The organism is Hufsiella ginkgonis (assembly GCF_009834915.1).
GTDB classification, from domain to species: Bacteria; Bacteroidota; Bacteroidia; order Sphingobacteriales; family Sphingobacteriaceae; genus Hufsiella; species Hufsiella ginkgonis.
On the sequence record NZ_WVHS01000003.1, the window covers coordinates 690,682 to 806,024 of the forward strand.

The 115,343-nt window shown below is 50.6% G+C and carries 98 protein-coding genes (2 of these 98 only partly in view); 53 read left to right on the forward strand and 45 right to left on the reverse strand.

The features are described from left to right. Nucleotides 1–965 carry the 3' portion of a YihY/virulence factor BrkB family protein gene (locus GS398_RS15285; RefSeq protein ID WP_160907646.1) on the forward strand. 13 nt of this gene lie to the left of the window's left edge, so the window shows 965 of its 978 coding nt (coding positions 14–978); its start codon lies beyond the left edge, outside the window; its stop codon occupies nucleotides 963–965. 91 nt (nucleotides 966–1,056) lie between these two features. Here GS398_RS15285 and GS398_RS22315 read toward each other — a convergent pair whose 3' ends face one another. The 7 genes from GS398_RS22315 to GS398_RS15320 form a co-directional block, all read right to left on the reverse strand. Then, entirely contained in the window at nucleotides 1,057–1,905 is an 849-nt protein-coding gene (locus GS398_RS22315) for a ferritin-like domain-containing protein (RefSeq protein ID WP_202406082.1), read from the reverse strand. A gap of 2 nt (nucleotides 1,906–1,907) precedes the next feature. Then, nucleotides 1,908–2,861: a manganese catalase family protein gene (locus GS398_RS15295; protein WP_160907647.1), complete on the reverse strand. Its 954-nt coding sequence runs from the start codon at nucleotides 2,859–2,861 to the stop codon at nucleotides 1,908–1,910. Between the two features lie 69 nt (nucleotides 2,862–2,930). Continuing rightward, a complete protein-coding gene (locus GS398_RS15300; RefSeq protein WP_160907648.1) occupies nucleotides 2,931–3,914 on the reverse strand; it encodes a gluconolaconase in 984 nt (327 codons plus the stop codon). Beyond that, nucleotides 3,914–5,104 (reverse strand): PQQ-dependent sugar dehydrogenase, encoded by a 1,191-nt coding sequence (locus GS398_RS15305; RefSeq protein WP_160907649.1) that lies wholly within the window; start codon nucleotides 5,102–5,104, stop codon nucleotides 3,914–3,916. Before GS398_RS15305 ends, GS398_RS15300 begins: the two co-directional genes overlap by 1 nt. 24 nt (nucleotides 5,105–5,128) lie before the next feature. Next, nucleotides 5,129–6,259, reverse strand: a complete 1,131-nt coding sequence (gene glf / locus GS398_RS15310; RefSeq protein WP_160907650.1) for a UDP-galactopyranose mutase — start codon at nucleotides 6,257–6,259, stop codon at nucleotides 5,129–5,131. Between the two features lie 180 nt (nucleotides 6,260–6,439). After that, a complete protein-coding gene (locus GS398_RS15315; RefSeq protein WP_202406083.1) occupies nucleotides 6,440–7,696 on the reverse strand; it encodes an amine oxidase in 1,257 nt (418 codons plus the stop codon). After that, a complete protein-coding gene (locus GS398_RS15320; protein ID WP_160907651.1) occupies nucleotides 7,686–8,813 on the reverse strand; it encodes a glycosyltransferase family 1 protein in 1,128 nt (375 codons plus the stop codon). Before GS398_RS15320 ends, GS398_RS15315 begins: the two co-directional genes overlap by 11 nt. Nucleotides 8,814–9,044: 231 nt before the next feature. Here GS398_RS15320 and GS398_RS15325 point away from each other — a divergent pair, with 231 nt between their 5' ends. From GS398_RS15325 to GS398_RS15335, 3 genes are read left to right on the forward strand one after another with little or no spacing between them, the layout of a single operon-like run. Continuing rightward, complete coding sequence (locus GS398_RS15325) at nucleotides 9,045–10,760, forward strand: carbamoyltransferase family protein (RefSeq protein WP_160907652.1); 1,716 nt, start codon at nucleotides 9,045–9,047, stop codon at nucleotides 10,758–10,760. A 1-nt stretch (nucleotide 10,761) separates the two neighbouring features. Further along, a complete protein-coding gene (locus GS398_RS15330) occupies nucleotides 10,762–11,733 on the forward strand; it encodes a glycosyltransferase (protein ID WP_160907653.1) in 972 nt (323 codons plus the stop codon). 7 nt (nucleotides 11,734–11,740) lie between these two features. After that, nucleotides 11,741–12,724: a glycosyltransferase family 9 protein gene (locus tag GS398_RS15335; protein ID WP_160907654.1), complete on the forward strand. Its 984-nt coding sequence runs from the start codon at nucleotides 11,741–11,743 to the stop codon at nucleotides 12,722–12,724. Here the strand turns inward: GS398_RS15335 and GS398_RS15340 are convergent. From GS398_RS15340 to GS398_RS15355, 4 genes are read right to left on the reverse strand one after another with little or no spacing between them, the layout of a single operon-like run. Further along, complete coding sequence (locus GS398_RS15340; protein WP_160907655.1) at nucleotides 12,713–13,819, reverse strand: glycosyltransferase family 9 protein; 1,107 nt, start codon at nucleotides 13,817–13,819, stop codon at nucleotides 12,713–12,715. The two genes, GS398_RS15335 and GS398_RS15340, sit on opposite strands and share 12 nt — an antisense overlap. After that, on the reverse strand, nucleotides 13,816–14,388 hold the full coding sequence (locus GS398_RS15345; RefSeq protein ID WP_160907656.1) for a D-glycero-alpha-D-manno-heptose-1,7-bisphosphate 7-phosphatase: 573 nt from the start codon (nucleotides 14,386–14,388) through the stop codon (nucleotides 13,816–13,818). The genes GS398_RS15340 and GS398_RS15345 overlap by 4 nt, the downstream gene beginning before the upstream one ends. A 3-nt stretch (nucleotides 14,389–14,391) precedes the next feature. After that, nucleotides 14,392–15,681 carry a glycosyltransferase gene (locus GS398_RS15350; protein WP_160907657.1) on the reverse strand — a complete coding sequence of 430 codons (1,290 nt, stop codon included), beginning with the start codon at nucleotides 15,679–15,681 and terminating at the stop codon, nucleotides 14,392–14,394. Between the two features lie 12 nt (nucleotides 15,682–15,693). After that, nucleotides 15,694–16,707 carry a glycosyltransferase gene (locus tag GS398_RS15355; protein WP_202406084.1) on the reverse strand — a complete coding sequence of 338 codons (1,014 nt, stop codon included), beginning with the start codon at nucleotides 16,705–16,707 and terminating at the stop codon, nucleotides 15,694–15,696. Between the two features lie 289 nt (nucleotides 16,708–16,996). On the opposite strand from GS398_RS15355, the gene GS398_RS15360 reads away from it, so the two are divergent. The 3 genes from GS398_RS15360 to GS398_RS15370 all read left to right on the forward strand — a co-directional run bounded on the left by GS398_RS15360 (nucleotide 16,997) and on the right by GS398_RS15370 (nucleotide 22,957). Then, a complete protein-coding gene (locus tag GS398_RS15360; RefSeq protein WP_160907658.1) occupies nucleotides 16,997–18,814 on the forward strand; it encodes a glycoside hydrolase family 2 protein in 1,818 nt (605 codons plus the stop codon). 227 nt (nucleotides 18,815–19,041) lie between these two features. Further along, on the forward strand, nucleotides 19,042–19,770 hold the full coding sequence (locus GS398_RS15365) for an acyl-CoA desaturase (RefSeq protein ID WP_160907659.1): 729 nt from the start codon (nucleotides 19,042–19,044) through the stop codon (nucleotides 19,768–19,770). Nucleotides 19,771–19,813: 43 nt separating this feature from the next. Next, nucleotides 19,814–22,957, forward strand: a complete 3,144-nt coding sequence (locus GS398_RS15370) for a CheR family methyltransferase (RefSeq protein WP_160907660.1) — start codon at nucleotides 19,814–19,816, stop codon at nucleotides 22,955–22,957. Between the two features lie 9 nt (nucleotides 22,958–22,966). On the opposite strand, the gene GS398_RS15375 is transcribed toward GS398_RS15370, so the two are convergent. Next, on the reverse strand, nucleotides 22,967–23,617 hold the full coding sequence (locus tag GS398_RS15375) for a response regulator transcription factor (RefSeq protein WP_160907661.1): 651 nt from the start codon (nucleotides 23,615–23,617) through the stop codon (nucleotides 22,967–22,969). Between the two features lie 244 nt (nucleotides 23,618–23,861). Here GS398_RS15375 and GS398_RS15380 point away from each other — a divergent pair, with 244 nt between their 5' ends. The 13 genes from GS398_RS15380 (at nucleotide 23,862) to GS398_RS15440 (ending at nucleotide 38,495) form a co-directional block, all read left to right on the forward strand. Further along, a complete protein-coding gene (locus GS398_RS15380) occupies nucleotides 23,862–25,181 on the forward strand; it encodes a sugar transferase (RefSeq protein WP_160907662.1) in 1,320 nt (439 codons plus the stop codon). A gap of 6 nt (nucleotides 25,182–25,187) precedes the next feature. Continuing rightward, complete coding sequence (locus GS398_RS15385) at nucleotides 25,188–25,835, forward strand: response regulator transcription factor (protein WP_160907663.1); 648 nt, start codon at nucleotides 25,188–25,190, stop codon at nucleotides 25,833–25,835. A 6-nt stretch (nucleotides 25,836–25,841) separates the two neighbouring features. Then, on the forward strand, nucleotides 25,842–27,512 hold the full coding sequence (locus GS398_RS15390) for a capsule assembly Wzi family protein (RefSeq protein WP_160907664.1): 1,671 nt from the start codon (nucleotides 25,842–25,844) through the stop codon (nucleotides 27,510–27,512). Between the two features lie 179 nt (nucleotides 27,513–27,691). Beyond that, nucleotides 27,692–30,055, forward strand: a complete 2,364-nt coding sequence (locus GS398_RS15395) for a polysaccharide biosynthesis/export family protein (RefSeq protein ID WP_160907665.1) — start codon at nucleotides 27,692–27,694, stop codon at nucleotides 30,053–30,055. Next, nucleotides 30,055–31,128, forward strand: a complete 1,074-nt coding sequence (locus tag GS398_RS15400) for a Wzz/FepE/Etk N-terminal domain-containing protein (RefSeq protein ID WP_160907666.1) — start codon at nucleotides 30,055–30,057, stop codon at nucleotides 31,126–31,128. The genes GS398_RS15395 and GS398_RS15400 overlap by 1 nt, the downstream gene beginning before the upstream one ends. After that, nucleotides 31,121–32,584 carry a lipopolysaccharide biosynthesis protein gene (locus tag GS398_RS15405; protein WP_160907667.1) on the forward strand — a complete coding sequence of 488 codons (1,464 nt, stop codon included), beginning with the start codon at nucleotides 31,121–31,123 and terminating at the stop codon, nucleotides 32,582–32,584. Before GS398_RS15400 ends, GS398_RS15405 begins: the two co-directional genes overlap by 8 nt. Beyond that, on the forward strand, nucleotides 32,547–33,638 hold the full coding sequence (locus GS398_RS15410; protein WP_160907668.1) for a DegT/DnrJ/EryC1/StrS family aminotransferase: 1,092 nt from the start codon (nucleotides 32,547–32,549) through the stop codon (nucleotides 33,636–33,638). Before GS398_RS15405 ends, GS398_RS15410 begins: the two co-directional genes overlap by 38 nt. A gap of 5 nt (nucleotides 33,639–33,643) precedes the next feature. Next, on the forward strand, nucleotides 33,644–34,336 hold the full coding sequence (locus tag GS398_RS15415; RefSeq protein ID WP_202406085.1) for a WbqC family protein: 693 nt from the start codon (nucleotides 33,644–33,646) through the stop codon (nucleotides 34,334–34,336). After that, nucleotides 34,333–35,313: a hypothetical protein gene (locus tag GS398_RS15420; protein WP_160907670.1), complete on the forward strand. Its 981-nt coding sequence runs from the start codon at nucleotides 34,333–34,335 to the stop codon at nucleotides 35,311–35,313. The genes GS398_RS15415 and GS398_RS15420 overlap by 4 nt, the downstream gene beginning before the upstream one ends. Then, nucleotides 35,300–35,845 carry a GNAT family N-acetyltransferase gene (locus GS398_RS15425; RefSeq protein WP_160907671.1) on the forward strand — a complete coding sequence of 182 codons (546 nt, stop codon included), beginning with the start codon at nucleotides 35,300–35,302 and terminating at the stop codon, nucleotides 35,843–35,845. The genes GS398_RS15420 and GS398_RS15425 overlap by 14 nt, the downstream gene beginning before the upstream one ends. Beyond that, nucleotides 35,842–36,831, forward strand: a complete 990-nt coding sequence (locus tag GS398_RS15430; protein WP_202406086.1) for a beta-ketoacyl-ACP synthase III — start codon at nucleotides 35,842–35,844, stop codon at nucleotides 36,829–36,831. Before GS398_RS15425 ends, GS398_RS15430 begins: the two co-directional genes overlap by 4 nt. Nucleotides 36,832–36,840: 9 nt before the next feature. After that, nucleotides 36,841–37,521: an SDR family NAD(P)-dependent oxidoreductase gene (locus GS398_RS15435; protein ID WP_160907672.1), complete on the forward strand. Its 681-nt coding sequence runs from the start codon at nucleotides 36,841–36,843 to the stop codon at nucleotides 37,519–37,521. An 11-nt stretch (nucleotides 37,522–37,532) separates the two neighbouring features. Beyond that, nucleotides 37,533–38,495, forward strand: coding sequence for a glycosyltransferase (locus GS398_RS15440; RefSeq protein ID WP_160907673.1), 963 nt, complete (start codon nucleotides 37,533–37,535; stop codon nucleotides 38,493–38,495). 15 nt (nucleotides 38,496–38,510) lie between these two features. On the opposite strand, the gene GS398_RS15445 is transcribed toward GS398_RS15440, so the two are convergent. From GS398_RS15445 to GS398_RS15475, 7 genes are all read right to left on the reverse strand, one after another. After that, entirely contained in the window at nucleotides 38,511–39,608 is a 1,098-nt protein-coding gene (locus GS398_RS15445) for a glycosyltransferase (protein ID WP_160907674.1), read from the reverse strand. Further along, on the reverse strand, nucleotides 39,601–40,719 hold the full coding sequence (locus tag GS398_RS15450) for a glycosyltransferase family 4 protein (protein ID WP_160907675.1): 1,119 nt from the start codon (nucleotides 40,717–40,719) through the stop codon (nucleotides 39,601–39,603). The genes GS398_RS15445 and GS398_RS15450 overlap by 8 nt, the downstream gene beginning before the upstream one ends. Continuing rightward, nucleotides 40,716–41,972, reverse strand: coding sequence for an oligosaccharide repeat unit polymerase (locus GS398_RS15455; RefSeq protein WP_160907676.1), 1,257 nt, complete (start codon nucleotides 41,970–41,972; stop codon nucleotides 40,716–40,718). The genes GS398_RS15450 and GS398_RS15455 overlap by 4 nt, the downstream gene beginning before the upstream one ends. A gap of 18 nt (nucleotides 41,973–41,990) precedes the next feature. Further along, on the reverse strand, nucleotides 41,991–43,202 hold the full coding sequence (locus GS398_RS15460) for a glycosyltransferase family 4 protein (RefSeq protein ID WP_160907677.1): 1,212 nt from the start codon (nucleotides 43,200–43,202) through the stop codon (nucleotides 41,991–41,993). Further along, nucleotides 43,180–44,220 carry a glycosyltransferase gene (locus GS398_RS15465; RefSeq protein ID WP_160907678.1) on the reverse strand — a complete coding sequence of 347 codons (1,041 nt, stop codon included), beginning with the start codon at nucleotides 44,218–44,220 and terminating at the stop codon, nucleotides 43,180–43,182. The genes GS398_RS15460 and GS398_RS15465 overlap by 23 nt, the downstream gene beginning before the upstream one ends. A 31-nt stretch (nucleotides 44,221–44,251) precedes the next feature. Then, nucleotides 44,252–45,379 (reverse strand): UDP-galactopyranose mutase, encoded by a 1,128-nt coding sequence (gene glf, locus GS398_RS15470; RefSeq protein WP_160907679.1) that lies wholly within the window; start codon nucleotides 45,377–45,379, stop codon nucleotides 44,252–44,254. A gap of 560 nt (nucleotides 45,380–45,939) precedes the next feature. Then, entirely contained in the window at nucleotides 45,940–46,833 is an 894-nt protein-coding gene (locus tag GS398_RS15475) for a glycosyltransferase family 2 protein (protein WP_160907680.1), read from the reverse strand. Between the two features lie 329 nt (nucleotides 46,834–47,162). Here GS398_RS15475 and glf (GS398_RS15480) point away from each other — a divergent pair, with 329 nt between their 5' ends. Genes glf (GS398_RS15480) through GS398_RS15490 form a run of 3 tightly spaced genes read left to right on the forward strand, consistent with a single transcriptional unit; the run spans nucleotide 47,163 to nucleotide 50,110 of the window. Continuing rightward, entirely contained in the window at nucleotides 47,163–48,278 is a 1,116-nt protein-coding gene (gene glf, locus GS398_RS15480) for a UDP-galactopyranose mutase (RefSeq protein WP_160907681.1), read from the forward strand. A 27-nt stretch (nucleotides 48,279–48,305) separates the two neighbouring features. Further along, the gene (locus GS398_RS15485; RefSeq protein WP_160907682.1) at nucleotides 48,306–49,202 is read left to right on the forward strand and encodes a glycosyltransferase family 2 protein; all 897 of its coding nucleotides are present in this window, start codon (nucleotides 48,306–48,308) and stop codon (nucleotides 49,200–49,202) included. A gap of 35 nt (nucleotides 49,203–49,237) precedes the next feature. Beyond that, nucleotides 49,238–50,110 carry a beta-1,6-N-acetylglucosaminyltransferase gene (locus GS398_RS15490; RefSeq protein ID WP_160907683.1) on the forward strand — a complete coding sequence of 291 codons (873 nt, stop codon included), beginning with the start codon at nucleotides 49,238–49,240 and terminating at the stop codon, nucleotides 50,108–50,110. Between the two features lie 30 nt (nucleotides 50,111–50,140). On the opposite strand, the gene GS398_RS15495 is transcribed toward GS398_RS15490, so the two are convergent. Beyond that, nucleotides 50,141–50,890, reverse strand: coding sequence for a methyltransferase domain-containing protein (locus GS398_RS15495; protein ID WP_160907684.1), 750 nt, complete (start codon nucleotides 50,888–50,890; stop codon nucleotides 50,141–50,143). 452 nt (nucleotides 50,891–51,342) lie between these two features. Between GS398_RS15495 and GS398_RS15500 the strand changes: the two genes are divergently transcribed. The 6 genes from GS398_RS15500 to GS398_RS15525 are packed head-to-tail and all read left to right on the forward strand — an operon-like array spanning nucleotide 51,343 to nucleotide 61,303. Next, nucleotides 51,343–52,299, forward strand: a complete 957-nt coding sequence (locus tag GS398_RS15500; RefSeq protein WP_237488210.1) for a glycoside hydrolase family 43 protein — start codon at nucleotides 51,343–51,345, stop codon at nucleotides 52,297–52,299. A 13-nt stretch (nucleotides 52,300–52,312) separates the two neighbouring features. Next, nucleotides 52,313–53,374, forward strand: a complete 1,062-nt coding sequence (locus GS398_RS15505) for an endo-1,4-beta-xylanase (protein ID WP_160907685.1) — start codon at nucleotides 52,313–52,315, stop codon at nucleotides 53,372–53,374. A 4-nt stretch (nucleotides 53,375–53,378) separates the two neighbouring features. Beyond that, nucleotides 53,379–56,240: a glycosyl hydrolase 115 family protein gene (locus tag GS398_RS15510; RefSeq protein ID WP_160907686.1), complete on the forward strand. Its 2,862-nt coding sequence runs from the start codon at nucleotides 53,379–53,381 to the stop codon at nucleotides 56,238–56,240. Nucleotides 56,241–56,275: 35 nt separating this feature from the next. Then, nucleotides 56,276–58,222, forward strand: a complete 1,947-nt coding sequence (locus GS398_RS15515) for a sialate O-acetylesterase (protein WP_160907687.1) — start codon at nucleotides 56,276–56,278, stop codon at nucleotides 58,220–58,222. A 27-nt stretch (nucleotides 58,223–58,249) separates the two neighbouring features. Further along, nucleotides 58,250–60,397: an alpha-glucuronidase family glycosyl hydrolase gene (locus GS398_RS15520; RefSeq protein ID WP_160907688.1), complete on the forward strand. Its 2,148-nt coding sequence runs from the start codon at nucleotides 58,250–58,252 to the stop codon at nucleotides 60,395–60,397. A gap of 54 nt (nucleotides 60,398–60,451) precedes the next feature. Then, complete coding sequence (locus GS398_RS15525; RefSeq protein ID WP_160907689.1) at nucleotides 60,452–61,303, forward strand: sialate O-acetylesterase; 852 nt, start codon at nucleotides 60,452–60,454, stop codon at nucleotides 61,301–61,303. 4 nt (nucleotides 61,304–61,307) lie between these two features. On the opposite strand, the gene GS398_RS22700 is transcribed toward GS398_RS15525, so the two are convergent. From GS398_RS22700 to GS398_RS15535, 3 genes are all read right to left on the reverse strand, one after another. Continuing rightward, the gene (locus GS398_RS22700) at nucleotides 61,308–61,439 is read right to left on the reverse strand and encodes a hypothetical protein (RefSeq protein WP_255494208.1); all 132 of its coding nucleotides are present in this window, start codon (nucleotides 61,437–61,439) and stop codon (nucleotides 61,308–61,310) included. Nucleotides 61,440–61,588: 149 nt separating this feature from the next. Next, nucleotides 61,589–62,197 (reverse strand): hypothetical protein, encoded by a 609-nt coding sequence (locus tag GS398_RS15530; RefSeq protein WP_160907690.1) that lies wholly within the window; start codon nucleotides 62,195–62,197, stop codon nucleotides 61,589–61,591. Next, nucleotides 62,194–62,568 (reverse strand): hypothetical protein, encoded by a 375-nt coding sequence (locus tag GS398_RS15535; protein ID WP_160907691.1) that lies wholly within the window; start codon nucleotides 62,566–62,568, stop codon nucleotides 62,194–62,196. The genes GS398_RS15530 and GS398_RS15535 overlap by 4 nt, the downstream gene beginning before the upstream one ends. A gap of 92 nt (nucleotides 62,569–62,660) precedes the next feature. On the opposite strand from GS398_RS15535, the gene GS398_RS15540 reads away from it, so the two are divergent. The 6 genes from GS398_RS15540 (at nucleotide 62,661) to GS398_RS15565 (ending at nucleotide 65,624) form a co-directional block, all read left to right on the forward strand. Beyond that, nucleotides 62,661–63,497, forward strand: a complete 837-nt coding sequence (locus tag GS398_RS15540) for an inorganic diphosphatase (protein ID WP_160907692.1) — start codon at nucleotides 62,661–62,663, stop codon at nucleotides 63,495–63,497. A gap of 32 nt (nucleotides 63,498–63,529) precedes the next feature. After that, on the forward strand, nucleotides 63,530–63,751 hold the full coding sequence (locus tag GS398_RS15545) for a hypothetical protein (protein ID WP_160907693.1): 222 nt from the start codon (nucleotides 63,530–63,532) through the stop codon (nucleotides 63,749–63,751). Between the two features lie 183 nt (nucleotides 63,752–63,934). Next, nucleotides 63,935–64,075 (forward strand): hypothetical protein, encoded by a 141-nt coding sequence (locus tag GS398_RS15550; protein ID WP_160907694.1) that lies wholly within the window; start codon nucleotides 63,935–63,937, stop codon nucleotides 64,073–64,075. 176 nt (nucleotides 64,076–64,251) lie between these two features. Beyond that, nucleotides 64,252–64,743: a CinA family protein gene (locus GS398_RS15555; RefSeq protein WP_160907695.1), complete on the forward strand. Its 492-nt coding sequence runs from the start codon at nucleotides 64,252–64,254 to the stop codon at nucleotides 64,741–64,743. Nucleotides 64,744–64,890: 147 nt separating this feature from the next. Next, complete coding sequence (locus GS398_RS15560) at nucleotides 64,891–65,109, forward strand: hypothetical protein (protein ID WP_160907696.1); 219 nt, start codon at nucleotides 64,891–64,893, stop codon at nucleotides 65,107–65,109. Nucleotides 65,110–65,135: 26 nt separating this feature from the next. Further along, nucleotides 65,136–65,624: an ankyrin repeat domain-containing protein gene (locus GS398_RS15565; protein ID WP_160907697.1), complete on the forward strand. Its 489-nt coding sequence runs from the start codon at nucleotides 65,136–65,138 to the stop codon at nucleotides 65,622–65,624. Nucleotides 65,625–65,687: 63 nt separating this feature from the next. On the opposite strand, the gene GS398_RS15570 is transcribed toward GS398_RS15565, so the two are convergent. Genes GS398_RS15570 through GS398_RS15585 form a run of 4 tightly spaced genes read right to left on the reverse strand, consistent with a single transcriptional unit; the run spans nucleotide 65,688 to nucleotide 70,264 of the window. Then, nucleotides 65,688–67,937, reverse strand: a complete 2,250-nt coding sequence (locus tag GS398_RS15570) for a catalase (protein WP_160907698.1) — start codon at nucleotides 67,935–67,937, stop codon at nucleotides 65,688–65,690. 38 nt (nucleotides 67,938–67,975) lie between these two features. Next, nucleotides 67,976–68,236: a SemiSWEET family sugar transporter gene (locus GS398_RS15575; protein ID WP_160907699.1), complete on the reverse strand. Its 261-nt coding sequence runs from the start codon at nucleotides 68,234–68,236 to the stop codon at nucleotides 67,976–67,978. A gap of 52 nt (nucleotides 68,237–68,288) precedes the next feature. Continuing rightward, nucleotides 68,289–69,083 (reverse strand): SDR family NAD(P)-dependent oxidoreductase, encoded by a 795-nt coding sequence (locus tag GS398_RS15580; protein WP_160907700.1) that lies wholly within the window; start codon nucleotides 69,081–69,083, stop codon nucleotides 68,289–68,291. Between the two features lie 23 nt (nucleotides 69,084–69,106). Beyond that, nucleotides 69,107–70,264 carry a zinc-dependent alcohol dehydrogenase gene (locus GS398_RS15585; protein ID WP_160907701.1) on the reverse strand — a complete coding sequence of 386 codons (1,158 nt, stop codon included), beginning with the start codon at nucleotides 70,262–70,264 and terminating at the stop codon, nucleotides 69,107–69,109. A gap of 175 nt (nucleotides 70,265–70,439) precedes the next feature. Between GS398_RS15585 and GS398_RS15590 the strand changes: the two genes are divergently transcribed. After that, nucleotides 70,440–70,880: a DUF1801 domain-containing protein gene (locus tag GS398_RS15590; RefSeq protein WP_160907702.1), complete on the forward strand. Its 441-nt coding sequence runs from the start codon at nucleotides 70,440–70,442 to the stop codon at nucleotides 70,878–70,880. Between the two features lie 61 nt (nucleotides 70,881–70,941). Here the strand turns inward: GS398_RS15590 and GS398_RS15595 are convergent, their stop codons facing one another. The 4 genes from GS398_RS15595 to GS398_RS15610 all read right to left on the reverse strand — a co-directional run bounded on the left by GS398_RS15595 (nucleotide 70,942) and on the right by GS398_RS15610 (nucleotide 75,814). Beyond that, nucleotides 70,942–71,391: an SRPBCC family protein gene (locus GS398_RS15595; RefSeq protein WP_160907703.1), complete on the reverse strand. Its 450-nt coding sequence runs from the start codon at nucleotides 71,389–71,391 to the stop codon at nucleotides 70,942–70,944. A gap of 353 nt (nucleotides 71,392–71,744) precedes the next feature. Further along, nucleotides 71,745–72,755, reverse strand: a complete 1,011-nt coding sequence (locus tag GS398_RS15600; protein WP_160907704.1) for an LLM class flavin-dependent oxidoreductase — start codon at nucleotides 72,753–72,755, stop codon at nucleotides 71,745–71,747. A 761-nt stretch (nucleotides 72,756–73,516) separates the two neighbouring features. Further along, complete coding sequence (locus GS398_RS15605) at nucleotides 73,517–74,335, reverse strand: ion transporter (protein ID WP_160907705.1); 819 nt, start codon at nucleotides 74,333–74,335, stop codon at nucleotides 73,517–73,519. 354 nt (nucleotides 74,336–74,689) lie between these two features. Then, nucleotides 74,690–75,814 carry an MFS transporter gene (locus GS398_RS15610; protein WP_439649224.1) on the reverse strand — a complete coding sequence of 375 codons (1,125 nt, stop codon included), beginning with the start codon at nucleotides 75,812–75,814 and terminating at the stop codon, nucleotides 74,690–74,692. Between the two features lie 326 nt (nucleotides 75,815–76,140). Here GS398_RS15610 and GS398_RS15615 point away from each other — a divergent pair, with 326 nt between their 5' ends. The 11 genes from GS398_RS15615 to hemN all read left to right on the forward strand — a co-directional run bounded on the left by GS398_RS15615 (nucleotide 76,141) and on the right by hemN (nucleotide 85,996). Beyond that, on the forward strand, nucleotides 76,141–76,776 hold the full coding sequence (locus GS398_RS15615; RefSeq protein WP_160907707.1) for a YceI family protein: 636 nt from the start codon (nucleotides 76,141–76,143) through the stop codon (nucleotides 76,774–76,776). Nucleotides 76,777–76,793: 17 nt separating this feature from the next. Then, nucleotides 76,794–78,125 (forward strand): hypothetical protein, encoded by a 1,332-nt coding sequence (locus tag GS398_RS15620; RefSeq protein ID WP_160907708.1) that lies wholly within the window; start codon nucleotides 76,794–76,796, stop codon nucleotides 78,123–78,125. 68 nt (nucleotides 78,126–78,193) lie between these two features. Further along, on the forward strand, nucleotides 78,194–78,796 hold the full coding sequence (locus tag GS398_RS15625; protein ID WP_160907709.1) for a YceI family protein: 603 nt from the start codon (nucleotides 78,194–78,196) through the stop codon (nucleotides 78,794–78,796). A 25-nt stretch (nucleotides 78,797–78,821) separates the two neighbouring features. Then, nucleotides 78,822–79,229: a hypothetical protein gene (locus GS398_RS15630; RefSeq protein ID WP_160907710.1), complete on the forward strand. Its 408-nt coding sequence runs from the start codon at nucleotides 78,822–78,824 to the stop codon at nucleotides 79,227–79,229. Nucleotides 79,230–79,366: 137 nt separating this feature from the next. Further along, complete coding sequence (locus GS398_RS15635) at nucleotides 79,367–80,266, forward strand: universal stress protein (RefSeq protein WP_160907711.1); 900 nt, start codon at nucleotides 79,367–79,369, stop codon at nucleotides 80,264–80,266. A gap of 10 nt (nucleotides 80,267–80,276) precedes the next feature. After that, nucleotides 80,277–81,158, forward strand: a complete 882-nt coding sequence (locus GS398_RS15640) for a universal stress protein (protein ID WP_160907712.1) — start codon at nucleotides 80,277–80,279, stop codon at nucleotides 81,156–81,158. A gap of 466 nt (nucleotides 81,159–81,624) precedes the next feature. After that, nucleotides 81,625–81,870, forward strand: a complete 246-nt coding sequence (locus tag GS398_RS15645; RefSeq protein WP_160907713.1) for a hypothetical protein — start codon at nucleotides 81,625–81,627, stop codon at nucleotides 81,868–81,870. 42 nt (nucleotides 81,871–81,912) lie between these two features. Beyond that, on the forward strand, nucleotides 81,913–83,097 hold the full coding sequence (locus GS398_RS15650; protein WP_160907714.1) for a PAS domain-containing sensor histidine kinase: 1,185 nt from the start codon (nucleotides 81,913–81,915) through the stop codon (nucleotides 83,095–83,097). Nucleotides 83,098–83,115: 18 nt separating this feature from the next. After that, on the forward strand, nucleotides 83,116–84,165 hold the full coding sequence (locus GS398_RS15655) for a response regulator (protein ID WP_160907715.1): 1,050 nt from the start codon (nucleotides 83,116–83,118) through the stop codon (nucleotides 84,163–84,165). Between the two features lie 80 nt (nucleotides 84,166–84,245). Beyond that, on the forward strand, nucleotides 84,246–84,647 hold the full coding sequence (locus tag GS398_RS15660; RefSeq protein WP_160907716.1) for a Rossmann-fold NAD(P)-binding domain-containing protein: 402 nt from the start codon (nucleotides 84,246–84,248) through the stop codon (nucleotides 84,645–84,647). Continuing rightward, a complete protein-coding gene (hemN, locus tag GS398_RS15665; RefSeq protein WP_160907717.1) occupies nucleotides 84,644–85,996 on the forward strand; it encodes an oxygen-independent coproporphyrinogen III oxidase in 1,353 nt (450 codons plus the stop codon). The genes GS398_RS15660 and hemN overlap by 4 nt, the downstream gene beginning before the upstream one ends. A gap of 16 nt (nucleotides 85,997–86,012) precedes the next feature. On the opposite strand, the gene GS398_RS15670 is transcribed toward hemN, so the two are convergent. From GS398_RS15670 to GS398_RS15705, 9 genes are all read right to left on the reverse strand, one after another. Beyond that, on the reverse strand, nucleotides 86,013–86,696 hold the full coding sequence (locus GS398_RS15670; RefSeq protein ID WP_160907718.1) for a sulfite exporter TauE/SafE family protein: 684 nt from the start codon (nucleotides 86,694–86,696) through the stop codon (nucleotides 86,013–86,015). After that, a complete protein-coding gene (locus GS398_RS15675) occupies nucleotides 86,693–87,118 on the reverse strand; it encodes a FixH family protein (RefSeq protein ID WP_160907719.1) in 426 nt (141 codons plus the stop codon). The genes GS398_RS15670 and GS398_RS15675 overlap by 4 nt, the downstream gene beginning before the upstream one ends. A 2-nt stretch (nucleotides 87,119–87,120) precedes the next feature. Beyond that, complete coding sequence (gene ccoG, locus GS398_RS15680) at nucleotides 87,121–88,515, reverse strand: cytochrome c oxidase accessory protein CcoG (protein ID WP_160907720.1); 1,395 nt, start codon at nucleotides 88,513–88,515, stop codon at nucleotides 87,121–87,123. A 171-nt stretch (nucleotides 88,516–88,686) separates the two neighbouring features. Then, complete coding sequence (locus tag GS398_RS15685) at nucleotides 88,687–89,559, reverse strand: cbb3-type cytochrome c oxidase N-terminal domain-containing protein (protein WP_160907721.1); 873 nt, start codon at nucleotides 89,557–89,559, stop codon at nucleotides 88,687–88,689. 7 nt (nucleotides 89,560–89,566) lie between these two features. After that, nucleotides 89,567–89,734, reverse strand: a complete 168-nt coding sequence (locus GS398_RS22320; RefSeq protein WP_202406087.1) for a hypothetical protein — start codon at nucleotides 89,732–89,734, stop codon at nucleotides 89,567–89,569. A 22-nt stretch (nucleotides 89,735–89,756) separates the two neighbouring features. Next, entirely contained in the window at nucleotides 89,757–91,880 is a 2,124-nt protein-coding gene (gene ccoN, locus GS398_RS15690; protein ID WP_160907722.1) for a cytochrome-c oxidase, cbb3-type subunit I, read from the reverse strand. Between the two features lie 5 nt (nucleotides 91,881–91,885). Then, nucleotides 91,886–92,128 (reverse strand): cbb3-type cytochrome oxidase assembly protein CcoS, encoded by a 243-nt coding sequence (ccoS, locus tag GS398_RS15695; RefSeq protein WP_160907723.1) that lies wholly within the window; start codon nucleotides 92,126–92,128, stop codon nucleotides 91,886–91,888. Then, the gene (locus GS398_RS15700) at nucleotides 92,125–94,509 is read right to left on the reverse strand and encodes a heavy metal translocating P-type ATPase (protein ID WP_160907724.1); all 2,385 of its coding nucleotides are present in this window, start codon (nucleotides 94,507–94,509) and stop codon (nucleotides 92,125–92,127) included. Before GS398_RS15700 ends, ccoS begins: the two co-directional genes overlap by 4 nt. 6 nt (nucleotides 94,510–94,515) lie before the next feature. Then, nucleotides 94,516–94,881, reverse strand: coding sequence for a hypothetical protein (locus tag GS398_RS15705; RefSeq protein ID WP_160907725.1), 366 nt, complete (start codon nucleotides 94,879–94,881; stop codon nucleotides 94,516–94,518). A gap of 137 nt (nucleotides 94,882–95,018) precedes the next feature. Here GS398_RS15705 and GS398_RS15710 point away from each other — a divergent pair, with 137 nt between their 5' ends. Next, nucleotides 95,019–96,809, forward strand: a complete 1,791-nt coding sequence (locus GS398_RS15710) for a hypothetical protein (RefSeq protein WP_160907726.1) — start codon at nucleotides 95,019–95,021, stop codon at nucleotides 96,807–96,809. Further along, a complete protein-coding gene (locus GS398_RS15715; protein ID WP_160907727.1) occupies nucleotides 96,806–96,958 on the forward strand; it encodes a hypothetical protein in 153 nt (50 codons plus the stop codon). The genes GS398_RS15710 and GS398_RS15715 overlap by 4 nt, the downstream gene beginning before the upstream one ends. A gap of 358 nt (nucleotides 96,959–97,316) precedes the next feature. Here the strand turns inward: GS398_RS15715 and GS398_RS15720 are convergent, their stop codons facing one another. Both GS398_RS15720 and GS398_RS15725 read right to left on the reverse strand, forming a co-directional pair. Then, nucleotides 97,317–97,778, reverse strand: a complete 462-nt coding sequence (locus tag GS398_RS15720) for a hypothetical protein (RefSeq protein WP_160907728.1) — start codon at nucleotides 97,776–97,778, stop codon at nucleotides 97,317–97,319. 92 nt (nucleotides 97,779–97,870) lie between these two features. Continuing rightward, the gene (locus GS398_RS15725) at nucleotides 97,871–100,390 is read right to left on the reverse strand and encodes a phosphocholine-specific phospholipase C (protein ID WP_160907729.1); all 2,520 of its coding nucleotides are present in this window, start codon (nucleotides 100,388–100,390) and stop codon (nucleotides 97,871–97,873) included. A 176-nt stretch (nucleotides 100,391–100,566) separates the two neighbouring features. On the opposite strand from GS398_RS15725, the gene GS398_RS15730 reads away from it, so the two are divergent. The 3 genes from GS398_RS15730 (at nucleotide 100,567) to GS398_RS15740 (ending at nucleotide 104,272) form a co-directional block, all read left to right on the forward strand. After that, nucleotides 100,567–101,487, forward strand: a complete 921-nt coding sequence (locus tag GS398_RS15730; RefSeq protein WP_160907730.1) for a glycerophosphodiester phosphodiesterase family protein — start codon at nucleotides 100,567–100,569, stop codon at nucleotides 101,485–101,487. Nucleotides 101,488–101,609: 122 nt separating this feature from the next. Next, nucleotides 101,610–103,463, forward strand: a complete 1,854-nt coding sequence (locus tag GS398_RS15735; RefSeq protein ID WP_160907731.1) for an alkaline phosphatase — start codon at nucleotides 101,610–101,612, stop codon at nucleotides 103,461–103,463. Nucleotides 103,464–103,495: 32 nt separating this feature from the next. Continuing rightward, nucleotides 103,496–104,272, forward strand: coding sequence for an SDR family NAD(P)-dependent oxidoreductase (locus GS398_RS15740; protein ID WP_160907732.1), 777 nt, complete (start codon nucleotides 103,496–103,498; stop codon nucleotides 104,270–104,272). A 28-nt stretch (nucleotides 104,273–104,300) separates the two neighbouring features. Here GS398_RS15740 and GS398_RS15745 read toward each other — a convergent pair whose 3' ends face one another. The 3 genes from GS398_RS15745 to GS398_RS15755 all read right to left on the reverse strand — a co-directional run bounded on the left by GS398_RS15745 (nucleotide 104,301) and on the right by GS398_RS15755 (nucleotide 113,739). Further along, complete coding sequence (locus GS398_RS15745) at nucleotides 104,301–108,290, reverse strand: hybrid sensor histidine kinase/response regulator transcription factor (protein ID WP_160907733.1); 3,990 nt, start codon at nucleotides 108,288–108,290, stop codon at nucleotides 104,301–104,303. A gap of 233 nt (nucleotides 108,291–108,523) precedes the next feature. Further along, nucleotides 108,524–110,467 carry a RagB/SusD family nutrient uptake outer membrane protein gene (locus GS398_RS15750; RefSeq protein WP_160907734.1) on the reverse strand — a complete coding sequence of 648 codons (1,944 nt, stop codon included), beginning with the start codon at nucleotides 110,465–110,467 and terminating at the stop codon, nucleotides 108,524–108,526. An 11-nt stretch (nucleotides 110,468–110,478) separates the two neighbouring features. Continuing rightward, nucleotides 110,479–113,739 carry a SusC/RagA family TonB-linked outer membrane protein gene (locus GS398_RS15755; protein WP_237488212.1) on the reverse strand — a complete coding sequence of 1,087 codons (3,261 nt, stop codon included), beginning with the start codon at nucleotides 113,737–113,739 and terminating at the stop codon, nucleotides 110,479–110,481. 620 nt (nucleotides 113,740–114,359) lie between these two features. Between GS398_RS15755 and lacZ the strand changes: the two genes are divergently transcribed. Next, nucleotides 114,360–115,343, forward strand: the 5' end (the start) of a protein-coding gene (gene lacZ, locus GS398_RS15760) for a beta-galactosidase, LacZ type (RefSeq protein WP_202406088.1). The gene runs 2,127 nt beyond the window's last position; 984 of the gene's 3,111 nt are visible here — the first part of the coding sequence; the start codon lies at nucleotides 114,360–114,362; its stop codon lies off the right edge, out of view.

Sequence of the window (115,343 nt, forward strand, 5' to 3'; positions counted from 1 at the left end):
CCAAACAAGGGCTAAAAGACAGTTTTACAATACTTAAAGCCGCGTTCTCCGGCTTTTCCGACGACCGTTGTTTAAAGTTTAGCGCCTCGCTGGCTTATTATACTATTTTTTCACTTGCCCCGCTGCTCCTGCTGCTCATTTCGCTTGCCGGAGCGTTCTTCGGACGTGAGGCCGCCCAGGGACGAATATTCGGCGAGATAAACGGGTTGATCGGCGACAAGGCGGCCGTACAGGTGCAGGACATGATAAAAGCGCTTGAGCTTTCGGGCAAGACCACTATTTCTGTGATCATCGGCGTAGTTACGCTGTTGATCGGGGCCACCACGATTTTCGGGGAGATCCAGGATTCGATAAACATTATCTGGAAAGTGAAAGCCAAACCTAAACGTGGATGGGTGAAACTGCTGAAAGATCGGCTGTTATCCTCGTCGCTTATAGTAACTATCGGGTTTTTACTGATGGTTTCGCTCGTAGTGAACGGGGTGGTGCTCGCCCTGAGTGAGCGGCTGAAAGCCTTCCTTCCCGACATAACCGTTACCGTACTGGGAATAGTGAACGCTGCGGTCAGCTTCCTTGTGATCGCTCTTTTATTCGGGATCATATTTAAGGTGCTTCCCGATGTCAAAATCCGCTGGAAGCACGTACGCGCGGGAGCGTTTTTTACCGCTTGCTTATTTATGATCGGGCGTTTTGTGATCAGTCTTTACATTGAAAAAACCGCAAGCGGCTCCACGTATGGAGCAGCAGGCTCGCTCATAGTAGTCCTGCTGTGGATCTATTACACTGCGGCAATTCTTTATTTCGGGGCCGAGTTCACCCAAGCCTATACCGAGTATGCTGGCGCGAGGATTGAGCCGGCAGACTACGCCGTACACGTGGAACAGAAGGAAACGGAAAAAGACGTGGCCGAACTGCCGCCACAGCATGAAGAGGAACTGGCACCCGTGAAAAAAAACGGGGCGTGAACGTTTATTTCATTCTGTATTTAAAAAGCCTGCCCGTTATTTTCCGGGCAGGCTTTTTTAAAGGTGCGAAGCGAATTACTTGAATAACAGGCTAGGCTCCTCTTTGAGGAAAGCTGTCATTCGTATCCTTATCATCAGGAAACACAACAGAGCCATCACCTTTTACGATGAAATTTTCGTCTCGCTGAGGTTCATCATCATCAATGTAAGATGGTTCTTCGTCCTCTTCCAATCCTGTTTCATCGTCGTCATCTAACCCTGTTTCGTTGGCGTTTCCAAACTCGTCACCGGCAAGCTCCGGTTCAAGTTCATCAGTTTCCTCCTCAAATTCATCCGGGTCCGGAACATCCGTTCCGGCCGAGCTGCCCATCGGCGACACGATACCTTCGCTGCCTGATTGTTCAGCTTCACTTACAAAGGCGTATCCGGCGGCAGCACCTGTGGCGGAATTATCAGTCATCGGTTGTTCGCGGGCGCTGTCGTCAGGTTGGTTAAATTTTACCTGCAGTATTTCGATTTCCGCTAAGGCTGATTTAATCCCGTCCCTGTGAGCGGTAAGCAGTGCGAGGTGATCGGCATGACGCTCATAGTCTTCAATATATTCGTCATACTTCTCTATCGCCGCGCGATCACCGGTCACTATAGCGCCCAGGATCGCGGCATCTTCATTGCTGCTTAACGCCTGCTTAATAGTCAGCCAGGTACGGTGCAGGCTTCCCAGGATTCCTCCGTCTTCATTATCGGCCTCTGCGCCGTGCATAGCGATATGTTCTTTCAGTTCTTCCGCGTATACGATACGTTCGCCCATGAACCTGGAAAATACTCCCTTCAGTTCCGCGGACTTAGTAGCTTCTTCTGCCGATTTATAGCCTTCTTTACCGTCATTCGCAATGCGGAGGAGATCCTTCAGATCCCCGACCACGTTTTCATTGGTGCTCATCCCTATTTATTTAGTTGTTTTGAATCCTGGTAAGTGCTCCATTGGGCAGTACCCTTCGGTTCCGCTGCAATAACTTCCTGGCTTTTTATTTCGCTCATTTTAGCGTCGAGTTCGGCTACTTCTTCCAGTTCCGCTTCCTTGGCATCGTCTAATACGGTGAGGCCTTCTGTGGCCTGTACATAGGCGATGGGATCCTGGACATAGTCCCAGTCTTTTCCTAAGTCGGGCATTTCGCCTTTATTCCACGGACCGCGAACGCTTGCTTGCGGCGACATATTGAAATATTGCCGGGTAAAACGCGGATCTGCCTGGAGTACTCCCGGCGGGAAGTTTGGCTGGATGGTTTCCAGTGCAGCTTCAAACATCTTGTAATGGGCCACTTCGCGGGTCATCAGGAAAGAAAGCGTTTCCTTTACATACGGATCGTCCGTAAATTTCATCAGGTGTTCGTACACCAGTTTCGCACGTGATTCTGAAGCCAGGTTACTTCTCAGGTCGACGGTAAGATCGCCGTTCGAGTGAATGTACGAGGCGCACCATGGAATACCCTGGCTGTTGGTTAATCTTGGGCCTCCCGAGCTAAGGGTTACGAAATGCGGGTTAGCGGTGAGTGCCTGGTGGATGATATTCTCGCGGGCTTCTGCGCCGTCCATCACCTGCATGATCTCCGATTCGTCGGCGGCATTTTTCAGCTCGCCGTTCACGCCTTTAAGCAGCATCTGGATGGTGGCGCCTACGATCTCAAGGTGGCTGAATTCCTCTACGGCGATATCCATCAGCATATCGTATTTGTCGGGATGCGGCATTTTGGCGCCGTAAGCCTGGGTGAAATACTGCATGGCGGCAGCAAGCTCGCCGTTCTCGCCGCCGAATTGTTCGAGCAGGAGGTTTGCGAAACGCGGATCAGGGCGCGACACCCTGGCGTTAAATTGTAGATCTTTTACGTGATAGAACATGTTTTTGGGGTTTATAGATGTATTGGTTATAAATTGAAATTCATGGTTATAGCCTTAAGCGGCCGGGTATTACTTTTTCGGTTTCGGAATCGGTTTGAAAACTGCTTTTTGAATATCGAAGTTCTTCGAGGGTACTGAATTGCTATCAGGCAGTTCGCTGAAACGTGCATTCATCACCCAGATCTCGTTCATCTTCCGGGTGGCCGTTGCGGGGTAAGTAAACCGGTCGGCGATCAGGGTAGTGGCCGCTAAGCGTGCGCTTGTCCAGTTATCTTCTGTTTCCAGCTTGTAAATCTTGTCGGTACCGCCGTTAACTACCATCACCAATGTATTGGCATCCTGTAAAAGCAGCCCGTCGGCACCCAGGAAAAACTGGTCGGTTTTTATTTTCCGGACAGATAAAGGATTGGCGATATCGATCTTGTATAGCTGGCCCGTGTTGGAATTATCCACGACCAGGAAGCCGGCAGGGTGATAGACGATCCCGTTCAGACCTACACCTTCCGTTTCAAAACTTTTGTCTTTGGCGAAAACAGAGGCTTTACCGTCCGCGGTTACTTTATAGATGGCATGAGCGAAACTATCGGTGATGTAGGCGTTTCCCTGGGCGTCGAATGTGAGGTCGTTGGCAAAATGTTTACCGGGAAGCAAGCCGGAAAGATCGGTATCACTTAACCGCCGGCCGGTAGCCAGGTCGATGCTGATCAGCCGCGCCATTTTTTTACGGGTGGCCGGGCTGGTATATTTGCTGTAATTGGCGTCACTGATACATACGAAAAGACGTTTGCCGTCGGGGTGGATCTTCATCCCGTAGCTCGATTTGAGCGTGGTATCCATGTGAAGCGTCGAATACACGCCGTTAACACTTACTTTACCGATGTTACCCAGCCGGGCAGACGATACATAGTAAGCGGAGTTTACGGAATCATAGGCGATGCCTTCAGGATAGGCTTCGGGGGCTTCAAATCCGATACGCTGCGTAGGATTGGGTTTGATAACGGCACATCCCGAAAGGATGGCGAACGTGAGAAAAAGATATCGTGTTGGTTTCATTAGTTTTTGCGTTTAATGGCATAAATAACCCCGTTCGCATCGTCTGATACATAAACAATGCCTTTCGGGTTGACTACAATACCGGCCGGTCTGCCGAAGCGGGCATTCCCTTTAAGGAAGCCGGTTAAAAAATCTTCCGTACCTACCGCTTGCCCGTTCTCGAATTTTATCCGCTGAACTTTAAAGCCAACGGGTTTCTTAGCGTTCCACGAGCCGTGCCAGGCCACCAGGCCGTCTCCGGCGTAGGCCGAAGGGATGTTGCCTGCATTGCCAAAAAATGTAAAGGCGATAGGAGCCATATGAGCGGTAAGCTCCAGTACCGAAGGCATGGTGTTTTTAACCACTTCTTCCTTTATTTCCCCCGCCGGATCTTCCCTGCTTTGGTCCACCTCGCGTTTGCCGTAAGCATAGGGCCAGCCGTAATGGCCGCCTTTGGTGATGTGGTTCACTTCTTCCGGCGGCCAGTTGCTGCCTTTGGCATCGCCGCCATTGTCGATTCCCCAGAGCTCGCCGGTTTGCGGGTGGAAATCGAAGCCGATGGTATTTCGTAAACCGCTGGCGAAAATGGTGCGTTTCCAGGTTTTAGGATCCACCTGCAGCATGGTAGCCAATTCCTTATCGCTTTCTTTACAATCGTTGCATTCGGAACCTACGCTGATGTAAAGCATGCCATCCGGCCCGAAACCGATGGTGCGGTTCGGATGCTGGCCGCCATCGGGCAAGTCGTTAATCAACAACTGCATGGCGCCAAGTCTGCCGTCCGTATTAACGGGGTAGCGTCTTACTTCGTGGTTATTGGCCAGGTAAAGCCAGTTATCTTTCATGGTAATGCCGTGGACGCCTTTAAAGTCCGACAGTACGGTTACCAGGTCGGCAAACTTGCCGTCCATATCGGGGTCTTTAAGCATCAGCACATCGCCGGCATCGCGGCGGGTAATATATATGGACCCGTTGGGCCCGTTATATAACATTCTGGGTTTACCTAAGCCCGAAGCGGCGATTTTAACTTCCCAGCCTTCGGGCACTTTTAACAGGTTCACCATTTCCGGAAGAAAGTCGAGTGCCTGGGCGTAGTTGGTGATGGAAACGGATTTCGTTTTCTCGCGGGGCGGAAGGCCGCGCTGTGCGTACACGCTGGTTATACTGCCCAAATATAGGGCGAGTGTAAAGGAAAGGCATTTATTGTTCATAGTATAAGTTCGGATGTAAATAGATTAACTGATTATCGGGTCAGCGTAAGTCCCGCGATGCGGTGCAGGCGCGCTGATCTTTTTGAAGAGAGAAAGCGCTTGTGCCACCACCTGGTCCATATTGTAATATTTATAAGTGCCGAGCCTGCCCGCGAACCAAACATCCGCGGTTTGTTCTGCAAGCAGCTGGTATTTTCTATACAGTTCCATGTTATCAGGTTTGGGAATGGGGTAGTAAGGATCGCCCTGCGCTTTTGGGAACTCGTATACCACCGAGGTTTTCGCATTCCGTTGTCCTGTGAGGTATTTGAATTCCGTGATACGGGTGAACGCGTAGTCGTTCGGGTAATTGATCGTTCCCGTTTCCTGGAATTTTTCCTGGTCGTACGTTTCAAACTTGAATTCAATGGAACGATAAGGCAATTTTCCGTAGCGGTAATCGAAATATTCGTCGACCGGGCCGGTGAAGATCATTTGCCTGAATGAAATATCGTTTACGATTTCATGATAGTCTGTGTTGAGCATGATCTTAATGTTCGGGTGATTCAGCATCTTTTCGAACATCCGGGTATAGCCGTGCAGGGGCATTGCCTGGTAAGTATCGGTAAAATACCGGTCGTCTTTATTGGTACGTACCGGCACACGGGCAGCAACAGATGCGTTAAGTTCGGAAGGGTCCATATCCCATTGCTTCTTTGTATAACCACGAAAGAACTTCTCATAAAGCTCGCGGCCAATTTTACTAACCACCACGTCTTCGGACGTGCGCACATCTTTCACCTCCTCTGCCTTAGAAAGGAAGAATTGCTCCGCTTCAGTACTGTTCAGATTTAGCCCGTACATCAAATTGATCGTAGTGAGGTTTATAGGGATCGGGAATAACTGTCCGTCAACGCTTCCCAGTACGCGGTGCTGGTAGTTGCGCCATGCGGTGAAGCGCGACAGGTAATCGAACACGTCGGCGCTATTCGTATGAAAAATATGGGGGCCGTATTTATGAACAAGGATTCCCTGGTCGTCGTAATGGTCGAAGGCGTTTCCGCCGATGTGGTTCCGTTTGTCGACGATGAGCACCCTTTTCCCCGATTCAGACGCCAGCCTTTCAGCAAGCACACTTCCGGCGAACCCGGCCCCAACAATTAAATAATCGAACATAAAATAACTATGGCTTTGTGATAAAGGAACACGGGGGGCGCCAATAGGTTAGGGGGTGATTTACGCGAAATGGCGGGGGTTAGTACGTAATCGGAGGGTATAATAAGTTTTCACATTCCCGATTTTGAAAAAGCGGGGCTTGGTCATCCTTTTCGGCAGTTATTCGCGCGGACGATTGTGTCATTCTCCAGCCATCCTGCGCAACATTCGCTTAAAACCGGTAACAACCCTATTAAATATTCCCGGGACCGGACGTTGCTTTATAGCCTCCTCGATCACCTTCCTGCTCTCCTGCAACGCTACCGCGTAAGGCCTGTTCAACGTCCTGTTAATAATGCCGTTTTCCTGCACCACCGCGTCCCATAAACCGGAATGATGCCAATACCAAAGGTTATCCCAATCAGGCCTGTCGATAATAGGATACAGGCAGATGCCCCAAAACGGGATGTCCATCGAAATAGCCGTGGCGCATTCGGCCGCCACAAACCGGATCCAATGCGGCCGGTCTTCCCCCGGATGGCTCGTTTCCGTAAGCGCGATAGGACGACTATACCGAACGTGGGCCTCCTTTAAAAGCGACGACAGCGGTAACCACCGCTCGTCCTCCATTTCATTCGCCCAGGGCAGAAATTCCTGCAACCCGAGCACCCATTGGTTATTGTAGTAATAATTGAAGCCCAGGATATCCAGGTATTCTGGTTTGCCGCCCAGCTCTGGACAAATGCGGCCGCTAAGCATATCGAGGGATTGGAACTGGAGTTCATGATCGGCCTGTGCCTGGAGAATTTGTTCTTCGGTAGCATTAATGGGCGGAACGATATTCACCAACGGCTCGGTGGTCAGTATTCGCGTGCGGGGATCAGCCTCCAGCAAAGCGGCCGTGCCTTTTATATAAGCCCGCATCAGGCCATACTTTACCTGCCAACCCTGGTGAGTACAGTACGGAACAGTGCCGGCCGCTTCGCCGCCAAGCCATGAAATAAAGCTCACTTCGTTGATAGGCGTCACTATCAGCGGCTCGTCGAACTTACAATTGAGGTAAAACCGGGCGAAAGCTTTGCACAGCGACTCGAACCGGTCGGCAAACCGCGGGTGAAGCGGGGAGAGATCGTCCGGGTAACCAAAATGGCAAATATCCCAGATCTGCTGCACACCCATTTTAAGGCCGCAATCCATCATCGTTTTCACCACGCTGAAATCATACCTGCCGGGGGAACGTTCGACCTGGCTCCAGCGAATACCCTCGCGTACCGTCCGGATACCGAAAGCAGCCAGGTGCGAATAATCGGCCTCCAGCCGCTCCAGGTGTTGTGTAGCCGTTAAAAGGTCGACCCGTTGACCGGAATTATTTAACTGATCGGTACACTCGTAGCCGCCCATCCAAAAGGACCGGAAAGGATTACGTTCGCGGTAGCGGTGGCCGTGCTTAACTGGCAATGGAAACTTTCGGTTTTACGGCAAGCTGCTGCTCCATTTTTTGATTCATAGCCATAAAGGTCTTATCCCACGAGTTCTGACGAAGGAAGTTGTCGACTTTTTTTAGCCATCCGGAATAGTCCTGTTTGTTCAGTTCCTGTTCAATCCCGGCAATGAACTCCCCCGGGTTGGCGCCGATCTTTATCAGGTTGTTGACACCGTAAGGGTCTATTACGTCTCTTATCGGTGTAGATACTACAGGAATTCCTGCGGCAAGATATTCCGGCGTTTTGGTAGGGCTTATAAAGCGTGTTGATTCATTCAGTAGAAAAGGGATCAGGGCGATGTCCCACCCGGATAAATAAGCCGGCAGCTGGTTATAGGTTTTCTGTCCGAGGTAGTGGATGTTATCAGCTTGCGGCAGGGTTCCCGGATCGATCTTAACCACAGGTCCGATGAGAACGATCTGCCATTCGGGACGCTGCAACGCGATCTCGCGGATGAGGTTGATATCAAACCGCTCATCGATCACGCCGTAGAACCCTAAAACAGGACCCGGTATGTCACACTGATCGGCAGGTTCCGATTTTTGATTGCGCGCTTTTTCGAAGTGGCTTTTCTCGATGCTGCTGGGAAACGGGTAAATGGCGCTGTGCTGGTGTTTTTTCGCCTCATACAGCGAGTGCCCGCCGGTAAACACCAGGTCGGCTCTGCGCATAAGCTCTTTTTCCAGTTGTTTAAGCTCTTTAGGCGCGAAATCAAACGCGGAGAGCTCATCCATGCAATCGAATACGGTAAGACCGGCCTGGTGAGCGGATGAAAACTCAAGCGCCATGGGCGTATAGTACCAAAAAGTAAAGTCAGACAGCGTTTTATTCTGCAGGAAATTATCCAGCAAAAGCGTCATCATTTCATTCGCTTCTTCTTTTGAAAGGCCCGAAGGCAGGTGCGGAACGACCAGCCATAAGTCATCGGAAATATTTGATAAAGTAAGACTGGGCTTGTAATCCGTATCAAACATGGGCTCCTCTAAGAAGTACACTTTCTGATATTGAGCAAAACGGCTCATAAGATGTTGCGGCCGCTGGTAAACGAAGTTCCACCGGAGGTGGGAGAAGCAAAGAAGATTTTTTTTCATAGTAATAGTTAAACACCGGCAGATCCTTAGCGCCGCCCCGACTGATAGAGGAATAACACAAAGATTTGCCGGAAGTTTCAGACAATAAGCGTCATAAAAGTGCATTTCTGTGGTTTTATGACATATTACGTAGTTCTTCAGGCAATTTCACGTACTTAGCACGCTTCTCTTTTTCCGCTGCCGTTGTTGGTTGTTTGATCGCTTGCTTTTAAGTGGTCCGTAATTGTCAATATGTATACCTTAGGAATTAACGCGGCATTTCATGATTCGTCTGCCTGTATCTTAAAAGACGGGATCTTATTAGCTGCCGCCGAAGACGAGCGCTTCACTCATTTTAAACATGGAAAGCGGCCTATTCCCTTCGCAGCTTACGAACTCCCTTATCATGCAATTAACTTTTGTTTAGAGAAGGCGGGAATTTTTTTGAAGGATGTAGATCATATTGCTTATTCCTTTGATCCCGAGCTGCTGGTAGATAGCCGGTGGACTACGGTTCCCGGTACGGTAACGGTTCCGTTCCGTAAAGCGCGGCAGCAGCCCGACGGAAATTCACCGTGGGATCCGTTGTTCGTTTCCTCTATTATCCAGGCGCCCTATCACCTGGTTGACGGATATCCCCACCACCTTCAATATCGCTTCAACGGATGTAAAACCACGGATTTTGAATGGCATTTCGTGGAGCATCATATCAGCCACGCCGCCAGTGCGTACTTCCCTTCGCCTTTCGGTCATGCGGCCGTGCTTACCCTTGACGGGAGAGGGGAACTGGCGACCACTACCTATAATTTAGGACGAGGAAACGACCTTGAAAGGATCGGGCAGGTAAACATGCCGAACTCTTTGGGCCTGCTTTACGAGCAGGTAACCACACATTTGGGATTTCTTCATTCGTCGGATGAATATAAAGTGATGGCGCTGGCATCGTACGGCAAACCGGGATTCGTTTATGAGTTCCGTTCGATGATCAGGATCGGTGAGAACGGGCAGTACTCGATAGATTCCGGCAAAATTGAGGAGTATTTCGGCCCGAAACGCTTAAGGAATGAAGAATTCACTGCGTATCACTTCAATATAGCGCATTCCCTGCAGGTGGTGCTGGAAGATACCGTTCTCGAACTCGCAGCATACCTTCACCGTGAAACCCGGGAAACTAATTTGTGCCTGGCTGGCGGCGTAGCGCTTAATTGCGTGCTTAATGCAAGGATCCGCGATCGCGGGCCGTTCAGGAATATCTGGGTACAACCTGCTTCCGGCGATTCGGGTACCGCTTTAGGCGCGGCGATCTGGATCGATTCGAAACTTCGCAATAGCCAAACCAAAGATTTCGTAATGGAGCATGTGTATTGGGGGCCTGATTATACGGATATGGAGATCGAGCGCTTCCTCAAACTGGCAAAAGTTCCCTACCGTAAGCTCGATAACATCGCCGAGGAAACCGCCGGCCTGTTGGTCCAGGATAAGATCATCGGCTGGTTCCAGGGTAAGATGGAGTTCGGACCGCGTGCCCTGGGAAGCCGTTCGATCCTGGCCAGCCCGATCAACCCGGACATGCAATCGCGTTTGAACGTGGTAAAAGACCGGGAGGATTTTCGCCCGGTGGCCCCGGTGGTCCTGCAGGAAGAAGCGCACGCCTGGTTTAAAGGAGCCGGCTATTCGCCTTTCATGCTTTTTGTATATGATGTGCTCCCCGGAAAGGAAGAACAGATTCCCGCCGTACGGCATGTAGATGGCACCGCAAGGATCCAGACGATCAATGAACGTCAGCACCCTGAATATTACGCGTTATTGAAAGCGTTTTATCGCAGAACGGGTGTGCCGGTATTGATCAATACTTCTTTTAACACACTTGGAAAGCCTATCGTTTGCTCGCCGCGTGATGCGGTGGAGTGTTTTTGGTCATCGCCGTTCGATGCGTTGGTGATCGGCTCTTTTCTTATTCAAAAGTAACATGAAGATCTCCGTCGTCGTTCCAACATATAACCGGCCTGAGCTGCTTTCGGCCTGTTTGCATGCATTAACCAGGCAGGATTTTCCTTCTGCCGATTTTGAGATCATCGTGGTGCTCGACGGCGCTGAAACGATCAGTCAGTACCCGGTTAAGTCGCAAACGTACCTGAAATCCTGCTATTACCTCAAAACTTTTGAGAACAAAGGCCCTGCAGCAGCCCGGAACCGCGGCTGGCTGCGGGCGAAAGGTGTTTTAATCGCTTTTACCGATGACGATTGCCTGCCTGCGCCCGACTGGTTAAGTAAACTCTGGGAAGGTTACTCGGCCAATGAAGGCGCAAATAACGGCATCGCTTTTACGGGGAGAGTTATCGTTCCTGTAACCGGGCCGGTAACAGACCACGCCCTTAACACAAAAGGGCTCGAAAACGGACGGTTTGTTACCGCTAACTGTGCATGCTCTAAGCAGGCGCTCCTTAAAACCGGCGGCTTCGACGAACGGTTTAAAATGGCCTGGCGTGAAGATAGCGACCTGGAGTTTAAGCTATTAACGCACAAGGTAGCCGTTGTCCGTCTTGAGGATGCTGTAGTAACTCATCCCGTCAGGCAAGTAGCCTGGGGCTCAAGCCTCCGGGAACAGAAGAAGGGGATGTATAATGCGCTCCTTTACAAAAAGTATCCCGTACTGTACAACGAGAAGATCGGGCAGCGGTCGCCGTTCAGCTATTACCTGATGATCCTGCTGCTTGTGGCGACCGCAGGTTTGTTCTTAACCCGGACCTATTTTTATGCGGGAGTGTCTATGGCTTGCTGGACGATCGTGTGGCTGTTGTTTTGCCTGAAGCGGTTACGGCGCACTTCACACAATCCTCCTCACCTGGCCGAAATCGCGGTAACGTCGGCGGCTATTCCGTTCGCTTCGGTTTTTTGGCATTGGTACGGTGCGCTTAAGTTTCGTGTATTCTTTATATAAGTTCCAGATGAAATTACTCCCGGAAAACATCCAGAAGATCGGCATTCTGCGCGCATTGCAGTTAGGCGATCTGCTTTGTGCCGTTCCTGCGTTAAAAGCGTTGCGGGCCGCTTACCCTGGTGCGGAAATTACCTTATTCGGGTTGTCGTGGGCCGAATCGTTCGTGCAGCGATTCTCAGGGTATATAGACCGCTTCGTTCATTTTCCCGGGTATACGGGCTTGCCAGAACAAACGGTAGCAGAGGGCGAGACATTCGCGTTTATAGAGCAGGCCAGGAAGGATCGATATGACCTGATCATACAGATGCAGGGCGACGGTACTATCGTGAATTACCTGGTTGGTATGATGGAATCTACGTATTGTGCCGGCTTTTTTATCCCGGAGGACGGTTGTCCGGACCATGACTTATTTCTTGAATATCCCCGGGGGATCCATGAAACGGAACGTCATCTTCGGTTAATGTCGTTTTTGGGAATCCCTGCGGAATCCTATAAAATGGAGTTCCCGTTAAATGCGGCGGATGAGAAGGATTTCAGTATGCTGGAAATTGTAGTCGCCCCCGGGAGGTACGTGATCGTTCATCCCGGTTCGCGGGGCCCATGGCGCCAATGGCCGCCCGTACATTTCGCGGCGCTGGCGGATATTTGCGCCGCTGAAGGCTTTGAGATCTTATTAACCGGTACCGAAAGCGAACAGGCAATTGTGCAGGAGGTGCAGTCTCTTATGAAGTCGCCCGCCATTAACCTGGCGGGAAAAACCGGCCTCGGTGCGCTTGGGATCCTGGTGCGCGACGCTTACGCGCTGATCAGCAATTGCACCGGTATATCTCATATGGCCGCTGCCCTGGAGGTACCGGGCATCGTGATCAGTATGGACGGCGAGCCGGAACGCTGGGCGCCCCTCAACAAGAAGTTGCATTACACCCACGACTGGGCAAACAACAAAGACCTGGATGAGGTGAAACGGCAAACACAAAGGCTATTTTTGTAGCGGCACCAGTTCCGGGACCGCACCGTGGAAACCCCTGGTAAGTATTTCTTTTGCCGCCGCCAGGATCTCATCAGGCGATACCATAAAGATCTGCGGCATCCAGTGTCCTACCTGCCTCACAATTTCGTTCCTGCTGCGGAGAACGGCGGTTACGGGATAGGTTAACGCAATCCCCGACGCCCTCCAGGGTAAGTGCTGGGGATTGGTAAGCGCGTAAAGCACTACTATCGGGCATCCCATGGCGGCGGCCAGGTGGCTGGTGATGGTGTTTACGGAGATCACCAGCGGGGCATGGCTGATAAGCAGGCTTAATTCCTCCAGGTCTAGTGTCCCGGCTACTGAAAAAGCGCTCTTGCCTATGAAGCTCCTGAGTTTCTCCGCCTGCTGCGATTCTTCAAAGGAACCGGTAATGATCAGTTGGGTGTTAAGTTCCTTGATTAGGTTTTGCCCCGTGACGATCCAGTGATAAAAAGGATATTCCCGTTTCTCTTCGCTGACACCGGGATGGATAATGATCCACGGTTTGCCTAAGTCTAACCCCATTTGCGTGAGCCGCCCGGCCACTGCAGGCCATCTATTCTTATCTGTCGCTAACGCCAGGTGATCGTCGGCCGTATAAGCCCCTATAGCGGCTACCAGGTCGAGGTCGCGTTTTACCTGGTGCCGGATCAGCTGGTAGGGCTCGGGGTCGGGCATCCAGCAATCTAGCAGGTGATACGGGTTTTCCCGGCACCAGGCCAAACGATTGGGGATACCTGCCAGGTAGGCGATCATGGCCGACGGCAACGGGTTTTGGCTATAAACGGTAAAGACCACCGCGCCGTCGAAGTTTTTGCTTGTTAAGATGCTGATGAGTTGGGTGATCGAATCATCGGCCGCCGGATGCGAAACCCATGGGAGATGACAGGTGATCACTTCGTCGACAGCGGGAATGAGCCTGGCGATAACGGCCCCGGCTGGAGAGGTAAGAAGCGTTATTTTGCAATCAAAAGTCTCTTTTAAAGCCCTGAACGCCGGCGACGACATTAACACATCGCCCATGTTATCGGGCCTTATACAGAGAATATTTTTGCATCCTGTCCAATCGGCGTTCATTGGTCGTAATATTTGAGGGTGTCTGTTATAATTTCGGCCGCCTGGTTGATGGTAGTGCTTACGTAACAAGGGATGCGGAAAGGGCCGGGTTTCCATTCGGTTTCGTTGCCGTTAATGATCAGGATACTTTTGCAGCCTGCGCGGTGCCCGGCCTCTACATCGTTCAGGATATCTCCGATCATCCACGACCGCGAAAGGTCTATGCCATATCGCTGTGCGGCGCGATAAAGCAACCCCGGCAAGGGTTTACGGCAATAACAGGATTTTGCGTAGTAAAGTTGGGTGCCCTGGGGGTGATGCGGGCAATATTCAATTCCTTCCAGCGTAATCCCCTGGTCTGATAAAAGGGACCGCACCTTATCAAAAGAACACAGGAGCGCGCTTTCACTAAAATAGTTAAGAGCTACCCCCGGCTGGTTGCTGACGATGATTAATAAAAAGCCGCTATCCTGCAGCTTTTGCAATCCTTCCACGCAGTTCTCAGACAGCGTGATCAGCGCGGGATCGACGTTATAAGGGATATCAGGGATCAATGTCCCGTCCTTATCGATAAAAATCGCTCGTTGCATAATTTAAGCTGCTTCAATACTTTCGAATGAAGGGAGAACAAGCTGCCCGGTTTGCCACTTAAAGATCATATCGCGGTAAACATTGGATAGCAGGGCAGCGATATGGTCCCATTTAAAATGAGTGTTCACGTGCATAAGCGCGTTGAAACGCATGGTTTTCAATAATGTACGGTCCTCCATCAGCAACGCGATCTTTTCCGACAAGGCCAACGGGTCGTTCGGTGGCACCAGGAAACCTGTTTCGCCGTGCACCACGCTATATTTGATCCCGCCTACATTCGCACCGATCACCGGCAACCCGCAGGCCATCGCTTCCAGCGGTGTAATGCCAAATGGTTCGTACCAGGGCGTAGTGATAAAAATGTCGGCGGCAGCGTAGTAATATTTGAGCAGGTCGCGTGATTTCCGGCCGGTGAAACTGACGGCTTCCCTGATGCCGCAGTCTTCAGCTATGGCTGCTAACCGCAATAGCTCGGGACTTGATGCCTGTTTGCCGGCCGGACATTCTCCACCTACCACCAGCAGTTTAACCGCGCTGGCGGAACCTTTCAGCGAGCCTGCCGCCCGGATCACGTTATCTATTCCTTTTCGCGGAACCATGCGTCCAAGTTGAAGGAGCACGAAGTCGTCGCCGGCAATACCAAGCTTCTTCCGTGCCGCATCTTTGTTTACGGGGTAAAATTCCGCGGAGCTGAAACCGCAGGGCACGATGGTGATCTTCTCCGGGTTGGCCTGGTAAAGGTTTTCGAGGTCCGATTTATCCTGCGGGCATTCTGCGATGATCTTTTCGGCGCCGCGGATAACGGCTTTTTCAATCTCGATTCTTTCTGCAGGGAACCGGTCGTTTTCCGCCTGGTGGATCTTCCTCACGCGCCCCAATGCATGGAACGTAACGGTAAATGGAATGCTTAGTAATCTTTTCAGTTCGAGGGCCACCCATCCCGACATAAAGAAATGCGCGTGCACCAAATCGTAGCGCGCCGCTTCTTCCGTTATGAAGGCGACCAGGTTATCCCGAAACTCAGGCATATAACACAATATATCTTCTTTCGGAATGATTTTCGCCGGGCCGGCCTTAACGTGGATGACGCGTACACCGGGCAGCCAGTCTACCACCGAAGCTGCATGCTCGTTTTCCATCCTCGTGAAAATGTCTATGCTATAACCCATTTTAGCGAGTTGTTTAGCTGTTTCGGCTACATATACATTCTGACCTCCGCTATCGGTAGAGCCGGGAGAGGCTAAGGGGGAAGCGTGATCGCTGATAAACGCAATTCTGAAGTTGTTGCTCATGACTTTTCGTTGCTATGCTGTTAAGTGCAGCTTTTTCCGGCGGACTAAGCTGACATGATTCCCGATCGTTTGTTCCCAATCTGCGGCGAACCGGCGGATGTTAAAACGTTCCATCGCGGTTTCACGGCCGGCATTTCCGATACGGCGAGCCAGTTCGTGGTCCTGGAGCAGGAGGTCCATTTTATCCACAAGGTAGCCGGGGTCGGTAGAGATAAAACCGTTCTCGCCATTGCGGATCACAGATGAAAGTTCAGTGGTGGCAAGCCCGACAATGGGGATGCCGGCCATCATCGCCTCACAAACCGCAAGTCCCAGGCTCGTGTAGCGGATCGGGTGAAAGAAAAACCGGTAGTGGCTCGTAAATTCGGGGACGAGCGGGTGGAGTACTTCGCCGATCCCTTTCTCTTCGGTTCCCATGCCGATCAGGTCGAGCGGAATTTTTTGGCTGATGTCCAGGAAGAGGTCATAGCCTAATAATCTTCCCCTGGACGGGAGGTTATTGATCACGACGATCCCTTTTTTCTTTTCGCCGGTCCACGATACGTTTGCCGGAACGGTTACGCCGTGCTCGATTATTTTGGTAGCAGTGTGGTTATTATCCCACATAAGCCTGTTGAAATGGGTCACGTGGACGAGCAACATGTCCGGGTCGTCGATCAGGTGTTTGGTGTTCGTTGGATGCTGACGCGGAGGATCATGTTCCAGGTAGATCTTAGGAAGTTCCCGCTGTTCCGCGGAAAGCGTACGGTACTGATCTTCTAAAAAATTGGTATTGGTTTGGAAAAGAATGCAATCGAATGCCATGGTTCGTACCTCGTCTTCCGGCACTTCATGGACGTTATCGCCGAACGGGAATGTCTCTCCACGTCCGTAATAGCCTTCTGCCTGTTCCCGGTTCACCGGGATATAGATCTCCAGGTTGGCCTGAGACAGGTAATAGAGGTAACTGCCATGGATATGCCAGGTAAAGACTCTTAACTTGGAAATTTCGGCATGGCCGATACCCTGGGGACTTATGAGGTTCATCTTAAATCAACAGGAGCGGGGAAGGGGTGTTTTGTGCTAAGTACGCAGAATGGGTAGGATTAGTACCTGATTATGACATCTGCAAGCAGTATCTCTTATTATCGCTTTCAATTATAAAACCTGTGAAACTGTTATGGCGGGGTTCGCTAATTCATTGATCCTCAACTATAAGGTGATCGTTTGGTTTTATGATTTCGATTATTGCCTGATCATTCCGTTTTAATATGGAACAATTGACCGCGGCACAGGTTGTAAGCATTACCCGCTAACTTTACGCCAACGTACATTAATGATCCGTCCTAATTATAGTTTAACAAAGAGCAGCAAGGAAGACCCGGCAGCTTCCGAAGCCGAAAATTTTCTTCCACGTGCCGTTATTCGTCCGAATTCGTTCACCTTGCTGGATGGTGAATGGAAGTTTGCACACGATGGCGGACAGGTCGGAATTGCAGAGAACTGGTTTCTTGGCCATTCGTATACCGACACCGCTCACTGGCCGGGAAGTGTTGAGGCTCATATCACTAAGTCAAACCCGGCCGGAAAATCCTGGCAGGATACGGTTACCGTATGGTATGAGCGCGAGTTCGCCACCCCGCTGCGGGAAGATCCCGTTCGCTCGGGCCTGCAGCTTACCTTCGGGGCTTGCGGGTATGAGACGCGTGTGTGGCTCAACGGCTTCCCGTTGAAAACGATAGAAGACGAAGAGGTGCACATCGGTGAATACACTTCATTTTCATACGAGCTTAATGACGAGATCCTGCAGCCCGTAAACCGTTTGACGGTGAGGGTAACCAGTACCATGGATGCCGATACCCCGCGGGGCAAGCAGGAATCTTCGGTATACAAGCGGGGCGGTATCTGGTACCAGACGTATACCGGTGCGGTGCGCAGCGTTTGGCTTGAATCGGTAGAGCGTAACCGGCTGCGGTCACGTGTGGGCGTGGTAAGCGTTGTGGAAGACAACCTGGTGCGGTTCAACCTGACCACACGCATCCATGATCCTGGTGCGTACACGGTGAGACTTAAAGTCTTCGACCGTGCGGTAAATGACGAGGAGCCGGTGGCTGTAGACGAATATCCTTTGTTACTCGAAGCCGGTCAGAAGCAACAGCGGTTGGTGATCGAAATCCCGGACGCGAAGACATGGTCGCCCGAGTCGCCCCGGCTTTACAGGCTGGTAGCGCAACTGATCGACCATACCGGTTATGCTGCCGAGATCGAGTCTTATTTCGGATTGCGGAAGATCGAATCGCGCGGTGGCGGCATCTACCTGAATAATAACAAGGTGTACCTCGACGGCATTCTATACCAGCCGGGGATTGCCAGTTATGAAGAAATTAAAAGCCATATGTATGCGATGAAGGCATTGGGATGCAACCTCGTACGCATTCATATCGCCGGGGTAGATCCGCGGATCTACAACCTGGCAGATAAACTTGGCTTACTCCTGTGGGTGGAAGTGCCCAGCCCGCACCGGTCATCGCCAAAAAGCCGTGCCAACCACAGGGAAGAACTGCTGCGCATGCTGGTATTGATCGCTACGCATCCTTCTGTGATCATCTGGAGCCTGTACAATGAAGACTGGGGGGTGCAGGATATCGCTGCCAATCCCGAAACGCGGCAATATATAATGGATATGTATCACTATATGCAGATCGCCTACCCGCAGTTTTTGGTAGTAGATAACGATGGATGGCAGCATATCTCCTTCGAAGGCCGTTTAAAAAGCGACCTGTTCACCGTGCATTTATACACTCCTGAAATTCAGCGATGGAAAGAAATGCTGGATGACCTGGTGTCGGGGAAACTTGAAGGGGTAGCTGCTTTTCCACTCACCGTAGGCGATCCGTTTTTCTTTCGCAAACAAGTTCCCTTGCTGGTTAGTGAATGGGGCGGATTTGGTTTTGCCAATTACGGCGGCCCGGACAACGGCGAGGAGCGCAACGAAAGGATCAGGCAGTTTAAAGCGGAACTAAGAAAACGGCCCATCGCAGGAGACGTATATACCCAGGCAACCGATATCGAGGATGAAAGGAACGGGATCATTGAATCCTCTTCCGGGGAATTGCGCGTACCGGCCGGTTTGCTAAAATCCAATCCGATATGATTAACGATTACTTTTATCTATCGAAGATATCGCCGATGGAATTTCCAGGGGCCGAATGATAAAGTCAGCCTTCGCCTGTTGCCGGCGGATATGCGATAACTATTTGGAAACGAGTGAATAGTTTATAGGCGATTCCGTATTTATCGCCGCACGTTTCCGTAGTAATACCCACACTTTCAATTTTATGTAAGCGTTATTTTTACTTCACTTCTATCATAATTATTAAAATGCCTATCCTTATTTTTTTTATTAGTCATTGGTTCCTGTCTTTATTTTTTCAGACATTTTTCCAGCATCGCTATGCATCGCACAGAATGTTTACCACCAGCAAGTTCTGGGAGCGGGTGTTTTACCTGATGGCTTATTTGTTCGAAGGCGCTTCCTTCCTGAATCCCCGGGCTTATGCGCTGATGCATCGCGAGCATCATGCTTATAGCGATACGGAAAAAGATCCGCATTCGCCGCATTTTTTCACAGATGTATTCCAGATGATGGTAGCCACTATTAATACGTTTCGCGATCATCTGAAGAAAACCAGCGACCCGGAAGCGAGGTTCACCGGATATTACCCGGAATGGCCGCTTATAGACCGTATCGGGTCGTCCATACTGTCGCGATTGTCGTTTGGCGCCGCTTATACCTGGTTCTACATTGCGTTCGCCTCACATTGGTGGATGTTCCTGCTGCTTCCCGTTCATTATTTAATGGGCCCGATACACGGTGCGATCGTAAACTGGTGCGGCCATAAATACGGTTATTCGAATTTCGATAACAACGACAAATCGAAGAACACTACCCCGTTCGACTTCCTGATGCTCGGCGAGTTGTTTCAAAATAATCACCATCGCCATCCCAACAGCGCCAATTTCGGTAAGCGTTGGTTCGAGATCGACCCGGTATATCCTGTTATGAGATTAATGCACAGGCTGCGGATCATCCGGCTTCGCAAGGCATAATTGTATTATATTTGATTTTTATCCCTTACTTAATCTGTTCTAATTGCTCCCGGACGAACCACACCATATTGTTGCCATTGGCGCCTCGGCCGGCGGAATAGAAGAGATCGTCACTTTCTTCGATCATACGCCACTGGATGGCGTTGCTTACGTGGTTATCCAGCATATCCCCCCCGATTTTAAAAGCAGGATGGCGGAACTGCTGTCGAAACACAGTAAGCTGGAGATAGAAGAGACACAGAACGGTACAAGGGTACTCACCAACAGGGTATACCTCATTCCAAGCGGTAAAGTGATGACCATCAGGCATAACCGGTTATGCCTGGCCGACAGGCAAGCCGGACCAGGTCCACATCTCCCTATTGATGCCTTCTTTTCATCGCTGGCTGCAAATAGTGCAGGCAGCGCTATCGCGGTGATCCTGTCGGGCCTGGGCTCCGATGGCACGGAAGGCGCAAGGGCGATCAGGAAGGAGGGGGGAATTGTGATGGTACGCAACCCGGAAACCGCTCCTTTCGGCAGCATGCCTTTAAGCGTGATCGGCGCCGGCTTAGCCAGCCTGGTACTGGAGCCCGCGCTCATGCCGGAGGCCATTGAAGAATATGTGAAGTATGCCGGAAAACTTGTGAAGGACAGCGGGCGCGACGAGAAGAACATCGCCGGTATCGTTGAGCTTATCAGGAGAACCTCGCCGCTGGATTTTTCGGGGTATAAACCCGCCACTATCATCAGGAGAACGAAGCGGCGCGCGGCGCAAGGCGGTTTCAACAGCCTGGGAACGTATTTCGAGTTCCTGCAGCGGTCGCCCGATGAGGTGAAGGCGCTGGCAAAGGATTTCCTGATCGGGGTGACTTCATTTTTCAGGGACGCGGAAGCGTTCAGCTTTATCGAGAAAAAAATCATTCCCGGGCTGCTGGAAGCACACCCCCCAGGCGAGGAATTTAAAATGTGGGTGGCGGGATGTGCAACGGGCGAAGAAGCTTACTCTCTCGCGATACTGGTTTGTGAGCTGTTAACAGGCCGGTTTAAAGATATCGCCGTAAAAATATTCGCTACTGATATTGACGGTACGGCGCTAATGCATGCAGGAAGAGGGGTATACAGCCTTGACGCCGTGAAGGGCGTGCCCGCAGGAAGGCTTGAGCGACACTTTTTCAAAGAGGGAGATAGCTACAAGATAAAACCCGAGATCCGGCGCATGGTGATCTTCGCGCAGCACGATCTTGTTAAAAATCCGCCTTATTGTAACATGCAGCTCATCAGTTGCCGGAACCTGCTCATCTATATGTCGCCTATCCTGCAGGAAAAAGTATTTAACATGATAAACTTCGGCCTTAAAAAGGGCGGCTGTTTATTTTTAGGATCGAGCGAAAGCCCGCTGCCGATCTTAAACAACCTGGAGGTGGTCAGCAAAAAATGGAAGATCTATAAGAGCCTTGCACAAAAGCATGGAAAATTTGACAGTTATATCTTACCCGACCCGATAAATATCAATTATTCACCCTCGTCTTCCGCGCGTGTCGATCCCGCGAAAGCGGCCGGTGAGATCGACGAGCTCATGCATAATAACCTGGCCGCCGTCATGGATTACGTGGCCATATGCATCGATGAAAATAAGCAGGTGTTAAGGTCTTATGGCGACACAACGCGGTACCTGCTCCAGAAAAACTTTACGCGCGACCTCGAGGCGCTCTTGCCGGGGCCGCTTGCGCTTGCCTTTAACACATTGATGATGAACGCAGTGGTCACAGCTGAGCCGGGAACGGTAGGCGATATCGGCGTTAAGCGTGGTACTGCAGATTTCGGCGTAACGCTTTCCGTAACACCGCTTGATTCTAAAACTGCGGGTAAGCTGTTCATGGTGACGCTTAGAGACCAGCCGCCGCCGGGTTTTCCCGTTGCGGATGCCCAGGTATTTGATGAACGAATATTGCTCGATCAATATACGAAGGGTCTTGAAGAGGAAGTGAGAAGGCTGAAAGACCTTGTTTTTTCTGCCGCTGAACAACTGGACGCTTCGAATGAGAACCTGCAATCGTTTAACGAAGAGCTGCTTTCTGCGAATGAAGAAATGCAGAGCACCAACGAAGAAATGCAGTCTGTGAACGAAGAGCTGCAAACCATCAACACCGAATATCAATCGAAGAATAAGGAGCTGCTCCAGCTAAACGATGACCTGAATAATTATTTCAGAAGCAATGTTAACGGGCAGTTATTCGTGGACAGGGAGCTCCGGTTGATGAAATTCTCACCCGGCACTATTAAGCTGATCAACCTCCTCGATTCTGATATCGGCAGGCCGCTTAGCAACATCTCTACCAACATCAGGCTGGAATCTATCGTAGCGGATATCGAGCAGGTAATTCATCACGGTGGAGTCGTGGTTAAAGAAATTGAAACCACTAACGGCAACTGGTACCAAAGTATGGCCATGCCTTACGTTCGGCAGCCGGATCACGAGGTAACCGGCGCCATTCTTACGTTTGTAGATATTACCCTGCTTAAAAACACACAGCGGGAGCTTGATATTAAAAGTGAAATGGGTGCCGAGAACCGCCTGAAGGAACTGGAAAGCACCTGGATGAAACAGGTGTTTAATTCTGTGATCATGGCCCAGGAAGATGAGCGGAGACGAATCGCAGAGGTGCTGCATAATGAATTCGGACAATTGCTGAGTATCGCCAAGTTCCAGGTCCCGGCGGAACTGCCTGAAGTGACCAGCCTGCTGGACGAGGCGATGATAAAAGTCAGGAAGCTTTGTTATGAACTGGTACCGCCGATCCTGGAGGATTTCGGTCTCCAGTTTGCTTTAGTGGATATGGTAAAAGCGAACCTGGAAGCTGCAGGCATCGGGTACAAGTTACGTTTTACCGGGTTAAAGGTACGGATGGGCGTTACACAGGAAATCGTTATTTACCGGATGATACAGGAGTTGCTGAACAACGTGGTAAAACATTCGTCTGCGACGGAGGTAGTTTTATCTGTCAGCAGAAGAAAGCAGCTGCTGCTCTGCGAGTTAACTGACAATGGAGTCGGTATGCCGGACGCCCTTGATAAAGATAAGCATGGATTTGGCCTGAATTATATTATCAGCCGGGTGCACATGCTGAAAGGTAAGATTGACATGAGGAGCAGCCCGGGAGCAGGAACATCCATATCAATTAGTTTAAAACTCGACAGTCGTTAGCAGGATCTCTCATTTAACGAGCCCCGCTCTGAACGCATATTGAATTAACGCCGCCGTGTTTTTAACCCCGGTTTTGTTGATCATACTTTGGCGAAGGCCTTCTATGGTTCTTTTACTTGAAAATATCCTGGTGGCTATCTGCTGGTTGGTTAACCCGTCTGCGGTCATTTCCAAAACCTCCAGCTCGCGCTCCGAGAACTCGACGGAGGCCAGGTTGGAATAACTTAGCTTGGCGCTTTCCGATGATACGTGGCGGAACATCCGCATAGAGATTTCTGAACATATATAAAATTTGCCCAGGAATACGAAACGAACGGCAAAGATCAGCTCTGAAAGATGGGCGTTCTTTAACACATAACCCTGGGCTCCCGCTTTAAAAGAATCGACCAGGTATTTGTCATGGTCCATCATAGATAAGATGATGACCCTAATGTCCGGGTAGCGTTTTTTTAGGGTTTCGGTTAATAATAACCCATCCATCTTAGGCATATTGATATCCGCAATTATAATGTCGGGCCTCAGCCCTTTATCCAGCTGGGTGATCGCATCAATCCCGTCATCGGCTTCTCCAATCACACTTATTTCTTTCTCTTTCTCAAGCAGCGATTTAATACCGTTCCTTACGATATAATGATCTTCTGCCAATAGTACCTTAATCATTTTGAATATGTTAATAGTTTGAAATTAACCTTCAGACACATGGTATTGTTTACTATCACGCTATTTTTTCTCAGTGAATGAATTGCCGGAATCGCTGCCTGACAGCGTAATTATACGTTATTGTCTCGTTAAAATCAAGTAAACAGGAAGCTCTGATTGCGTAGTTGTTGCCGAAACTGGCGATGGTGCTGATTGTTAATTGTTCACACTGTAATATAATATGACTATACGTTACTCAAAATTAATGGAACCGTTTATTTATATAAGCGATCTCGTTATTTTTAATATCGCGCTTTTTATCTCTTACCCGGCTGCGTCCGCTACTGCTTTAAGTGATAAAACTTTCCAGGTATTTATCCTGGTAGCCAATTTAAGCTGGATTTGTGCCTCGAAGCTATCACTTAACTACGTACTCGAACGGCCGTTGGTTTTTTCGAAGACTTTGCAAAAATTATCGGCAGCTATCGCTTATCATCTCGTACTTACCCTGGGAGCCTTCTATTTTTTAAAGATGTTCAGCCTGAGCGGCGGGATCATCGCTTTGTATAACCTGCTTTTCTTCGTCCTGGCGGTGACCATGCGGGCCATTATGGTATATGCGCTGGAGTTTATCCGGAGAAAGGGGTATAATATACGGCGCGTGTCGCTGATCGGCGATAGCGAAATTACCTCCAGGCTGGTAAAGTCGTTCGACGAGCATTCGGAGTACGGGTACCAGGTAATACACCGCGTGTCTGAAGCAGACCTCAGGGGATATTCCGTTACCTCGCTGGTAAATGCGCTGCGCGCGGAGGAGGTTAACGAGCTCTTCATCTGTTATAAGCAGATCGATAACACTTTTGTGAAAACGCTCATCAATGAATGCTACCTGTACCACATCAAGGTTAAACTTGTTTCCGATCTCCTGATCGATAAGAATGGCGCCAGCCTGATGAATTATAATGGGATCCCGGTCCTGGTACTTAAATCGCGCGAAGAGGAAGAGCAGCAGTTACGGATAGTTAAGCGTGGATTCGATATCGTGTTTTCCGCGGTAATGATGATTTGCGGGTTACCCTTGTTTATCGTCCTTGGTATTATCACAAAACTGACCTCACGCGGTCCGATATTTTACAAACAGCAACGCATAGGTTTTGACGAGGTGCCTTTTGTGATCTATAAATTCAGGAGTATGTATGTGGATTCCGAGCGGATGGGCCCCCAGCTTGCTACGGCAAACGACCGCAGAATTACTCCGTGGGGCTTATTCATGCGCAAAACGCGCCTGGATGAACTGCCGCAATTCTGGAACGTGCTCAAGGGCGATATGTCTGTAGTAGGGCCAAGGCCGGAACGAAAATTCTTTATTGACCAGATCATTACGAAGGCGCCTGATTACCGTAAGATCATGCGATTAAAGCCGGGCGTAACTTCTGTGGGACAGGTGTATTACGGTTACGCGGAGAATGTGGATCAAATGTGCGACCGTATGGTGCACGACCTGGAATATAAACAGAATTTCAGGAACGATATGCACATTATATTTAAAACAGTGGGTGTCATGTTCCAGGCAAAAGGCAAGTAATACCCCATGATCAACATTATCCTCGCCGAAGATCACATGATTGTGAGAAAAGGGATCCGGTCACTGCTGGAGGAGGAGCCCGATTTCAGGATAACGGGCGAAGTTGTCAGCATTACGGAGTTAATGGACTTGCTGAATGACGGAACGGATGCCGACATTATCCTGGCCGAGATGAATATGAAACAGCTGCCGGGACCGGAAATCATTAAAAATGCCAGGCTTAAACATCCGCATATTAAAATAATTTTCCTGAGTACGGTGGATCGGCCGCCCGAGGTGTTACAGATGATAGATGCCGGCGCTTCGGGTTACCTGATTAAAAATATCAGGAGCGCGGAGCTCTTTTTTGCCATCAGGCAGGTCCATTCAAATTCCCCTTATTACTGTGCTGAAATCGTATCATGGCTCATCCAGAAGCATCTGCATCCGGAGTCGGCTCCGTTGCTGACCACTGCCGACCCTGGGTTATCCAGGCGTGAAAAGGAAGTTTTGAACCTTCTTGCCGAAGGATACAACAACCAGGAAATAGCGGATAAGCTATTTTCCAGCAAGCGTACCATCGAGGGCCATAAACAAAATATGCTCGGAAAGATGCAATGCAGGAACACGATTTCTATGGTATCGTTCGCCTTCAAGAATGGTATGATCAAGTAAATCAGGATGAGGCTGAATAACAAAATAATGCTGGCCGCTGTCCTCGCTATGGTTTCTTTCGATGCCGGGGCGCAATCTGTCCCTGTGGGGAGTATGATCGACGGCTTGTTAAGGCGTGAGCAGCTACTCGGCAAGCTTGACTCGTCGGTATCGCTGTTTATCCGGCCCGTGTTTTATCCAGCGCCTGTTACTGCTTCCGGGAACGCTGACAGCACCCGGACGGGGAGCGAAGTCCGCAATAATATCGGTAAGGTAACATCCCGCGGGAAAGCTTCATTTGGACTACTTCCTGTTGCATGGACCCAGCAATACAACGCAAGAGCGCCCTATGGGTGGAACGATGGTCCGATGATCCCCGCACGCGGCTACCAAACCATGTTAACAGGCGGGTTGTATGCAAGCTATGGTCCGCTGAGCTTACAGTTGAAACCGGAATATGTATTCGCGGAAAATAAAGCGTATGAGGGATTTCCCATCTATGCTGATGAGTTCAGGTCGGGAGTATACTATGGCATGTATAATCACCTTGACGTGCCCGAGCGGTTCGGCAATGGCAGCTACAGCAAATTGTCGTGGGGGCAAAGTAGTATTCGTTTTACGGTAAGACCGGTGTCGGTAGCATTATCTAACGAGAACTTATGGTGGGGCCCCGGGCAGCGAAATTCATTGCTCATGAGCAATAACGCGGCGGGCTTTAAGCATCTTTCACTGAGTACGGTGAAGCCTGTACGTACAATTATCGGCTCATTTGAGGCGCAGGTTATTGCCGGCCGCCTGGAAGGTTCAGGATTTACACCGCCCGGAACTGACATGACTTACGCGGGAACTTTACTATACAATCCTAAAAATGACGATTGGAGATACTTATCAGGAATTATAGCCGTCTATACGCCCAAATGGGTACCGGGCCTATTCTTAGGTATTGCGAGGACTTTCATGGTTTATCACGATGAGATTGGAAACGGTGTGGCGGATTACCTGCCTTTCCTATCCCCGTTACAAAAGAAAAACGTGGGGGAGGAGGATAACAAGGGCCGGGATCAGCAGTCGTCGGTTTATGCCCGTTGGTTTTTTAAGGAAGTGGGCGCGGAAATGTATGTGGAATACGGGAGAACCGACCATGCTTACAACCTGAGAGACCTGACCGTTCAACCCGCCCATTCCAGCGCTTACGTCTTTGGCATCTCGAAAGTGTTAGCCATTAATAACGCCCCGAAACAGCATCTTCTTGTTAACGTCGAGATTACTGAAATGCGCTCTACTAAGTCAAACGTGATCAGGGAAGGCGGTATCTGGTATGTACATGACCGTGTGCGGCACGGCTATACCAATCGCGGCGAGATCATTGGCGCAGGCATTGGTACCGGCGGCGGTCTTGTATCGGCCGGCCTGAACTGGTTCAGCGGGTTAAAAACCATTGGCTTGTCAGTAGAAAGATACGAGCACAATGCAGATTTCTATTACTTTGCATTCGATGACCGCATACCCGAGCACAGGTGGATAGACCAAAGTATACAGGCTTTTTCGACATGGGATTACCGCGGCCTGGTATTTAGTGCTAAACTGCAGGCTATTAAATCTAACAATTACCAGTGGTATGTGGATCCGGCAGATCCGGACCAGGGAAACATTAAATATAACTTCCACAGCGAGGTGGGAATACTTTACCGGTTCTGATCGGTATTAACCTGTACAAGTATTAATACGTGATATGGGGTTAATACCATAAAAAATTAAGTAAATCACGCAGCGGATTTTGAGTAGTAACCGGTAAACCAATACTTAAAATACGATGTCTATTGAGTGAAGATGACCAGGTAAAAGCGACTCTTTACGGCCCCATATAGGATATATCTATGTCAAAACTTTCAACTTTATTTCTATTAATTATTTTCATAGGTATTTCAAACCCTTCCTTAAGCCAGGTGATCCGTAACCTTTCGGAGGTTTCGATCGATGCACTGTCTGATAACCAGCTCAGGCAGTTGCTCGGCCAGGCGCAGCTTACCGATCTGCCATCGGCGCAAATTCTTAAAACAGCTGCTGATAACGGGCTTCCCCCTGCGGAACAGGCTAAGCTCGCCAAGCGGCTGGCGGCGATGCGTCGCGTAAGCACAATGCCTGATACCGTTGTATCGAGGCAGGTAAATAACGCCGATACCACCGATACGCGTTCCGTTCAGGCGCCTGCCACGCTTCCCATATTCGGTGCCAACCTGTTCAACGGTAGTAGCCTCACCTTCGAGCCTAACCTGCGTTTGGCTACGCCGGCTAATTATGTATTGGGGCCTGATGATCAGCTGAACATAAATATTTCGGGCAAGTCTGTAGCTAATTGGAAGCTAACGGTGAGTCCTGAAGGCACGATCAACATTCCGGATGTGGGTATCGCCAGCGTCGCCGGGAAGACGGTGGAAGGCGCCACCTCGCTCATTCGGGCTAAACTCAATGCCTTTAATTACAATCTTGGCAACGGGTCGGAGCTCAATATCACTTTAGGAAATATCAGGAGTATTAAGATACTGCTGGTTGGCGAGATCGTAAAGCCGGGAACTTACACGCTTCCCTCACTCGCTACTATATTTAATGCCCTATATGCGTCCGGCGGACCGGGGCCGAACGGATCACTAAGGGAAATCGAACTGATCAGGAACAACCGGGTGATCAAACACCTGGATGTATACGATTTCCTGTTGAACGGCTCGCAGGCAGATAACCTGATGTTAAAAGACCAGGATATCGTAAGGGTGCCCACTTACAAGGTGCGGGTGGAGATAACCGGTGAGATTAAAACGCCGGCGAAGTTCGAGATATTGCCCGGCGAAACCCTGAAGGACGTGGTGCGGTTTGCCGGCGGATTCACCAATGAGGCCTATATCGACAAGATTGGCACGATACAGATCATTGGCCAGGAACGGCAGCTGGTGGATGTTACCGAGGCCGATTATGCAAATTATATACCGCTGCGCGGAGATAAATTCGTAGTAGACCGGATACTCGACCGCTTTAAAAACAGGGTAACCATAAACGGTGCGGTCTTCAGGCCGGGCAGCTACGCACTCGATAAAGGATTTACGCTGCGCCAGCTGATCACTAAAGCTTCCGGGTTAAGAGAAGGCGCTTTTGCGAGCAGGGGATTTATTAAAAGATTAAAGCCGGATAATACGGTTGAACTAGTGCCCTTCAGTCCGCAGGGGATCATAAGCAGAACTACAGCCGACATTGTACTGCAACGCGAAGATGAGGTTACTATTCCCAACATCACCGACCTCAGGGATGAATACCATGTTACTATTAACGGTCAGGTAAGGAAGCCCGGACAGTTTCTTTACGCAGACAGCATGACGGTAGAAGACCTGATCATTATTGCCGGTGGATTTACCGAGAGTGCGAGTCCTAACCGGATCGCGGTAGCCCGGCGGATAAATAACGCCGACCCGACCGTTAAGAATAGCGACGTAGCGCAGGTTGAGATTATAAGCACGGATATAACGCTGGGCATGAGCAACCGGAACTTTGTGCTTAAGCCCTTCGATATCGTTAACGTTTATACCTCGCCCGGCTTTGAGAAACAGCGAAGCGTGTCTGTTGAAGGGGAAGTACTATACCCGGGGACTTATATAATCCAAAAAAACAATGAGCGCATCTCCGACCTGGTGAAACGGGCGGGCGGATTAACAGCTGCAGCCAACGTAGAGGGCGGTGCCCTCCTCAGGCAAAGCTTCGTACTTGCCGGTGATGCTGAGAAAGGCGTCCGTGAGGCTAATATTCCGGCATCTGGTGAAATCAAAAACGAGTTCGTCGGCATCAGTCTTGGGAAAATCTTGTCGGACCCGGCCTCCGTTACCAACATTATCCTGGAGGACGGAGATATCCTGAGAATTCCGAAAGAGCAAAAAGTGGTACATGTAAACGGCGCGGTATTGCAGAACAGCGCGGTGGTGTATGAAGCGTCCAAGAGCTTTAAACAATATATATTAAATGCCGGCGGATACTCCTCAAATGCGTTGAAAAAGAAAGCATACGTGGTATATCCAAACGGCACCCTGGAGGGAACGCGTCGTTTCCTGTTCTTTAACTTTCACCCGGATGTAGACCCTGGCAGCACCATTTTCGTACCCGAAAAGCCCGTTCGCAAAGGTTTGTCGACCACTGAGCTCATCGGTATCGGCGGAACGCTCATATCTATGGCCGCCATCATCTTAAGCGTATTTAAATAATGACAGCCCCACAGCCTGATGAAGTTTTCATCAAAGACAATTTACAGAGGGCCAGGAAGCTATGGCGGTATTTACTGACCAGGTGGCTGCTGATTACGATTATTTGCGGGCTCTGTGCCGCGCTCTCCCTGATCTATGCCATCTACCGAAAACCGGTCTATACAGCTGAATGCACGTTTGTGCTGGAAGAAAAAGGCAAAAGCGCGGCAGGACTCGGGCAATATTCAGCGCTGGCCTCGCTTGCCGGGCTGGATGCGGGAAGCAGCGGGCTTTTTGAAGGAGACAACATCTTTGAGCTTTATAAATCACGTTTAATGCTTACCAAAACCCTGCTAAGCCGGGAAGCATATTCCGGGCAAAACCAGTTGCTTATTGAAAAGTACCTGGAGATCACCCATATCAGGGATTCGTGGAAGAATAACCCGGGGTTGAAAAACATCCGTTTCGATATCCCGCGCGAACAATTCACTGTGGTGCACGACAGCGTGATTAAATTCATCGTAAAGGACTTGAACAAAAACCTGCTGACTGTAGATAAACGGGATAAAAAACTCGGCCTGATCAGCGTAAAGATGAGGGCGACGGATCAGAAATTCGCTAAGGCTTTTACTGATCAGATCGTACAAAATGTAAATTCCTTTTACATCCAGACCAAAAATAAAGGTAATCTGACCAATGTCAGTTTACTGCAGCGGCAAACTGACAGCATCCGCAGGATACTGAACTTCTCATTAGGCGCGGCGGCCGCAGCAACGGATGCCACACCGAATCCTAACCCGAACCTGCAGGTTCTGCGTGTACCTGCGCAAAAAAAATCGATCGATATCCAGTCGAACTCCGCTATGTATGCTGAGGTTGTAAAGAACCTGGAAGTGGCAAAAGCGACGCTTCAGCGCGAAACCCCGTTAATACAGGTAATTGACGAGCCGTTATTGCCTCTTGATTCCGACGCCATCAGCAAACGGAGCGCCGTGGTAACGGGCGCGTTTATCGGTTTCGTTATCAGTATGATCATTGTGGGCATGAGCTTGATTTCGAAGTACTTAAAAAGAATGTCCTCGCGCCATGATTAAGAATATAGCCTGGGATTTCATTGGAAAAGTTTCCGTGCAGTTTATCGGGCTGGCCATTACTATTGTTCTTACCCGGTTGCTTTCTCCCGCAGAATTTGGAATTATGGGTATGGCAATGGCGGTTATCCTGGTGGCACATATCTTCCTTGACCTTGGGTTCAACCGGGCGATTATCCAATATAAAGAAATTACTGAAACGCAGTATTCCACTATATTCCTGCTAAACGCGGGAGCCGCGCTGCTGCTCACCATCGCATGCTTTTTCGCGGCTGATCCATTATCCAGGTTTTATGAGCAGCCACTGATCAAGCCTGTTTTTCGCTTATTATCTGTTAGCTTTCTTTTAAACGGATTGAACCTGGTGCCAGCATCTTTGCTGTATAAAAAGCTGATGCTTAGATTAAACGGCCTGATCGCATTGATCTCCACGGTAATTTCGGGCATTATCGGCATATGCATGGCGTTTAACGGTTACGGCGTATGGAGCCTGGTGACGCAATCGTTAATAAACTCCGCTTTACTCCTGGTCTTAAATTTCATTTGCGCTGGCTGGTATCCGTCGTTTTCATTCAGCCTTTCGTCGATCAGGCCGCTTTGGCAATATGGAAGCAGGCTGTTCGCGTCAGGTTTGCTGGACAACGTGTATATGCGCCTGGATACCTTTATCATCGGCAAGCTTTTTACAGTAAGTACACTCGGTTATTACAGCCGCGCACAAAGCCTGGATGGTTTTATCCGGCAGTTTTCGGTTAACAGCATCATGAGTGCGCTGTTTCCTTACATCGCCCGTCACCAGGATGACCGGAATTTTCTAAGCGTCCTGTATATCAAATACCTGCATATTATCTGTTTCGTATCTATCGCCCTCAGCGGAACGCTCTTCCTCATTTCCAAGTACTTGTTCCTGCTCCTCTTTACCGCTAAATGGCAATATTCCGCAGAATTGTTCCAGCTTATGTGTGTCATAGGCTTTGCATGGCCGGTAAGCAGCCTCATGTGCAATATTATTGCGGGGGTAGGAAATTCGGCGGCCTTCCTTAAGCTGGAAGTTCTCAAAAAGATCATCGTACTGCCTGTTTACCTGTTCGGGTTTGTTTTCGGTCTCAAAATCTTCATCTTTTGCTTTATCGGGGCCACGGTAGTGGCGGTAACCCTGAATGCCTTTTTCGTGAGCAGGGAGATTGCCGTAAAGGTCGTCGACCAGCTTAAGATCGTCATGTCATACCTGGTCGCGGGTGCTTCGGCTGTGGTACTTTCTTTTTATTTATATGCGGCTACAGGCTTCACCAACAATGTCCTCAGCCTGGTTTCGTTAAGCCTGCTTTTTAATTCATTGTATCTCCTGGCGGCTTTCCTGTATAAGCTCGAAGCCTTCAAAAGCCTGGGAGTGCTTCTTAAAACATTCAATACATACCTTCATGATAAACGTTACAAAAACATTCCTGCCGCCCTTTGAGCAGTATACCGAAACATTAAAACGGGCCTGGGACAAAAGCTGGATCACCAATAATGGAGAGTTGGTTCTCGAGCTTGAACAAAAATTGAAAGATTACCTGGATGCCCGGAATTTTATCTTATGCGTTAACGGTACCGTAGTGCTGCAAATGGCCATTAAGGCGCTGAACCTCACGGGCGAAATAATCACCACACCGTTTTCGTACGTGGCCACCACCACTACTATTCTATGGGCCAACTGCACACCGGTATTTGTAGATATAGACCCGGGTACCTTTTGTATCGACGCAACAAAGATAGAAGCCGCTATAACTCCCAGAACACAGGCGATCATGGCGACACACGTATACGGGTATCCCTGCGACGTGGAGGCTATCGAAGCGCTGGCCAGCAAATATGGGCTTAAAGTGATTTATGACGCGGCACACGCTTTTGGCACGAAGATCAACGGTACTTCACTCCTGAATTATGGCGATGTGAGCACCTGCAGCTTCCACGCCACCAAGGTTTTCCACATGGGAGAAGGAGGCTGTATCGTATCCAACGACGATAAGCTGTCGAGACAGATGTATCTATACCGGCAATTCGGACATATAGGCGAAGAGTACTTCACCATCGGTATTAACGGCAAAGCCTCAGAGTTGCATGCCGCAATGGGGCTTTGTAATCTTGAATACGTCGGCGAAATCCTGGCCAAAAGAAAAGAAAAATGGCTCTTTTATTATGAAATGCTAAAAGGATCCGACGTTCAATTGCTGACTATCAGCAGCCACGTAGATTACAATTACGCTTACTTCCCGGTAGTATTTAAAACAGAAGCGGCGTTGCTGAAAGTGATCGCCGCGTTAAAAGACCAGGAGATTTTTCCGCGGAGATATTTCTACCCGTCGCTGAACCTGCTCGATTATGTCGAATATCAGTCCTGCCCGGTTGCGGAAAGTATAGCCAGGAACGTATTATGCCTGCCGCTTTACTTCGATCTGCTGGAAACTGAACAGCTGCAAATTACCGGGATCTTATTGCACGAGCTCAAAGAACCCGCACTATGCAATTAGGTATCATGCAACCCTATTTTTTTCCTTACCTGGGATATTATAGCCTGATAAAGCATACCGATGCGTGGATCATTTTTGACTCCGTACAATATATACGACATGGGTGGATAGAAAGGAACAGGGTCTTAAAACCTGCCGAAGGGTGGCAATACATTAGCGTACCGCTGGAGAAACATGGTCGCGATATCCTTATCCGCGATGTGAAAATAAGGGAAGAAGATTGGCGCGACAGGATTACCAGGCAGCTTGCACATTATAAAAAATCACCTTATTTCGAGCCGGTGATGGCGTTAGTGAAACAATGCTTCGACATAGATACGAACGATATCACCAGTTTAAATGCGCATATCCTCGAGCACACCTGCAGGTATCTCGGGATCAGCTTCAACTACCAGGTCTTTAGCCGTATGAACCTCAGGATAGGCGAGGTGAACGATGCCGGCGATTGGGCGCTGCAGATTTCCAAAGCGTTTGGTGCATCAGGTTACGTGAACCCGCCCGGTGGCGCCGGGCTTTTTGACAGCGAAAAGTTTAAAGCGGCGGCGATCGACTTAAAATTCCTCAACATCAACTTAAACGACTATTCACAGCGGCGTAAAACGTTCGAGCCGGGGCTTTCCATCATCGATGTGATGATGTTTAACAGCAAAGAGGATATTAACATTATGCTGGATGATTTCCAAATCACAACAGGATGAAAGAAATAGGCGGTTATTTTGAACTGGAGCTGGGCAAAACCGGAAACCGCTATCATACCACTCCCTACAGGCTTAAAAGCGGCCGGGCATCATTGGCGTTCGTATTGGGGATCCTGCGACCGGTAAATGTATATGTGCCTTATTATACCTGCGATGCGCTGCTGGAGCCGCTCATCGCCGCCGGCATCCCGTATACATTTTATCACATAAACGGCGACCTTGAAATTACCTCTTTGCCGGTATTACAGCCCGGTGAGCTGATCATCTATATCAATTACTACGACATCAAAAGAGCGTATGCCGAGGTGCTGTCAGGCATCTACGGCGACAGGCTGATCGTTGATTGTACGCAATCCTATTTTCTTAAGGGTAACGGCAAAGCATGGTTTTTCAACTCAACCAGGAAATTTTTCGGCGTACCGGACGGTTCCGATCTGTATGTGCCCCGGGGATACGAGTTGGATGAAGCGTTTGCACGTCTTCCGGTAAATACAAACTATGTAACAGGTCACCTCGTTGCAAGGTTGAAAGGCGACACCCGTACGGGCTACCAGTTTTTCAAGGAGAATGAGCTACTCTGCGGCATCGGGGTAGGCAGGATGTCCACCCTTACCGAAGGATTATTGTCGTCGGTAGATTTCGTAGCGGCAATAGAAACCCGCAGAAAGAACTTTAATTATCTGCATCAGCATTTTGGCGCCACCAACCTGCTTCCGATCGACTTAACCGCAGTATCGTCATTTTATCCCTATCTCCTCGGAAGGCAAATAGATAAAAAGACGCTTTGGGAAAATAACTTCTATATACCGGTACTCTGGGCCGATTGCTTAAGCCGGCAAACAGGGGATGTATTTGATACCGAGCGAAAAATTGCCTCAAACCTGCTCCCGGTGCCGGTAGATCATCGCTATACCGCCGCCGATCTCGAACCCGTTCAACAGTATATTTTAAACAATTGCCTATATGAATCAAATTAAGTTTCGACCGTTACGGATGGAGGATGCGTGGTTTATAAACAACTTACGCCAGCAGGAAGATGTAGAACGAATGATAGGCGGTGTTATACGCCCGGTATCTTACGAGCGTGACCTGAAATGGGTAGAAGATCTCATTATGAAAGACCACCAGCACATGATTTATTTTGCCATCACGCCGGGCTCCTCAGACGATATAATAGGCTACACGTCTATATCGGAGATCGATTACCGGAACGGGACTTGTTTTTGGAGCGGAATTAAAGTTGATCCCGGCCAGGCCGGCAGAGGCGTTGGTACGGAAGTAGCGTTAAAAGTGCTGAAATATGTTTTCGAAGAACTGCGAATGGTGCGTTGTAAGGCCGAATGCCTGGAAAATCATCAAGCCGCACTAAACATGATGCTGAAAGTAGGTTACCGGCAGGAAGGGTTGATGAGAAAAACGGTCTATAAAAATGGCGCACACAACAACCAATGGCTGCTGAGCGTGATCTCAAGCGAATATGAAGAGATCAGGAGTAAATTTTCGTTATGAAACAACAAATTACCAACGTAAAGATCTCCGGCACCGGCTCATACCTGCCTGAAACTATTTTAACGAATAAAGATCTCGAAAAAAATGCTTCAACTAACGATGCATGGATCGTGAAGAATATTGGGGTACAGGAGCGAAGAGTGGTAACCAGCGAGGTAACAAGCGACCTGGCCGCCCGGGCTGCGTTAAACGCCCTCGAATCGGCCTCTTTAACGGCGATGGATATCGACCTGATCATCGTGGCCACGTCCACTCCCGACAGGCTGGCGCCATCGACAGCGTGTATCGTACAGGATAAGATCGGTGCTTACAACGCAGTGGCGTTCGACCTGGCCGCCGTCTGTTCCGGGTTTCTGTTCGCTTACTCAACGGCGGCGCAATTCATCTCCAACGGGATTTATCGCCATGTTTTGGTGATCGGGGCCGATACCTTTTCAAAGATCACCGACTGGACGAGGCGGGATTGTATATTCTTCGGAGACGGTGCCGGTGCAATAGTGCTTTCAAAAAATGATCACGATAACGGCATCCTAAGCTTCCGGTTATATTCAGACGGCCGGGGAAAGGATAACTTTACGATCCCCGGTGGCGGTTCCGAGTATCCGATGAGCCAGCAAAACCTTGATGAGGGACGACGTTACTTCCAGATGAACGGCCAGGAAGTGTTCAATACCGCCGTTGACGTTCTTCCAAAAGCCATCAATGAGGTACTTAATGATACCGGTTTCTCCATAAAAGACATCCGTATGCTGGTACCTCATCAGCCTAATATCAACATCCTGAAGAAAACCGCCGGGAAACTGGATTTGCCTTTTGAAAAAGTAATGGTCAACCTCCACCGGTATGCCAACACTTCAGGAGGCACCATACCGATCGTGCTCGACGAAACTTACCGGGCGGGCAAGATCGCTCCCGGCGACCTGATCTTATTTGCGGCGGTAGGTTCGGGCTGGACCTGGGGCGCTGCCTTATTAAAATGGATTTAAAGTAACACTATGTATATTATCACCGGCGCATCGAGGGGAATAGGAAAGTTCCTGCTGCAGCATTACCTGGGCCAGGGGGAAGAAGTGATCGGATTCTACAATAACACGCTGCCAGATCAGCATAACGGCTGCTATTATAAGGTAGATATTACACATCCCGCGGAAGTGACCGCCTTTTTTGCCGGGCACAAGGACCGCCTGAAGAATATCAGGGTGATTAACGCGGCCGGCATTGCATACAGTGCATTTGCACACAAGGCAGATATCACGAAATGGAAAGAGGTAATAGACACCAACCTGGTAGGCCTGTTTAACGTGATAAGCGGCGTGCTGCCATTTATGCGGGAAGAAAATTACGGACGGATCGTGAATTTTTCGTCGGTAGTCGCACTCCAGGGAGTGATGGGGACCAGCGCCTATGCGGCGTCTAAGGCCGCTTTATCGGGATTGAGTAAGTCGCTTGCCGTAGAGAACGGTATGAAGAATATCACTATAAATAATATAAATCTCGGGTATTTCAATATCGGGATGATAGAACAGGTCCCCCAGGATAAATTGTCGCAGATCATTGAAAAAATTCCCGCAAACCGCTTGGGCGATCCTGTCGATATACTTTCGACCGTCGATTATATGATCAGGACGTCTTACCTGAACGGCTCGTCGATAGACCTGAACGGGGGCTTATTTTAATACCAACTATCATGTCAAAAACTGGCCAGGTAAAACCGATGGTATCCGTATGGATGGTAACGTATAATCATGCGAAGTTCATCAGGAAGGCGCTTGAGAGTATCGTAATGCAAAAAACTGATTTTGCGCTGGAAGTAATTATAGGCGATGATTGCTCTACCGACGGCACCCAGGATGTGATCAGGGAATTCGAGCGTGATTACCCGGATATTTTTAAACCTGTTTATCATCAAAAGAACGTAGGGGCATACCGCAATGCCTATGAATTTTGTTACCCGCTGTTAACAGGTAAATACATCGCTTGCCTGGAGGGCGACGATTACTGGGATGATGAAAATAAGCTGCAGATGCAGGTAGATGCATTGGAGGCGGATTTGAATGCCACTATCTGCTTCACACAGGTTGCGGAATTCGATGAAAGCCGGCAGAAATATAACATGCATTGGTCCTTTAGTTTTAGGCCCCGCCGGATCTATACCATACTCGATATATTAGTCACCTTTAATATCGTTACCTGCACGCTGATGTTTAGAAACATCTACCCTGTTTTACCCTATAATCCGAATGATTTTCCGACAGGCGACGTTTCGTTATGCGCATTCCTGTTGTTGAAAGGCTATGCGATCCGGTTAAAAGAGATAACTGCCGTTTACCGGGTACATAGCGGCGGTACCTTTTCGTCGCAAACGCTGGAGAAGAAAAATATGGTTTTTCTAAAAATATTTGAGCGGCTATTAACTTACCCGCAATTTAAACTATACTCGCGGGCGCTCAAAAAACTGGCGTCAGACCGTGCGTACCAGGCGCTTTGTTTCGAGATCAAGAAGAGTGATCCGGATAAAGTAAATATTGAAAAAGCGTATGAATTCGCTTTGAAAAATGCACATTCGGAGAACATCTTCTACCCGCTGAAAACCATTCTCAGGAAGAACCTGTATTATTTAACCGGACAGAGCTTCGGCCGGCGCTTGTAGTTATTTATAAACGGGCTACATTTCGTAGTAGATCGCTTCCAGCTGCTTCAGGTTCGTCTCAAGGTTATGCACCGTCTTAACATACTGGTACCCTGCCTGACCGATGGTTTCTCTCAGTTCGCAATCATGGATCAGCAGTTCGATCTTTGTACAGAATTCCTCCCTGCTTAAACAGGCGAAGCCATTCTCGTTGTTCTGGATAACATCAGTATTGCCGTCGACCTTCGATACCACGCAGGGGATGCCTGACGCCATCGCTTCTAACAACGAAAACGGCAAGCCCTCGAATACGGAGGTGGTTACAAATATGTCTGTCTCCGTTAAAAAACGTTTGCTGGTAAGCGGGTCGCCCCAGGCTTCTATCCGTACCCTGTCTTCCAGTTTGTGTTCCCTTAAGTATTCGCGGATATCCTTTTCCTGGTGATCATGAATACCCGCACCCAGGATGGCAAAACGAAGCCAGGCATATTTTTTTGATAAAAAGCTGGCGATCTCCAGGAAAAGGAAGTGGTTCTTTTGGTGAGTGAGCCGGCCGATCATCCTGATCTCGGTGCAGCTGCTATAGCTTCGCACCAGGTTCCCGGCTGCCGGCGGGATGGCATTTAGAATGATGCGGACATTCTCTTTTTTATACCCTAGCTCATAAATGGCGCGGTTAGCTTCGGAATAGGATATGGCCAGGAGCATGGTCGTGTATTTTTTAACGGAAAGCTCCAGTAAGAAAAATATCGTTCTTTTAATGCCCGAAAAAGGGAGATATGAAAAAGCATGGGGCGTATAAATTACCTTCGAAGAAGTAAATCTCGCAGCCAGCCGGCCCAGGAATCCGCCTTTTGCACTATGTGTATGAATAATATCCGGTTTTTCTTTTTTTATGATCCCCACGATCCGTGCTAACAGCGATAAATTAGTGAATACGTTCGTGTCCCGTTCTAAATTAAGCGGGTAATAGGTTATCGCGCGTTCCGCGCAAAATTGCTGGAAAGATCCATCCTGCGGCGCAATAACGACAAATTCAAAAGCATGCGGATCGGCATAAGCTAATATGTGAGCGGTATAGGTCTTTACGCCTCCCGTTGCCTGTGTAATATGGAGGATCTTCTTCCTAGTCATCGCATTTCCTGATTAGTTCATATAGCCGGGCCGCGCTTTTCTCCCAATTGAACAACGCCGCCCGCTGGTATCCTTTACTTTTTAACTGCGCTCTTTTGGCTGCGTCGTGCATCGTGGTAAAGATCTTCTCCGCCATATCAGCCGGGTTGGCCGGATCGATATATTCGCAGTTATCGCCTAGTATTTCCGGCATGGACGAGGTTGCTGAGGCGATTACGGGGCAGCCCATGATCATAGCTTCCAGGGGAGGGATCCCGAAACCTTCGTAAAAAGACGGAAAAATGAATAAGGAGGCATTGGCGTACAGGTGTTTTATTTCTGCATCACTCATATAACCCAGGTACGTAACGTGGCTATGATCGGTAGCGGAGGCTTTCAGACCGCCCAGGGCTCCGCCTGCGATCAGCATATGAAAATCTAAAGCGTCGATTTTGCCGATGGCCTTATTTAACCCGGCGAAGTTCTTGTTCGCGCCTAAATTGCTTACCGCAAGACAGTAAGGCTTTAAGGCGGCAATTTTTTCCCTGAATTTATCGGAAACGTCGCCGAACCGGAGTATGTGCTCCGCACTGTTATAAATAACCTGGATTTTTTGTTTCCTGATACCTGCATACCTGGTGAGCTCGCTTTTAGAAAACTCTGAAACGGTGACGATCTGCCTGGAGATTTTGCCCAGCACGGGGATCATAACGTTGTACCATGCCCTGAATCCAAATGAAAAGAAGCCGGGATTAACCAGGCACGAAGCGTCATGGATCAATACGATCTGCTTTCTCTTTAGCAGCGGAGATGCCGAGCATAGGCTAACCAGCAGCTTACCTGCCGTATATAAAGGTAGCTCAAGCTGCTCCCATAAGTTGCCTTTTAGCCATCCTTTTTTCTGAACGATTATATGTTTCAGGCTGATCGGGCTTACGATTATCCCCGGGTAGATCAGGATAAACGAGAAATCGTTATTGCTGATTATTCCCTGGTCTATCAGGGAATCCAGCGCCTTAACCAGTTCATAGGCGCTCCGCTGTACGCCTGTAATGGCATGATTGAGGAATCTCCCGTTTATGAAGACCTTTGTTTTTGTTTTGCCGGTAACAGGAAATGAAGTGGTGTTCATAAGGATTGGGGTTGGTGCTCCCATTTAAACCTGTATAAATAAAGCAGGCTGACTAACGCTGCGGGTAAGGCATACATGCTTAGCTGGGCAAAGTTTACGAGGATGCCCACCACCGAGCCAAACGCGATAGTCGCTACCGTTCTGACCAGGATAGAGCTGTAGCGGGCAAACATGTCCTTCAGGATACGCAGGAAATACCCGCCGAGGAAACCGGTGAGCACACAAAAAGCGATCACACCCGGATAACCGAATGACACATATCCCCAGATAGGCAGGGGAAGACGAAGCCCCCCGGAGCCGATCTCGTTGATATCTTTACCTGGGTTGACCATAATAAGCGTATAAACGGCCGGGTTCCATTTATAATGCCCTGGCACCAAACCGCCGTACATGGTCCTGCCATAGGTCCACACGGGGTTCTCAGAAAAAAAGGTTAGAAAGTCAAGATGATCGGGGATGTCGGGAGTACCCGCCGTAATGATCTCCCAAATGTTCTTTTCGCCGTCGAAGCTCCGCACACCTACCAGGTAATAGAAAAACGAGCTTAATACAAATACGCCAACCAGTACTATCATCAGTATGGTGAAATGCAGCCTGCTTTTAAACGACATTACAATGGCGATGGCCACTACTATGCCCATAAAGGCGCCGCTGCGGGCGAGCGATGCCGCCATTAACGCCAGCGACGTTAATATCGCAAAAAAGAAGAACGTACTCCGGTATTTGTACCAAATGATACAGCTTATCGGCATGATAGGAGCGAGGATGAAAAAGGAGGTCCGGTAAAGAAAAGCGATCCTGATATAGGGTGCCTGGTATTGTCCCCTAAACAACTTTGCCGAAATCGGGTCTTCAGCGAACATGGGCACGTACCCCATCACGATGTAGCTGATAATCAGTCCCATGATCCCGGCAACCATTAAGCGGCCGGTGATCCTGATCACGCGCTGCTCGTAAAGCGCATTGTCCATTACATCAAATGAGAAACTGGTTTTAACGCCCCTTCCCACCAGGAAACCTGCGATTAAGCCAATTACATAGGCGGTAGCGCCAACGGTAAGGATAAGTGTATAAAGATTGACGATGCTGGCCGGGTATTTATCCTGTATCCCGAGGATGAGGGCTGGCACAATAATGGATACAAAGCTGCCGCCGACAGCCAGGTGCTGCATTACATTATAGCGGCTTGGCCATACGATATATCCGCTTAACGCGAATATGAGCAGTGTAATACAAATTAAAAAACTATTCAAAGTATAGGTATTAATTGGTCAGGCCGTTTTTCGCTGTCTTTCTGCATTGAGCGCCCGAGACAGCTCGCGGTATTTGTCAGCCATCTCATGGACGTTGAATTTTTCTAAAACCTTCCGCCTCGCGGCAACCTTCACAGGCGATAACTGTACATGATTAGCAATACAAAAGCTTAATTTTTCAAGCAGGTCGTCTTCGCTCTCCGTCTCGAACAGGAACCCGTCCAGCTTATCGGTAATGATCTCGGGGTTTCCGCCGGTATTGGCGGCGATCACGATCTTTTCGCAGGCCATGGCTTCATATATCGAAGTGCCCAGTGATTCGCTTCTTTCGCGGTTACTGTTATTGATAATGATGTCGCATCCGTTATAAAAGCCCACGATATCGTCCGAAAAACCAAGATGCCGAACGCCGTCTGTACGGTTAATGGCTTGTTTTACTTCCGAGCTGTAGGATGGTGTAGCAACGGCATAGTCTCCCGCGATAAGCAACGCCGATGCCGGCAGCGCGGGGTCCAGCCGGTTAAATGCACGTATTAATGCAAGCTGTCCTTTGTCCGGGTTGATGCTGGCCGCAATGCCGATCAGTACTTTGCCGTCGTCTACTCCCAGGGTGTTCCGAAACGCAACCCGTGCTGCTTCATCGCATTTGAACATTTCCGGGTCGAGCCCATTGTAGAGAATTTGTACTTTATCATTAGCCGTGTATTTTCGTTTCACCGCCGCAGATACAACCAGCGTACGATCATATAACCTGGCACAAACTTGGGAAAGCGCCCGGTCTACCGAGGAATGGTAACCTAGGTCGTGATCGCTCCAGTACCAGCTGATCCGGGGGAGAAAAAGGCGACAATAAATTACCGCCGGGGCCAGGTATGAAGCGGGTACCAACGTGTTAGCATGCACTTGTTGGATCCCATTTTTCCTGATATACCTGAACGCCTGTAAGGAGATCCGGAAATAATTACCGATCGCTTTAGCATAAAACTGGATTTTGCTAGTTCCCGGGCGGTTCAGCTTCTTTAAACTGTTTACCAGGGTAATGTGGTAGGGTTTGCCAGAATTGACCAGGTTGGCGGCAAAAGTTCCGGGTGATATAAATAAATGGGTGTCCGCATTCTCCGCATTTTCATCCATTAATCGTTCTATCACAATTTCGGCCCCCTGTGCTTTTTCGCCGCCGAAGACATATAAAATGCGTGGCTTTTCGTTAACCGGGTAAGGCGTAGTCATTCTCGATTGATTTTAATGCATCGCTGAAAAAACCGCCGGTGATCACTTTTGATCTGATTCTCAGCACGTTTCGTTTCATGGTGTGATACCGGTCATCGTCTATGGTTAAGGATTCGAGCTCATGTAACGAATCAACCAGCACGCCGATGTCCTCCCTTTTGATAAATGATCCTATCGCAGAACTTTTTGGCGCAATGACCGGTAAGCCTGCCGCAATGTAAAGAGAGCATTTATGGGGGTTATTATACAGCAGGTAGTTCCCCAGTATCTCGTCACACCTGTCTATGTGCGTTCCGTCCCATATTAATCCGAAACTTCCCATTAGTTCCTTTTGAATTTGTTCCGGACCGTACAGGCCCTTCCAGGCGAGGTTTTTATTGACTTGGCTGCCATCCGGCAGGAAACCCGGGCCATACAAATCGAACTGTTTATTCTTCACTTGCGGTAACGAATAAATAAACCGGCTTTTGGCGAGGTTACCGGCGAATACAATGCTTCCGGCGGCGTCGGCACGTCCGTTACTTATGAAATCGGCCGACAAGTAATCGAACAGTTTCAACGATATCATCTTTACGGTTACTCCGTGAACGGTTAACCAGTTGATCATATGTTCGTTATGTACGATAAGGGTGTCGTAGCAATTGAGATTCCGGACCTCTTCAGCTATCAGCTTATCGTCGGTTCCGCCTGATCTGAGCGATTCAAGGTCATGAACGATACAAAAGAACCTTACCCTTTTCAGCCTGGTTGCTTTTATAAAGTACTTAAATACCGCGTTAATACTTAACAGGGGATATTGGATACTTACGATAGATTTTCTTTTGATCGAGAAAAAGAATACGGAAAGCTGCCTGAGCAGGAAGAGGTAATATTTGAGTTTGCCGGAATTATCGTTAACGGTTAATGTGTAGTCCTGGTAGCCGCACTCAGAAAATATCCGGTTACAGTCCAGTACGGCTTTAGAGGCCGCCGAATTTACGTCGATATCCTTAAAGCGGATACAAAATTGATACTTCATCACATCGTTATTCTTAAACGGCAATGGTAGGTTAAGCGGACGCCATCTGGTTGGCGGTTTCCGCGGCCTTTTTCAAGGCCGAAGCGATCACCTGGTGCATATCATAGTATTTATATTCAGCCAGCCGGCCGCCGAAAATCACCCCATGCTCTGCCGCCGCCAGGTCCCGGTACTTCTTGAAAATGTCGGTGTTCTTAACGTCGTTAATAGGGTAATAGGGCTCGCTGCTGCCGGACCATTCCTGTGGATATTCTTTGGTAATTACCGTTTGCGGTTGTGTGCCAAATTCAAAATGTTTGTGCTCGATGATCCGGGTGTAAGGTATTTCGCGGTCTGTGTAGTTAACGATGGCATTACCCTGGTAATTCTCTTTTCCATGAAGCTCGTGGTGAAACCTGAGGCTCCTGTATTCCAGTTTACCGAATCGGTAATCGAAGTACTGGTCAATTTTGCCCGTGAAAACTACCCGGTCAGCAAGAGAATTCAAGTGTTCGCGGTCATCGAAATAATCGACGTTCAGGCGTACTTCGGTACCTTCAAGCAATCCGTCAGTCAGCTTGTTATAGCCACCCATGGGAATGCCCTGGTACTTATCGTTAAAATAGTTATTGTCGAAAGTAAACCTCACCGGAAGACGCTTGATGATAAAAGCAGGCAGTTCTTTCGCCGGCCTGCCCCATTGCTTTTCCGTATAGCCTTTTATCAGCTTCTCATAAATGTCGGTACCGACCAGCAATAACGCCTGTTCTTCGAGGTTAGCGGGTTCGCCGATATCCAGGTGCTCAATCTGCGATTGGATTTTTGCCTTTGCCTCTTCCGGGGTTTTTACCTTCCATAACTTATAAAAGGTATTCATATTAAACGGCAGGTTATACAATTGACCCTGGTGTATAGCCACCGGGCTGTTAACAAACCTGTTAAACCGAACAAAGGAGTTCACATAATCCCATAGCTTTTTATCGTTGGTATGGAAAATATGTGCGCCATATTTATGGACGTTAATCCCTTCTATATTTTCGCAATGGACATTACCGCCGGCATGATCGCGCTTATCGATCACAAGGCATCTTTTCCCTTTTTTTTTCATTTCATGAGAAAAAACCGCTCCAAACAAGCCACTACCAACTATCAGGTAGTCATATTCATTTTTACTTTTCATCAATTTTAAATAATGGGGGGACGATTTGCTGCCGGGCTTGAATGGTAATGGTTGTTCATCACCTGTGCGCACTCAAATGTCAGATTGGAAGTACTCTTCACGTATAGTCGATTTACATGGAACAACGTAGCGATACGGGGGAGGTTTGGTGATAAAATACGGTAAACACCTTTCTTAAATACGCGATTTTTAGACTATAAAATCGTATTTATACTTTAATCCGGTATTTAACCGGTAGATCGCATATGTGTGAGGTATAAGTATATAAACTGAGAACAGGAAAGAATGTAAAACACGTAGTTATTCCTTAAACATCAGGTAATTAACTTGAAACCGGCGGGCTTTTACGGCTGTTTTGGAAATATGGCAAGCATCATTATCATTATTGTCGGAGCACTGTTTATTGTAGTTCATTGCTGCTACCTGGTTGTGGTCGTTAATAAATACAGCACCAGGCACAGCCGTAAAAAGTCTTCACAAGTTGATGCAAGCAGCCGCAGCAGTGACGCAAATATACCGGTCGGCCCCTGTCACAAGACCGGGAACACAACCAAGTTACTTCACGGCTTGCCCTTGAGCCATTTGAACACCGGCTTGGTCGACCAAAAATTCGACGCATAAAAATTCTGTACTTGTTTCGATACCGGGGTATAGTTTAAAGTTTTTCTCATTTTAAAAAACAGGAGCGCTCCCTGCATGACATACAGGCCCGTAGTTAGCCCTTCTCTTTTTATGAATTTAAGATTGTTAACTAAAACCCTGAACAGGTACTTAGCCCTGTTACTTTCGAAATATTTATACACGATAGCCATTTCGTTACGGGTGGTGAACATGCGTAACCGTTTACTGGTCCTGTTAAGGTTACTAGCCCGGTGGATCACATTTACGGATTCGAACCAGATAATTTTATAGCCGGCATTTAAGCAACGAATGGAGTATTCGAATTCATGCGTATAAATAAAGAGCCAGGGCGCAAAGCCGCCGATCGTGTGGTACACCTCTTTCCTGATGATAGCGCCGCAGCCGATAAATCCGACCACTTCCTGCAGGTTTTTCCAGGCATCCTCAGGGTGAAGCAGCGGATCGCCTTTAAGGTGCTGATCAACCACATGAAAGCCAATAATGCCCACTTCCGGGTGCTGCTCTAAGAACGAAACCGCTCTTAACAAGCCGCTCTCAATATGGCTGTCATCATCAAGTACCAGTAAATATTTGTACTTCGCTATGGCGAAGCCGTCGTTCCAGCCTGCGATACCGTTGTTCTCAGATCTGGTGATCAAGGTTACCTCCGGAAGCATTTCGGATACCATTTTTGACGTATCATCAAGAGAGGCGTTGTCAACCACGATGATCTCCAGGTCAAATGTTAATTCTGCTTGAAGCTCCCTGAGCTTTCGTACGGTTATTAAAACCTCGGCCGACCTGTTATAGGCTAAAATGATCGCTGAAACCATAAAACTTTATCAATGTAAACGCCTCAATCGAAGCTGTTATTCGCACCGGATAACAAAATCATCAAATGAATGTTACGGCGGCTGCAATATTATCGTTAATTATTTATCCGGGTGATTTAGTTGTTTATTTTTTAATTATAATTAAATTTTATAGCCGCCTAATGTAGTATTTAGGTAGATATACGCCGTTTATACGCCAAAGTCAGGTATATTTATACCACGTTTTGCGTATTTTATCACCAAACCTCCCCTGAATAGCCACGTTGTGTCAATAAATCAATAACGCGTGAAGAGCATCCCGATTCGACGCCCGGCCATTAATTGAAAATATGACAAGTAATAAGGAATATGACTACCTGATAGTCGGTAGTGGATTATTTGGTTCGGTGTTTGCGCACGAAGCGAATAAACGGGGAAAGAAATGTTTAGTGATCGATAAACGTGAGCATGCCGGCGGGAACGTATATTGCGAAAAAACGGAGGGGATAAACGTTCACAAATATGGTCCCCACGTATTTCATACCAACGACGAAAACATATGGAATTATGTAAATTCTTTTGTCTCATTCAACCACTTTACCTGTAATACGCTGGCCAATTATAAGGGCGATCTGTACAATTTGCCCTTTAATATGAATACGTTCTACCAGCTTTGGGAATCTATTACTCCCGACGAGGCCAAAGAGAAAATAAGGTCGCAAATTGCGGAACTGGATCTAAAGACGCCTGCTAACCTCGAAGAACAAGCGATATCACTGGTGGGTACAGATGTTTACGAGAAGCTGATTAAAGGCTATACCGAAAAGCAGTGGGGCCGACCGGCCACCGAACTGCCTGCCTTCATTATTAAAAGACTGCCCGTCCGGTTTAATTTCGATAATAATTATTTTAATGATAAATACCAGGGAATCCCGGTAGGAGGGTATAACAAATTAATAGAAGGCCTGCTTGGTACGATAGAAACCAGGCTGAATATCGATTATTTTGAAAATAGGGAGGAGTTAAATGCCCTGGCCGACCAAATCGTATTTACGGGCAAGATCGACCAGTTTTATAATTATCAATTCGGGCAGCTTGAATACCGCAGCTTACGTTTTGAACAGGAAACCTTAAATACGGATAACTACCAGGGCAACGCCATTATAAATTATACGGAAAGAGAAGTACCCTATACCCGTGTTATCGAACATAAGCATTTCGAGTTTGGCACCCAGCCGAACACCGTAATAACCAGGGAATATCCCCAGGAATGGACGCAGGAGAAAGAACCTTATTATCCCATTAACAACACGCAAAACAACCAGGTTTTTCAAAAGTACCAGGATCTGGCGGTAAAGGAAACCGGTGTGATCTTCGGAGGACGCCTGGCCGAATATCGTTATTATGATATGCACCAGATCATCGGGTCAGCGCTGGCAAAAGTGGCCGCTCATTTCAACGATTAAATGAGCCGGATAATTTAATACTGATTTATGACAAATAACATTGTTGCCGCTGTAGTGACGTACAATCGGCTCGACTTATTAAAAGAAGTTGTTCACGCCCTTAAAAGTCAGACCCATCCGCTAAGAGAAATTATAATAATCAATAACTCCAGCACTGACGGAACCAGGGATTGGTTATTGCAACAAGACGGGATAACCATAGTAGACCAGCCCAATACCGGGATCTCGGGCGGGGTGTATACCGGGCTAAAAAAAGCGTCGGCTATGGACGCAGAATGGGTGTGGGTAATGGACGACGATTCTATACCCACCGCTACCGCGTTAGAGAAAATGGTTAACAAATTTGGGGCAATCCCGAAGCCGATAGGCTTTGCAGGCCCAAAATGCCTGTGGACTGATGGAAGCGTGCATTGGATGAATTTGCCGTTTATGACGAGCTATGTGAACGGTATTCCATTTAATACTTACGATGAGTACGGTGTGTGTCTCACCGAGAACGGTTCATTCGCTTCCCTGTTAATTAACATAGCGGTAGCCAAAGAAGTAGGCTTACCGTACGAGGATTTCTTTATTTGGGGCGATGACCAGGAGTACACGAAAAGAATAACAGACGCAGGATACCTGGGACTATATTGCAGCGATAGCCTTGTGTTGCATAAAACCCCTTCAAACTACTTTGCGGACGTAACGGCCGACACCGTAAAAAATATCTGGAAACATAAATATGGCTTCCGGAACGAATTTTATATGGTTAAGAAACGAAAGGGCTTTCTTTTCTTCATGCCCTGGCTTGCCGCCAAAGTTGCTTACACCTCTTTTAAGATCATTAAAAAAAGGAAAGATAACCGTTTCAGGTTCGTCGGTGCGTTAATGAACTCGGCGTGGAAAGCGGTGGTATTTAATCCTCAAATAGACAGGATATAGTTTAAGTGGCTTGAGGAAGCAGCGGTGCCGGCAAAATGAGAAAAGCTTATATCATATTGGTCCATAAAAACCCCGAACAGGTATATAAACTGGTAAAACAGCTGGATGATGACAGGTCGGAGTTCTTTATCCACATCGATATAAAGGTGAACGCCGGGGCGTTCCGAAATCTCCGGGAGTTCGGCACCAAACTATACTTTACAGAAAGGGAAGACGGCAGGTGGGGCGGTCCCGGGATCGTGAAAGCGACCGTTAACGCGTTGGAAAAGGTCAGGGAAGCAGGGAAGTTATACGATCGTGTGATCCTGCTAAGCGGGCAGGATTATCCGCTGAAGACAAATCGGTATATCGATGATTTTCTCAGCAACGCAGCACACTCAGTTTTTATGACTACGTTTAGCGCGTTACCGGTAGCGGGCTGGGATAATGGCGGACTTAACAGGATCTACGATTACTACCTTGGGCTTAAATGGCACCATCTTTACCTCAATAAGGGCATTAACCTGTTAAAAAAGGTCCTTCCCTTCCTGAGGAAGAAAGTGCCTTATGATTTAAAAGTTTACGCCGGCTCGCAGTGGTGGATAATTGATATGTATGCACTTAATTATATCCTGGATTATCTCAGGGATAACAAGCGCTTCAGCCGCTTTTTCAGGTATTCTTTACTCGCCGACGAAATGTTTTTTCAAACCATCCTGTTAAATGCCGCAGATGACCGGTTGTTGAACAGCATCGAGAATGATAATAAAAGGCTCATCGTTATCCCAACCGGCGATATGCACCCTACGACCTGGAAAAAAGAGGATATTCAACTGCTGTTAGCGAGTAATGCGCTTTTCGCGCGAAAGTTTGATACGGAAGTTGACCCGGAAATATTGAGGCTGCTGGACCACCATATAGCGGGTTAGCCAGCTCTCATCCCTGACAGGGTGATCAGGTCACTTCCTGGTAAGGCGGCTTTTAAAAAATTCCTTATATTCTTGTATGCTGCCCTGGCCTTTAACTAATTTTCTGAAGGTGTGTAGATGCCTGGTTTCCGAAATCGTTCTTTGAAGCTGAAGCGGGTGAACCAATGATGGGACGACGTTTTTTTTGTCCCTCAGGAACGGGAAATCCGACAATAGCTTGTCCACGATCGCTGCGTTGGAAGAACGAACCGCTATAAACATGTTTTGCGCATACCAGTAATGGACATTGGGATTGCTCCATAATATAGGCCGAAGCAGGTCGTAGCAATCGTAACCAAATGTATTAAAGATCTTCACCCAGTAATCCGGCCATTGCTCATTCACATGATCTTGTCCGCCCTGGTTGGGGATCGCCGCGGAAAATACGATCAAATCCGAAAACCCGGTAAGGTCGTTTATTATCTTGCTTGCGTATTTGCCCTCCAGGTGCTCCCCAACTTCCAGGCTCATCGCCAGGTCGAACTTATCGTTGATGTGAAGCTCATCGGAGATGTTTTTTAGTAACAAATCTTCCGGTTGTAGCATTTGCATCTCGTTATCGCTCCATGCTCCGTCAATTCCAAGCACCTTTTTCACGCCAAGCTCTTTAAACTTACTCAGGAAGTTCCCGATACCGCATCCCAGATCTATCACAGAAGAAGGATTAAAATATTTATTTAACAGGGGAACTATTTCGTTCGGGTCGTCCTGGTTATGAACGATAGCGTCGTGTAAATACATATTGGCTAATAATTTTGGCGAAGATTTTTAAGTTGAACAACATTAGTAAAGAAATGTTTATCAAAACCGTAAGGCGCGCGTATGTTTTGGTTGGCCGGCAACGAACGCAGGGCGATAACTGAATAAGGAGAGCGGCAACTGGGAAATTCACCAGCTAAATCCTGTCTTTATTGGCTATTGTGAACATAAGTATTATAATCAAATACAAATCTGCTATCTGTTTGACCTGGGGCGGACGACCTTTATCGTCACTTAACCATTAATAAAGAAGCGAAAAGGATTATTTCTCTTTCACAGATGTAAACCAGCCACTAAGATTAGCTATGAATTCATTTTGTAAGACCTTGCCGTGTATGGTTGTTGCGGCTATATCCCTCGGCGCCTGCGCACAAAAAACCAAACCAGTACAAGATCCGTTTAAAGGTGCGATCTCCCAGCCCTTAGTACGTGGTATGTACACGGCAGACCCTTCTGCGCACGTGTTTAACGGAAGGATCTATATCTACCCTTCACACGATATCGATGTGAAGGTGGCCGAAAACGACAATGGCGATCATTTCGCCATGCGCGACTATCATATCTTTTCAATGGATAGTATCGGGGGGGAAGTAACGGATCATGGGGTAGCGCTCGATATAAAGGATATCCCCTGGGCAGGCCGCCAGCTTTGGGCGCCCGATGTGGCATATAAAGATGGTACCTATTACCTGTATTTCCCGTTGAAAGATAAACAAGACGTGTTCCGGATCGGGGTGGCTACCAGTAAAAAGCCCGAAGGGCCGTTCAAGGCAGAACCACAACCTATTGAAGGTAGTTTTAGTATCGACCCCGCCGTATTTACTGATAGTGACGGGATTAGTTATATGTATTTTGGCGGCATCTGGGGCGGGCAGTTGCAACGATGGCATACAGGAGCTTTTGAGGCAAATGGTTCCGCAAGCGATTTGAAGCAGGATGATGCACCGGCGCTGGCTCCGAAAGTTGCCAGGTTGAGCACGTCCATGCTGCAGTTTGCCGAAAAGCCCAAAGATGTACAGATAGTCGACAGCCAGGGAAAACCTTTTAAGGGCGGTAACCATGATCAGCGCTTCTTCGAGGCTTCCTGGATGCACAAATACAACGGGAAATACTATTTTTCGTACTCAACCGGCGATACGCACTTTATCTGCTATGCCATCGGCGATAATCCCTATGGCCCCTTTACCTACCAGGGCGTAGTACTGAAACCGGTGATCGGCTGGACCAATCACCATTCTATTATCGAGATAAAAGGTAAATGGTACCTGTTTTATCACGATACGCAGATCTCAAAGGGAAAAACGCACCTGCGGAACATTAAGGTGACAGAACTGCGTTATGATCGATCTGGGAAGATCATTTCCATAGATGCATACGCCGGAGCTAAATAATTACCAGGAACAGATGCTGAAGTATTGTTGTGTATTCGTCGCTGCATTTACCCTTGCGGGCTTTGAAACCGCAGATCAGGGGCTGAAAGACTATTATAAATCGTATTTCCCGGTTGGCGTGGCTGTTTCGCAGCGAATTTTAACAGGCGACGAAGCCCGGCTCATAAAAAAAGAGTTCAGCAGCGTCACGCCGGAGAATGCCATGAAGATGGGGCCGATCCACCCGCTGCCCGACGTGTACAATTTCCGGGAACCGGATAGTATCGTGGCTTTCGCCCGGCGAAACGGGATCAGGGTGAGGGGACATGCACTTTGCTGGCACGAGCAAACACCCGCCTGGCTGTTTAAAAACGCCGATGGCTCGCAGGTATCTAAAGAAGAGTTGCTCAACCGCCTGCGTTCGCACATTACCACGGTAGTAAATCGTTACAGGGGAAAGGTGTATGCCTGGGACGTTGTAAATGAAGCTATCGACGATAATCCTGCTAATTTTCTTCGTGAATCACTTTGGTATAAGATCTGCGGCGAAGAGTTTATCGCAAAAGCTTTCGAATATGCCCATGCCGCGGATCCGGCGGCACAGCTGTTTTATAATGATTACAATACCGAGAGACCGGAAAAGCGCGAACGTGTTTACCGGCTGCTGAAGAAGTTGGTGGATGCGGGTGTTCCCATCAACGGGGTGGGCTTGCAGGCACACTGGTCGTTATATGAACCAGGTGCCGGTGAGTTAAAAACGGCCCTGGAGAAATATAGCTCATTAGGGTTGCAAATCCAGATCACGGAATTGGATATCTCGGTATATCCCTGGGAAAAGGAGAAACGGGCGCTGCAGCCGGGAGAAAACAAAGGTTTTACCCGGGAGATGGACTTGAAACAGGCCGCCAGGTACCGCGAAGTTTTTAAGATCTTCAGGCAATACAAACAACATATCACCGGCGTAACATTCTGGAACTTATCCGACGGTTATACCTGGCTCGACACCTATCCTGTGCCCGGCCGCAAAAACTATCCGCTATTATTTGACAAAGATTTGAAACGTAAGACAGCCTACAAAGCCGTTACGAAATTTTAGCTACATGATCCTACGACGGTTAATTAAAACAGCAGTTAGCTGCCTTGTTCTCCCGGCGGCAATTGTGTTGCCCTCAATCGCCCGGCCGGGCACGATAGGGGTAAGCGGTCAACCCTCTGCAGGGGCATTTCCTATCGCCGGGAAAGGGCTGTCTGCCAGTATTTATGTTGATGCCGGCGACTTCGACGGCGTTAAGCGGGCAGCAGCGGATTTCGCTGCGGATATCAAAAAAGTGAGCGGCGGCGAGGCGACAATGATCTCCGTTCCGAAAGGGAAGACGTTGATCCTGGCGGGGACCCTAGGCAAAAACCGGATGATCGATTCGCTGATCGCGGCGGGAAAAATATCCGTAAAAGATATCGCCGGAACCTGGGAAAACTGCCTGGTGCAGGTGGTGAGCAATCCTTTTCCCGGGACGGAAAAAGCGTTAGTGATCGCCGGAAGCGATAAACGCGGGACCATCTATGGCCTTTACACCCTTTCTGAACAAATTGGCGTATCTCCCTGGAACTGGTGGGCCGATGTGCCGGTGAAAAAACAACCCGGTATTTTCGTAAACGCCCGGCGGTGGATCCTCGGAAGCCCGGCGGTTAAATACCGGGGCATTTTTCTTAATGACGAAGCGCCCGCACTTTCGGGTTGGACGAAAGATAACTTCGGTGGTTTTAAACATGAGTTTTACGGGAAACTTTTCGAGCTGATCTTGCGCCTTAAAGGTAATTACCTCTGGCCGGCCATGTGGGGAAACGCTTTCTACGACGATGATCCGGAAAATGCCCGCCTGGCGGACCTGTATGGTGTGGTGATCGGGACCTCGCACCACGAACCGCTGATGCGCGCGCACGTCGAATGGAAACGCTATGGCAGCGGCGCCTGGAACTACGACGATAACGCCGCAGGCCTGGCCAAATTCTGGACCGGGGGCGTAAAACGGATGGGAAATAACGAAAGCATAGTAACCATCGGGATGCGCGGCGACGGCGATGAGCCCATGAGCAAAAACGCTAACCTGCAATTATTAGAGCGAATCGTGGACGACCAGCGTAAGATCATTGCCGACGTTACCGGCAAACCAGCTTCCGCACAACCACAGGCCTGGGCGCTCTACAAAGAAGTACAAGAGTATTATGATAAAGGCATGCGCGTGCCCGACGATGTGACCCTGTTATTGTGCGACGATAATTGGGGCGCTATCCGTAAGCTGCCGGCACTGGATGCCAAACCCAGGGGTGGCGGATATGGTATTTACTATCATTTCGACTATGTGGGCGGTCCGCGAAACTATAAATGGATCAATACCAACCCCTTGCCGCGCATCTGGGAGCAGATGAACCTGGCTTACCGGTATAATGCACGCCAGATCTGGATCGTAAACGTGGGCGATTTGAAACCCATGGAGTTCCCGGTCAGTTTCTTCCTGGATTATGCCTGGAACCCTGAAAGCATTAACCGGGATCAACTGCGGCAGTATACCCGCAGTTGGGCCGCTAAACAATTCGGTGGCAAATACGCTGAAGATATCGCAGATCTGTTAACAAGATATGCGAAATACAATAGCCGCCGCAAGCCGGAATTGCTGAATGAAAGAACCTACAGCCTCGTGCAGTCCCGCGAGTTTGAACAGGTAGCAGGGGATTATCGATCACTTTATAATAAAGCGGTTTCCTTAAAGAAGCAATTGCCTAAAGAATACCACGATGCTTATTACCAACTGGTACTGCACCCCGTAGCGGCTTCGTTCAACCTCAATGCCTTATACCTCGCTACGGCCAGGAACCAGTTATACGCATCACAAAAACGTGCATCGGCAAATGAACAGGCACTGCTGGCAAGGAAGCTTTTCGCGCGCGATGCGGAAATCAGTAAATTTTATAACGATACGCTGGCAAACGGAAAGTGGCGGCATATGATGGATCAAACACATATCGGCTACTTTACCTGGCAGGAACCGAAGATGAATACCATCCCACGGTTAGCGGAGATCACTCCCGGCGATACGCCTGAATTAGGTGTCAGCATCGAAGGTTCGGCCAAGACATGGCCCGCCGGGGAGGCGGCTGTGCTGCCGGGGTTTAACCGGTTTTCTCAACGATCTTATTACCTGGAATTATTTAACCGGGGACGGGGTGCCTTGTCATTTACAGCTAATGCGTCCTCACCCTGGGTGAAAATTGATAAAAAGAGCGGAACCCTGGGCCGCGACCAGCGGATCATGGTGAGCATCGACTGGAAGAAGGTGCCTTCGGGCGACCAGCAGGCAAAGATTTTAGTAAAAGGAAGCGATAACACTGCCCTGGAGATAGCCGTCCGTGTGGAAGACTTCGGGAAAAATGTAAAAGGCTTCGTACCTGATAACGGCTTGATCTCGATCGATGCCGGCAGCTTTTCTACCCGATCCAGGGGGATGATACAATGGGAATTGCTCCCTGATCACGGTCGTACCGGGTCAGCGGTCTGCCCGCTTCCTGCCGCCGTAAAAACCCAGGATCCGCTCCGGGCTGATTGCCCTTACCTGGAATATTCGTTTTTTAGCGGAAAGGGTGATTCCATCCAGGTAAATTGGTATTTATCTCCTTCATTAGACTTTAGAAATGCCGGTGGGTTACGTTTTGCAGTGTCGGTAGACGGGGAACCGCCACACACCGTTAACATCAATAAAAATGAAACTGAGGGTACCTGGGAAAAGCATGCAGGAGACAATATTAATATCCAGCAATCGCGGCATTGGCTAAAAGCTCCGGGCAACCACAAGGTGAAGGTGTTTATGGTTGATCCGGGAATCGTTCTTCAAAAGCTGGTCATCCTGGAAAGCAAGGCGATAGATGCGACCTATCTCGGGGCTCCGCAAAGTGTACAGATCAACTAACTTAATTAATGTAATTTATAGATCGTATATATGTTATGACTAACCTCACCTGCAGGCGATTTTTCTTCACCTTAACGCTTGTTACCATATGTTTAAGCGCCCGCGCTGCGGTGAAGCTTCCCCGGCTTTTTAGTAATGGGATGGTGCTGCAACGGGATATTAAACTAAACGTATGGGGGTGGGCCAATCCCGGCGAAAAAGTGACAGTACGCTTTAACAAAAACAAGGCTTCGACTATCACTTCGCCCGAGGGGAAATGGAAAGTAATACTCCCGGCAACTGCGGCAGGGGGACCATTCAGCATGATCGTTTCCGGCAGTAACACCATCCGGATCGATGATGTGTGGATGGGCGACGTATGGTTCTGCTCGGGCCAGTCGAACATGGTGACGCCCATGGAGCGTGTGAAAGAAAAATACCCCGACGAGATCGCGAATGCAAACTACCCGCAGATCCGGAACTTTTTTATCCCGGCGGTATCGGATGTGGACAGCTTGCATCCCGATCTTCCCTCTTCGAAATGGCTGCCGGCGAACCCGGCCAACGTAATGAGTTTCGGTGCGGTTTCCTATTTCTTCGCAAAGCGACTTTTCGGGAAGTATCATGTACCCATTGGCATCATCAACTCAAGCGTAGGAGGGACCCCGATCCAGGCATGGATCAGCGGAGAGGGAATTGCATCGGTACCCGCTTACGCGAACAGGCTTGCCGCGCTGCGCGATACCGCTTATAGAAACGACCTGGCCAGGCGCCGTCCTGCGGCGCCGACAAGCCCGGTGACCTTGCAATATGATGAGCCGAACGGGACCGTCCAGTGGACGGAACTGGCTTATAAACCTTACCAATGGAAAACCTTTTGGCTTCCCGGGTACTGGGCAGACCAGGGCGTAAAAGGATTGAACGGCGTTGTTTATTTCCGCAAAGAGATCACCCTGACCGAAAAAGAGGCAGGGCAACCCGCAAAATTATTCCTCGGCCGGATCGTTGATGCCGACGAAGCTTTTGTGAATGGAAAACAGGTGGGTAATATCACTTACCAATATCCGCCGCGACGCTACACCGTTCCGGCAGGTTTGTTAAAGGCGGGGAAAAATGTGGTCGCTGTAAAAGTGACCAATACTTCGGGCAAAGGCGGTTTTGTGCCGGACAAGAATTATTCGCTTGAAGTGGGCGACGAGGTCGTCGACCTCCGTGGGGAGTGGCAGTACCGCGTACACCAGGTATTTCCGCCGGTCGGGGGATCCGGCGGTTTAGAGGGCGGCATTACGGCGCAAAACGAGCCGACCGGCTTATACAATACCATGGTGGCACCGGCGATAGGTTATAATCTTAAAGGCTTTGTCTGGTACCAGGGGGAAGCTAATTCAGGCAGGCCGCAGGAATATAGCGCCCTGCTTAAGACACTGATCGGCGATTGGCGCGGCAAATGGCGGCAGGGCGATCTCCCGTTCCTGGTCATACAGTTGCCGAATTTCATGGAGGTACAGTACCTGCCTTCGGAGAGCCAGTGGGCCGAGATGCGCGAAGCCCAGCTCAAGGCGTTGTCGCTCCCGAATACCGGGCTGGCGGTTGCGATCGACGCCGGCGAATGGAATGACATTCATCCGCTGTCGAAAAAGCCGGTAGGCGAGCGGGCGGCGCTGCTTGCGGAGCGTCTGGCATATAAAGAAAATTTAGTCGCGATGGGGCCGCTTTACCGGTCATCAAAAATAGATGGAAATAAGATCGAGCTCACGTTCGCCGAAACAGGCGGCGGGTTAGAAGCAAAAGGTGGCGGCATGCTTAACCAGTTTGCCATTGCAGGCGCCGACAAAAAATTTGTATGGGCCAGGGCGACTATCTCAGGAGATAAAGTGATAGTTTGGAGCGAGGCGGTCACTCAGCCTAAGTATGTTCGCTATGCGTGGGCCGACAACCCGGAAGGTGCCAATTTAGTGAATAAGGAAGGCTTGCCGGCATCACCGTTTAGGACAGACCAATAACCTGAAAGATCGATTACGAATTATACGATGAAAAAATTACTTGTTGTGTGGATATTCCTGGCTGGCCTTTCCGGTTCCTGGTGCCGCGCGGAATCTGGGTATGACCTGTGGCTTCGCTATGTGCCGGTTACGAACAAATCGCTGTTAGCAACGTATAAGCAACATACGGTGCAATTGGTTTTTCCCGCCGGGAATGAGACGTTAAACGCCGCAAAGCAGGAATTAGCAATGGGTATGAAGGGCTTGCTTGGCGGCCCCTTACCGGAGAGTGCCGTTGCAAATAAAGATGGGACATTGATCGTAGGCACGCCAGCCTCCTGCCGGGAGATCACGGCTCAGCCGTTAATAGGGCAGCTGCTGGTCCCTGCCGGCGAGGAAGGTTACCTTATCCGTAGCGTGTTGGTTAATGGGAAGAAATGCACCGTTATCGCCGCGAATTTCAACACGGGTGTTTTGTATGGCGTCTTCCATTTTCTTCGCCTGCTGCAAACGAACGCCCCGATAGCCAGGCTGTCGATCTCCGAGTCACCAAAAGTAAAGATCCGCACGCTGAACCACTGGGATAACCTCGATCGTACGGTTGAACGCGGTTACGCCGGCCAATCGATCTGGAAATGGGACGAATTGCCGGCTACGATCGATCCCCGCTACCGCGATTATGCGCGTGCCAACGCCTCCATCGGGGTTAACGCAACCGTGCTCACCAACGTGAATGCCAATTCAAAAATACTTACGGCTGCTTATCTCGCCAAAGTGGCGGCAATCGCCAATGTTTTCCGCGCTTATGGGATTAAAGTTTACCTCACTGCGCGGTTTAGTTCGCCCATCGAGATCGGTGGCCTAAAAACCGCTGATCCGCTCGATCCGCAGGTTCGGCAATGGTGGACGGATAAGGTGGCGGAAATTTACAAATTGATCCCGGATTTCGGTGGTTTCCTGGTAAAGGCCAATTCCGAAGGCCAGCCGGGGCCGCAGAGCTATGGACGAAATCATGCCGATGGCGCGAACATGCTGGCGGCGGCAGTGGCGCCCTATCATGGCACCATTACATGGCGGGCCTTTGTGTACAGCAATGAAGTGCCCGAAGATCGCCATAAGCAAGCTAATCTCGAGTTTGAACCGCTGGACGGTAAATTCAACCCGAATGTGCTTGTACAGGTAAAGAACGGCGCGATCGATTTTCAGCCCCGGGAGCCCTTTCACCCGCTTTTCGGTGCGCTTAAAAAGACGCCGGAGGCGATGGAGTTCCAGCTTACTAAAGAGTATCTCGGTCAGGGCACCCACCTGGTATACCTTGGAACATCGTTCGAAGAAACGCTGGAGGCAGACACTTATAGTTACGGGAAAAACTCGCAGGTCCGTAAGATAATTACCGGCGAGATCACCAAACAACCCCTTTCGGAAATGGCCGGGGTGAGCAATATCGGTGCAGACAGCAACTGGTGTGGCCATCCTTTTAGCCAGGCGAACTGGTACGCGTTCGGACGATTGGCCTGGAACCCGTCTTTGTCGGCAGCCGCTATCGCTGAGGAATGGGTGCGGATGACTTTCAGCAATGACCCCGCATTAGTTAAACCGGTCAGGGAGATGATGATGGGATCGCGGGAAGCGACCGTAAATTACATGACCCCGCTCGGGCTGCACCACATTATGGCGGCCAACTCCCATTACGGCCCCGGTCCCTGGGACAATGCCTTGCCGCGCGAGGACTGGAAACCCAAGTACTACCACCGCGCGGATTCTGCAGGCATCGGGTTTAACCGGACGTCGACGGGCAGCAATGCCGTATCGCAATATTTCCCGGAAGTGCGTACCCGGTTCGAGAATGTACATACTACACCCGATCGTTTCCTGCTTTGGTTTCATCACCTGCCGTGGACGTTCAAAACCAGGGCGAACAAAACGCTTTGGAACGATCTCGTGGATCATTATTACCTCGGCGTGACCCAGGTGCGCGACATGCAGAAAACCTGGGACGATATGGAAGGAAAAGTTGATCGCGACCGGTTCGCAGAGGTAAAGAAATTGCTGGTGATCCAGGAGAATGAGGCGCGGTGGTGGAGAGATTCCTGTTTGCTGTATTTTCAGACGTTTTCCGGGATGCCGATACCAGGAGGCTACGAAAAGCCGTCGTACACATTGGCGGAATTTATGAAACGGGGATTTAAGCCGTAGCAGCACCTCCTCCGTGAGGAGATACATGCTAAATAACGTAACCAATTAACCCATATGAAACAAAAAGCCATTATATCACTGGTAGTCAGCCTAAGCCTTTCGGCGACCAACGCCTTTCCGCAAGATCCCGACTTTTATATCTTCCTAAGTTTCGGCCAATCAAACATGGAAGGATACGCCAAACCCGAAGCGCGGGACACGGTAGGGATCGATCCCCGTTTCCGGGTGTTAGAAGCCGTAGATTGCCCGAACCTGGGCAGGACAATGGGCAATTGGTATACCGCTATCCCTCCGTTGTGCCGATGCAGCACGGGCCTTACCCCAACCGATTATTTCGGCAGAACGATGGTAGCTAACCTTCCAAAAAACGTCAGGGTAGGAGTGATCAATGTTTCCATTGGAGGCTGCCGGATCGAACTGTTCGACAAAGACAATTACCAGGCGTATACCGCCACCGTTGCACCCGGGTGGATGAAGGGTATGATCAGGGAATATGGGGATAATCCTTATGGCCGATTGCTCGAGATGGCAAAGCTCGCCCAAAAAGACGGCGTAATTAAAGGCATCCTTTTACACCAGGGCGAGTCGAATACCAATGACCAGAAATGGCCCGCCAAGGTTAAAATAGTTTACGATAACCTGTTAAAAGACCTGGCGCTGTCCGCCAATTCAATTCCCTTATTGGCCGGCGAAGTAGTGAATGCCGACCAGAATGGTACTTGCGCAAGCATGAATGCCGTTATAGCGACGTTGCCTCAAACGGTTCCCAATGCCTGCGTCATCTCATCTGCCGGTTGCACCGATGGCCCGGATAACCTGCATTTTGATGCGGCCGGTTATAGGAAACTGGGCGAGAGATACGCCGTTAAAATGTTGTCGTTGCTGGGGTATAAGGCGAAGGAATAGGTTACTATGCCACTTTCTGCGACTGCGCGCGAACCGTCCGGAATACTTTAAGGTCACGTTTTAAAAGCATGAGTAATTGCTTGTCAAAGCTGGACATCATTTTGCCGGCGGCGGTTTTTGCGGTTGAGATTTTCATGGCAGTTGTTTTGGTTGTTTAACAGGTAGCCAAAACGATGCCATCACTACTTCAAAGGTAAATCGAGGTAGAAATGCTCAAATCGCTATACAGTTCGCGCAGGAAGATGTTGCGGATTTAGGTCGGGTTTTAAAGTATAAAGGATTTTATCAGCCATTTAATAACCCGTGAGCCAATCGTTCCCATTGTACGCCCGAAGCGCCTTCCCGCGCAAAAAGTGCGATCAGCGTATTCCTGAATTTATCAACGACGCCGGCATTTTGGTTAGGTTGTTCGTTACGGCCGTGTATTTCGGCGGTAACCCGCAACGCCCGCCTGGCTATCACGAAAGTACTTGTTGCCGTTTCCGCAAAAAAATGTGCTGTATCGGCAGAGCTGTTTCGCGGATCGGGGCAGGGCCGCACCTGCATAACGATAAATTCTTCAGCGGCCCCGGCAGCTCCGCCGGTAAGGAGCTGCTCAATATGTACCCACTCTACGCCGTTGCCGGCGAGAGGCCCGGGGCCGGGCAGGTCTATAGAAAAATAATCTCCTTCCTGTGCTTCCCTTTGCAGCTTGTTCCCTGTCGCATCTGTCAACCCGAATGTCGCGGAGCCGGCACCGGTATACTCGTGCCATTTGGAGATGGTTCTTAGTCGCAGTGCCGAGGCTTCATAACATGAGCGGGCGGCGGTAAGGCTATCGAATGACCTGGAGTCCGCGAAATCAGTTTGCTTTCCGGTGTACTGAGGGGGGATAAACGGTTCGGTGTTTTTCATGGCTTACTGCTGCTAAGGGTTGTAGTACGGCCATCCCAATCGGTGAGCAGAACGGTCAATCCTGCAAGCGCGGTGAAGGCGACGTTAAAAACCAGTTCCGTTTTCGTTTTTCTAAAGGGCTTGAAAAAGGTTTGTAAAGCAAATTGCGCTATGTTGAAAGGGTCGATTTTGCCATGTGTTTTAAAAGGGATAAGACCTTTTACTGCGGCAGGCTGCCTGGTAAATGCGACGTAGGGAAGCAGCAGAAGTGCTTCTGCCGCATAAATCTTCCTGGCGTTTTTGTTCATCCTGAGCAAAGAAGGTAAAGTAAGCAAGCTTCCTACAAGCATGTAGTCTATCAAAGCATGGCTTTTGGGTGAAATAGGCTTCATATCAGTAAATGTTTACAGTAGCTAAACAATTATCGTTCCTTATCTGTCGAAATATAGGAATCGCCGGTTGGCAGATTGGTTCTCCATAACTTATGAAACAGCAGATCACCGGTAAGGCGCTAGGTGCGATGGAATCACGAACGGTAATTATCGAAACTCCTAAAGGATCGGGTGAGAAGTACGACTTCAATCCGTTTTCGGGATATTTTGAATTAAATAAAGTAATGCCGGCAGGTATCGTGTTCCCTTTCGATTTCGGTTTCCTGCCCGGGACCACAGGCCAGGATGGAGATCCGTTGGATGCGCTGGTAGTTTCTGAAATACATACGTTTACGGGATGCGCCATTACTTGCCGTATTATAGGCGTAATCCAGGCGGAACAACAGGAACGTGACGGCACAAAAATGCGTAACGACCGGTTTATCGCCGTGCCGGAAGTGTCTGTTTTGTACAGGGAGGTTAGTGATCTCAGCCAATTTCCCGCAACGCTCCTGGGTGAGATAGAGGCATTCTTCATCAACTACAACGAGCAGGCCGGTAAGGAATTTAAAGTTATAAAACGATCAGGGGCTGCAGCTGCAGGTAAACTCCTGGAGAAGGGTAAAGTGAACGGTAAACCCCGAAAACTGATCCAGCTATTTCTGCCGCTGTATAACGGCCACGGGAATGCGTTCCCGCAGAAATTATTTACTGCCGTGAAAAATCAGCTGATGAAAAAGTTCGGGGGCTTAACCGTCTACAACCGCTCACCTGCAACGGGACTATGGAAGGATGATTCTGGCAAGACGCAACCCGACGACATTATCGTTTTTGAAGTTATGGCAACTAAAGTAGACAAAGATTTCTGGCATGGATATAAAGAGAAGCTTGCAAAACAGTTTGAGCAGGACGAATTGGTTATCCGTTGTTCGGAAATAAATACACTATAACTGCATTTGGTATTCACTCTATTATAATTATCATGAGCTCAGCATTTATTCGCGAAAGCGAAGGACAAAACCTGAACGAGGTAGAGCCTACCTTACCGGCCCTGCTATTCTTTCTCCGCAGAGAAAACGGTGGTACTACCATTAGCGAAATACGTTCTTATTTTAGTGAAAAATATCAGGCCGAAGTGCATGAGATGACCGACGGACTCGGCTATCGCATAAAGGAATACCGGTGGACGGTGGTATTCGATTAGTTATTATTGATGCATCCTCCTACGTAAATTACACCGTCCGAGGTTATTTGTACCTGTAAACAAAGCGATACGCAAAAACGAAAGTTGTATGATTAAAAAGACAACTATTAGTTGAGCCCGCGGTCGTTCCTGTGTAAACCTGGTGAAAAAGGCAAATGGCACGTAGTTGGTTTATAAATAAGCATGATAGTAGTCCACAACTCCACACAAGAGAACCAGGGTTCGATAAAAAAAGGGATCAAAACGCTAAAGATCGTCTATACCTCTTTTAACATCGGAATTCGCGTGCTTCCGTTTATAGGAACGGCTCCCGGAATCGCATAATTGACCGCAATACATTCTGGCAGAGACGGAATAAGGCTTTTTACTAAGCACGGGAGAGCTTATTATTGCGGGGGGATCGGTTTTTCGTAATGTAAATACATAAATCAAAACCGGAACCCCGTCATATTTCTGCCTTAACGCGCCGCACGTGGAAACTTGTAAGTAAAATTATCATTATGCCATCTGCTATCGTTGTGTCCTGCAGCAAGCTCCTTGCGAAGATGGGGCTTACCATCGTTTTCGTAGAGAGTGCCACCGCCGGAAGGCTGTGCAGCGAGTTCGCGCTCACCGCGGAATCGGGAAAAATCCTTAAAGGCGGGCTGGTTTGCTATGACGCCTGCCTAAAGGAAGATATCCTTAAGGTCCCGGAAAAGCTTATAAAAAAGTATACGCCTGAATCGGCGGAGGTTACCGCTGAGCTCGCCAAACGGCTGAAGAAGTTTATTCCCGCAGATATTCATGCCGCGATTACCGGGTTGACCACCCCGGGCGGAAGCGAAACGCCCGAGAAGCCTGTAGGTACGATATTTATTCATGTCCTGTTCAAGGATACCTCCCTGGCAATCGCCGAAGTGTACAAGGGAACACCCGAGGAGATCATGCTGCAGGCGATAGACCGCGTAGCGCTTACCATTATTTCGGAGATCGAATTCTCAGGCAGCCATTGATGAAACTTTACCGGTAAGCATTGGAAGTCATTAATAAGCGAGATGAATTGAGAAAAAATTCGGCCGGGGAGAAAACAATTCGAAAAGCATCTTCATTATAGAGGGGAATCGGGGACCGGTAAACCGGTTTCAAAATACTTAACCCTTATGATGATTATAACAGCAACAAGAGTTTCAGCCGGGGACTATGTAAGGCATATCGATCCCAGGGTAAATGGCGGACTGGAAATGTTTGTAAACGAAGTAAGCGGCAGGGCAGCCAATTGCGATCATTTTTCGGACGATCCCGACCCCGTACTCAGGCAGGACTGGTTCCCGGTTAAGGACCTGGTATTGGTGAGGGAGGCAGAACCGGGACTGGTTTGAAAGCGAATCTTTGAATATTTACGCAAATGGAAATTACTCCCGAGATCATTATCAGCGCAGCACGCCAGGGGCGGGCAGATGTGCTAAAAGAAATTGCCGGAAACGGCGCCAGTTTAGACGTGCGCGATGAAAAAGGGTATACCCCGCTCATCATCGCCTGCTATAATAACCGGTATGATGCCGCACAATTCCTGCTGGAGGCGGGGGCCGACGTAAACTCACAGGACGGAGGGGGGAACACGGCCCTGATGGGTGCTGCTTTTAAAGGGTACACCGACCTGGCTGAACTATTGATCAACGCCGGCGCAAATCCTGATCTGCAGCATGGCAATGGCGGTACCGCCCTGATGTTCGCCGCCATGTTTGGCCGGAACGACGTGTTGAAGTTGCTACTTGCCAGCGGTGCTGACCCGGCTATACTTGATAATCGCGGGCTTACCGCGTTTGACCTGGCTGCTCAACAAGGAAATGCAGACGGTATGCAGCTCCTGGAGGGCGTTAAACGGGCGATTTAAAAGAAAAATGGCCGGTCTTTATTGCCGGCCATTTTAATATAAAATGTATTGATCTTCAGGCTGTTACGCAGGTACCTTCATCGGCTTTTCACGCTCCCAAAAACGATGCAGGGCGATCATTTTTGAGAAAATGGCTGCCAGTTCAGCGGCATCGCCTCCAATGTACACCCCTTCTGTAAGGGCCGTCTCGTTCGTAAACTCTGAGGGGATCTTCTTTGCAAAGTAAGTGGCGTCGATCACCTGTATGGCCGATTCGTCTGCAGCTATCGCTTTACAATGCCGGAACGCTTCATTCAGGAAATGAACGGCATCGGCGTCCGCTTCTAACGTCGCCGAGCTATTAATGCCTCCCGGTACATATACCGCGTCATAAAGTACGGAAGCTGCTGTAAGAAACGACTGATCTACGGTAATGGCTGCACCATCTTCAGGTTCGATCACGCCGAGCCTGGGCGCAATAATTTCTACTACGGCGCCCTCTGCTTCCAGTGCGTTTTTAACGGTCGTCAGCGATCCTGCATTCACCCCATCTGCGGTCAGGAACGCGATCTTCCTTGTTTTAATGCTGTCTTTAATCGTGCCTGCCATGCTCAGGGCGGTGGAGACACTTACCGCGCTTTCTTCGTTTACCGATGCATAATCGGCCGGGTCGGCGTCTGCCGGTACGCTGTGATTTAGTTGTACAGGAGTTTCAGGCAGAGAAAGGCCCAGCCCGAGCGCTACTGGTGTGGCGAGATCTTTATCCACCTGCGCCAGTATTCCCAGCATCCTTTCGCGGATAGCCACCGTTTTTACTTTCCCGAGCTCAAAGCGGAAGGCGTCTATGATGTGCGCTTTTTCAGCATCCGATTGGCTTTGGAAGAACAGGCGCGCCTGGCTGAAATGCTCCAGGAAGCTCTTGCTGCGGGCGCGGATCTTTCTGGCATCGACGCGTTCGGCATAACTGGTGAACCCTCCGTCTGCCGCTTTTACCTGCAAAGGGGCATTGTCCGAAAGCGAGTTAGGCCCGTAACTGGTTTTGCCGCGGTTGATGGTTTGCCGCATAAAGCCGTCGCGTTGGTTGTTATGCACCGGGACAACAGGCCGGTTGATCGGGATTTCGTGGAAGTTAGGCCCTCCCAGCCGTATAAGCTGCGTGTCTGTATACGAAAATAACCGTCCCTGCATAAGCGGATCGTTACTAAAGTCGATACCCGGAACTACGTGGCCAACGTGAAAAGCTACTTGCTCCGTTTCGGCGAAGAAGTTATCGGGGTTGCGGTTGAGTGTCAGTTTCCCGATGCGTTGTACGGGAACCAATTCCTCGGGGATAAGCTTGGTAGGATCGAGGAGGTCGAAATCAAATTTAAATTCATCTTCTTCAGGCACGATCTGTACACCAAATTCCCATTCGGGGAAGGCCCCGCTTTCGATGGCGTCCCAAAGGTCGCGGCGATGGAAATCAGGGTCTTTGCCCGAGATCTTCTGCGCTTCGTCCCAGGCTACTGAATGGACGCCAAGCAATGGTTTCCAATGAAATTTCACAAAGCTCGCTTTTCCTTCGGCATTTACGAACCGGAAGGTATGCACGCCGAATCCTTCCATCATCCGGTAGCTGCGGGGGATGGCGCGGTCGCTCATCGCCCATAAGATCATGTGCGTCGACTCCGGCATCAGCGAAATGAAATCCCAGAAGGTATCGTGCGCCGAGGCTGCCTGGGGGATCTCGTTATCGGGCTCGGGTTTCACCGCGTGGATAAGGTCGGGAAATTTCATGGCATCCTGGATAAAGAAAACAGGCATGTTGTTGCCAACCAGGTCGAAATTTCCTTCCTGTGTGTAGAACTTAACCGCAAAACCGCGAACGTCCCGCGCCAGGTCTGAAGAACCTCTCGAGCCGGCCACCGTGGAAAAGCGGACGAAAACCGGTGTTTCAACCGATGTATCGTTGAGAAACTGCGCCCGTGTTACCGCCGACATCGGTTCGTAAACCTTAAAAACCCCGTGCGCCCCGGCGCCCCGTGCATGTACGATCCGCTCCGGGATCCGTTCATGATCGAAATGGGTGATCTTTTCCCGAAGGATAAAGTCTTCCAGTAACGTAGCGCCGCGATCGCCGGCTTTAAGCGAGTTCTGGTCGTCGTTAATGCCGACGCCATGATTGGTTGTCATTCGTTCCCCCGCCCCGGATTCGGTGTTGCCGGCGAGATCGTCCGTTTTGTCATTCGTCAATTCGGGAGCCGACTTTTTAAGGTCGGTCGATTTTTTCGGCGGAGCGGGTTTACCACTGGCAGATTCCGCAGCTTTCGCCGATTTAATGGGTTGTTTTTTCATATTTGGCAATGGTATAATAAGGAGTTAAAATGTGTCGATTATTTTTTGCGATACCTGAATTTTAAAATCAGCATCGCAACGTCCATTATAATGGAGAAGGAGTTGGTGGCTATGATCGGGATGTCTTTGAGCAGAATGCCGTAATACATCCATAAACCATTTCCGGCTAACAAAACGATGAAAAGAAACGGGGTAACGCCATCGACTTTTTTCTCCTTTAATGATTTTATGAATTGGGGAACCAGCGACGAGGCCGTTAATATCCCGGCGCATACGCCAATTAATTCCTTTGCTAACATGTTGGTGGTTAAAAACCGGGGCAGCCACTCGCTCCCCGGTTCACGCGATCATCTAACGATCTACGGGTTCTTGTTTTTTATACATCTGGTCGGCAACCATGCTATCGGGCGTGAGATTGCTCATGCCGATCTGAACTTTATTCTTCATGCCTGAAATTACTTTATCAGTGCCGCTCATCAGCGCTTCGTAGCCATCTTTCGCTACGTCTGCAGGATCAGAAAGTGCGTCTTTGTCCTGCACGGCTTTGCTCTCCGTCATATCCGCTTTATTGAAAAAGTCTGTATCGGTAGCACCGGGCATCAGCGCGGTAATAGTAATTCCGCGATCCTTATTTTCGGCGCGGATAGCTTCTGTAAAGGAAAGCACGAATGCTTTGGTGGCATGGTAAACGGATTGCCAGGGCCCCGGCACCTTACTGGCGATCGAAGCCAGGTTCAGGATCTTTCCTTCACCGCGTTCGAGCATGTCCCCCAGGAAGCGCTTGGTCAGGATCACGAGCGAAGCGATATTCAGATCGATGATCGCCAGTTCGCGCTGGATGTCGGTATCTTTAAACTCACCGTAAACGCCTTGTCCGGCATCGTTCACCAGGACGTCGATGGCGAGCCCCCTGGCTTTTACTTCATCGTATACCGAGAAGGCGGCATCCCGGTCAAACAGGTCTTTTACAAGGGTGGTCACTCCGGCGCCGAGCGCGCGAAACTCATCGGCTTTAGCATCCAGGGTGGCTTGTTCACGTCCCACAAGAACCAGGTTATACCCGTCATTTACAAACAGTTTGGCAAGCTCATAGCCGATCCCGCTGGTTGCGCCGGTGATCAGCACGGTTTTGTTATTCGAATTCATCAGGTAGCAATTATTGATAAGTATTATGGTTTCAGTACGACTTTCACGCAATCGTCCTCTTTTTTATCGAAGATCTCGTAGCCTTTTGCAGCGTCTGCAAGTGGCAGGCGATGTGTAATGATGTCGTCGAGCGTTACTTTTTCTTCCTTTACCAGGTCGATAAGTTTGTCGATATAATTCAGTACCGGCGCCTGGCCCATGCGGAGCGTAATGCCTTTGTCGAAGATCCGGCCCATCGGGAAGTTATCGAACGGCGTGCCGTAAACGCCCATAATGGTCACGGTTCCGCTCCTGCGTACCGCCTGGAAAGCGGTTTCGAGCACTTTGATCGATCCTTTCTCGAAGTTGACGGTTGCTTTCACTTTATCGAGGAAGCTCCGTTCAGGTTCGAAGCCCACGGCGTCCACACATACATCGGCTCCCCGGCCGCTGGTCATCGAGCGGATCGCATCAACGATATCCACTTCGTGCGGGTTAAGGGTTTCTACTTTATTTACCAGTCTCGCTTTTTCCAGCCGGTAGTTCAGCGGGTCGATCGCGATCACGCGGGAAGCCCCGTTTATCCAGGCGGCTTTTTGCGCCATTAACCCAACTGGCCCCGATCCGAAGATAGCCACTACCTCGCCACCCTTCAGCTGCGCCCAGTCGATGGCGGACCAGCCAGTAGGGAAGATGTCGGTGAGGAACAATACTTGTTCGTCGGTCAGGTTGTCGGGAACGATTCGCGGACTAATATCGGCATACGGTACCCTTACATATTCTGCCTGCCCACCAGAGTAACCGCCATACAAATCGGTATAACCAAAAAGAGCGGCGCCTTTTTGGTCCAGCACGTCGCCATTCGGCCCATAATGTTTGTAATTGGAATTTTCGCAGGCCGGCGACGCATCATGCTGGCAAAAGAAGCAATGACCGCAAGCGATGGGAAAAGGTACGACCACCCGGTCGCCTTTCTTTAATTTTGTGACGCCAGGCCCTACTTCTTCCACGATACCCATGAATTCGTGTCCCATGATCATCGGTTTTGTTTGAGGAACGCCACCGCTTAAAATATGCAGGTCAGACCCGCATATGGCCGTGGCCGTGACCTTTAGAATAACATCGCCCGGCTCTTCTATCCGGGGATCGTCGACGGTATCCACACGGATATCGCCGGGTTTGTGAAATACGACTGCTTTCATAACGGTATGAGATGTGTTGATTGATGGTAGTAAGTTCCTGCTAAATAGTACAATCCGATTGCAAGCCAGTTTTGATTAATATCAAAAACACGTAGAACTCGCAAGAATAAACGCAAGATTACTGCCGATTATCTGAATTTGGTTATTTTAGCAGGTGCCCACCAAAATAAATGCTATGGCTACGAAAAATAAAACGACCCAAACCGGGGTCGATGCTACAGATTTCATTAATTCATACGTGGAGAGCGACCAGAAGAAATCAGATAGTTTCCGGCTGATCGGGCTCATGAAGGAATGGTCAGGATTTGAGCCTAAAATGTGGGGGCCTACTATTATCGGGTTCGGCAGTTATCATTATAAATATGCCAGTGGTCACGAAGGCGATGCGCCCATGCTCGGTTTTTCACCCCGCAAGGCCGAATTCTCGTTATATGTGTACTCACCAACGGAAGAAAACAAGCACTTGCTTAACGACCTGGGTAAATTCAAAATGGGTAAGGCCTGCATTTACATAAAGAAATTATCCGATATCAGTATCCCGGCCCTGCAAAAAATCTGTGAAGCGTCGATCGATTACCTCGATAAGCACCACGAGTGTGCGTGCAGAACAAATTAACGCGCTAAATGAAAGACGCCATAAACCGGTAGCTTGGCGGTGTTTTTACCTGGCAAAAGTATCACGCATCGGGAATTTCCGGCTCAACTAATTTTGCCAGTTTTTCTAACGAATCCTGCCATCCTAAGTAACACATTTCGGCAGGTATCTGTAAGGGAATATTCTCCTGCGTGATTTTGATATCGGTACCCACGGATACTTGTTTAAGCCAAACCGTGGTCGGCATTTCCCCGGGCATATTTGGGTCGTCAAAACTGTCGGTGTATTTAATGAATTCACCGGGCTTGAGCGCCAGGTATTTCCCGCCAAAAGAGTGACTGTTGCCGGTTGTAAAATTGGTAAAAGACATTTTAAAGGTTCCCTCCACCCGTACATCCATCTGGTGAACGGTACATACAAATCCGTAAGGAGGAAGCCAGGAAGCGATCGCAGCGGCTTCGGTAAATGCGCGATAAATTTTCCCGGGGCTTGCTTTCAAGACCCTGTGTAAGGTGACGCTGTTATTTGACATAGTGTTTGTTTTGAAATACCTGCCAGGTTTTAAGTAACAATTATTATTCCTAAGGGTTTGATCCTGATTCCGTGTAAAGTAATCCCGGGTACCGGGTCATCCATCCGGTTACGATAGGGATCGATCCTGGTTATGGGATGGTGACCCTGGGCAGGTCATTGAACCCGATACAATTTACCTCGTTCAGCTTAATCTCTACAGGCTGGTTTTCTTTATAGATTACAAGTCGGTGTTGTTTTATCCTCGTCGAAGCCGAAATGCGATAGTAACATGATAAAACGATGAGATTTCGTCGCTGAAATTATCCATTTTCAAAAATCAAACGATAGGATCATTAAACGACTGTTGTTTGTTTACACCTGTCTCATCGCTTCCGCCATTAGCTGGTATGACCGCATCCGCGCTGCGTGGTCATAAATATGCGAAGTGATCATCAATTCGTCTGCCTGCGTTTGACCTATAAAATCGCGGAGATCCTGGGTAACGGTTTGTGGCCCGCCGATGAACGAATATTTAAGCATTTGTTCTACGGTGGCCTGCTCGTAGGTACTCCATATCCCTTCCATGCTTTTTACCGGTGGTGGCAATAGCTGGCGTTTGCCCGTAACTACACCGATAAAAAGTTGTTTTACCGAGGTTGCCAGGTATTGGGCTTCCGTATCGGTATCTGCCGCTACGGCATTCACACAGGCCAATACGTAAGGCGACTTCAGCACTGCCGAAGGGCGGAAATGCTCGCGGTATAGTTTAATGGCTTCCAGGAAATATGTCGGCGCAAAGTGGCTGGCGAAGGCGTAGGGCAAGCCCTTGGCTGCGGCCAGCCGTGCGCTGTCTGTACTCGATCCGAGGATCCATATCGGGATGTTCAACCCTTCGCCAGGATTAGCGCGGACTTCACCGTCCCAGTTATCGGCCGAGAACAGCGTTTGCAGGCGCTCCACATCCCTGGGGAAATTATTGGCGGCATTCATGTTATTTCCCCGTATGGCGTAGGCGGTAGTTTGGTCGGTGCCCGGAGCCCGGCCTAGGCCCAGGTCTATCCTGCCGGGATAGAGTGTTGCCAGTGTGCCAAACTGTTCGGCTACGATTAAAGGGGAGTGGTTGGGGAGCATCACGCCGCCGGAGCCGACCCGGATAGTACTGGTTCCACCGGCAATATACCCGATCAATACTGGCGGGGCGGAACTGGCTACGCTCGGCATGTTATGATGCTCGGCAAACCAATAGCGGGTATAGCCGAGTTGTTCGGCGTGCCGGGCCAGCGCCAGGCTGTTGCTGAAGGTATCGGCCGCCGTTTTGCCTTGCACTACGGTAGCCAGGTCGAGTACCGAATATTTAATGCCTGTTAACTGTTTTGAAGTCATGTTGCTTTCGGATTATTGCATTACCAGTTCATCCATGGCGGTCCTGGTAAACCCTTTCAAATTCATTGGTCCGCCAGCCGGAACGATGACCGTCCATAATGCCCTGTCATAGTTGCGAGCCATGCTGCCACCCGGCGCTGTGCACACCATCGATCACACGCCGCCACCGGCCAAAAGCCTGCGCTCCATAAAAATGCGGGACACTACGTCGTTAGACGAGGAGGCGCGGCCGATCACCCTGCCACTGAAGGATCAGGCCTGCATCGCCCCGGGGCGCCTTCGCTGTAGTAAGCCGCTATATGTGCAGCCTTGTTGTGGTGGAAAGCGCCATGAAGATCTCTGCCCGGTCCATGGCGCAAAGATATACCGGGTTTTCACGATATGCCAGTAAAGTAAATTAGATGACTTTGGGGTGATTTAAGCCGCGCAGTCCGGTAATAGGTTACCGGGAGCTCAATTCGTTTTTTACTGTATCACGAAGACTACGGATTGTCACTTTGTTCAAGCTGCTGATGGTCCTGTTGTTTGATCCTGTAAGTTTTATACCGGTAGAGCAGTGAAGTTTCCCGGAAATTAAGCTGGAAACACGGGATGCTTCGTGTCTGTTCCCCGGGAAAGTTCCGCCATCTCCTTATCCATGAAAGTGAAACCCTTCTGCATGTCGAATACCTCATCCGCATCGGCATAAAAAAAGCGAAGGAAGTCAATTGATAGTATTAAGCGTTTAATATTATGTGTAATTATTTTCCTGGGAATAGGCATTATCCCGCTCTCAACTCTTTTCCGCAATTCGAACAGAACCGCGCGCCGCGCGGGTAAACCGGCGTTTGGCATGCCGGGCACTTCTCCTTCGCCTCATCAGTGGCACGTGCCAGCTCCACGGATACAATGCCTGTCGGCACGGCGATGATCCCGTAACCGATCACCATTAAGATGCTTGCAAGGATTCTTCCGAGTGGCGTTTGCGGAGAGACGTCGCCATAACCCACGGTAGTGATCGTTACGATCGCCCAGTAAATAGACATCGGGATGCTGGTGAAGCCACTTTCATCGCCCTCGATAATGTACATCAGCGCGCCAATGATAGTTACTAACGTGATCACCGTAGTGAGGAAGACGATGATCTTATACCTTGAGGCTTTCAGTGCGCTCTTGAGGATATTTCCCTCGTTAGAGAACCGTGTGAGCTTCAATATCCGGAACACACGGAGCAACCTGAACGCGCGGATCACCACCAGGTATTGTGCGCCCGCGAAGAGAATACTGAGGTAGGCGGGAATAAAGGCCAGCAGGTCGATCAACCCGTAGAAGCTGAATACGTACCGCCAGGGCCGGTGGCTGCTGTACACGCGCAAGCCATACTCAAGGGTAAAAGCGGTGGTAAAAATCCACTCAGCCACGCGAATGTAAGGAAGGTAACCGGCCCGGAAGCTGGCCACACTTTCGAGTACGACCGAAAGAATGCTGAGGATAATAAGCCATAGCAGTACCAGGTCGAATAATCGTCCTGCCCGGGTATCCGAACGGAATACGATCACATAGATCCGGGTACGTAACCGGTGCCGGCTGGTTTTTTTCATGGAGTCGGGTGCGCCTGTTTGTTCAGTGGTTTATTCATTAACGTTACTTTCATAAAATACGATTTCAATTCCGGTTCCCTTGGCCACCGGAATTCCTCTTCACTTACCAGTTCAAGCCGGGCAAATTTAACAGATGAAGCGCCTTTGGGGAAGTATTCGTTTTTTCCGTTCCGGGTTATTGCCACGATCATTCAGGTCGTCGTTTGTCAGCGTTAGCTCCCCGGGCTTCCCGGTATCGCCTTTGTTTACGTACCATATCGCGGGCCTGGATTCCTGTTCTTCTTCCTGGTCGTTGGCCGTGCTATAACCCGGGTTATTGGCCGCAGAATTTCATCGCGGGGAAAAGATAGTGAATTATTTGCTTTGCGCCTTTTGGTGCTGCAGATTCGGCAGGAAAGCGGTAATAATGCCGATCAGCGGCAGGAAAGCGCAGATCTTAAATACGTGATCGATGCTGGTCCGGTCGGCGAGCCATCCTAACACGGCAGAGCCTATGCCGCCCATGCCAAAGGCGAACCCGAAGAACAGCCCGGCTATCATACCCACCTTGCCTGGAACGAGGTCCGTGGCATACACTAATATGGCCGAAAAGGCCGAAGCGATGACCACCCCGATAAGCACCGCCAGCACCACGGTCCATCCAAGGCTTGCATAAGGCAGTAGCATGGTAAAAGGCGCCGCACCGAGAATGGAGCCCCAGATGACGTATTTCCGGCCGAAGCGATCGCCCAGGGGGCCGCCGATAACGGTACCTGCCGCCACGGCCGCAAGAAAGGCGAAAAGATACAGCTGTGATTGCTGTACGGAAAGGTGAAACTTATCGATGAGGAAGAAGGTGAAATAGCTCGTCATGCCGGCCATATAGAAATACTTCGAAAAGATGAGCACCAGCAGAATAGAAATTGCAGCCGCCACCTTCCGGGTGGAAAGCGCCTGGCCATTCAGCGGACCGGTCTTCGCCGAAGCTTTTTTCAAGTGCAAATGTCCGCCGTACCATTTACCTACCTGTACCAGGATCAGGATGCCGGCGATTGCAGCCAGGGCGAACCATGCGATAGAAAACTGCCCGAAGGGGACGATGATCAGCGCCGCCAGCAACGGCCCGATCGCGCTGCCTGCGTTGCCGCCCAGCTGGAAGATGGATTGCGCCAATCCCTTCTTTCCGCCGGATGCGAGATGCGCCACCCGGGACGACTCAGGATGGAACACCGACGAGCCGGCACCGATCAGCGCAACGGCCAGCAAGATGAACGGGAAGCCGGAGGCCATGGAAAGTGCCAGCAAACCCAGCAAGGTGAACGTCATTCCCACCGCCAGCGAATATGGCTTCGGCTTAATGTCTGTATAAAAGCCGACAAATGGCTGCAATAACGAAGCCGTAAGCTGGAACGTGAAAGTGATCATGCCGATCTGCGTGAACGAAAAATGATAGTTGCGCTTTAGCAGCGGGTAGATGGCCGGGATTACCGACTGCATCATGTCATTTAGTAAATGAGTAAAACTGATCGTAAATAAAATGGCATAAACGGTGCTTTGGGCAGCGTTTTTCGCATCAGGACCAATAGTAGTAGCTGGAGTTTTCAATGCGCGGATATGTATGGACCGGACGACAGGCTTGTTGAGAAACAATCCCTGACCCCTAAATAATGGCGTAACCGCCGATGCCTTCAAAGGTAGCGTATTTGGTGGTTGCCCGCCAGAAAAAGTGTTCAAGATCATATTTATTGCGGCGCTGCGTCACGTTACGGCCGGCAAAGCACCGGTATTTTTGAATCGTAAATTATTCACAACTAAAACTTTACGATATGAATACGCTTCACTACCGCCCTGTAAACCCGGTTAAACGCGCTGCATGGCTGCTTATCGCTCTTATGGCAGGACTCATTGCTTCTACACAACAGGCCGCTGCGCAAACCGCTTATGTGGCTGCAGGCGGCTCGCAGATCACGGTATCGGGCACGTCGACACTGCACGACTGGAGCATGCAGGCGACCAGCTTTGATGTGCAGGGTAATTTCCTCCTGAAGAACGGGCAGGTTGCCGATTTGAATTCCCTGGCATTCACCCTCCCGGTGTCCAATCTTAAAAGTAAGGAAAGCTCGATGGACTCCCGCGCTTACAAAGCGCTAAACGAAAAGGAATTCCCCAAAATGACCTTCAAGTTGAAAGACGCCACCGTATCCGCCCAGCTGCATTCGATTAAAGCCACCGGCACCTTAACAATTGCGGGTGTAAGTAAAGAAGTAATACTGGAGGCTTCGTACACGGTGAACGGCGATGAAACCATTACCTGCAAGCTTACCGAGCCCATAAAAATGAGCGACTATGGTGTAAAAGCGCCTACCATGATGATGGGCACCATCAAAACCGGCGATGCCTTAACCATCGACATCGTGCTCAAGCTTAAAAAATCGACCTCTATCGCACAATCCAATCAATAGTTTAATCAATCGATATCATGAAAACTCTACGTCCAGCCCTGCGGGCATCAATATTCCTGCTGGCCTGTTTTGCCGCCGGTAACGTGTACGCACAAACCACAGTGGCCAACCTTCGTCCTTATGACCAGTCAGGTATTAATGTGTTCGAAGCCCCTAAAGAAAACGATGCCAGGTTCACCGGCCTCAAAGTAGCCTTCGGAGCAGGATTTACGCAATCGTTCCAGGGACTGAAACACGAAAACGTTTCAGGCGGCCTGTACAAGATCTCCCCGGGATTTAACACTGCCAATGCCAACCTGTTTATGGATGTGCAGCTGGCCGACGGCATCCGGTTAAACCTTACCAGCTACCTGTCTTCCCGTCACCACAACGAAACCTGGGTGAAAGGCGGCTATATCCAGTTCGACAAGCTTCCGTTTAACGGGCAGTTTTGGGAAGACCTGATGAAGGTGGTGACCCTGAAAGTAGGCCATATGGAAATCAACTACGGCGACCAGCACTTCCGCAGGTCAGACGGCGGCCAGACCATCTACAACCCGTTTATCGAGAATTATGTGCTCGACGGTTATACCACCGAGATCGGCGGAGAGGTACTGCTGCGCAAGAATGCGGCGTTCGGGATGATCGGAATATCCAACGGGATGATCAAAGGCAATATCGACAGCCTGGTGGCCACTCCGCAGGATGATAATATCCATAAATCACCTGCCATTTACTTCAAAGGCGGTTTTGACAAGCAGGTAAACGAGGTGGTGCGGGTACGCCTGGCCGCCTCTTACTACACCAACAAAAGTTCCGGCGGGCAGACCCTCTACGGCGGCGACCGCACCGGCTCCAACTACTTTATGGTGATGGAAAAGACAGGCAGTACTTACACCACCAATGCATTCTCCGGCAGGCTGAACCCTGGCTTCAGTAAAAAAGTAGACGCCTTCCAGTTAAATGGCTTTTTAAAAGCCCGTGGCCTCGAGCTCTTCGGTACTTTCGAAGCCGCCCAGGGCAGGACAAAAACAGAGGTGGACGATCGCAAAGCAACACAATACGCCATTGATGCCGTGTATCGCTTCTGCAAAGACGAGCGGTTGTTTGTAGGCGTCCGTTACAATGCCGTAACTGCGCGGTTAGCAAACGTACCCGCGGTAACTACTGCGCCAGCCAGCCCGGCAATCGTGTACACGCAGGACATGAAAGTGAACCGTGTGGAGCTCGGCGCAGGCTGGTTCTTAACCAGGAACATCCTGCTTAAAGGGGAATACGTGGACCAGCAATACAAAGACCTTCCTGCAACCGACTACCGCAACGGCGGGGCGTTCAAGGGCTATGTGGTGCAGGCAGTGGTTGGATTTTAACCGAAACGCGTGTTTGGAGCCGGTCGATGATAGTCGGCCGGCTTCCTGCTACGCTATTAATCAAAGTTATGCACCTGCTAAGCCACCTTGCTGTTTGCCTGCTGATTTTCTTGCCGGTGTGCAAAGCCCGGTTGCCTGTTAACACCAGCATAAAATGGGTAGTGACCGAAGGCTGTTTCCTGAAAGTTGGCGGAAGTACCAACATCAATAAGTTCACTTGCGAGATCGTTGGAAATTACCAATCAGATACCCTAATACTATATAAAAACAACAATACAGGCCCGCTAAAACTTTCCGGGAAAATCAGCCTCGATGTGCAGGCGTTTAACTGCCATAACCCCATGATGTCTGCGGATCTGCGTAAAACGCTCAAAGCGAACGAATATCCTCAGCTGGTTATCCGGTTTGTCAGCCTTGAAAGATACCCCAGGTTCGACCAGCCCGAGGAGTTAAGGGGAACGGTGGCCATTGAGCTTGCCGGAACCACCAGGCTGCTGGATATCGACTATAAATTTAATCCCGGCGGCACCGGCATATTAAACCTTACCGGGTCCAGGCAGGTGAACTTTTCAGACTTCGGCCTGGTGCCTCCCCGCAAAATGGGCGGTATGATCAAGACCAACGAAGCATTATTTGTTCAATTCAATCTCGCCATAAAAGTAGCCCGTTAAATCATTATTTATTTCCTGTTCCCTTATGAAAAAAGTCGTCTTTCCCGGATCCATCGCAGGCGTCATCCTGTTCGTAATAAGCTACGGCGGGCTTTATCTTGGCGTCAGGCTCTTTCCGTACCTGTTCGTGGAGTACAATAACCCGCTGTTTAATTCGGATGGGAGCAGGGATATGCTTTTCTATTCGCACGCCTTTCTCATCAGCATGGCGCTTTCCTGGTTTTGGGAACGGTTTAAAACGCTGTTTCACGGCTCGTTCATTACGCGTGGCGTGGAATTCGGGCTGGTGTATTCGCTGGTGGCGCTGCTGCCGGTGATGTGGATTACCTTCAGCGCGTTGGATATCACCGTGGTGATGGTGGCCGGCTGGTTTGTGTACGGGCTCGTGCAGGCGGTGATAGCAGGGCTGGTATTCGCCAGGATCAACCCGTGATCTTTATTTCACGAACTATGCCTATGAAAAACGTACCTGGTTCACCTGCAAATGATGCGAATCAACCGCAATGATGACCACCGTCACCAATTTATCTTCCTGTACTATCGAAATTTATAACAATAAACAACAAGATCATGAAAACGATACTGGTGCTCACAGACTTCTCGGAGAGAGCGGAACATGCCGCCGCTTATGCCTGGCAACTGGCTGCCCGTGCAGGGGCAAAGCTGGTCTTTTATCACTCTTTTTATGTACCCCATACGCTATCGGCAGACTCAGGCCTGTACCCGGTATACTACGACGAGATCACGCAGTTTAAAAACGAAAGCCTGGATAAGTTAAACGCCCTTGCCGCAAACCTGGCCTGGCAGTATCACCCGGTAGCCGATAATTCGCGCCCGGAGTACGAATGCCGTAACGGCATGGGCAGCCTGGATACGGTACTGCCCGGGCTGCTGCAGTCGTACCGGCCATGGCTGATCGTAATGGGCAACAAACGGGCCGATGACCATTTAACGCACCTGGTAATGGGCAGCGACAGCAACGAGGTGATTGGCAATGCAGACTGCCCGGTAATGCTGGTTCCCGAATGCGCCGATTTCCACGAGCTTAAACGGATCGAGTTCGCGTTAGCCGCTTTTTGCCCGCAGGAGATAAAAGGACTCGCTTTTACAGCCGGTATCGCAAAGCTGTTCGATGCCGGGATAGTGATCACACATGTATCGCCGGAAGCAAATGAAGGCGAAGACGTACATGATTTTGTAGAAGAAATGGCTTCGTTAGTCCGCGACATCAGTTATGAGAACGTGTCTTTTAACGACATCCGCGAGGATAATATTCCGCGAGCACTGGCCGGGCATGCACAGGTTGCACAGCTGGAGATGATCGCCGTTGTCCATAAACGGTATCCCTTCCTCAGGAAGATCTTTCACAAAAGCGTTACCAAAGAATTAATGAAGCATCATACGGTGCCCTTGCTGGTGTTCCCGGCGAAATTTGTGGAAGAAGAATGGGTTTATGCACCGGTATTTTAAAACAAACGGCATGAAAACGCTCCTGGTATTGATCGATTTTTCGGCAGCTTCGGTAAATGCCGCGCGTTACGCGGTATCGCTGGCCGGTCAGCTGCCTGCCTGCAGGGTCATCCTGTATCATCCGTTTGTGTTCGAGCCGTTGTGCGAAGACGAAGAGTTCCCGGTAACGCTGCAGGTGGAGGACTTTTATGAAGAAAGTATCGGCCGCCTGCTGGAGCTGCGGTGCTCGCTGAAACCGTTGCTGGCAGAGGGGAGGGTGATCGACTGCCGCACCGGCCAGTCGCCGCTGGCGGATGCCTTACCGGCAATTGCCAGGCAGGAACAAGTCGACCTTGTAATAGCGGGCGGAAGAGGCGGGGAGGTGAGCGACCGACGTGTTACCGGCACAGCGATGGCAGATTCCCTGCTCGATCTTCCTTTCCCGCTGCTGGTCGTCCCTCCCGGCTGCACGTACAAGCCGGTAAGCCACGCAGTATTTGCCTGCGAGCTTAAAGGTGCGGAAAAGATCCCGGTAGATCAGGTGAGGGCTGCCATGGAAAGCTTCCGCTCAAAGCTGCACCTGCTTCATGTGGAAAATGTTCCGCCGCAGGCTGATACCGGCAGGAACCTGCTGCAGCAACAGCTCAGGCTTGCCTTGAAGGACCTTGATCCGGAGTTTCATTTTGTATACCATCGTAATGTACAGGACGGCATTTTACAGTTCATCGATACGGAACATACGGGGCTGCTGATCATGATCCGCAAGAAACATGGTTTCTTTTATAACCTGGTGCAGGGGAGTGTAACGAGAAAGCTGTCTATGCATCTTTCTGCCCCGCTGCTGGTGCTCAGGGAGAAAGAACCTGTGCCGGAGGTAAGGGTTGATGCGGCCGTTTTACCTGGTCTCTGTTAGCATGATCGCCGGGCCGTCCCAATCTCCGGTTCGTTGTGGCCTTTAGCAGGCATGGAGTTAAAATTAATAATAAATGATTTTGGACATATTATTAAAATAAAGTTGACGTAACTTTCAGGCTTAAGCAATAGATGATCGGTACATTGCTTTGACCCTGAATAATGGCAAAATTATCTTACCGCCACTTAAGAGGCTATACCCTTGATCCCGGGTTTTCGGTGAAACCCGAAACGATGACGATCAATGAAACGATCTACCGGATCCGCCGGGAGGAATTGAAGGACGAAAAGACTAAGGGTGCCAGCATCTGTGATACACGATCTCTACATCGAATACACCATTTCCGGCAGCTAAAATGCGATTGCAATGAGGCCGGTTGTTTTTTTCCTTTTACTTGGTTCCCGAATCTGGCGGATTACCTGAAAATGAACCTCACCGTAGGATATGTTGATTTAACCCGATCCTGATGCATTACCACTTTACAGAACTTGCAACACCTTTTTACCAGATCGAACTGGTCCCTGTCAGCACCGAAGAATGGCTCTTTTTATATACTTTTAACGGGGAAGACGGAGCGCACAAAGAAAAACTGGAGCATTATTACCAGCAAAGCGTAACACGCCATCTTGGAAAGAATGCATTCCTGCTGTCGCTTCGCCCTGCGGATAATTTCCCGTTTTGCTCGGTAGGGAAGGTGAAAGTGGAAATTTAATGACGGGCCCGGTACGTCAGAATTTCGTATTTTTAACCGGATATGGACAAAGCCGCCCTTTTAGACGCCGTCATACAAAATGCCATCGACGGCATCCTGACCATTAATCAGCAAGGTGTAGTGGAGTCGATCAATCCCTCGGGCTGCAGGCTGTTCGGCTATACGCCGGAAGAAGTGATCGGCAACAACATCTCGATGCTGATGCCCCCTCCCGACAAGGAGAAGCACGACGGCTACCTGCAGCGCTACCAGCGCACCCACGAACCACATATCATCGGCATCGGTCGCGAGGTAAGGGGCTTACGCAAAGACGGGTCTACCTTTCCCTTTCGTCTCGCGGTAAGCGAAGTAAAGCTGGTGGACAGGGTCATATACGCCGGCTTTATCCACGACATTACCCGCGAAAAGGAATCGGAAGAGCGCATCCTGAACTATACACAGGAACTCGAAGAACTGGTGAATGAGCGCACCCGCTCGCTGAAAGAGACCGTATCGGCCCTGGAGGAGGCTAAGGAGGAGGTGAGCCAGTCCCTCGAAAAAGAAAAAGAGCTGAACCAGTTAAAAAGCAGGTTCGTTTCCATGGCCTCGCATGAATTTCGTACGCCGTTAAGCTCGATCCAGCTTTCGGCTTCGCTGATCGATAAATATGCCACGCCGCTGGAAAATGCCAATATTCCCAAACACATCGGCAAGATAAAAAACGCGGTGGGCAACCTCACCAACATCCTGAACGATTTTCTCTCGCTCGAACGTCTAGAAGCAGGCAGGGTAGAAGCGGCCTTCACGCCGTTCGACCTGGTAAAGCTTTCGGAAGAGATCACCGAAGAGATGCAGGTGCTGGCCAAGGCCGATCAGCACATCATTTACCAGCATACCGGCACGGAAAAAATGATCTCGCTCGACCAAAACCTGCTGAAGAACTGCATTGTTAACCTGGTGGCTAATTCAATTAAGTACTCGGGCGAAAAAACCTTTATCGAATTTAGCACGGAGATCGGGCCGGGCAGCTGCACCATCACCGTCAGCGATAATGGCATCGGCATCCCGGAGGCGGACCAGAAACACTTGTTCCAGCCTTTTTTCAGGGCACATAATACCGGCAATATTCCCGGTACAGGCCTTGGGTTGAATATTGTACAACGATACGCCGGGTTGATGAACGGTACTGTTGAGTTTAAATCCGCCATTAACGAAGGCACAAAATTTACCCTGACATTTGCATTGTAATACCGATCAGCAAACCTCATGAAACCAACCCGGATCCTGATTATAGAAGACAATACCGACATTCGCGAAAGCACGGCGGAAATACTCGAGCTCGCCGGTTACCAGGTGGCGCAGGCCGACAATGGGAAGAAAGGAGTAGACCTGGCCCTGGCCGAATTGCCCGACCTGGTGTTATGCGACATTATGATGCCCGAACTCGACGGCTACGGTGTACTTTACCTGCTGAGCAAGCATCCCGCAACCGCTGCCATACCATTCATTTTTTTAACCGCAAAGGCGGAAAGGGTCGACCTGCGCAAAGGGATGGAAATGGGCGCCGATGACTACCTCACCAAGCCTTTCGACGACATGGAGCTGCTGAACGCGGTGGAGGTCCGTCTCCAGAAAAAAGAGAAGCAGCAGACCTTTTACAGCCAGGCGCTCGAGAGCCTGGGTAATGTGACCGGTCGCGCCGATGGGGTGGCCGAGCTGCGCAGGATGATTGCGGAACGTAAGGTGCGCACTGTGAAGAAGAAGCAGGTGATCTATTACGAAGGCGATCATCCCGGCGGGATCTACCTGGTGCTGAGCGGTAACGTGAAAACCTACAAGCTGAACCCTGACGGGCGGGAGTTGTTAACCAACTTTTACGGACCGGAGGAGTATTTCGGTATCCAGTCGCTATTGCTAAGAGAGGAATACTACGAAACAGCGGAAGCGCAGGAGGATACCTCGCTTTGCCTGTTGCCAAAAGAGCAGGTTGAGCAGGTACTGTTGAAGTATCCTGATATTTCGCGGCAGTTTATCTGCCTGCTGGCCAATAACCTGAAGGAGAAAGAAGAACAGCTGATGCAGCTGGCCTACAACTCTGTTCGTAAACGGATCGCGGAGGTGCTGGTGCGGCTGGCGAACCGCGGACCAGGACAACCGATCCGCATCTCGCGCGACGACCTGGCCGCCATGGCCGGCATCGCTACGGAAACCGTAAGCCGCACCCTGAGCGACTTTAAAGACGAGGGCCTGATCGAAAAGAAAGGGAGCCAGATCGATATCGCCGACCTGAAACGCCTGCAGCGGATGAAAAACTGATAACGATCACTTTTCATCCTGACGCAGGTCATGGATGCCATTTTCTTCACCCGGTAATTTTGTAAATAAACCCATACCGGATGAGAGTAGTAGCTTATAGTGTAAAGCCTTTCGAAAAGGAGCCTCTTTCCAGGGCGAACCAGAAAAAACATGATATCACGCTGATCTCCAATTCGCTTGGCGCGGAAACGGCCGAATTCGCCCGTGGTAAAGATGCCGTAGTGGTGGCGGCCAGCGACGATCTCTCGGCGCCGGTGGTGATCCGGCTGGCCGGCCTGGGGGTGAAATACATCGCCGCACGCGCTGCCTCGGTAAGCCATATCAACAGGGATACCGCGTTAAAGTGGGGCATTAAGATCTCTGTCGTGCCGGAAGATAATATCGCAGAAGTGATTGCCAACCTGGATAAATGGCAGGAAAATAAATGCGTTGGCAAAGCGTGCGCTTGCGCGGCGGTGTGTGCAGCAAAGGAACAAAGATGAAAGAGCTGATCAACAAATACAATGTGCCTGCGCCGCGGTACACGAGCTACCCCACGGTGCCCTGCTGGGATGCGGTGAAGCCGGGAACGGAAACATGGATGACCTCTGTAAAAACAGCCTACAACGCCGCTGATGGCCTGAGCCTGTACATCCACCTGCCTTTTTGCGAAAGCTTGTGTACGTATTGCGGCTGTAATACCCGCATCACCAAAAATCATGGGGTGGAAATGCCCTATATCGAAGCGCTTTTGAAAGAATGGCGGATTTACCGCGATATCATCGGGCCGGCGCCGAATATCAAAGAGATTCACCTCGGCGGAGGTACGCCTACCTTTTTTAAACCCGGCAACCTGCGGTTCCTGTTAACAGGGATCCTGAACGGTTGCGGGGTATTACCCGGCGCTTCCTTCAGCTTTGAAGCACACCCCGTAAACACTACGTACGAACATTTACAAGCACTGGCCGACATCGGGTTTACCCGCCTGAGCCTCGGTATCCAGGACTTTGACCCGCGCGTGCAGGAAATCATTAACCGCGTACAAACAGTTAAACAGGTAGAAACTGTGACTTCACAGGCACGTGCCCTGGGCTATCAATCCATCAATTACGACCTCGTTTATGGCTTGCCGCTGCAAACTACCGGCGGCTTACAACGCACTTTATGGAAAACCATGGAGCTGCGGCCGGACCGCATCGCCTTCTACAGCTATGCACACGTGCCCTGGATAAAACCCGGCCAGCGTATGTTTACCGAAAAAGACTTGCCTTCTGTTTCCCAAAAACAGGAACTGCACGAACTTGGCCGCAGCCTGCTTATGAATGCCGGCTACCGCGAAGTGGGCATGGACCATTTCGCGCTCCCTTCTGATGGGTTGTTCCTCGCCGAGGCTGCCGGTGCGCTGCACCGTAACTTTATGGGATATACCGAGCACCGCACTTCGTTACTGCTTGCATTGGGTGTTTCGTCCATCGGCGACGCCGGTACCGCATTCGCCCAGAATGAGAAGAAGCTGGAAGATTACCTGGCTACGATCGGTAAGGGGGAGCTGCCCATCATGAAAGGGCACGTGCTCTCCAGCGACGACCGGATCATCCGCCGGCAGATCCTTAACCTGATGTGTAAGGGTGAAACGATATGGAATGTGTCTGATCCCGACGAGCTAAGGTTGTGCAGTCAGGCCAGGTCCCGCCTGGCGCCGCTGGTTGAAGACGGCCTGGTAACCTGCACCGGGAACGTGATCCATGTGACCGCTGACGGGAAACGTTTCCTGAGAAATATCTGTATGATGCTGGATGAAAGGTTATGGAACGGTGCGGCGGCGGAGCAGAAATTTAGCAGGGCTGGCTGATCGCATAATCGCGTACTCACCTGCAAACCGCTACTCCGGGCTTCGCAGCTTCTTTCCCCGGGACCAGGTACGGCACTGACAATGTTAATCCCCTCAGCACGAACCACGCCCCCAGGCACAACATAAACCATGGGACCACTTTATTGATCTTTTTTCGGAATAGGGGCGTGATCCAACCGGCGCCGAGCGTGGCCACCAGCATCAGCGGCATAGTTCCGGCGCCGAAGCAGGTCATGTAAACGGCGGCGCCGGCGACGGTTCCGGTATTGATGGCTCCCGCCAACGCGAGCGATACAAACCCGCAGGGCAGCATTCCGTTCAGCATGCCGATAACCAGGTGGTTATAGCGGTGCTTCAGCGCCAACGAAAGCAGCCTGGTAAACGGGAACGTGAGCGAATGTTTTGGCCCCGTCCATTTAAGCAGGAGGGAGCAGGCGGCGGTCACGATCAGTAGTCCGCTTACAATGCTTACCACTTGCTGCAGGCCCGCCATCCAGAGCTGTTTACCGATAAAGCCGGTCAGCACGCCCAGTAAAGTGTAGGAAACGACTCTCCCCAGCTGGTAAATCAGCTTGTCGAATACCAGCATCCAGCTTCCCGCGTGAGCGGAAGGTACCGAGAACGCCAGCGGCCCGCACATGCCCAGGCAATGGATGCTGCCAAACAAGCCGGTGAAAAAGGCCAATGTATTGTCGCTCATTTGATGGTCATCTGTTGTTTTAATTTTTGGGCGATGCCGTGGTCGGTCCAGCGGATCTCCAGGTTCCAGTTGCCGGGCGCCAGGCGATGAGCGGGGATCGTGACGGGTATGCCGGCTTCGGCAACGTTTGCCAGTGTAAAGTCGCGGGCCGAGTTAAAGGGGTGCCTGCATATAAGGGTGTAGGGTACCGTTTCCGTGAATGTAACCCGGATCCCTTTTGCGCCGGATGTAACCGCGGGCAGCTTCGCCTGGTCGAGTGCGTTTTGTTGTTCCCGGTAGTCGGAATCATAGGATTGGCCCTTTTCATAGTAATCCTTTTCTACCAGGTCGTCTTTCCCGCCTACGAGCATCCGTGTGCCCATGGACAGGATGAAGACGATAAACACGGTAAGCCCGATGGCTAATTTTGTTCCCCAGCTCATAACTAATAGGTTTTATATGGTGCGATAAAGGTGGTGCGTACCTGGTCGATACGCTTGCCATTTGAAAATATATTGAGCCGAATTTCTGATTTATAGTCTTGCAGCTCGTTTTGCCTGCGCACGAGGAAGAAGGTCAGCTTCACTGATCCGTCGCGCGCAATGGCGGTTTGCTTGTTAACGTACCTGATGGATACCGCCGGGTCGTCGGCCGCAATATTAAACCTCACGGCATGCGTGGTTTTGTTCACCAGCTCGGCGGTGTAAAGGTTGCTGATCATGCTGCCGGGCAGTTCCTGGTAGAGGGTGCCGCTGGCGCGATATACGGAAGTTTCGATGTCGCTGCGGCGGATGATGAGGAAGGCGGTACTGATCAACAATACACCCAGTACCGCCGAGTAGGCATAGACCCGTTTACTGATGCGGAGAGGTTTGCGGCCGGTCACCTGTTCCTCTGTTTTGAAACCGATGAGCCGGGGCTGCCGGTCGAGTTTTTTCATCACCATGTCGCAGGCGTCGATACAGGCGGTGCAGTTGATACATTCGGGTTGGGAGCCGTTGCGGATGTCGATGCCCGTGGGACAAACATCTACGCAGAGGCCGCAGTTTATACAGTCGCCGGTTGGAGTTTCGCTGTTGCGTTTTCGTTTTCCGCGGGGCTCGCCGCGCACGTCGTCGTACATCACCTGGATGCTTTTGTTATCGAGCAGCACACTTTGCAGGCGTCCGTAAGGGCAGATCACGGTGCAGACCAATTCGCGCAGCCGCGCGAAAACGAGGTGGAAAACGAGCGTGAACAGGAGTAGGAAGCTAAGTCCGGCGATATGGGCGGTTACCGGTTCGCGGATAATTTTGATTAAAGACCCGGCGCCAATAATATAGGCCAGGAAAATGTTTGCGATGAGGAAAGATACAAGGAGAAAGATCCCGTGCCTGGCTGCTTTTTTAGCTACTTTGGTAAAGGACAGGGGTGCAGCATCCAGCTTTTTTTGTTGCAGGTGGTCGCCTTCTATCCAATATTCGATGGGCCGGAAAATGATCTCCATGAAGATGGTTTGCGGGCAAGCCCACCCGCACCATATTCGTCCCAGCACCACGGTGAACAGCGCGATAAACACCATGAAGGTGAGCATCCCGACCACGAAAATGTAGAAGTCCTGGGGAAGGAATACCAGGCCGAAGAAGACGAATTTGCGTTCGGGGATGTTGAAAAGGAACAGTTGTTCGCCATTTATGCGGATGAACGGGCCGGTAAACAACAAACCGAGAAGCGTATAACCCACCAGCACGCGGTAATGGTATAATTTTCCTTTGATGACTTTGGGGTATATCCATCGGCGTTTCTTGCCATGGGTAGTTACTTCGGCGGTATGACCTGGGGGAATTTGGGCGATGTTCATGCTTTTGGGTTTATCCTCCCCCGCCTCTGGTATTCCTTCGGAGGGGGATAAGATCTGTGCGCTTCACGTGAGCGCTTTTGATACGAGTTGTTCCTTGCACAGACACGGCAGCTTTTCTTCTTTTGGAGAAGGTGGGGGCAGGACGGATGAGCAAAAGTTAGCCGCCATTTGCTATTCCTTTTCCCCCTGCGGCGCCTTCGCATTCACCGGGTTCGTTCCCTTCAACGAAAGGATATAGTTGGCAACTCCCGCGATCTGTTTCGGCGTGAGCTTTTTTTCCCAGGAGATCATTCCCTTTTCGGGGATGCCGTACTTGATCGTTTTAAAGATGCTGTTTACAGCGCCGCCGTGCAGCCAGTATGCGTCGGTAAGGTTAGGTCCTACTACACCTTGTGCATGGTCGCCGTGGCAGGGCACGCAATTGGTGGCAAAAACGGCTTTTCCTTCGGCTATTTCCCCGGCGTCGGCGGATACCCTTACAGACGATTCGTCTACTGCGTTGGCGGCGCTTGCCAGGAAGGCGGCCTGTTCCGTTTTTGCTTTTGCCATTTCATCGGCGTACTCCTGGTCCTGCAGTTTGCCCCAGCTGAAGACGTGGTAAATAAGCAGGTAGCCTGCGGCGAACACAATGGTGCCATAAAAGAGCCCCATGAACCATGCGGGGGTGGGGTTATTCAGCTCCACGATGCCATCGTAGTCATCGTCTGCCTGCATGGCGGTTTCGTCGGCGAGGGGTTTCAGGCCCAGGAACTTGTTCCATACCGATGGCCGGGCTTTACGCAAAGCAAGCCAGTCGTGGTATTCCATCGGGGCTTCCTGGGGCTCTTGCACCATTATTTCCGGGTGGAATGTGGCGATTTCCATGGCTCTTACCGCCTTGAGCAGGATAATGGCGACCCAGAGCAGCAGCAGCATGAACACCAGCAATACGGCGATCATAATGGTTTGGTAGAAATTCCCGGAAGGCACAGCGGCCGGTTCCTCTTGTGCGAAACCGGCATGTGCAGTAAATAGCAAGGTCGTCAGTAAGATCAGTCGTTTCATTGCGAAGTTATTGTGGATCGTCGGATAGCGGGAGTTGGCTCATGTAGCCGGTGTGGCTTTTCTTCATGCGCACCAGCAGCACTGCAACAATGACGAAGAAAGCGAGGAACAGCCAAAGCGAGGAAAGTACATATACCTGGCTTCCGGCGATCGATTGTATGAATTGTTTAAACATGATACGGATGTTTTCGGGTGGATCAGTTCGTTGGGTTATGTGCTTTAATATCAACGCCGAGCCGTTGCAGGTAGGCGATGATGGCTACGATCTCGCGGTCGCTCCGGATCTTAATATTGTCTTTGGCAAGGCTGGCTGCGATGCTTTGCGACTGCCGGCCGAGATCGGCATTGGCGGTATTTTCATAACCTTTTTCATAGGGTACGCCCAGCTTGCGCATGGCAGTGATCTTCGACCGGGTGGTGGCAGTATCCAGTCGCTGCGTGATCAGCCAGTCGTACGCAGGCATGATGCTGCCGGGCGACATCGTCCGCGGATCGAGCAGGTGATTGAAGTGCCAGGCATCCGAGTATTTTCCGCCTTCGCGGTGAAGGTCGGGGCCGGTACGTTTGGATCCCCAGAGAAACGGGTGATCGTAAACGAACTCGCCGCCTTTGCTGTACTCGCCATAGCGTTCTGTTTCTGAGCGGAACGGGCGGATCATCTGGGAGTGGCAGCCTACGCAGCCTTCGCGGATGTAGAGGTCGCGTCCCTGCAACTCGAGAGGGGTGTAGGGTTTCACGCTGCTGATGGTGGGGATATTGGAGGATACCATGAACGTGGGCATCAGCTCGGCCATGCCACCTGCCAGGATCACGATCAACGCCACGATCATCAATTGAATGGGGCGGCGTTCCAGCACGCGGTGTGTGTCTTTATCGTGTCCCCGGGGAACGAAATCCGCACTTAATGCGGGGGCTTCCGCCGGTTCATTGGCCACCAGCTTACCCGCCTGCATGGTTTTCACCAGGTTATAAGCCATGGTGATCACACCGGTGAGGTACAGCGTTCCGCCGATGGCGCGAAGCACGTGCATAGGAATGACCTGCAGCGTGGTTTCGAGGAAGTTCGGGTATTTTAACAAGCCTTCTGCGGTAAATTCTTTCCACATCAGCCCCTGGGTAAAGCCCGACCAATACATCGGCACGGCGTAGAACAGGATGCCCAGCGTGCCGATCCAGAAATGGAACGAGGCAAGCTTTTTGGAGAACAACGGCGTTTTGTAGATCCGCGGAATGAGCCAGTACAGGATGGCGAAAGTGAGGAACCCGTTCCAGCCCAGCGCACCTACGTGTACGTGCGCCACGATCCAATCAGTATAGTGCGCAATGGCGTTGATCTGTTTTAGCGCCAGCATGGGCCCTTCGAACGTGGCCATACCGTATGCGGTAACGCCTACTACCATGAATTTGAGGATAGGGTCTTCGCGCACTTTGTCCCACGCGCCCCGCAGGGTGAGCAGCCCGTTGATCATCCCGCCCCAGCTGGGGGCGATTAACATGATAGAAAATGCGACCCCCAGCGATTGGGCCCAGGATGGGAGCGAAGTGTACAGTAGGTGGTGTGGTCCTGCCCAGATATAAATGAAAATGAGCGACCAGAAATGCAGGATGCTTAGCTTATAAGAATACACAGGCCGGTTGGCCATTTTTGGCAGGAAGTAGTACATCATACCCAGGTAGGGCGTGGTAAGGAAAAAGGCGACGGCGTTATGCCCGTACCACCATTGTACCAGGGCGTCCTGCACGCCGGCATACCAGTAGTAGCTTTTGAACGCGGAAACGGGCAGCTCGAACGAGTTTACGATATGCAGCACCGCCACGGTTACGAAAGTGGCGATGTAGAACCAGATGGCCACGTACAAATGCCGCTCGCGCCGCTTAAAGATGGTTCCGAACATATTGATGCCGAATACCACCCAGATGAGGGTGATGGCGATGTCGATAGGCCATTCAAGCTCGGCGTATTCGTGCGACGTGGTGAGGCCGAGCGGCAGGGTGATGGCGGCGGCCACGATGATGAGCTGCCAGCCCCAGAAGTGGATCTTGCTGAGCGCATCGCTATACATACGTGCCTTGAGCAGACGCTGGAGCGAATAATACACGCCCATGAAGATCCCGTTGCCCACAAATGCGAAAATAACGGCGTTGGTATGCAGCGGGCGGACGCGCCCGAAGGTGGTGAACTGGTTACCCATGTTCATGCCTGGTTTTACCAGCTGCATGGCCACGAGCAAGCCCACAGTCATTCCGACAATGCCCCAAATAAGGGTGGCAATGCCGAAGTTGCGGACGGTTTTGTTGTCGTAATGGAATTTTTCGAGCATTGGAATTAATCTGTGTTTTCGGGGGTAAAACTATTGCGGCAGCGGCGGGCGGAAATTGACGGGGGTCTGGCTGATTCGTGATCTTCGTCACATTTTTCCTTATCGGGCGCCTCATCCTCAAACAGCATCCTGATCGCCGGAGTCAGCATATCGTCGTGCTGCCCGGTTTTCGACGCCCAGAAGAAAGCGCCCAGAAAAAGGAGCGCTACCAGGAGACTGATGCCTACCAGCGCATAAATAATGGTCATTGCAGCTGGTGTTTACGGGTGAGGCGGCGGGTGGCCAGGTAGCTGAACGTAAGGATGGTCACGGTGCTCAACGGCATCAGCACGGCGGCGGTAAGCGGCGCCAGCGTGCCTTGTACGGCGAAGCAAAGCCCGGCGATATTGTACGATGCCGCTATCACGAAACTCCATTTTACGGTGCGAACCGCGTCTTTTGCCAGCGCCATAAATTGGGGCAGCAGGTGAATGGAATCGCCGTTAATGATGGCGTCGCAGGCCGGGCTGAAGTTGTTGATGTGGTCGCTCACCGCGATGCCGGTATTGCCTTGGCGAAGGGCTCCGGCATCATTAAGGCCATCGCCTACCATCATTACGGTGTGCCCCTGGTCCTGCAGGTTCTTTACATAATCCAGCTTTTGCCGGGGCGATTGCCCTATGCGTATGTTCGCCGGTGCGAACCATTCCTTCAGGCGGTTGGATTCAAGGTGGGAATCGCCGGAAAGCAGGTGTAACATACAGGTCTCTTTCAGCCGGCTGATCAGTGCTGCCAGGAAGTTGCGGTATTTCATCCGGATGGCGAAATGGCCCATGATCACGCCTTCGATCTTTACGTACACGGTGGGTGTCTTTTCACGGCAGCTGCCGGCGCTTACCATAGCGGCATTGCCGATCACGATGTGGTTGCCTTTTACCATGCCCGAAACCCCCATGCCCGGGACCTCCATAAAGTAATCGGTATCAAGGTATTCCATGGTACCGAACCATTTAACCAGCTCGCGGCTTAGCGGGTGGTTTGAGTTGCGGGCGAGAGAGGCCACCATCACTTTCTCTTCGGCAGAAAGATAACCCTTAAAGTCGGGGTCGAAGCGATTGGGGGCCGTTAAGGTGCCTGTTTTGTCAAACACCACGGTATCGGTTTTTGCCAGCGATTCAACCACTTCCGTGTTACGGAGGTAAAACTTATGTTTGTCGAACACGGTAAGGATCGCCGAAAGGATAAATGGCGAGCTGAGCGATAATACACAGGGACATGCCACGATCAGCACCGCGGTAAACGCTTGCCAGGCGCGGGAACCGTCGTGTTGAAACAGCCAGAACACCGCAGACCCTGCCGCGATGCCAAGCGCTGCGGCGCCAAAATATTGCGCGATGGAATCGTTAAAGGTTTGGATGCGGCTTTCCCCGGAAGAAAAGATCTCGTTATTCCATAAGCTGGTGAGGTAGCTTTGTGAAACGCGCTTCACTACCTCCAGCTCAAGCGCTTCGCCCTGTTGCCTGCCGCCGGCGTACACCGGATCGCCGGCAGATTTGTATACCAGCGACGATTCGCCGGTTACGAAGCTGAAATCGATATAAGCCTGCCCCTTTAGCAGGACCGAATCCGCCGGAATGATCTCGTTGTTGCGCACCAGGATACGGTCGCCGGCTGCCAGGTCTTCGGTCATCACCGTCTTCTCCCGGTCATTTTCCAGTACGGTAACCGCCATCGGGAAATACGAGCGGTAATCGCGCTGGAAGGAGAAGTGCTGGTAGGCACGTTGTTTTACCCAACGCCCCATCAGCAGCAGGAACACCAGGCCGGTAAGCGTATCGCTGAACCCGGCGCCGGTATGGGTGAAGATCTCGTACGCGGTGCGCATGAACAGCACGGCAATGATGAGCGCAAGGGGTGCGTCGAGGTTTACAAAGCGCTTCTTCAGCCCGCCGATGGCGGAAATGAAAAACTCGCGCGCGCAATAAAAGGTAACGGGAATGGTCAATGCAAGGTTGAGCCAGCCGAATAATTGCCTGAAATGGATCTCGGAACCCGGCAGCCCGAAATATTCCGGGAAGCTGAACAGCATCACATTGCCCATGCAAAAGCCCGCTACCGCGATGCGGCGCACCAGGCTGCTTACCGACCTGGTTTTAACCTCCCGGCTTTCGTCTTTCGCGGTAATTAACGGCTCATATCCCAGGCTGGTGATCAGCTCTACCAGTTTGCGCAGGGAGATATCCTGCTGGTGGAAGGTAATGCAAACCTGTTTCTTTAAGAAGTCGATGCGCGAATGGATCACCCCCTTGTGTGCTTTGTGCAGGTGCTCCAACAGCCAGATACAGGAGCTGCAATGAACGGCCGGGATATAAAAAGTAACTACCGTGGTATGTTGGTCCGTATAGTCTGCCAGTTGGCTGATCACTTTGGGCTCGTCGAGGTAAGCGGTCTGCTTGTCGGCGCCGGAAACGGTTTGCCCTGGCGCATCATTGTACCGGTAATAACTGCAGAGGTCGTTTTCGGCAAGCACGCTGTATACGCCCTGGCAGCCGGCACAGCAAAACTGCTTATCGTCCAGCCTATACGGCTTTGGCGGAAGTTCCTGGCCGCAATGGTAACAACGCTCAACCTGGAGCGTGATCTTTTTCATGCAGGATCACGCTGCGGTAAGCAAGGTAAAACCGATCATGCCGGCATGCATGACCAGGCTCAAAAAGAACAGGAATATGGTGGTGCGGGTTAACGCGCCGCTCATGTTTGCCACAATGTTCGCAAAGAACAGGCCCATGCTTGCGCCGAGGAACAGCATCACCGGTCCGCCCATCGAATAAATGAGGAGAAAGGATAATGGTACCAGGAAACAGCTATGCGCCAATAGCGAAACCAGCCACCAGGCGGCATGGTAAGGTTGCTGCGCATCCGCATAGGCGAGATAACGCCTGTAGCTGTTAGGTGCAGAAGAGGTTATTTGAACCGGACTGTGTCCCCAGGTGGTGTGGGGAATTGTTTTTAACGTCGCCATCGTATTAAATATTAATTTGATGACACAAAGTTGCCGGGTTACGGGATCTGCAACCATGTTCACCATCAGGATGAAATATGATCTCCGTCACTTTTTAAGCGCCCTTTGTTCCGTTGCTTTGTGCATACTCACATCATATGCACCATACATTTCATATCCCTGTTTTAGGTTTAGGTTATTCCATAGATACACCGCTCAAGGTTGCCCGTTACGGTATTTCGTCCGTGGTTTCGATCGTCGACGATGAGCTTACCGAACGGATGCGCGCGTTCCATTGCCGGGAGAACGGACGTGAATACGTGGCTATTAAAAAGTCTGACAACGATTCGCGCGCCCGCCGTATCACCGCGTACCTGGACCTGCTTCGCGACCTGGTAAACGGGCAGTTCATGGCATTGAAGCAGGAACCTTTCTTAACAGGCTCCGATATCTGCAAATACTTTGAGCTGCTTCCCGAAAGCTCGGCCCTTAAATATCGTTACAACCGGATGCTGAACGTGCGGGATCGCGTGGAGCGGCACCGTTTACAGCGGCAGCTGAGGCGCGATATGGTGCCGGGCGCCATCGACGTAAATATCATGGCGAAAGTCGACAAAGCCAATCCTGGCGCACATGCCGGGTTCCCGGCAACGGAGAATACCGATGCGCTGGCTGCCTTGCGGGGTTTTGCCGGCAGCAGCCTGCAATCGTCGGTAGTGGTATCGGCCGGGCTGAATACGCGGCTTTATAGCTATTTTGAAAGCTTCGTGGATTTTTACCCGGATGAGCATGGCCGGTTTAAAAAGAAGATCATTCTTAAAGTAAGCGACTTCCGGTCGGCCGCTATCCAGGCGAAGATGCTCGCCAAGCGCGGTCTTTGGGTATCGGAGTTCAGGATCGAGAGCGGCCTGAACTGCGGGGGACACGCATTTGCCACGGATGGATTGCTGCTGGGCCCGATCCTCGAGGAGTTTAAGCAGCAGCGGTCCGCACTGAGAGCAGAACTGTTCGGCATCTGCCGGCAAGCGTTGGCAGGTAAACAAATTGCTGCCGGCGTAATACCCCCGCAACGCGTGACCGCGCAAGGCGGCATCGGCACTGCCCGCGAACACGCCTTTCTCCTGGATTATTACCAGCTCGACGGAACAGGATGGGGCAGCCCGTTCCTGCTGGTTCCGGAAGCCACTAACGTGGACGCCGAAACGCTGCATAACCTCGGGCAGGCAACGGAGCGCGATTTTTACCTGAGTAACTCATCGCCATTAGGCGTTTTATTCAATAACTTCAGGAAATCGACGGCCGAAGCGCAACGATTACAACGGATAGAAGCGGGGCGCCCGGGGAGCCCGTGTACCAAGAAGTTTTTATGCAGCAATACCGAGTTTACGGAAGCGCCTATTTGTACCGCGTCCCGCGAATACCAGTACCTGAAGATTAACGAGCTGAATGAACAACAAGGTCTTTCTGAAGCGGAGTTTGCTGCCCGCTTAAGTAGCATTACCGAAAAGGTATGCCTCTGCGAAGGCCTTTGTGCGTCGGCCTACCTGGTAAACGGTATCCTCAAACCCAAAGAAAGCGAAGCGGTGAGTATATGCCCGGGACCAAACCTGGCATATTTCTCCTCCAGTTATACACTTAAAGAGATGGTGGGGCATATTTATGGCAGGCTCGATTTGTTGAAAGACATTGGCCGTGCCCATGTGTTTATTAACGAGCTTAACCTGTATGTAAACTACCTGAAGCAGGACCTGCTGAATACCGTACAGGTCCTGGACGACAAAAGGAAGAAACATTACGACAACTTTATGAAGCAGCTGGCCGGCGGCATCGCTTATTATGGCAGCCTTTTTCTTTCGATAGAGGCCGGTGCGGCGGCACAGGCACAGCTTGCACAGGCAGAAGCGGAGCTGTCAGCGCTCAGGTTATCGGATTTATGGGCACTGGCATGAAATTGAACAAGGCAGGCGAACGGGTCTCCCGGGAGCTAGGGTTCTGGCTGCGATGGCTGGTAACCACCGCTGTGCTGGTACCCTGCGGAATTGCCGTGCTGCTGTTCCGCGGAGGTAATTACCTGTTGTCGGCTATTTTCGGCAAGTGATAAGGGATGAATCGTAAAACTTGAGGAAATATATTTATCAGCTGAAAGCGGCGACAAAGGACCCGGAGTTTATGCAGGGGCGATTGCAAATCAGCCGATGCGCTATATGGACTTGTACCTACGTTATTTCCCTGGATAAAACCGGGCGCAACCTGATTACGCCATACATAGCAACAAAAATCTCATTCTTTCATAACGGTAAAATTTAGTAAGTAATTGATTTTGGGTTGGTTATTACTATGCTTTTACTGTTATTCTAATTTAATGTTGCAGGAATTTCCAATAGAACCGGGTCAGTCATATAACTTGTGGAAGTATTGACTTGTTAGCCGGAAGCAGAAAGGTTAATCTAGTCTTTCTAACTTGCCACGGCCTGTAAGCTGTACCGGTATTTTTTCCCTTCCTGTACCGATGCTACGCGCCCGTTTTTTTTAAATACGAAAAGCGTATTGATCACGGCGTTTTCGACCCGTTGCGGTTCCGCGCCGGCATGCAAAGCCTGGGCAGAAGATATAATGTCGTTAATATAGGCCGGCCCGAGCGACAGCATCGCCAGGATGTTATCTTCTAATCCCGTAAGGGGTACCGGCGGAGCGGAGATTTCCCCGACCCCCGGTTGGGCTGTCATCTTTACCTGCTTTTGTTTTTTTCGTTTTAACGGCTTCTTTTTTAATGTCTTTAATGCCGCCGGTTTTGGAGCAGCGGGTGCAATACCCGTAAAATACTCGGTGACTAACCGGATCCTGCTGATTTCGTCTAACAGGGCTGCTATCTTACTTTCGAGGAAAGTAATTACATCGTGTTCTGTAATCGTTGCCATAGGCGTGTGTGTGTAATGCAAAAATAGAAATAGCTGTCTAAACGACAAATCATTCGTTTTGATGTGCTATTTTTTTACACACAATGCGATCCTTATACCGTTCCACCCATCAGCGGATCGGAAATGCCGGTTTCGCCGGTTTCTATGCGTCCGGCGAAACGGTATTCAAAATCGGGTGCGCCGGGGATCCGTACGCTGATGTCGTACCAGCGGTTGCTGCCTACGAGGTTAACGGCCATGGGGATCCATTTCTGCGCTGATTTACCGGCGGCAAGGATCGTTTGTTTTTTAGTTCCAGCACCGTAGCTGTTATCGGTAAGTTCCACGGCCACCGGCGTGCGGCCGCTGTTGAGGAAGCGAAGCTCGAGATTGCCGCTCAATTTGTTCGGGCTCATCCGGGTGCGCTGGTATTCGCATGAAATTGTTAACGGCGGATCGTTCACTGTACCCTGGAACATCCGGTAGAAGCCGTTAGGGCCATACACTTCGAGGTGATAATGCCCGGCAATGTCAAAGTCCCAGCTGTCTGCCAGGGTGCTGCCGGGGTTGAGCGCATAATTCCTGGGTGTTTCCTGCTGGCCGTATACCAGGAATGGGGATCCGGCGCTACGGGCGCCAAATACTTCCGTCTTCGCCGAAAAGGCGATAGAGAACTGTTTCTTTCCCGGTTGCGCGGCCCCATCCGCATACAACTGGTAGGGGATAGCGGTCGAAGTACGGGTACCCTTTTCCTGTGCGGGAAGCATTCCGGCACGTGCTGATGACGCGTCTGCGGCGCTGAGCTTACGGTATCCCATGGGATCCTGTTTAAACTGCGCACTGTGTATCTGCCGGATCAAGGGTTCCCTGGCCTGGAATTCGGGCAGGGCGATCTTTTCGCCGTTGTAGGGACGAAATACCGAGGTGAGGTCGCCGCATACCGCTCTCCGCCAGGCGGAAATATTCGGCTCGTGGACTTTCTTCCCGGTTTTATGGCCCAGGAATTTCTCCATGAACTGCAGGATAGAGGTATGGTCGAATACCTGTGAGCATACGGCGCCGCCACGGCTCCATGGCGAGGCGATCACCAATGGAACACGGTAGCCGAGACCGATAGGGCTCTCGCGCAGGTCCCTCGATTCCTTCCCGGGATTGGCACTGCGGTCCTGGGAGAGGGTGACAAATTCCACTGAACTGTCGATGCCAGGCGAAACCATTCCCGTTTTTGGACGGGCCGGATCCGGGGCTACGAAAGGCGGAACATGATCGAAGTAGCCGTCATTCTCGTCGTAACAAAGAATAAAGATAGTTTTCTTCCATACTTCAGGGTTGCTGGTGAGGATGTCCATCATCTCCGAAACGTACCACGACCCGTACCATGGCGCTCCCGGGTGGTCGGAAAAGTTTTCGGGGGCTACCACCCAGGAAATTGTGGGTAGCTTGCCTTCTTTTACGTCGCCCCTGAATTGGTGCAGCGTATCGCCTTTCGGTACGGTGAGACTTCGCGATGTTCCCGCATCGTTATAACCGATGGTGGTGAGGTCGCGGTAGGCCGGGTCGTTCCTGTTGGTGGTAAAAGCCTTTTGGTGGAGGTTTTGATGATGGCGGCTTAGTTTATCGAAGTTGGCGGCCGTCCACTTCGGGCGTTCCTGGTTCACCAGGGCGAGCATAGATCGCTTCTTCCCAAGTTGCGAGGCATGGATGATGGCTTCTTTACTGCCAGCGGGAAAGGTGCCCGATTTTGCTTCCATACCTGCGATCTCAAGCGGCAGCGTTGCCGTTAATTTGTCAAGATAGGCCCGGTGGGTTTCAGAGAACCTGACGTTAAACTGCGTGAACCATTCGATGGGATTATCGGTAAAGTTTGACAGCCAGGCGTCTTCGTCGCCCTCGAGACCGGTGGGCAGGCTGATCTCGTTCTGGTAGATCTTCCAGGAAACGCCGAGTTCTTCGAGCCGCTCGGGGAAAGTTGTCCAGTGCACTTCTTTAGCATAATCTACATTTTCGTTGCGCACCATGGCCGGTGCACTTGCGTGTGGCTCGGGACGTACGGTACCTGTCCACAGGTACAGGCGGTTGGGCGTGGTCCCGGTGAGAGAGGAGCAGAAATTCTGGTCGCAAACGGTAAATGCGTCTGCCAGCGAGTAGTAAAACGGCAGGTCTTCGCGGTTGTAATAACCGAGGGTTAGCGGGGCATGTTCGAGCCCTTTCCGGCCCGACGGCTTTGCGTCCAGCCAGCGGTCATATTTTCCGTCATTGCGGGCATCCACCTGGTTTGTCCACGAATGTGGAAGCGAACCAAGCCAGGTAGACCGCGTTTCTTTTATGTTAAGGCGGAACGGGGCGTAAGTATCGCCGTTCTTATTTTTCTGGAGCCAAACCGGGTCGCCGTCGGGCAGGCGTATAGTGCGGGGATCGTTAAAGCCACGCACGCCTTTTAGTGACCCGTAGCAATGATCGAACGAACGGTTCTCCTGCATAAGCACCACGATGTGCTCCGCATCCAGGTACGTGGTGCCTGCGGCGGGATCTATGGCCATGGCCCGGGCGATAGAGTCGGGCAACAAGGCCGATAAGCCGGCAGCGCCGGAAAGCAAAGCCGCTTTTTTGATAAATTCTCTGCGATTATCCATGTGGTTTCGGTTATTGGCGGATGGCAAATTCACCGCGATCATACCTAAAGCGTGTATCTTTAATGGCAAGGAAAAGTTAAGGATTTTATTTAAGCATAGCCATTCCCGTAATATGAACTTAATATTTCGATAACCTGCTCCCGGTATCTTTGTCCGTTTACACACGCATACCAATCATGAAATTTAACGCCCTTATCTTTTCCATTTTATTGGCCGGATCGGCGCCGCCCGTCGCGCGTGCGCAGAATAAGCCGGAGCCGCCGGTAAACCGGATCATCAGGCTGCTGGAAGACCCTAAAAGCGACCAGGTGCTGGTGGCGGCACACCGCGGCGATTGGCATAATTTCCCCGAGAATTCCCTGGAGGGGATCCTGAGCGCCGTAAAAATGGGTGTTGATATTGTAGAGATCGACCTCCAGATGACCAGCGACGGGCACCTGGTATTGATGCATGATAAAACCGTAGACCGCGTTACCACCGCTAAGGGTCCGGTAAGCAGCTTTACGCTCGATTCGCTGAGAAAGCTCGGGCTCAAAAATGGTCTTGGGCGGGTTACCCGATTCAGGATCCCTACCCTCGAAGAAGTGATGACGGCCGTAAAAGGCAAAGTACTGGTTAACCTGGATAAGGGTTACGATTTTATCGGAGCTTCACAGCGAGTGCTTCAAAAGACCGGTACGCTTAACCAGGCGATCGCCAAGTCGGAGAACCAATTAAACAAGGTACTCGCCGACAACAGCATAGCCACGCTGCGCCAGCTTCACTATATGCCCATCGTAAACCTCGAAAAACCGGACGCTGCCCGGGTGATCGGGGATTTCCAGCAGGAATTTAAGCCCGTCGGTTTTGAGCTGAACTTTGCATCTGATACTTCCGCCATGCTCAATAAGTTCCGGCTTATACGCGGCAGGGGCTCGCGTGTATGGGTTAACTCGTTGTGGACCAGCCTAAACGGCGGACATGAAGACGATCGCGCGGTTAGCGGCGACCTTGCCGGCAGCTATGACTGGATCATCGCCCGGGGAGCCACGATCATACAAACGGACCGGCCGGAGTTTTTACTGGCATATTTGAGAAAGCGCGGCTTACACAAATAGGAGCGACCACGTAGTCGATAGCATTTACGTGGGTTAACAATATCATAATTTATTATTCCCGGTGGCATCATCTTCCGGGGAGATCTTTGCGGCTAATTCCAGGACCATTTTTAGTTAACCAGATGCATCAAAATAAAGTCGCCGGGCGCCCAAAGGGATTAAAGCGGGCTGGTATTGCGGTCGTATTATTTATCGCGGCTTTCAGCGCAACCGCACAGGATCGCGTTTATACCGTTCAGCAAGCACATTCACACAATGATTATGAAGGAAACATCCCCTTTTTAAGAGCTTACAAAAAAGGTTTCGGGTCTATAGAAGCCGATGTTTTCCCGCTTAATAACACCCTGGTGGTGGCGCATAGCCGCGAGGGCATCGACCCGTCGCGGACTTTACGATCCCTCTATCTCGAGCCGCTTTTGCGGGAGCTTACGCTCGATACCGCGCGCAGGGTGAGCCTGCTGGTAGACATCAAGCAGGATTACAGTACCTCGTTAAACCTGCTGGTGAATGAACTGAAGCCGCTGGATAAATTGCTTTCCGCGAAGCGCTTACAGATCGTCATCAGCGGAAGCCGTCCCGGTCCGGCAGAGTTTCATAAATACCCGGCAATCCTCTCGTTCGATGATGACCAGAGCCAGCCCGGCACGCCCGAACAATGGGAGCGGGTTGGGCTGGTGAGCCTCCCTTTTACGCGGTTTTCGGTATGGAACGGCAAGGGACGGATCGTTAGCGAGGAAGCCGTCCGTTTAAAAAAGACGATCGACAGCGTACATACTGCCGGGAAGAAGATTCGTTTTTGGGGCGCGCCCGATGGACCGACCGCCTGGATGGCCCTGATGGAACTGGACGTCGACCTGATCGGCACCGACCAGGTAGAGGCGCTTGGCACGTTCCTGGAAAAGTACGGCGCAAGCAACTACCGCACGGGCGAGCGTTATGCCGTTTACCGTCCGGATTATAAGAGTGACGGTGCAAAACGGAAAGTAAAGAACATTATTCTTTGTATTGGCGACGGGATGGGTATCACGCAACTCTATTCGGCATACACCAGCAATGGCGGGCAGCTGAATATTTTTAACATGACCAATACCGGCTTCTCGATAACCAACGCCGCAGATGCTTATTGTACGGATTCCGCGGCAGGCGCTACCGCGATGGCCACCGGCGAGAAAACGAATAACCGTGCCATCGGCGTCGATCCGCAAAATAAGCCGCTAAGGTCATTGCTGGATTACAGCATGGAAGCGGGAAAAAAAAGCGCCCTTATTGCCGTTTGCGATATTACCGATGCAACACCGGCGGCTTTCTACGCCCATGTGAAGGACCGGTCGCAGGCGGCAGACATCGCCCGGGATATGGCTACGATAAAAGCGGACATCGTGCTAGGCTCGGGACTGAGCCATTTCGCGAGCCAGCCCAAGCCCGGTGCTTCACTGGAAAAACTTGCGGATCGCGGGTACCAGGTGGTGAATAGCTTCCCCGCGTTCTTATCCGCTTCTGCGCCCAGGATTGCCGCAATTCTCCCCGAGGAGGAAACACGGCCGGTGATAGAGGGGCGCGGTCCGTTCCTGCGGGAAGCCCTGGAAAAGGTGACCGGCGCGTTCGCGGGTCACAATAACGGCTTTTTCGTGATGATGGAGGGTTCGCAGATCGACCATGGCGGACATAACAATAACCTGCGCCAGGTAATTACCGAGAACCGCGATTTCGACCAGGCGGTGGGAGAGGCGCTGCGCTTCGCCGACCAGGACGGGGAAACCCTGGTGATCGTTACCGCCGACCATGAAACGGGCGGTTTGACGCTGTTGGACGGCGACTTTAAAAGCGGATCGGTGAACGCCAATTTCAGCACCAACGACCACACGGGAACTCCTGTACCGGTGTTTGCGTACGGCCCTAATTCAGACCTGTTCCGGGGCGTTTACCCTAACAACGAGATCTTTCACAAAATCCTTAAGTTAATGGGCGGGCGATAGAGGCATTGCCGCCTGATTCACTATCTTGTAGCATGAAAGAATATGCCCTGGTAACCGGCGCCGGCAGAGGGATCGGGAAATGCATCGCACAGGTACTGGCCGAAGCCGGCTATCACCTGCTGTTGGTTTCGAGGACAGAGACAGACCTGCAGGAGCTCGGCAGCGATCTTACTGCGAAGTATGGCGTGGAGGCGCACTATTTTGCCGCTGACCTGACGGCTGACGGCGTTCCAAAACAGGTTTCGGAATGGTGCCTTTCCCGCCAGGTCCCTATTGCCATATTGGTAAATAACGCTGGTTACGGCCTGGCCGGCGATTTCGCGGAAGCGGATCTTGCCGGCCAGCTGAATATGCTCCGGCTAAATATCGACGCGCTGGTGATACTGAGCCATCACCTGCTGCCCGAGCTTAAAAAACAGCGGCAGGGATATATCCTCAATGTTGGCAGCACTGCGGCCTACCAGGCGGTGCCGGGGCTGGCGGCTTATTCGGCTACGAAATCGTTCGTGCTTTCTTTTAGCCGTGCGCTGCGGTATGAGCTGAAAAATACGGCTGTTTCTGTAAGCTGTCTTTGTCCGGGCCCCACCGACACCGACTTTGTAAAGCGCGCAGGCATTGACGCCCTGGCTGAGGTTGCCGCCCGCTTTAACATGCCGCCCCTCGATGTAGCAAGGACCGGCATAAAAGGGATGTTCCGCAAAAAGGCGGAGATCGTGCCCGGGCTTACCAACCGATTGGTAGCGTATGCCACCCGTATTGTTCCAAAATTTATCGTGGAGGAGGTTGCCGGGAGGATGTACAAACGGTAGCGTGCCCTGGCCGACCAGGTGCGCTTTTCTACTTCTTCTGGTAATCACTCGGCGTAATCCCAAACTCCGCCTTAAAACAAGTAGAGAAATAGCGCGGGTCTGAAAAGCCCGTGGCGAAGGCGATCTCCGAAATCGTCATCGACTTGTTCTTCGTCATCATCTGGCAGGCGTGTTTTAACCGGATATTCTTGATAAAGTCGTTGGGAGAGGTGCCTATGAGCGAACGGATCTTCCGGTATAACGTGGATCGAGACATGTTGAGCTCCTGCGCAAGCGCCACTACATCAAATTCCGATTCCGACAAATGCTTCTCGGTGACGGCGACAATATCCTTCAGGAATTCGTCGTCCAGCGAGGGGTGCTCAAGCGTGGATATATTAAGCTCGGGACTTGACTTAAAGCCGGATTGCTTTACCCGTTTCGCCGACAGGAAATTGTTGATGCGGGCAATGAGCAGCGGTAATTCGAACGGTTTTGAAATATAACCGTTGGCGCCCGCTTTATAACATTCCACCCGGTCTTCCACGTTGTTTTTGGCGGTTAGCAGGATGACGGGGATATGGCTGGTCTCTATGTCGTTTTTCATCGTCCGGCAAAACTCCAGGCCGTCCATTTCGGGCATCATTACGTCGCTCACAACAATATCCACTTCCTGTTCATGTACCAGTTTGAGCGCATCCTTGCCGTTGGACGCAGTTACCACCCGGTAACTGTGGCGGAGCACGCTTTGGAGGGTGGTAAGCAGCTCGATGTTGTCTTCTACGAGGAGCAGCGTAATGGACGGTTCTGAGGCCTGCACTTCTTCTGCGGCGCCCGGCTCGGCGGTCGTTACGTAGTTATATTCTTCTTCCCGGACGATCGCCGCCGCATTTTTTAATTCGTGCGCAGAATAAGCATTCCTGCTTACCGGGATCCGGATGGTAAAAGAGGCGCCTTTTTCCATTTCGCTTTCAACAGTGATGGTGCCGTGGTGTAATTGTACCAGTTCGTGTGTGAGAGACAGGCCGATGCCGTTCGTCTCTTTATCGGTACGTTCGTTATTGTAAAACGGCTTGAATATATTTTCCAGTTCCTCCTTCGGGATTCCTACGCCGGTGTCGCTTACTTTCACGGTCAGGAACGACGTACCGGCTTCATCGGCCACTGCCACCCATACCTTCACCTGGCCGCCTTCGGGTGTGTATTTAAAGGCGTTCGACAGCACGTTGAATATCACCTTGTCGATTTTATCTGCATCGAAGCAGGCATCGTCGCCATTCCCGTTTAAATTGATGGTGAAAGTGATGTGCTTCTTTTTCGCCAGCGGGCTGAAGTGGTTGCGGCAAATGTCGTCGATAAAGAGGCAGATATTCCCGGTGGAGAGTTTCAGGTGCATGTTCCCGCTCTCCACCCGCCTGAAGTCGAGTACCTGCTGGATGAGGCGCTTCAGGCGGTTTACGTTCGAACGCATTTTTTCGTAGTGCGGCAGCGGCTTTTTTGCGGTGATCTCGGTATCGTCGATCAGGCAGGAGATGATCGTTAGCGGTGTCAGGAGGTCATGCGAGATATTGGTAAAATAGGCGAGTTTGGCTTGCGTGAGCTCCTCCGTTTTTTCCTTTTCGATCTGGGCGATGCGAAGGTCGCTGCGCAGCCTGAGCCGGTACAAGGTAAACCGGAAGACGCTATAGGCGAGACCGATCAGCAGGAGCGTGTAAACGGCGTAAGCCAGGTTTGATTCGTAAAATACCGGTTTCTTGTAAATAGATAAGGAGGTAATGTGCTCATGCCATTTATTATCCGGTCCCGAGGTTTTGATCCGGAACGTGTAATTACCTTTTCCCAGGTTGTTGTAGGTGGCAAATTGCCGGCCTTTTGGGGCGTACACCCAATCCGGGTCTACGTGGTCCAGTTTATAGGCGTACCTGATCTTGTTGGAATAGGTATAATTTAACGATGAAAAATCGATTTCCAGGTTATAGTCTGAATGTTCGAGGGCTAATTGTCTGGTGCCGAAGTCGTATTTCCCGCCGCCGCGCAGCAGCACCGACTCATTGTTGATTTTTATATCGGTCACTTCCGCACGTTCGTTTCCTGCCGGGACAGGGGTATCCTGCGAGCCGGTAAGCACGCTGATGCCCCGGTTACCGCCAAAGAACAGCTTGCCCGAAAGTTTGCTTTGCATGGCCGATGATTTGGCGAACGTGTTAACCACAATGCCGTCTTCTGTAGAATATTCGACAAAAGAGCCGGTGCGGCGGTCGAGTTTAAAGAGCTCCCTGGCGGTGGTTATCCATACATGGTTATTGTCGGTAAGGATGTCGAGCACCGGGGAGCGCGGCAGGACGTCGGCCGCGATGGCGTCGTGGAAACGTTTTTGCGTGATGTTGTAAGCGATAACGCGGCCGTTTATGGTGCCGATCCAGAGGTTTCCATCGTCATCTGCCGCAAGAGCTTCCACATCGTTGATGCCGGGACCGTTAACCGACCCATCCAGCCTCGCGACCAGCTTTACCTGGCTGCCGGTGATGCTGAGCTGGTGAATTCCCTTGCCGCGGGTACTTACCCATATCGACCCGTATTGATCGCAGGTGATGCCGGTGATGTAACCGGGAACGGCGTTTACGTGCCGCGGCAATTTCTCGCCCCACGGTTTTACGAAGAGGCCGTTATTGGTGCCGATCCAGATATTTGACCCGGGGTCTTTGAAAAGGTAAACCGGGAACCCGGCGGACGGTGCGGCATCGGTAAGCCGGATCTCTTCTTCCCGTACGATTTGCTGACCCCTTTTCCGGAAAACACTGATCACCGGCAGGTTGGTGGAGCCTATCCAAACGTCTTTCGTGCCGGGAATCTCCACGGCGCAGCTTACGGAGCGGATAGCGGCGATGTCTGTGAGGTGCGGAAACTCGCTGTAAAGCTGTACGGTTTTTTTATGCTGGTCAAAAAAGCCCAGGCCAAGGCGGTTCAGGTTACACCAGATCAGCCCGTCGCTGTCTTCATAGAGCATCATAAAATCGGGAGCGATCTTATAGCGGTCTTTAATGGAAGTGAACTGGAAGTTCTGGATCTCCGGCTTTGTAAAGTTTACGGTGAATGCGCCTTCGCCGAAGGTGCCGATCCAGAAAACGCCGTCGCGGTCTTTGTAGAGGTCGTTAAAAATGTTGTTCACATTGGCAAACAGGCCAGGGAATTCCACTTCTTCGACCGTGCCGGCAGCGGTATACCTGAAGGCGGTGATCCCGGAAAAGGACACCACCCACACGAAACCAAAGCGGTCGTCCTGCGTAATATCGAAAAAGAGCTTTTCTTTTTCACCTCTATGCCGTTTACTGGTGAGCATTATTTCCCGGTACATTCCCGGTCCCTTCTTTTCCGGGTCGAACAGGTAGAGGCCGCTTCCCCAGGAGCAGATCCAGTATTGTCCCTGTTTATCCTGGAAGATCTTAAACGGGTTATTATTTGCGCCTACGGCGGGGTAAGCGATAAAGGAGCGCTTATTTTTATCATAACGGAACAGCCCTTTGTTCCAGAAACAGAACCAGGTATTTCCCGAGTGATCTTCGTAAATGGAGCTCACGGCCGTTGCAGGGATCGATATGCCGCCGGTGGCATCGCGCCGGAAATCATGTTTTAATTTGAGATCCGGACCGTAGAGATAGAGGGTAGCCCCGGCGCTGATCCAGACTTGCGATTGGCGATCGACCAGTATGGTGTTTATTTTGCTGTCGCGGAGACGCCGATCCGGGAATTTTGAAACCCGGTAGCTGCGTTTATCAATAGTGAACAGACCAGCCTCCGTTCCTACCAGGAGCACGTTGTTTACTTCGGTAATTACGTTGACGTTGTTCGCCCCGGGAACGGCGCCACCGAAATCCGTCATTTTGAAAGTAACTACCCGGTAGGCGTCGTAACGACAGAGCCCATCGGCCGTGCCGAGCCAGATATAGCCTTCTTTATCGTGAAAAATGCGGTTGACGGTATTAGAGGGAAGTTTGTTATTCCCGGATATGGGGAACACGCCGATCTGGCGGGCTAACACGGTGCTGTTAAGCGCCAGGCATACCCATAGCAGGAGGAAGCCGCTTTTCTTTTGAAATGTTGAGATGGTATCCAGGTTAGTTACGATGGTCGCAGATTTCCTGTAAAAATAGGAAAATTCGCAGGCTATCTGTGAAAACTTCCGGGGTCCTTAACAAACAAACGGTGCAATGCCGCAAGGCATGCACCGGATGTTACCAATAGAACTAACTAACTAATTCTAAATTCTTGTGTTTATTGTTTGTCTTCGTCGGCCACTGCTTCCTGCCATGTTTTCCAAACAGGAACGGTTGCGCTATAACCGCTATAGCCAGGGTTTTGGGCAATCGCCGCGCCGCCATTGGAGTTTATCGCGGTTTGCGGTATTGGCCAGTTGATGTTTTTGGGAGCGATGGTATACGAGCGGTTCTTTACGGTCACCTTGTTTTTGTTATAGAAGTCGCTGTAATGCTCTATCCGCTGGAACCAGTAACTGTTTTGCGCCAGGTTATCTACCGTATAAGTGTTGCCCCATTCGTCGGCTTTGCCGCTGGCAGCCAGGCAATACGACACGCGACTCAGCTCGGTAAAGCGCCATTCTTCCATATTTAACTCGCGGGCCCGCTCGTTCATAATGTCGCCGATATTCACCGTGGTATACAGCTGCGTACATTGTGCACGCTGCCTGATCTTGTTCACATCGGCCGTGGCTCCCGCGATATCGCCCTTGTAGAATTTGGCTTCGGCACGGAGCAGGTAGGTTTCGGCAAGGCGGTAGAAGTACAAGTCGCCGGCGCCACCCCTGTGGTTGGCTTCATTCACGTTCTGTGATTCGGTAGGATCTTCGATGTAATACTTATAGTGCGGCCATTCGAAATAGTTACGGATGGTATCGTTGCACAGCAGGGCGCCGGCAGCGTTACGCAGACGCACGTTCTGGCCGTACCAGGCGGCGCTGCTGGGGTCGTTGTACTTAACCGCTTCCATGGTGCCCCAATTGCCTACGGCGGCATTATGGCGCAGGTCGCCCGCGTCGTTCACCCCGTTTACGTACCATACTGCTTTTTGGGCAAAATAGGTAGGGCGGATGTGTGCGATACCGCGACCGATGGCATGAACATAATCATACTGTGCGCGATAACTTGCGTTTGACGTGGCAAAGAACCGGATGGCCTGTTTTCCATCGGGTGCGGTGGTGCCTGCCGCATCCATAAACGGAAGCCAGTTACGCATAGAGTTCATCTTAATCCCCATGTCGGTATTGTTGCGGTTGATCATCACCAGGATATTTTCCTTATTGGCGGCAATCGCTTTGTTTTCCGGGCGATGCAGGTCCCAAACCACGTTTCGGGTAACGGGCCAGGTAGTAGCATACGGGCTGATGAAGGCGCCGAAGTTGGCGGTCATTAAGGAATAACCCGAGCTATTGATCAGTGCGTCGGCTTGCGTGATGGCTTTGTCGTACTGTCCGGTCGCCAGGTAGCATTTAATAAGCAGCTGGCGGCAGGCTCCTTTGTTAACGAGGCCGGTAAGCGTCATTTGTGCCTGTTCGGGTACCCATTCCACCGCTTGCTCCATGTCGGCAGTGATTTTTTGCAGGATGGCTTCGCGCTTGGTGCTCTGGTAGTTCACTTTAGGGCTCTCCAGGATCTTGGTCACGAGCGGCACGTCTTTGAATTCGAACACCAGGGAGAGGTACCTGAACGAGCGGTGGAACAGCGCCCTGCCCCTGTATTGGTTTTTGGTGGTTTCGTCGAGCCCCTGTACATTGCCGATAAAGCTCAGGATGGTGTTGGCGTACTTGATCCCGTTATAAGTCTCGTTCCAGAAGTATGAGGTTTGTTCGGGCATATCGGTGGGCGTAAGCCGCGTGGCGATGTCGGCGAAAATGTTCCCGTCGTCTGTTTTACTGGCTACGGCCACGTCCGAAAACATGTATTCGGTGCTGATCGGCAAGCCCAGGTCGACATATTGAAAGTACGTCCAGTAAGAGCGTAAATGCCGGTCGCAAATAGCCATAGCCGCATCCAGCCCGCTCTTGGTCGAAAATGTTTGTCCCGGTTCGTACAGCGACAAAGGATCGGGCTGCAGGTACGATTTCTTGCAACCGGAAGAAGCGGTGAGTAAAAGCCCCGCCAATACCAGCAGTACTTTGGATAGCTTTCCGGCAATTTTATATATAGTTTGATTCTTTTTCATCGTTCTTCTCTTTAGAAAGTTGCATTTAATCCGAATGTAAATGTCCTGGGCGCTAGACCGCCGGTCTCGATGTCCCAGTAATCCCAGTTCTTATCTTTTTTCCAAACCGCGAGGTTCCGCACGGTACCATACACTTTCAGCTTATCGATACCGCGGTTAACGGTCAGTCGCCGCGGAACGGTGAATCCCATGGTTACGTTCTCCAGGCGGATGAATGTGCGGTCGTAAAGCATACCCGGGGCATTTACGCCTGAAGGGCCTTTGGCGTCGAGGCGGGCATAGCTATCGGATGGGTTTTCAAGCGTCCAATAGTCTTTCGAGTACGCATTGGCGAGGTTGGTTACCAGCGAAGTTCCGTTATCCTGGTTCAGGTAGTTTCCGCTGAGGCTTTTGTGCCCGAAATAGCCATACATGTTGAAAGAGAAGTTCAGGCTCTTGTAATTGAAATCGTTGCGCAGCGATCCCATGACGGGTGGCGCGGTTTGGCCGAGGAACTCTTTATCCTTATCGTTATATACCGGTGTGATGGTGCCGTTGGCGTTCACCACATCGTCTGCGGTGTAGTTATTGGCCACTTTAGGATCCCCCGGGCGCTGGCCATAACGCGCTGCTTCTGCGGCTTCGTTTGCCTGCCAGATGCCGGTTACGCGGTAGTTCCAGATCGAGCTGATCGGCTGCCCGATGAACCAGCCGTTGCCGATATCGTCCCGTTCTTTGGTCCCGATCACGTTGCCGGAAGCATCAAGTACGTTATCGTACACATAGTACAAATGCTTGATCCTGTTTTTATACTTCGAGAAGCCGAACGTACTGCTCCAGGTGAAGTTGTTACTGCGTATATTCTGCGAGTTGAGCGTGATCTCAAAGCCCCTGTTCTCTACTTTTCCGAGGTTGGTAGTAATACTTCCGAAGCCGGTGAAACCTGGCAGCGACCGGTTCATGATCATATCTACGGTAGGTGTGATGTAGTAATCGATATTTCCGGTGAAACGGTCGTTCAGGAAACCAAAGTCCAGCCCGCTGTTAAATGATTCCGTTTTTTCCCAGTGAAGGTTCGGGTTAGCCAGGCGGCCTATCGATAAGTAGCGGTATTGTATCAGGTTGCCGCTGGCATCTAAATAACCCATGGTAGCCCCTACGCCGGCGCCAAGATTGGCCAGTGCCAGGTAGGGGTCGGCAAGTGAGCGGTTCCCGTTTTGTCCCCATGATAACCTGAGCTTACCCGTACTCATCGGCGCCCAATGGAAGAACTTTTCGTTGGTAAACGTCCAGGCGAAGGCGGTGGAGAAGAATGTCGCCCGCGGGTTAGACGTTCCGAAAGCGGAATACCCATCCCGGCGAACCGAGCCGGTAACCATGTACCGGTTGTCGTAAGAGTAGAACAATCGCCCGAGCATACCGTCGGCGGTTTCCTTAATGTCGTCAGAGTCGTAGCTGCTTTTGTTCTTATCTCCATAGTAGGTTTCGTGGAAACCCAGCGCGTCACTTGGCAGGATATTGCGGGCTTCGATCCGGTCCATCCACGACTGCCGTTTTTCAGCTTCCTGTACAAGCGTAACGTTTACCCGGTGTTTTTCCATAAAGGCATGCTCCCAGGTAAGGGTGTTGTTCAGCGACCAGTCAAAACGTTGTGTCTGCTCGCGGTTTACCAACCCGTTGGTACCTTTCCAATCGGGGTGGCTGGCCGATTCGTAGTAACGGTCGTTAAAGAACTGGTAGCGGGGCGAACCGTTAAACGAGTAGTTGATGTTAAACGGCAGCTTCACTTTGGCGCTGAAAATGGTATTTAGCACGGTGTAGCCTTTGTCGAGGTCCATGTAGCCGCGGTTAAAATCATAATTATAACCGTAGTTGTTTACCATCGCATCGCCCATGGGGTGTACCATCAGGTTGCCGTTGGCGTCTTTATAATTGGCATACGGCGAATTGAGGGTGATCTGCCGGTTCCAATCCACTGCCAGGTCGCCGTCTGTGCGGTGCTGGAAGTTAACGTTACCGCTCATGTCCAGCCATTTGTTGATTTTGCCGTCCACTTTCAGGTTAGCACGAACGGCGCTGTATTCGTTCCCTTTGGCAACACCTTCGTTAGAGAGGTAACCGAGGGACATATAATAGTTGATCTGGTCGGCCGCTCCGGATGCGCTGAGGTTGTAATCCTGGTTAACACCGTTCTGGAAGGTGTGATCGTACCAGTCATACGTTTGGCCGGCAAGAAAATTCGTCATCACGGTGCTTTGAAGCAGCAGGCGTTTTCCCCAGATCTCGTTATCGGACGCTGTACCGTTAGAAGCGGTAGTATACGCCTTCCACTGGTCGAGCGTAATGCCGTATTTCGCCAGGTTTTCCGCGGTCGGCTGTACATAATACCCGGGCTGCGCTTTAAACGACGACTGGTAAGCCTCGTATTTCCCGGTCGCGGTATTTACGCCATAGGTTGGTGCAACGTACCAATCCTGGCGGTATTTCATGTATCCGGCCCCGTCGAGCACTTTGCGCTCGGCATTCATGGTAGAAACGCCCACGTTGGAGGTAAAGTTGATCTTCGGTTTCCCCTGTTTCCCTTTTTTGGTGGTGATGATGAGCACGCCGTTGGCGGATTTGGCACCGTAAACGGCAGCCGCCGACGCGTCTTTCAGTACGTCGATCTGCTCGATATCGTCGGGGTTTATCTCTGATAGTTCACCGTAAAAGATGGTGCCGTCGAGGATCAGCAGGGGGTCGTTATGCCCGCCGGCGGAGTATACCGAACGCTGTCCGCGGATCTGGATAGAGCCGCCGCCTTTTGCAGAGGCATCGAACCCGACGCTCACGCCCGGCGTTCCGCGAAGGATGTCCTGGGTGGTGTTCGGGTTTTGATCTGCGATCTTATCCGGGCGGATCTGGGTAATGGCGCCGGTAAGGTCTTTTTTCCGCATAGTGCCGTAACCTACTACCACCACTTCTTCGAGGTTTTTCGAAGAGGGCTCGAGTTTGACGTTCAGCACCGGGGTTGCGTCCAGGGCTACGGTTTGTGCCAGGTATCCAAGGAAGGTCACTTCAACAGCTTTGGTGTCGCGGGGTACTGCCAGGGTGAATTTACCGGTTGCGTCTGTACTGGTGCCGATGGTGGTGCCGGTAACTTTGACAGCGGCGCCGATCAGTGTTTCGCCGTTTTTGGCATCAGTTACCACGCCGGTGATGGTGCGTGTTTGTGCCGATGCCATGAACGGCAAAAGCAGCATCAGCAGGGATAATAAATTTCTGCGGCCGGACCGCTGATGTTTATTATTCAACAATTTTGAGTAATAATTTAGCATAGTAATAAAATAGGTGGTTAGTTAAATTAGTTAGCGGCGGTTTTTGGCAAGCGCCGGATGTTAGCTCCTGTAACCAGGTCAGGTGTCTGAAAAGATGATCGTTTGTTTCATTATATGGTTAGTTATTAATTGGTATTGCAACGCGGGAAAAAGGACGGCCGGCAAACGCCGTCAGGCTATTAACAGCTGGTACAAATGGTTGCGGCTCCGTACGGATACGCAACAGGCCTTCTGCCGCGGACCTTCGCAAGCGTTTATAATGGCATTGGTTATTGATTAAAAATCGGTCGGTGATCTTCTGTAGCAAAGATTGATTTCTGGGTGGAAAGTGATGTTCAATGGTGTGTCAATATGGTTTGAAATCCGTTCACCCGGTTAATTTTTGCAGCGGTTCGGCTTAAACTAACGATAGGAGCGGAACGGCGTAATTCCCATGCCGCTCCCTTCACCTGGCACATTTACCTACATAATCTGGCATGATTTCGAACCCCGGCAGTTGCTTTTCGCGGTAGCTTTGTACCATACAACCAATTGTAACCTGCCTTGCCGCAGGGAGAATCCCTTCCGGCCGCAGCGGAATATAAACCCCGTACTTTATGATGAAACTAAACTTCGTTTTTTTACTTGTGTGCGCCTGCATGGCGGCGACCGCCCAGACGACGGTCAACGATTGGGAGAACCCGTCGCTGGTAGATTTCAACAAAGAGAAGGCCCATGCCAGCTTTATGTTGTATGACAACCCGGCCGACGTAAAGACCGATGACTATCAAAAGTCCGGCTGGTACCAATCGCTGAATGGCACATGGAAGTTTTTATATGCCGATAAGCATGCCGACCGGGTAAAGGATTTTTACCGTACCGACCTGGATGATTCCCGATGGAACGACATCGCCGTGCCGTCTAACTGGGAGTTGAAGGGATTCGGCATCCCCATTTACACGAATATTGTTTACCCGCATCCTAAAACGCCCCCTATGATCGGCGCAGACAATCCCGTGGGTACGTACCGGCGTTCGTTCACCGTACCGGCTAACTGGGGAGATAAGGAGGTGATGCTTCATTTCGGGTCGATCACGGGGTGTGCGTTCGTGTACGTGAACGGCCGTAAGGTGGGCATGTCCAAAGTGTCGAAATCGCCGGCGGAGTTTAACATCACCCGTTTTTTAAAACAAGGCAATAATTCGCTCGCGGTGCAGGTGTTCCGCTGGCACGACGGGAGCTACCTGGAGGACCAGGATTTCTGGCGGCTGAGCGGCATTGAGCGGGATGCTTACCTGTACGCCCTGCCGGAATCTACCGTTTGGGACTTTTTTCTGAAGGCCGACCTCGACGCGCAATACCGCAACGGGCTGTTCTCGGCGGATATAGACTTGCGTCATTTCGTGAGATTGCCGGGAGGCAAAGGCAGTATTACGGTAGAACTATTCGACCGGGCAGGGAAAAAAGTGTTTGGTGAAGAGAAATCGTACACCATGGGCGCCGATACCGGTCAGTCGCTGCATTTTAGCGGCACGGTGGCCTCGCCAATGAAATGGAGCGCCGAGTCGCCGTACCTGTACGATTGCATCATCACGCATAAA

What these genes read in the sequence shown, in the direction of transcription:
- GS398_RS15345 (WP_160907656.1), bottom strand. Translation starts at nt 14,388, where the DNA reads ATGCAACGAGCGATTTTTATCGATAAGGACGGGACATTGATCCCTGAT.
- GS398_RS15625 (WP_160907709.1), top strand. Translation starts at nt 78,194, where the DNA reads ATGCACCTGCTAAGCCACCTTGCTGTTTGCCTGCTGATTTTCTTGCCG.
- GS398_RS15440 (WP_160907673.1), top strand. Translation starts at nt 37,533, where the DNA reads ATGTCAAAAACTGGCCAGGTAAAACCGATGGTATCCGTATGGATGGTA.
- glf (WP_160907650.1), bottom strand. Translation starts at nt 6,259, where the DNA reads ATGTTCGATTATTTAATTGTTGGGGCCGGGTTCGCCGGAAGTGTGCTT.
- GS398_RS15710 (WP_160907726.1), top strand. Translation starts at nt 95,019, where the DNA reads ATGCACCATACATTTCATATCCCTGTTTTAGGTTTAGGTTATTCCATA.
- GS398_RS15475 (WP_160907680.1), bottom strand. Translation starts at nt 46,833, where the DNA reads ATGGTTTCAGCGATCATTTTAGCCTATAACAGGTCGGCCGAGGTTTTA.
- GS398_RS15295 (WP_160907647.1), bottom strand. Translation starts at nt 2,861, where the DNA reads ATGTTCTATCACGTAAAAGATCTACAATTTAACGCCAGGGTGTCGCGC.
- GS398_RS22320 (WP_202406087.1), bottom strand. Translation starts at nt 89,734, where the DNA reads ATGTTTAAACAATTCATACAATCGATCGCCGGAAGCCAGGTATATGTA.
- glf (WP_160907681.1), top strand. Translation starts at nt 47,163, where the DNA reads ATGACAAGTAATAAGGAATATGACTACCTGATAGTCGGTAGTGGATTA.
- GS398_RS15720 (WP_160907728.1), bottom strand. Translation starts at nt 97,778, where the DNA reads ATGGCAACGATTACAGAACACGATGTAATTACTTTCCTCGAAAGTAAG.
- GS398_RS15660 (WP_160907716.1), top strand. Translation starts at nt 84,246, where the DNA reads ATGAGAGTAGTAGCTTATAGTGTAAAGCCTTTCGAAAAGGAGCCTCTT.
- GS398_RS15675 (WP_160907719.1), bottom strand. Translation starts at nt 87,118, where the DNA reads ATGAGCTGGGGAACAAAATTAGCCATCGGGCTTACCGTGTTTATCGTC.
- GS398_RS15595 (WP_160907703.1), bottom strand. Translation starts at nt 71,391, where the DNA reads ATGTCAAATAACAGCGTCACCTTACACAGGGTCTTGAAAGCAAGCCCC.
- GS398_RS15565 (WP_160907697.1), top strand. Translation starts at nt 65,136, where the DNA reads ATGGAAATTACTCCCGAGATCATTATCAGCGCAGCACGCCAGGGGCGG.
- GS398_RS15355 (WP_202406084.1), bottom strand. Translation starts at nt 16,707, where the DNA reads ATGAACCTCATAAGTCCCCAGGGTATCGGCCATGCCGAAATTTCCAAG.
- GS398_RS15530 (WP_160907690.1), bottom strand. Translation starts at nt 62,197, where the DNA reads ATGAAAAACACCGAACCGTTTATCCCCCCTCAGTACACCGGAAAGCAA.
- GS398_RS15500 (WP_237488210.1), top strand. Translation starts at nt 51,343, where the DNA reads ATGTACACGGCAGACCCTTCTGCGCACGTGTTTAACGGAAGGATCTAT.
- GS398_RS15715 (WP_160907727.1), top strand. Translation starts at nt 96,806, where the DNA reads ATGAAATTGAACAAGGCAGGCGAACGGGTCTCCCGGGAGCTAGGGTTC.
- GS398_RS15650 (WP_160907714.1), top strand. Translation starts at nt 81,913, where the DNA reads ATGGACAAAGCCGCCCTTTTAGACGCCGTCATACAAAATGCCATCGAC.
- GS398_RS15750 (WP_160907734.1), bottom strand. Translation starts at nt 110,467, where the DNA reads ATGAAAAAGAATCAAACTATATATAAAATTGCCGGAAAGCTATCCAAA.
- GS398_RS15640 (WP_160907712.1), top strand. Translation starts at nt 80,277, where the DNA reads ATGAAAACGCTCCTGGTATTGATCGATTTTTCGGCAGCTTCGGTAAAT.
- GS398_RS15460 (WP_160907677.1), bottom strand. Translation starts at nt 43,202, where the DNA reads ATGACTACGCCTTACCCGGTTAACGAAAAGCCACGCATTTTATATGTC.
- GS398_RS15360 (WP_160907658.1), top strand. Translation starts at nt 16,997, where the DNA reads ATGATCCGTCCTAATTATAGTTTAACAAAGAGCAGCAAGGAAGACCCG.
- GS398_RS15385 (WP_160907663.1), top strand. Translation starts at nt 25,188, where the DNA reads ATGATCAACATTATCCTCGCCGAAGATCACATGATTGTGAGAAAAGGG.
- GS398_RS15380 (WP_160907662.1), top strand. Translation starts at nt 23,862, where the DNA reads ATGGAACCGTTTATTTATATAAGCGATCTCGTTATTTTTAATATCGCG.
- GS398_RS15485 (WP_160907682.1), top strand. Translation starts at nt 48,306, where the DNA reads ATGACAAATAACATTGTTGCCGCTGTAGTGACGTACAATCGGCTCGAC.
- GS398_RS15730 (WP_160907730.1), top strand. Translation starts at nt 100,567, where the DNA reads ATGAAATTTAACGCCCTTATCTTTTCCATTTTATTGGCCGGATCGGCG.
- GS398_RS15300 (WP_160907648.1), bottom strand. Translation starts at nt 3,914, where the DNA reads ATGAAACCAACACGATATCTTTTTCTCACGTTCGCCATCCTTTCGGGA.
- ccoS (WP_160907723.1), bottom strand. Translation starts at nt 92,128, where the DNA reads ATGACCATTATTTATGCGCTGGTAGGCATCAGTCTCCTGGTAGCGCTC.
- GS398_RS15330 (WP_160907653.1), top strand. Translation starts at nt 10,762, where the DNA reads ATGAAGATCTCCGTCGTCGTTCCAACATATAACCGGCCTGAGCTGCTT.
- GS398_RS15325 (WP_160907652.1), top strand. Translation starts at nt 9,045, where the DNA reads ATGTATACCTTAGGAATTAACGCGGCATTTCATGATTCGTCTGCCTGT.
- hemN (WP_160907717.1), top strand. Translation starts at nt 84,644, where the DNA reads ATGAAAGAGCTGATCAACAAATACAATGTGCCTGCGCCGCGGTACACG.
- GS398_RS15670 (WP_160907718.1), bottom strand. Translation starts at nt 86,696, where the DNA reads ATGAGCGACAATACATTGGCCTTTTTCACCGGCTTGTTTGGCAGCATC.
- GS398_RS15340 (WP_160907655.1), bottom strand. Translation starts at nt 13,819, where the DNA reads ATGAACGCCGATTGGACAGGATGCAAAAATATTCTCTGTATAAGGCCC.
- GS398_RS15550 (WP_160907694.1), top strand. Translation starts at nt 63,935, where the DNA reads ATGATAGTAGTCCACAACTCCACACAAGAGAACCAGGGTTCGATAAAA.
- GS398_RS15400 (WP_160907666.1), top strand. Translation starts at nt 30,055, where the DNA reads ATGACAGCCCCACAGCCTGATGAAGTTTTCATCAAAGACAATTTACAG.
- GS398_RS15420 (WP_160907670.1), top strand. Translation starts at nt 34,333, where the DNA reads ATGAAAGAAATAGGCGGTTATTTTGAACTGGAGCTGGGCAAAACCGGA.
- GS398_RS15425 (WP_160907671.1), top strand. Translation starts at nt 35,300, where the DNA reads ATGAATCAAATTAAGTTTCGACCGTTACGGATGGAGGATGCGTGGTTT.
- GS398_RS15645 (WP_160907713.1), top strand. Translation starts at nt 81,625, where the DNA reads ATGCATTACCACTTTACAGAACTTGCAACACCTTTTTACCAGATCGAA.
- ccoG (WP_160907720.1), bottom strand. Translation starts at nt 88,515, where the DNA reads ATGAACATCGCCCAAATTCCCCCAGGTCATACCGCCGAAGTAACTACC.
- GS398_RS15610 (WP_439649224.1), bottom strand. Translation starts at nt 75,814, where the DNA reads ATGATGCAGTCGGTAATCCCGGCCATCTACCCGCTGCTAAAGCGCAAC.
- GS398_RS15740 (WP_160907732.1), top strand. Translation starts at nt 103,496, where the DNA reads ATGAAAGAATATGCCCTGGTAACCGGCGCCGGCAGAGGGATCGGGAAA.
- GS398_RS15655 (WP_160907715.1), top strand. Translation starts at nt 83,116, where the DNA reads ATGAAACCAACCCGGATCCTGATTATAGAAGACAATACCGACATTCGC.
- GS398_RS15410 (WP_160907668.1), top strand. Translation starts at nt 32,547, where the DNA reads ATGATAAACGTTACAAAAACATTCCTGCCGCCCTTTGAGCAGTATACC.
- GS398_RS15580 (WP_160907700.1), bottom strand. Translation starts at nt 69,083, where the DNA reads ATGAATTCGAATAACAAAACCGTGCTGATCACCGGCGCAACCAGCGGG.
- GS398_RS15555 (WP_160907695.1), top strand. Translation starts at nt 64,252, where the DNA reads ATGCCATCTGCTATCGTTGTGTCCTGCAGCAAGCTCCTTGCGAAGATG.
- GS398_RS15430 (WP_202406086.1), top strand. Translation starts at nt 35,842, where the DNA reads ATGAAACAACAAATTACCAACGTAAAGATCTCCGGCACCGGCTCATAC.
- GS398_RS15575 (WP_160907699.1), bottom strand. Translation starts at nt 68,236, where the DNA reads ATGTTAGCAAAGGAATTAATTGGCGTATGCGCCGGGATATTAACGGCC.
- ccoN (WP_160907722.1), bottom strand. Translation starts at nt 91,880, where the DNA reads ATGCTCGAAAAATTCCATTACGACAACAAAACCGTCCGCAACTTCGGC.
- GS398_RS15725 (WP_160907729.1), bottom strand. Translation starts at nt 100,390, where the DNA reads ATGGATAATCGCAGAGAATTTATCAAAAAAGCGGCTTTGCTTTCCGGC.
- GS398_RS15520 (WP_160907688.1), top strand. Translation starts at nt 58,250, where the DNA reads ATGAAAAAATTACTTGTTGTGTGGATATTCCTGGCTGGCCTTTCCGGT.
- GS398_RS15600 (WP_160907704.1), bottom strand. Translation starts at nt 72,755, where the DNA reads ATGACTTCAAAACAGTTAACAGGCATTAAATATTCGGTACTCGACCTG.
- GS398_RS15635 (WP_160907711.1), top strand. Translation starts at nt 79,367, where the DNA reads ATGAAAACGATACTGGTGCTCACAGACTTCTCGGAGAGAGCGGAACAT.
- GS398_RS15700 (WP_160907724.1), bottom strand. Translation starts at nt 94,509, where the DNA reads ATGAAAAAGATCACGCTCCAGGTTGAGCGTTGTTACCATTGCGGCCAG.
- GS398_RS15495 (WP_160907684.1), bottom strand. Translation starts at nt 50,890, where the DNA reads ATGTATTTACACGACGCTATCGTTCATAACCAGGACGACCCGAACGAA.
- GS398_RS15545 (WP_160907693.1), top strand. Translation starts at nt 63,530, where the DNA reads ATGAGCTCAGCATTTATTCGCGAAAGCGAAGGACAAAACCTGAACGAG.
- GS398_RS22315 (WP_202406082.1), bottom strand. Translation starts at nt 1,905, where the DNA reads ATGAGCACCAATGAAAACGTGGTCGGGGATCTGAAGGATCTCCTCCGC.
- GS398_RS15365 (WP_160907659.1), top strand. Translation starts at nt 19,042, where the DNA reads ATGCCTATCCTTATTTTTTTTATTAGTCATTGGTTCCTGTCTTTATTT.
- GS398_RS15605 (WP_160907705.1), bottom strand. Translation starts at nt 74,335, where the DNA reads ATGAAAAAAACCAGCCGGCACCGGTTACGTACCCGGATCTATGTGATC.
- GS398_RS15585 (WP_160907701.1), bottom strand. Translation starts at nt 70,264, where the DNA reads ATGAAAGCAGTCGTATTTCACAAACCCGGCGATATCCGTGTGGATACC.
- GS398_RS15375 (WP_160907661.1), bottom strand. Translation starts at nt 23,617, where the DNA reads ATGATTAAGGTACTATTGGCAGAAGATCATTATATCGTAAGGAACGGT.
- GS398_RS15450 (WP_160907675.1), bottom strand. Translation starts at nt 40,719, where the DNA reads ATGAACACCACTTCATTTCCTGTTACCGGCAAAACAAAAACAAAGGTC.
- GS398_RS15335 (WP_160907654.1), top strand. Translation starts at nt 11,741, where the DNA reads ATGAAATTACTCCCGGAAAACATCCAGAAGATCGGCATTCTGCGCGCA.
- GS398_RS15435 (WP_160907672.1), top strand. Translation starts at nt 36,841, where the DNA reads ATGTATATTATCACCGGCGCATCGAGGGGAATAGGAAAGTTCCTGCTG.
- GS398_RS15320 (WP_160907651.1), bottom strand. Translation starts at nt 8,813, where the DNA reads ATGAAAAAAAATCTTCTTTGCTTCTCCCACCTCCGGTGGAACTTCGTT.
- GS398_RS15525 (WP_160907689.1), top strand. Translation starts at nt 60,452, where the DNA reads ATGAAACAAAAAGCCATTATATCACTGGTAGTCAGCCTAAGCCTTTCG.
- GS398_RS15395 (WP_160907665.1), top strand. Translation starts at nt 27,692, where the DNA reads ATGTCAAAACTTTCAACTTTATTTCTATTAATTATTTTCATAGGTATT.
- GS398_RS15390 (WP_160907664.1), top strand. Translation starts at nt 25,842, where the DNA reads ATGAGGCTGAATAACAAAATAATGCTGGCCGCTGTCCTCGCTATGGTT.
- GS398_RS15735 (WP_160907731.1), top strand. Translation starts at nt 101,610, where the DNA reads ATGCATCAAAATAAAGTCGCCGGGCGCCCAAAGGGATTAAAGCGGGCT.
- GS398_RS15350 (WP_160907657.1), bottom strand. Translation starts at nt 15,681, where the DNA reads ATGAGCAACAACTTCAGAATTGCGTTTATCAGCGATCACGCTTCCCCC.
- GS398_RS15510 (WP_160907686.1), top strand. Translation starts at nt 53,379, where the DNA reads ATGATCCTACGACGGTTAATTAAAACAGCAGTTAGCTGCCTTGTTCTC.
- GS398_RS15405 (WP_160907667.1), top strand. Translation starts at nt 31,121, where the DNA reads ATGATTAAGAATATAGCCTGGGATTTCATTGGAAAAGTTTCCGTGCAG.
- GS398_RS15540 (WP_160907692.1), top strand. Translation starts at nt 62,661, where the DNA reads ATGAAACAGCAGATCACCGGTAAGGCGCTAGGTGCGATGGAATCACGA.
- GS398_RS15490 (WP_160907683.1), top strand. Translation starts at nt 49,238, where the DNA reads ATGAGAAAAGCTTATATCATATTGGTCCATAAAAACCCCGAACAGGTA.
- GS398_RS15630 (WP_160907710.1), top strand. Translation starts at nt 78,822, where the DNA reads ATGAAAAAAGTCGTCTTTCCCGGATCCATCGCAGGCGTCATCCTGTTC.
- GS398_RS15590 (WP_160907702.1), top strand. Translation starts at nt 70,440, where the DNA reads ATGGCTACGAAAAATAAAACGACCCAAACCGGGGTCGATGCTACAGAT.
- GS398_RS15560 (WP_160907696.1), top strand. Translation starts at nt 64,891, where the DNA reads ATGATGATTATAACAGCAACAAGAGTTTCAGCCGGGGACTATGTAAGG.
- GS398_RS15705 (WP_160907725.1), bottom strand. Translation starts at nt 94,881, where the DNA reads ATGGCGACGTTAAAAACAATTCCCCACACCACCTGGGGACACAGTCCG.
- GS398_RS15620 (WP_160907708.1), top strand. Translation starts at nt 76,794, where the DNA reads ATGAAAACTCTACGTCCAGCCCTGCGGGCATCAATATTCCTGCTGGCC.
- GS398_RS15305 (WP_160907649.1), bottom strand. Translation starts at nt 5,104, where the DNA reads ATGAACAATAAATGCCTTTCCTTTACACTCGCCCTATATTTGGGCAGT.
- GS398_RS15515 (WP_160907687.1), top strand. Translation starts at nt 56,276, where the DNA reads ATGACTAACCTCACCTGCAGGCGATTTTTCTTCACCTTAACGCTTGTT.
- GS398_RS15685 (WP_160907721.1), bottom strand. Translation starts at nt 89,559, where the DNA reads ATGAAACGACTGATCTTACTGACGACCTTGCTATTTACTGCACATGCC.
- GS398_RS15465 (WP_160907678.1), bottom strand. Translation starts at nt 44,220, where the DNA reads ATGAAGTATCAATTTTGTATCCGCTTTAAGGATATCGACGTAAATTCG.
- GS398_RS15415 (WP_202406085.1), top strand. Translation starts at nt 33,644, where the DNA reads ATGCAACCCTATTTTTTTCCTTACCTGGGATATTATAGCCTGATAAAG.
- GS398_RS15615 (WP_160907707.1), top strand. Translation starts at nt 76,141, where the DNA reads ATGAATACGCTTCACTACCGCCCTGTAAACCCGGTTAAACGCGCTGCA.
- GS398_RS15505 (WP_160907685.1), top strand. Translation starts at nt 52,313, where the DNA reads ATGCTGAAGTATTGTTGTGTATTCGTCGCTGCATTTACCCTTGCGGGC.
- GS398_RS15570 (WP_160907698.1), bottom strand. Translation starts at nt 67,937, where the DNA reads ATGAAAAAACAACCCATTAAATCGGCGAAAGCTGCGGAATCTGCCAGT.
- glf (WP_160907679.1), bottom strand. Translation starts at nt 45,379, where the DNA reads ATGAAAAGTAAAAATGAATATGACTACCTGATAGTTGGTAGTGGCTTG.
- GS398_RS15445 (WP_160907674.1), bottom strand. Translation starts at nt 39,608, where the DNA reads ATGACTAGGAAGAAGATCCTCCATATTACACAGGCAACGGGAGGCGTA.
- GS398_RS22700 (WP_255494208.1), bottom strand. Translation starts at nt 61,439, where the DNA reads ATGAAAATCTCAACCGCAAAAACCGCCGCCGGCAAAATGATGTCCAGC.
- GS398_RS15535 (WP_160907691.1), bottom strand. Translation starts at nt 62,568, where the DNA reads ATGAAGCCTATTTCACCCAAAAGCCATGCTTTGATAGACTACATGCTT.